This window comes from Shinella sp. JR1-6, from assembly GCF_004284735.1.
Taxonomy (GTDB): Bacteria; Pseudomonadota; Alphaproteobacteria; order Rhizobiales; family Rhizobiaceae; genus Shinella.
Window position 1 is genome coordinate 396,998 of the sequence record NZ_SHMI01000004.1, and the last position, 81,826, is coordinate 478,823.

Genomic DNA, 81,826 nt, shown 5'->3' on the forward strand with positions numbered 1-81,826 from the left:
CAGACGGGATGGAGGAGCAGGAAAACCTCGGCGAAGCGGTGGTAGAACCACTCGAAGAAGCGGGAGTTGCGCACGGCCCACAGGCGGATCGTGTATTTGCGGCGGGCCCGGCGGCTCGGCGAGACGCCGGCCGGCGTGAAGGCGCCGGTGGCGGCCTTCTTGGCGGGTGCGGCATTGCCCGGTTTCTGGATGGCGTCAGCCATTGTCGCGGCCTCCGGCCTTGACGAGGGCGACGAGCCGTTCACGGTCATAGGCGGCTTCCAGCTCGGCCGCGGCCTTGTCGGCTTCCGTCTCCAGATCGTCGGAGACCGGGATGGGGTCGGCCTTGCGCCATTCGGCGAGATAGTCGTCCGTCTCGGCGGCGCCCGTGCGCATGGCGCACATGTCGATCGCCTCGGTGAAGCGCAGCGACAGTTCCCGCTTGGCGCTCGTGCGGCCCTTCTTGATGATGACCTGGGCGGGGATGTCGCGCCAGTAGACGATGATGCGGTCTGCCATGTCGAAAATTCTCCCAGAGCGTCTGCGTGTTTCTTCGGATCGCGAAAACGCTCTTCCTCCTATTGCGCAAATCCGGACGGAAAACCGTGGCACACTTTTCCTGGAATTGCTCTAGCGCTGACAATGCGGTTTGGCCGCGTCGCGGGCTTCACTCGCCACGACTGCCCCATGTTCAAAAACGACGTGGGATTCGACTATACAGAAGGAATTACCAGATGCCGCGGGTCACGCCGTTCAAGAGCCATGTCCAGATCGGCGGATGATACCATTGCCGCGAGGGCGCCGCTATTTTCAAGGGCTTGAGATTGCCGGTCACCGCATCGCGCATCGCCTTGACGATGATGCCTGTCGAGGCCGCCGTCTGGAGCAGCGGATAGGTGTGCATCGTGTCGCGTTTGGAGGGGGTGACGCGCTGCTGGTAGAGCACGTCGCCGGTATCGACGCCGGGGTCGACGAGGTGCATGGTGCCGCCGAAATTTGCCTCGTCGCGCTCGATGCGTGACCAGTAGCCACCTTGCAGGCCGCGATATCGCGGATTGATGCCGGCGTGGAAATTGAGGACGGGGCAGGCGATCGCCGCGAGCGTTCCGGCCTTCATCATGCGGCAGCTGACGAGAAGCAGTGCGGCCGGCCGCACCTCTTCCAGCGCTGTCAGCAGTTCGGGGCCGTTGGCCGAGGGGATGGCGATGCGGCGGATTGTCGAGTCCGTCGAGGGGTTTGCGCCGTATTCTTCGAGGATTTCCTCAGCGCGTTTTGCGGTGAAGCGCTTGCCGTATTTGGAAACGACCATGGTGGCGAGCTGGCCTAGGGCCTGCATCCAGCCAAGCTTTTTCGCGCGCCGCCGGATGAACAGCTTTTTCGATTCGGGTTGCTCCTCGATGACGACAAGGTTCGGGAAGGTGGTCTTGACGGCGTTGATGACGATTTCCGGGTTGGGGCCGGGCTGGATCAGCATGGCCACCGTTTCCATCCGTATGTCGCGTTCCGTCATGTCCCAGGCCTCGCCAGTCTTTTGCGGCATCTTCGTCGCGATGGCTTAGGAAGCGGTAACTGCGTTGGGGATTTGCCGGGCAGGGCTAAGGATTGGTTAGCGGGCGCGTAAAAGCTCGCCCGTCAGGTCGCCGTAACCGGTGAAGCGATACTCGTAGGCAAGGCCGAGATAGTCCGCCGCCTCTTTCGCCTTCTGCTTCAAACCCTCGTCCTCGACCTGCGAGAGATAGACGAGCTTCCTGTAATTGCCGAAGTACATGTCCTTCAGCTGGGGATGGCGATCGAGACCGAGCGGTTCGATGACGAAGGCGCGGAACTGGCGGGCGAGGAAATCGGTGAGGAAGAAGGAGGTGACGTCGTCGTCCTTGGCCGCGAAGGCGGCGTTGCCGGCGAAGAAGGAATAACAGTGCGGCCCGGCGATGCGCTCGACGCCCTCGCGCTCGCAGAGCCGGTCGAGCAATCCGCCCGTGCCGCAATCCGCATAGCCGACGAAAATGCGGGAAAACCCCTCGGCCCGCGCCTCGGCGATCGCCTGCTCCACGCCGGGCGTGATCTTTTCCGGGTGGGCGTGCCAGATCGCGGGAAGACAGAGCAGGTCGATATGGGAAAGACCGTTTGCCTCGCGGATGGCAAGGACTTCACGGGCGATGGCGCCGCAGGCGATGACGCGAACTTTTTCCGCGTTGCCACGTTCCGCTTCGTCGCCGGCTGGTCTAATTTCCGAGTCGAGTGCATTCATGAGAGGATCCCGCCATGACCGCGAAAAATCTTGCCCGTCTCGGCATTGTCTTTACCGCGCTGCTGGTGCTCAGCGCCTGTGGCAACACCATCCGCGGCCTCGGCCGTGACACCGCCAACGCGGTGGATGCGACCCAGGATGCCGGTCGCCGGGTCGTGCATTCCGTCAATTGATAGATCATGGTGAAAGGGCGCCGGTGCAAGACCGGCGCCCTTCAAAAATCAGCCGGCAAGCATGTTGTGCTTGCGCTTCATGAATTCCTTGGCCGTTTCGACCGCGACGGCCGCGTCGCGGCAGTAGGCGTCGGCGCCGACGGCCTTGCCGAATTCCTCGTTCAGCGGTGCGCCGCCGACGAGAACGACGTAATCGTCGCGCAGGCCCTTTTCCTTCATCGTGTCGATGACGACCTTCATGTAGGGCATGGTGGTCGTCAGCAGCGCCGACATACCGAGGATGTCCGGCTGCTCGCGTTCGATGGCCTCGAGGTAGTTTTCGACCGGGTTGTTGATGCCGAGGTCGATGACGTCGAAGCCGGCACCTTCCATCATCATGCCGACGAGATTCTTGCCGATGTCGTGGATGTCGCCCTTGACGGTGCCGATGACCATCTTGCCCTGCTTGGGCGCGCCGGTGGCGGCGAGCAGCGGACGCAGGATCGACATGCCGGCCTTCATCGCATTGGCCGAAAGCAGCACTTCCGGAACGAAGAGGATGCCGTCACGGAAATCGACGCCGACGATGCGCATGCCTTCGACGAGCGCCTGGGTCAGGACGTCGTAGGGGGCCCAGCCGCGCTCGAGAAGGATGTTGGTGCCTTCCTCGATTTCCTCCTTCAGGCCGTCGTAGAGGTCGTCGTGCATCTGCTGCACGAGCTCTTCGTCGGAGAGATCGGCGAGAATGATTTCGTCGTCAGACATTGTGTTTCCTCGTCTCCAGTGGCGCTGCGGCGGCAGGCTCTCACCATAAGGAATAGCGTTCCTCTTGCGCGAACCTGATTTTGAAAGCGACGTCGCATATGGCGAAAAGCGACCCGTTTCCCGCTTCTTGCATGAATAGCCGGTAAAGCCGTGAATTGACAGTGCAAACACGTCAATGCCGCTACGCTCCCCGTCGCAATCCCGCTATAGTCTCGCCCATGCCGGTATCCCGCGTGCGCCACCGCTTGGCGCATTGAGAACCGCCCCGCCCCGGCGGCTTGCTAGCATAGAACGAGAGGCGCGTTCGGGCGCCGGAAAGAACAAGGCCCGCGGTGCTTTTCTGCACCGCGACAACAAGGAAAGACGGATCATGAGCGAGGACATTCAGCAGGTGGCAGGCGAGGGCGGCGGTGAAGGCGGCGGTCGCCGTTCGCGTGAGGGTCGGGGTGCGGCCGCGCGGCGCGCCTCGCGCACCGGGGGCGGCCCGGGCCCGTCGCTGCCCTACATCACCCGCAAGATCAAGGAATACGAAGTCCTCGACGAAGAAGGCCTGCAGCTCATCGAGGCGAACGCCGACCGGGTACTGGAAGAGATCGGCATCGAGTTCCGCGAGGACCCCGAAGCCCTCCAGCTCTGGCGGGACGCCGGCGCCGACGTGCGCGGCGAGCGCGTGCATTTCCCCAAGGGCCTCTGCCGCGAACTCCTGAAGACCGCGCCGTCGAACTTCACCTGGCATGCCCGCAATCCCGAGCGCAGCGTGCATATCGGCGGCAAGGCCACCGTCTTCGTGCCGGTCTACGGCCCGCCCTTCGTGCGCGACCTGGAAGGCAACCGCCGTTATGCGACGATCGAGGATTTCCGCAACTTCGTGAAGCTCGCCTATATGGCGCCGTCCATGCATTCTTCCGGCGGTACGGTCTGTGAGCCGGTGGACGTTCCGGTGAACAAGCGTCACCTGGACATGGTCTACAGCCACATCAAATATTCCGACAAGCCGTTCATGGGCTCGGTCACCGCGCCGGAACGCGCGGAAGATTCGATCGCCATGGCCAAGCTGGTCTTCGGCGACGAGTTCGTCGAAAACAACACGGTCATGATGAACCTCATCAATGCCAACTCGCCGATGGTCTTCGACGAGACCATGGTGGGCGCGCTGAAGGTCTATGCGCGGCATAACCAGGCCTGCGTCGTCTCGCCGTTCATCCTGTCGGGCGCGATGAGCCCGGTGACGGTCGCCGGCACGCTGACGCAGATCCTTGCCGAAGTCCTCGCCGGCGCCGCCTTCACACAGCTCATCCGCAAGGGTGCGCCGGTGCTGTTCGGCACCTTCGCGGCCTCGATCTCCATGCAGTCGGGCGCGCCGACCTTCGGCTCGCCGGAGCCGTCGCTGGTGTCCTACGGCGCGGCGCAGCTCGCCCGTCGCCTCGGCATTCCGTTCCGGACCGGCGGCTCGCTCTGCGGCTCGAAGATCCCGGATGCGCAGGCCGCCCACGAATCGGCCAATACGCTGAACATGACGCTGCTCGCCGGCACGAACTTCGTGCTGCACGCCGCCGGTTGGCTGGAAGGCGGCCTCGTTGCCTCCTACGAAAAGTTCATGATCGATCAGGACCAGCTCGGCATGCAGCAGAAATTCGCCGAGGGCATCGACCTCTCGGAGAACGCCCAGGCGCTCGATGCGATCCGCGAAGTCGGCCCGGGCAGCCACTATCTCGGTTGCGCCCATACCCAGGCCAACTTCCAGACCGCCTTCTACCGCTCGCCGCTCGCCGACAACAATTCGTTCGAGCAGTGGGAAATCGAGGGACAGAAGCGCATTGAAGACCGCGCCAACGCGCTCTGCCGCACCTGGCTCGAGCACTACGAGGCGCCCTATCTCGATCCGGCGATCGACGACGCGCTGCTGGCCTATATGGCGGCCCGCAAGGATTCGATGCCGGACGCCTTCACCTGAAAGGGTCCCGATCGCGCCAGGGAGCAAGGCGGAGCAACACGGGTGGCGGACATGATCCAGAAGGACGTCTGGCGTCCCCACTATGAAATCAAGGGAGATGTGACCCGGTGAGGGCGCGTAGTCCCGATCTCGATATGATCCGTGCGGCTCTCCAGCCGCACGGTCTTTTTTTGCGCGGTGCCGTGAATTTTCGTGAGGGCGAAACACCGCCTGAGCTGGCGGATGGCCGCCAGGCCGCAAGCGTCGTGCTCATCGGCAATATTGGCAGCTCTCTCTGGCCGGCCTTTTCCCGTTGGCGGAAAGGGCGATCCGGCCCCGATCCGCTCGATACCTGGTCGAAGGCGGTGATAGAGCCCGTTGCCGCGGCGGCAGGGGCGACCGCCTGGTTTCCCTCCGATCCGCCCTGGCAGCCGTTTCAGCAATGGGCGATGCGGGCCGAGGGCCTGAAAGCCTCGCCGCTCGGGATCCTCATCCACCCCGTCTACGGTCTTTGGCACGGCTATCGCGGCGCGCTCGGTTTCGCCGCGCCGATCGAGGACACGCCGTCGCCGGTAGCGCCCCATCCCTGCGATCACTGTCCGGACAAGCCCTGCCTCACCACCTGTCCTGCCGCAGCCGTTCGCCCGGATTTGTTCGACATTTCCGCCTGCCGCGCGCATCTGCGCACGCCTGTGGGGCAGGGCGGCTGCATGTCGGCCGGCTGCCTTGCCCGCGCCGCCTGTCCCGTGGGCGCGGCCTATCGCTATGATGCCGCGCAGCTTCGCTTCCACATGGCGGCGCTCTCGCTTTGACGCCGACCTGCCGCTAAATTTGCCGCAATGCCAGCCGAGCCAAACGCCATGCGCGTCCTTCTCATTCTTCTCCTGTTCCTCGCTCTCGGGAGCCCCGCCATGGCCGAAGCGCCAAAATGCACCGAGATCGACCACCTGTCGGGCCGCTACACCGTCTGCACCTTCGATCCGAAGGTGGATACGATCCGCCTCTACGGCACGGCGACGCTCGGAAAGCGCGGTGCGACCTACGACCAGCTCAACACCCATCTCCTCGGCAACAGTCAGCACATGAGCTTTGCGATGAACGGCGGCATGTACCATCCGGATTATGGTCCGGTGGGGCTGCTGGTGGAAAACGGAAGGGAGACGGGCGCGCTCAGTCGCGGTGACGCCTTCGGCAATTTCTTCCTGAAACCGAACGGCGTTTTCTGGGTGGGAGACGGCACAGCGGGTGTGCTGGAGACGGAAGCCTATGCGAAGGCCGCGCTGTCGCCGGTCGAGGCGACGCAATCGGGACCGATGCTGCTGATCGACGGAACCATCCATCCGCGTTTCCTGCCCGATGCCACCAGCCTGCAGATCCGCAACGGCGTCGGCATCCTGCCGGACGGGCGGGTCGCCTTCGCAATCTCGAAAACTCCGGTGCGCTTCCACGATTTCGCGACGCTCTTCCGTGACCGGCTGCACAGTAAAAATGCGCTCTTTCTCGACGGCAGCATTTCCAGCCTCTACGCCCCGGAAATCCGGCGCCACGACCGGGACGCCGTGATGGGTACCATCATCGCCGTCGTAAAAAATCTGCCTTGGTGAGATTTTTTTGAACGCAGGCCCAAGGATCGCCGCCCGAGACACGTCTGAAAGGATAGTGCACAGCAATCGGGATGGACCCGTGGAAACAGAACTCGTCGAAAAGGCGGCCTCAGGCGACAGGCAGGCGTTCGCCGCGCTTGTCGAAGGCCGCTATGATTTTATCCATGCCGTCGCCTGGCGATGGTGCGGCGACCGGCAGGATGCCGAGGACGTGGCACAGGAGGTGTGCATACGCCTTGCCAGCGCCATCCGCGGTTTCAAGGGCGCCAGCCGCTTCGGGACCTGGCTCTATTCGGTGACGCTGAATGCGGCGCGCGACCAGCTGCGCAAGCGGCGCCGGGCCGAATGGCGCGACGCCGCCTATCTGCGCGAACAGGCCGTGCTGGACGACGCCCCCGCTGACGACGGCAATGAGGAGCTCTGGCAGGCGGTGCGGCAGTTGCCCGACAAGCAGCGCGACGCCGTGCTGCTGATCTACGGCGAGGGGCTCAGCCATGCGGCGGCGGCCGATGTGCTCGGCTGCGCCGAAACGACGATTTCCTGGCATGTGCACGAAGCCCGCAAGCGCCTGAAGGTGCTTTTGCGCGATGCGGCCGCGTGACGGAAGGACAGACGATGAGCGATCTCGACCTCGAAAAACTTGCCCGCAACAGGGCTCCCGCCGCCGACCCCGCGGCCCGTGCCCGCGCGCTTGCCGCCGCCATGGAGGCGTTCGACGGCGCGGAAAAAAATGCGACCAGCACCCAAGGATCGCCCTTGGGCGGGCGTCAAAGCTCCATCTTCAACCGGATATGGAGCCCCATCATGAACCGCAAATTTCTCGCCGGCTCGGCCCTTGCCACGCTGCTCGTCGTGCCAGTCGCTGGTCTTGTCAGCTATGAACTGGTGCGCAATGGCACCGTGCCGCTGACCACGGAGGCGGAGGTCGTAGAAAAGCCGGTCGATGCCGATCTGCGTGCGCGCAAGCTGGAAGCGAAGGCGGGTGAATTCAATGCGGAAGACGTTTCAGCCGCGTTGAAGGAGAGCGGCCAGGGCGGCAGTGCGAAGCGGTCGTCCGATGCGAAAGCGAAGGCGGACGCCACTCAGACGACCACGGTGTTCTCTACCGAACCTGCCCCGCTCGCTGAAAGCCGTCAGGAGGAGGTGGTCGCCACCGTCCCGGATTCATCCTTGCTCGGCGGGGTTGTTCCGACGCCGGAACTGAGCCAGACCACTGCCGAAACGTCCGTTGGTCATATCGATCTCAGCGGACACGAATCTGCTATCGTCGAGGGTGCCGCCAACATGCAGGCCCTGAGCCGCGCCATAACACAGCCCTCCGCGGCAGCTGATGCCATCGCGATGCCCGTGCCCGAGGAGGACCGCGAGCGTTTCGCTTCGGCCGATCCCAATCCGGTCAAGAGCGTCACCACCGATCCGGTCTCGACCTTTTCGGCTGATGTCGACACGGCCTCCTATTCCTATGTGCGCCGCGCGCTGCTCGGCGGCAGCCTGCCGGATCTCGAGGCAGTGCGGGTGGAGGAACTGGTCAACTACTTCCCCTATGACTGGAAGGGGCCGGAGACCGCGGAAAAGCCGTTCAACGCCTCCGTCACGGTCATGCCGACGCCCTGGAACAAGAACACCGAGCTGCTGCATATCGGCATCAAGGGGTTCGAGACGGTGCTGACGGCGCAGCCCGCCGCCAACCTCGTCTTCCTCATCGACGTCTCCGGCTCAATGGACGAGGTGGACAAGCTGCCGCTGCTGAAGGGCGCCTTCCGCCTGCTGGTCGGCAAGCTGAAGGACACGGACACCGTTTCCATCGTCACCTATGCCGGCAATGCCGGCGTGGTGCTGGAGCCGACGGCAGCGAAGAACCGCCAGAAAATCCTCGACGCCATCGACACGCTCCAGCCGGGCGGCTCGACGGCGGGCGCCGAGGGTATCGAGGCGGCCTATCGGCTGGCGGAGAAGGCCTTCAAGAAGGATGGCGTCAACCGCGTCATGCTGGCGACGGACGGCGATTTCAACGTCGGCCCGGCCAGCGACGAGGACCTGAAGCGCATCATCGAGGAGCGCCGCAAGAGCGGTATCTTCCTTTCGGTGCTTGGTTTTGGCCGCGGAAACTACAATGACGGCATGATGCAGACGCTAGCGCAGAACGGCAACGGCACGGCAGCCTATATCGATACGCTGGCCGAGGCACAGAAGACGCTGGTGGAGGAGGCGGGTTCCTCGCTCTTCCCCATTGCCAAGGACGTCAAGTTCCAGATCGAGTTCAATCCAGACCGCATCGCCGAATACCGCCTGATCGGCTACGAGACCCGCGTGCTCAACCGCGAGGATTTCAACAACGACAAGGTGGATGCCGGCGACATCGGCTCCGGCCATCGGGTGACGGCGATCTACGAGGTGACGCCGAAGGGCAGCCCCGCCGTGCTGAACGACCCGCTGCGTTATGGCAAGGCACAGCCGGTGGCCGAGAGCGGCAGCGGCGAACTCGCCTTCCTGAAGATGCGCTGGAAGAAGCCGGACGGCGAGACGAGCGAACTGGCAACCCTGCCGGTGACGGATGCGAATGCCGTCGCCGATGTGAGCGCCGCCTCGACGGATGTACGCTTCTCGGTCGCCGTCGCCGCCTTCGGGCAGAAGCTGAAGGGCGTGACGGCCCTGCAGGACTACGCCTATGGCTCGATCCTCGGGCTTGCAGAGGCAGCGAAGGGCAACGACCCCTTCGGCTATCGCGCCGAGTTCCTCAAACTCGTCCAGCTCGCCGGCGGCCTTTCCGGCGAAAAGGCGGAGTAGGGCAGGTCGCCCTTCATTCGGTCTGCCGAAACGTCTCCCCACATGGGGGAGACGGGCTAAGCGGCGGGTTTTTCCGCCGCCTTGCAACTGTTGTTTGCGGCCGCCGGCGCCACATCGCCTTCGCTCCACGTGCTGGGTGGCAGCAGTCGCAGCCGGATGAGGGGCGCCGTCCAGCGGCGCTCCTTTGCTTGTGGCAGCTGCTCGTAGCCGCGCGGGCTGCCTTCGGCCAGTGTCAGCCCGACATCGCGCAGTAATCGTGTATCGCGCCGCGCAATGAGCAGCCGCAGGGCTTCCCGTTCCGCCTGCCTCCGGCGAAACCGCATCCATTCTTCTCGTAGTTTTCGGATGATTCCCATGGCCTTGCCTTCTCTTTCACGACAAAGCCAAGCAAAACCGTAGACATTTCACAAACGAATAGCGATTATGGCAGGCATCAGAAAAAGCGATGGCGCCATGTATCCCCCTCTCGAAAGCGACCTGCTCCGTATTTTCGTCGCCGTCGCCCAGGCCGGCAATGTCACTCATGCCGCCGACAGGCTCGGGCGCACGCAATCGGCAATCAGCATGCAAGTGCGCAAGCTGGAGGATTCGGTGGGGGCGACGCTCTTCGAGCGCGGCCCGCGCGGCGTCGCCCTGACGCGGGAGGGCCAGCGGCTGCTGCCCTATGCGCGGCGCATCGTCGGGCTCGTCGACGAGACGACGGCGGCGATGCGCACCGTGCCGCTCGACGGCCCGGTGCGCGTGGGCATTCCCGAGGAATACAACCAGACGGTCTTGCCCAATGCGCTGGCGGCGTTTGCGGAAATCCATCCGGATACCGAGGTGACGGTGCTCTGTGGCTACACCGCCCAGCAGCTTGCGGCGCTGGAGGCCGACGAGCTCGACCTCGCCATCATCTTCGACTGGTGCGACGGGGTCTCCGGCGAGCTTCTGGCGATCGATCCGACGGTCTGGGTCACCTCCGTGGCGCACAACCGGCATCTGGAACGCCCGATGCCGGTGGCCGTCTACTGGCGCTCGAGCTGGTGTCGGGATTTCGCCCTGCGCTCGCTGGAGCGGCACACGATCCCCTATCGCATCGCCTATACCTGCGACACCAGCGGGGGCCTGCGATCGGCGGTCATGAGCGGGCTGACCGTCGCGCCGCTGTCGCGCAGCAACATCCCGCCCGGCACGCGCGAGCTGACCGCGGCGGACGGTTTTCCGCCGATCGATTCGTCCCGCGTCGTGTTGAAGCGCAATCCGCGGCGCAGCGGGCCGACGATCGACGGCATGGCCGACATGATCCGCAAATCCTTCGGGCCGCTGGCGGTGCCGGCCGATCAGGCCTTCGGATAGGCGCGTTCGAGGCCGCCCGAGCGGGTGAGGCCGGCGCGGAAGGCGGCATAGGCGGCGTGCTGGCTGGAGCGGGCGGCTTCGGTCAGCCGCATCTGCAGGCGCGCCGGCGCCGCCTCGCCCAGCCATTCGCCGAGCTTTTCCAGCTTCAGGGAGTTGAGAAAGCGGGCAGCGGCGGCGCGGTTGAGATACAGGTCGAGGCCTCCAAGGAGGTTCTCGTCCTGCTTGGGGTTTTCCATCAGCAGGCGCAGATAGGCCTGCTCGGTTTCGCCGAGGGCACCCAGCTTGTCGGCCACGGTCTCCCGGTCGGGAAAGGCTGCAAGATCGGCACTCATGATGGTCTCCCAAGAATCACGTCGTCTTAAATAGGACAGGGAAAAAGCGGGTCGCAAGCCGGTCAGTGAATGTTTAGACTAAAAATCCAATATTGACAAATTATCTATCTTTGGGTTGTTTGTCCGCATGTACGACTCATCGAATGCCGACCTGCTGCTTCGCCAGCACACCGCGACGGCCGCGGCCATCTCGACCCTGTTCTATCCCCATGCCGAAGTCGTGCTGCACGATCTCGAGACGGGTCTGATCGCCGGCATCTGGAATGCCTTTTCCGGCCGCAAGGCGGGCATGGAATCGCTCGTCGAGGAGGAGTTGGAGGAAGCCGGCGAGGGCGGCATCTACGGCCCCTACGAGAAGACCGGCGAGGACGGGCGGCGCCTGAAGTCGGTGACGGCGGTGCTGAAGGACGATTTCGGCCAGGCGCTCGGCCTCTTCTGCATCAACATGGATGTCTCGCATTTCGATGCCGCGGCAAGGCTGCTTTCGGCCTTTACCGGTGCAGCAGCCGCCCGCCCGGCCTCGCTTTTCGCCGGCGACTGGCGCGAGGAGATCAACACGGCGCTGCACGACTGGCTGCGCACCCGCGGGCTGGCGCTGACGGCGCTGAAGAAGGGCGACCGGGTGGCGCTCGTCGCCGCGCTCGACGAACGCGGCCTGTTCCAGACCCGCAATGCCGTCGATCATCTCGCCGGCCTCATCGGCGCCTCGCGCGCTTCGATCTACAACTATCTCGCCGATGCCCGGCGCCAGAACCAGAAGGACAGGACCCTGTGACGACGCTGCCGGATTTCCGCCTCGAAACCCATTTCTCGCGCTGGGAATTCAAGGCGCGCCACCACATGACGGCAAGCGATGCCGAGACGATGACCATGTCGGACCTCCTGGCGCTGGCGGGACCCGCGGATCGCGAGGCCTGGGAGCGCGTGGCGCTCGGCTATACCGAAACCTGGGGCGCGCCGGAACTGCGCGAGACCATCGCAACGACCTATGACACGCTGTCGGGCGCCGACATACTGACCTTCGCCGGCGCGGAGGAGGGGCTGTACTGCGCCATGCTGGCGCTGCTTTCACCCGCTGACCATGCCATCGTCACCGTGCCGAACTACCAGTCGATGGAGACCATGCCGGTCACCATATCAGGCAACGTCACGGGCATTGCGCTCCGGCCGGAAAACCGCTGGCAGCTCGATCTCGACGACGTGCGCGCCGCGTTGCGCCCCGAAACAAAACTCGTCGCCGTCAATTTCCCGAACAATCCGACGGGCACCATCGCCGATCAGGCGATTTTCCGTGGACTGGTCGATCTTTGCGCCGAGCGCGGCATCCATCTCTTTTCCGACGAGGTCTATCGCGGACTGGAGATCGACGCGGCAAAGCGCCTGCCGCAGGCGGCCGACCTGTTCGACAGGGGGATTTCACTCAATGTGATGTCCAAGGCCTATGGCCTGCCGGGCCTGCGTGTTGGCTGGATCGCCAGCCGTGACCATGCATTGCTGTCGCGCATGGAGAAGATGAAACACTATCTTTCCATCTGCAATGCGCGCCCCTCCGAGGTGCTGGCCGGTATCGCGATCAAGGCACGCGAAACGATCTTTGCCCGCAACCGCACGCTCTGCGCGGAGAATATGGCCAAGCTCGGTGCCTTTTTCGCCGATTATCCGGATCTTTACGACTGGGCCGAGCCGGACGGCGGCTGCGTCGCCTTCCCGCGCTATCGCGGTGCGGATGGCGTCGAGGAGCATTGCCGCCGGCTGGTCGAGGAGAAGGGCGTGCTGCTGCTGCCTTCCAGCCTCTATGTCTCGGACCTTCTGCCCGTACCGTCGGATCGTTTCCGTGTCGGCGTCGGTCGGCGCAACATGGAGGCGGGACTTGCAGCATGGCGGGCGTTTTTGGAAGCGTCGTAAGCTCCTCCCGACGGTCCGGCAATCGGGGTCCGGTGCTGCCGCCGCCTCTCTCGAAGCGTGCGGTGGCTTCCTTCATGCGTGATCGTCCTCCTCTCGACAGAGCAGACGCGCTGCGGCAGTGTACAGCGGCACGCCCAGCGAAAGGAGACACGATGACTGCTCCGCCGATACCGGCACTGGTCGCCGTGGTGTTCGACCGCTATCCGGCGGCGGTGCGGGCACGATTGATGGAAATCCGTGAGGCGATCTTCGCGGTCGCCGCGGAAACGCCGGGCGTCGGCGCCCTTGTTGAAACGCTCAAATGGGGCGAGCCGGCCTATCTCACGCAGGAGAGCCGGTCGGGCAGTTCCATCCGGCTGGGCGTTTCCCGGCAGGCGGCAGATTGCGGCGCGGTGTTCTTCAATTGCCAGACCACGCTCGTGCCGACGTTCCGGATGCAGTTTGAAGGGGTTTTTGGCTTTGAGGGCAATCGTGCGATCCTCATTCCCGCGGGTGAACCACTGCCACGGGCGCCGCTGGCCTTCTGTCTCCACGCCGCCCTGACCTATCACCGGCGAAAATCGGGTGCCTGAACGACAAAGGGCGCCCACCGGGCGCCCTTCTGGCCTCAGCCGCGACGGCGGCCGCGTTCGCGGGCGGGCGCAGCGGCGCTTTCGTCAGCGGTCTTGTTGCGCAGCGGGCCGATAGCCTCGATGATCGCGGGGAGCGTCGGACGTTCGCGCGGCTCATGCGCGTCGAGCGCAACGCGCATGGCTGCGAGGTGCTCGCAGGACGTGCCGCAGCAGCCGCCGATGATGCGCGCGCCGGCATCGCGGGCAAGGCGGGCATATTCGGCCATCAGCGGCGGCGTGCCGGAATAGTAGATTTCCGCGCCGCGATATTCCGGGATGCCGCAATTGCCCTTGACGACGACGGTCGCGGACGGGTCGGCGCCGGTCATGTCGAGCAGCGAGGACAGGATGTCGGACGCGCCGACGCCGCAATTGGCGCCGACGGCGAGCGGGCCCGCGCCGATATCGCCGGCAACGCCGTGGATGTCCCGCGGATGCAGGCCCATCATGGTCTTGCCGGCCGTGTCGAACGAGCCGGTATAGACGAAGGGCATGCCGGTCTTGGTGGCCGCTTCGGCCGCGGCGCGGATTTCCTCCGGCGAGGACATGGTCTCGATCCAGGCGACATCCGCACCACCGGCCTTCAGACCTTCGATCTGTTCGGCGAAGGCGGAAACGGCATCGTCATAGGTCATCGCGCCGAGCGGCACGAGCAGTTCGCCCGTCGGGCCGACGGAACCGGCGACGATCACCTTGCGCGGTGCCTTGTCGGCGACGGCACGGGCGATCTCGGCGGCCTTCTTGTTGAGGTCGAAGACGCGGTCCTGCGCATGGTGCAGCTTCAGGCGATGGCGCGTGCCGCCGAAGGTGTTGGTGAGGATGATGTCCGCGCCCGCATCGACGAAGTCCTGGTGCAGCTTCGTGATGTTCTCGGGCTTGGCCTCGTTCCACAGCTCCGGTGCTTCCCCGGCTTCGAGGCCCATGGCGAAGAGCGAGGTCCCGGTCGCGCCATCGGCAAGCAGGAAGGGCTTTTCGGCAAGAAGCTGGGCAAGCGGGTTCGTCGCGGTCATCGGTGGATCCTTCTGTTTGTCACATCATATAAAGATTTCTTTATGTGATTGCAACGGCGGATTGGCGGCTCGTTCGAGGAAGGTCGCAACCCTTGCCTCGATCATCTACAGCTCCGGATGCCGCGTGGACCCTCGGGTCAAGCGCGAGGGTGAGGAAGGAGAGCGGGGGGAGTCCGAGGAAAGGCAAGAAAGGAAGGAGACGGCGGTGTGTAGGGTGGGGAGGAACGGGGCGAAACGAAGCCGGCCACTCCTAAACGGGAGGAGGGTGCCCGGGAGCGCCCTCCCTGTCCGTCTGCGGTGCGGTTCAGGCCGCCTTCGCCTCGTGGCTGGTCGGCGTCACCATCGAGGAGATGATGGCGCTGAGGCTGATAGCGCCGATCGGTCGGCCCGCCTCGTCGACCACATGGGCGAGCGTCTGGTTGGCGGCCGTCATGGCGCGGGCGGCCATTTCGAGCACCGTGCCCGTGGTGATCGGCATGCCCTCGGGATTGCCCGAGAGCGGCGCCATGATCGTCTCGACATTCACCACCCGGCCGCGGTTCACCTCCTTGACGAAGGCGGTGATGTATTCGTCCGCGGGGTTCAGCACGATCTCCTGCCCGGTGCCCTGCTGCACGACCATGCCGTCGCGAAGGATGGCGATCTTGTCGCCGAGGCGCAGCGCCTCGTCGAGATCGTGGGTGATGAAGACGACGGTCTTCTTCAGTTCCTTCTGCAGGTCGAGCAGCACGGTCTGCATGTCGACGCGGATCAACGGGTCGAGCGCCGAATAGGCTTCGTCCATCAAGAGGATGTCCGCGTCGTTGGTCAGTGCCCGGGCAAGGCCCACGCGCTGCTGCATGCCGCCCGAAAGCTGGTTCGGGTAGTGGTTCTCGAAGCCGGCGAGGCCGACGCGGGCGATCCACTGCTTGGCGCGCTTTTCGCGCTCCGCCTGTGCCACGCCCTGGATCTCGAGGCCGTAGACGGTGTTTTCGAGGACCGTGCGGTGCGGCAGCAGCGCGAATTTCTGGAACACCATTGCCGTCTTGTGGCGGCGGAATTCGCGCAGGTCGTTCTCGTTCATCCGGCACACGTCGACGCCGTCATAGAGCACTTCGCCGGCGGTCGGGTCGATCAGCCGGTTGATGTGGCGGATCAGCGTCGATTTTCCCGAGCCGGACAGACCCATCACCACCATGATGCCGCCAGCCGGCATGGAGATGTTGATGTCGCGCAGACCCAGCACATGGCCGTATTTCTGGTTCAGCTCGGCCTTGCCGAGGCCGTTCTTGACCGCATCGACATAGTCGCCGCCGCGGGGTCCGAAGATCTTGTAGAGATTGCGGACCTCGATTGCATGACTAACCATGAATTACCTCCGAATGCTTCTGCAGCCGCTTGCCATAGGCCTGGCTTGTGCGGTCAAAGATGATGGCGATGGCCACGAGCGCGAACCCGTTGAGGAACCCGACCGTGAAGAACTGGTTGTTGATGGCCTGGAGCACGTTCTTGCCGAGCCCCCCGACGCCGACCATGGAGGCGACGACGACCATGGCGAGCGACATCATGATGGTCTGGTTGATGCCGGCCATGATGGTGGGCAGGGCAAGCGGCATCTGCACGTTCTTCAGCTTCTGCCAGCCGGAGGAGCCGAAGGCGTCGGCCGCTTCCAGCACCTCCTTGTCGACGAGGCGGATGCCGAGATTGGTGAGGCGGATCATCGGCGGCACGGCATAGATGACGACCGCGATGAGGCCCGGCACCTTGCCGATGCCGAAGATCATGACGACGGGGATGAGATAGACGAAGCTCGGCATCGTCTGCATCACGTCGAGGATCGGGTTGACGAAGGCCTGCACCCGGTCCGACCTTGCCATGAGAATGCCGATCGGGATGCCGACGATGACGGCGATCAGCGTACAGACCGTCACCATGGCGAGCGTCACCATCGTGTCGTTCCACAGGCCCAGAAGGCCGATGGCGCACATGGAGATGGCCGTGCCGATGGTGATCTTGATGTTGCGGCTGCCGAAATAGACGATGGCCAGCATCGCGATCAGGATGATCGGCCAGGGCGAACTGACAAACAGCCGCTCCAGATAGTTCAGGAACCATTGCAACGGCTGAACCATTGCATCGATGATGTTGACGTAACTTCTGACGAGGCTCTTGAAGCCGTCGTCGATGACTTTTCTTGCTCCGCGGATACTGGTGTCACTGAAAGCCGGAAACTTGCAAAGAAAGCCTGGCAATAGTTCGCATAGGCCTGCCATCCTCTTCCCCTCTTCTACCGGAAGTTATTGTCCCGCTCCGCAAGGGCATGTTCTTGCCTTGCGAACGAAACGGCGCGCACAGGGATATTCTTGTTCTGGTTCCCGGCTTGCAGTCCGTCTTCGCACGAACTGCCGCTTGATACTGTGCTGTTTGCGACCTCTGCAGTTTCTTGGGCGGGCGTCGGGCGGTTTGCCTGCACCCTCGTTCAGGTCGCTGGAAGGCCGGCAGCCGGAAAGGGCTGCCGGCGGACCGTCGTCAGAGCGCGGCCTTGACCTTTTCCGCGATCTCCGGTGCGACCCACTTGGTCCACATGTCCGGATAGGTTTCGAGGAAGTGCTTTGCGGCGTCCTCGTTGGTGCCCTGGTTGGCATCCATCCAGGCAAGCACCTTGCCGACCGTGCCGTTGTCCCACTGGCGCGTCTTCATATAGTCCATGGCAACGCCGGCCTTTTCGGAGAAGGCCTTGGTCACGACGGTGAAGACGTCGGAGGTCGGATAGGAATTGACCTTCGGGTTGGGGCAGTCCGGCACGGCGGTGCAGGCATCCCAGTCGGCCTTGTTGTGCTCGACGCCGAAGGAGAGCTTGGTCATCTCGTACTTGCCGAGAATGGCGGTCGGCGCCCAGTAGTAGCCGAGCCAGCCGCTCTTCTTCTCGAAGGCGTTGGCGATCGAGCCGTCGAGGCCCGCTGCCGAGCCCGTATCGACGAGCGTGAAGCCGTCCTTGTCGGCGTCGAGTGCGCGATAGAGGTTGTCCGTCGAGACTTGGCAGTTCCAGCCCGAGGGGCAATTGTGCACGGCGCCCTTGGAAGCGTCTTCCGGCGCGGGGAAGAGGTCCGGGTGTTTCAACGCATCCTGAACGGTCTTGATGTCCGGATGGGCATCGGCGAGGAATTTCGGAATCCACCAGCCTTCGACGCCGCCTTCGGAAAGCAGCGGTGCAAGCTGGATCAGGCGGCCTTCGGCGATCGCCGTGTCAAGCGGCGTGCGCACGGCATTGACCCACATTTCAGGCGCGACGTCCGGCTCGCCCTTTTCGTTCATGGAGGTAAAGGTCGGCATCGTGTCGCCGGTCACCAGCGTGACCGTGCAGCCATAGCCGTTTTCGAGGATGAGCTTGTCGACATGCGCGGCGACGCCCGCCGAGGCCCAGTTCATTTCGGCGATCGAGACCTCGCCGCATTCTGCCGCCTGGGCAGAACCGGCAAAGCCGTAAAGGCCGGCAGCAAGGATGGTGGAAGCAAGGAGCTTCTTCATGGATAAGACCTCCCAGTCTTGGATGCAGCGATCAACCCGGAGGGCAGCGCAGGTTACTGCGTTATCCCGACTGCCCGAAAGTTTTGCGACAGCCACGGGGATCCGATGCCAGGTGAGGCGAGCCAATCCCCCTGCTGCAGCGACGCCGAGCTTTTTTTGACTTGCCGGCGGAACCCTGTCACCGGCAACCTGTCTTCGTGCGTCACGAGGGGCAGCCTACGGGTTCTCATAGAGAAATCAACCTCCTGCGCGCCGGGTGGCCGCCGTCGAGCCCTTTGCCGGAGGGCAAAAGGCTGAAATACCGGCAACCCTGTGGTGGAAATTTTGGGCGTTTGCTCGCGTCAGGGCAAATGATCGGGTGTCCTTTTGCGTGGCGTGCCGCGATGGTCGCTGAAAGTGGACAAATCCTGTTCCGAACGCGCCGCTTCGGGCCTTTTGAAAATAATCGCAAAAATATTCAAAAAAGAGCGCGATTCATCTTTGCTTAAGGTCCCGATAACGGTCCGGTAAGGATGTGCCGCTATTTGTTCTCTCACGGCGGGGGACATCGCCGCCTGCTCCGGAAAGGTATTGCGTACCGGGGTGCCTGGCTCTGACGCGTATTTGTCAGATGCCGCCATGCGTATTTTGGCAAGCCGTGTATCACCGGAAGGGATGCACGGCTTTCGCCGTTCAAGGGCCCTGAAAGGCAATAAAAAAACGCCGCCTCCCGGAGAGAGACGGCGCCGTAGACGAGCGGACCTGACGTCACGCTCGAAAGATCAGCCGACGTTGCGCGTGCGGATGAAGCCGAGGGGACCGAGCGGCGCATCCATCACGACGTTGCGCACGCGGGACTGGCTCTGGGGGGCTTCGCCGTTCCAGGCGATCTGTACGAAATTCGGCTTGCTGAAGATGAACAGCATTGTCTTTGTCCTTGAAACCCGAAGCCACGCGCCCCGGCTGTGTGATGACGCTGATATAGGCACTCCCGGGAGCGAAAACCATGGTCGTTCACGGCGGAATATGTCGCAAAGGGAACAGCATGACAGCCATGCTTGCGATGCATGGCGATCCCGTGGAAAAATGCGCCGCCGGCGGAGCGGAAATTGCGGCAAGATTGCGGTAAATCAGGGCTTTTCGGGAATGTAGGGGAATGCTACGAGAGCCGCATGACCAGAACGATCATGTTGCAGGGCACCGGCTCGGATGTCGGAAAAACGGTATTGGTGGCGGGGCTTTGCCGCATTGCCGCCAACCGCGGGCTGGCGGTGCGTCCGTTCAAGCCGCAGAACATGTCGAACAATGCCGCCGTTTCGGCGGATGGCGGCGAGATCGGTCGGGCGCAATGGCTGCAGTCGCTGGCTGCCCGCGTGCCGTCCTCCGTGCACATGAACCCGGTTCTCCTGAAGCCGCAATCGGATGTCGGCAGCCAGATCATCGTGCAGGGCAGGGTGTTCGGGCAGGCGAAGGCGCGCGACTATCAGGCGCTGAAGCCGCAGTTGATGGGCGCCGTCATGGAAAGTTTCGAGACGGTCGCCGCCGGCGCCGATCTCGTCGTTGTCGAGGGCGCGGGTTCGCCGGCGGAAATCAACCTCAGGGCCGGGGACATCGCCAACATGGGCTTTGCCACGCGCGCCGGCGTGCCGGTCGTGCTGGTCGGCGATATCGATCGCGGCGGCGTCATCGCCTCGCTGGTCGGCACCCATGCCATCCTGCCGGAGGAAGACCGGCGCATGGTCACCGGTTATCTCATCAACAAGTTCCGGGGCGACGTGACGCTGTTCGACAGCGGCATTGCCGAGATCGCCCGCTTCACCGGCTGGCCCTGTTTCGGCGTCGTGCCGTGGCTGAGAGAGGCCGCGCGCCTGCCGGCCGAGGATTCGGTCGTGCTGGAGCGCCTCGCCAGGGGCGGTGGCGGCGCGTTGAAGGTCGCCGTGCCCGTCCTCGCGCGCATCGCCAATTTCGACGACCTCGATCCGCTCAAGGCCGAGCCGGAGGTGGACCTCGTCTTCGTGCGGCCGGGCGAGCGGCTTCCGGCCGATGCAGGCCTCGTCGTCCTGCCGGGCTCGAAATCCACTATCGCGGATCTTGCGGATTTTCGCGCTGCCGGCTGGGACCGCGACCTTGCCCTGCATATGCGGCGCGGCGGCCGGGTCATCGGCATCTGCGGCGGCTACCAGATGCTCGGTAGCCGCGTCACCGATCCGCTTGGCATCGAGGGCAGCGCGCGCGCGGTCGAGGGCCTCGGCCTGCTGGCGATCGAGACCGAGATGGCGCCGGAAAAGACCGTGCGCAACAGCGCGGCCCGTTCCCTGCAATATGATGTGCCGCTCGAGGGCTATGAGATCCATCTCGGCCGCACCACCGGACCGGATACGCTTCGCCCCTCTGTCCGCATCGACGGGCGGCCGGACGGTGCGGTCTCGGCCGACGGGCGGGTAATGGGCACCTATCTGCACGGCCTCCTGTCGAGCGACGCCTACCGTGCGCGGCTGCTGGCCGATTTCGGCATTGAGGGCGGCGGCTTCGATTACCGCGAGAGTGTCGATGCGGCGCTCGATGGGGTTGCGGCGGAGCTGGAGGCCGTTCTCGACCCGCGCTGGCTCGACGGTCTTTTAAGCCGGGCTGATTAAACCGCCCATCTGAAACGTACAGCCATCGGGTTCCTTCGCTGCCGGCCTGCCGCACCAAAGTTGCGCCAGAATTCGGTGCGAGGAGTGACGGAAATCCGCCCGGGATCGCCGGGTGCTGGCGCCTTCGCGCGATCCGAAAGGGTGAGATACATGGGTTCTGGACCTCTCGCACGCTCCGTTCTGGTGCGGCTCGGCATTGCCGGCATCGTCGGGCTGTCGCTCGCCGGTCAGCCGACGGCCGTCTTTGCGCAGAGCGCCACCGGCAAGGAGGCCGGCAGCGCCGGCAAGCGCTGGGAAGAGGAGTTTTCCCTCTGGCAGAAGGTCTCTGCGGGCAGCGATGTCACGCAGTATGAAGGCTATCTGAAACAGTATCCGAACGGCACCTTCGCCTCGATGGCGCGTCTGCGCATTGCCGAGTTGCAGGCCGCCGCCAAGGCGAAGCCGGCGACGGGCACGGCACAGCAGGCCGAGGCGGACGCCAAGGCGAAGGCCGACGAGGCTGCTGCGGCCGAGAAGGCGAAGGCGGAAGAACAGGCCGCAGTGGAAAAGGCCAAGGCTGAAGAAGCGGCGCGCAAGACCGCCGAGGCTGAAAAAGCAAAGGCCGACGCCGAGGCGGCCCGTTTGAAGGCCGAGGAGGACGCGCGCAAAACGGCGGAGGCGGAAAAGGCGAAGGCGGACGCGGAAGCCGCGCGCCTGAAGGCGGAAGCGGACGCGAAGAAGGCCGAAGAGGCTGCGGCGGCGCGCAAGCTTGCCGAAGAGAAGGCTGCGGCCGACGAGAAGGCGCGCGTGGAAGCCGCAGCGGCGGAGAAGGCCCAGGCCGAAGAGGCTGCGCGCCTGAAGGCGGCGGCGGATGCGAAGAAGGCCGAAGAGGCCGCCGCAGTGCGCAAGCTTGCCGAGGAAAAGGCTGCGGCCGACGAGAAGGCGCGCGCGGAAGCCGCAGCGGCGGAGAAGGCCCGGGCCGAAGAGGCCGCACGCCTGAAGGCGGAGACGGAAGAGAGGGAAGCGGCTGCCCGCAAACGCGCCGAAGAGCAGGCTGCCGAGGCCAACCGGCTGAAAGCGGAGGCCGCGGCTGCCGCCGACAAGGCCAAGGCGGAGGAAGCGGCCCGGCTGAAGGCGGAAGCCGAACGACGAAAGGCCGAAGAGACGGCCGCTGCGGAAAAGGCGCGTGCGGAAGAGGAAGCCGCGGCCCGGCGCGAAGCCGAAGCCAAGCGCGTCGAAGCGGAGAAGGCGGCTGCGGCCGAGAAGGCGCGGATCGAGGAAGAGGCCGCCGCTGCACGCAAGCTTGCCGAAGAAAAGGCGGCCGAGGTGGAGCGGCTGAAGGCGGAAGCCGCGAAGGCGGCTGCCGATGCCGAGGCGAAGGCTGCCGAGGCGGCCCGCCTTGCAGAAGAGGCTGAAAAGCGCGCCGAGGAGGCGGCCGCCGCCGAGCGTGCCGCGCAGGAGAACGACACGGCGACTGCCGCCCGTGAAAACGAAGCGCAGGGCGCCGACAGGAAGGACCGCGGCCTTGCCGTCGAGCAGGCCGACGATGCGGCCAAGCGCGAGGAAGAGACTTTCCAGAAGGCCGTGCTCGACGGCTCGGAAAAGGCTTTCCGCGCCTATCTCGACGAATATCCGGACGGCCGCTTCGTCGCCGATGCGCGCGAGCGCCTGTCGGCGCTGTCAAACACCGCCCGGCAGGAAGCAAAGCCCAGGACGGACAGCGAAACGGCGATTGTTGAGGCCGAGCGCAAGGCCGAGCAGCCGATCGTCGACCGGCGCGAGGCCTATATGGAGCGCTCGACCCGCGCCCAGGCGCAGCGCTGGCTCAGCATGCTCGGCTTCAACACCTACGGCGTCGATGGCGTCTTCGGTTCGCGCACCCGTTCGGCGATCGCCGCCTGGCAGGGCTCGTCGGGCTACCGCGCCGATGGTTATCTTTCCCGCCAGCAGTACCGTGCGCTTCGGCAGGCTGCGCAATATGCCGAGACCAGGCAGAATCGCCAGCGCCGCTACCAGCAGGACTATGACGTGCTGGAAGGCCCGGTCGATGGCTACTACGAGCGCTACTACCGCGACGACGGCTACTACAACGATGGTGGCGGTCTGGTGATCATCCCCGGCTATTGAGAATACGACGGCCGGGCGGCGGTTTCAGCACAGGTGATGACGCTGCCGGTCGATTGACTTCCCGGGGGTGGAAGCATAATCATCCAGACTATTGGATGGTTCCCGGATCCGGAAACGGATCGGGGAGTAAATGGGAATGTGACGCGGCGGACCCAATCAGGGCGCTGCAATCACGGCCGACCCCGCGACTGTAGAGTGGCGAGGGACGCCCATCCGGATGGGAGGATCTGCGGGGAGCGGGGCAATGGTGCCGTGGTTTCGCGCTGTGAGAACCAGACGGAAAAGCCACTGGGTGGCATCGCGATCAGCAGGGGTTGGACGCCTCTTCTTCTACGAATCGTCCGCCTTTTCGCGATGCCTTAGCCTGGGAAGGCGAGGGTGCCCCGCAGGCGTTTTCAACGCCCGACGCTGCGAGCCAGGAGACCTGCCAGCCAATGTGAAGGACATTTCGTCCGACCTGGGGAGGTTTCCCCGCTGCCTGCACGGAGGTTGTCATGGCTGTTTCGACTACGTCTTCTGTTACCCTTTCCGCAAACGACCGTCTCGTCGCCGGTGTTTTCGCTCTTCTGCTCGGCGCCTTCCTGGTGTTCGGTGCGGGCCTTGCGAATTCCGCCGTGCTGCACGACACGGCACACGATACGCGTCACTCCTACGGCTTTCCCTGCCACTAAGGAGTTTTCGACATGATCGTTCGTTATCTCCTGGCCGCCCTGGTGGCCGGGCTGTTCTCCGGCGTGCTGATGACAGCCGCCCAGGAGGCTCGAGTCGTGCCGCTCATCCTGCATGCCGAGGAGTTCGAGGGCGGCGACGAAGCCGCACCCGCAACCGAAGGCACGACGCCGGCCACGGGCACGGAAGGCGCTGCACAGACGCAGGAGCATTCTTCGCTCGGCGCGGTCATCCTCGACATGGCCTCTGCGCTCTCGCCGGTCTCCGTCGCCTATGCCCATGAGGGGGAGGATCACGAGGAAGGCGGCATCATGTTCGGCATGAGCCGGTTCTCCGGCACGCTTCTGGCAAACCTCGTCACGGGCGCTGGTTTCGGCCTGTTGCTTGCCGGTTTCAGCCTCGTGTCCGGCCATCCGATCACGGTGGCGAACGGCGCGCTCTGGGGCGCGGCCGGCTGGCTTGCCGTGCACATGCTGCCGGCCATCGGCCTGCCGCCGGAGCTTCCGGGCTTCCCTGCCGCCGATCTCGGCGACCGCCAGGTGTGGTGGATCGCAACCGTCATCCTGTCGGCGGCCGGCCTCTACCTGCTGTTCCTCAAGCCGAACATCGTCGCCAAGGTCATCGGCATTGCGTTGATCGCGGCGCCGCAGGTCTATGGCGCCCCGCAGCCCAGCGACATTTCCAGCAACGTTCCGGCCGTGCTCGGTGCGGAGTTCGCCGTCGCTGCCCTTGCCACGACCCTGTTCTTCTGGATCGTGCTCGGCCTCTCGCTCGGCTTTGCCAACGAGAAGATCGCCAAGGCAGCCTGATATGACAGTGACATCGCCCGGAGCCGTCCTGGTTCTGGGCGGCGCGCGTTCCGGAAAATCCGCTTTTGCCGAGAGGCTGGTCGCCGAGACCGGCCTCTCGCGTCATTACATCGCCACGGGCCGCGCCTTCGACGACGAGATGCGCGAGCGCATCGCAAGGCACCGGGAGGACCGCGGCGACGGCTGGCAGACCCATGAGGAGCCGCTGGCGCTCGCCGCGCGCATCGCTGACGTCGCCCGGGCCGATAGGGCCGTGCTCGTCGACTGCCTGACGCTGTGGGTGACGAACCTGATGCTGGAGGAGTGCGACATCGCCGCCGAATGTTCGGGCCTCCTGGAGGCTCTTCGACAGGCGCCGGGGCGGATCGTGCTTGTCTCCAACGAGGTCGGCCTCGGCATCGTGCCTGAAAACCGCATGGCGCGCGAATTCCGCGACCATGCCGGGCGGCTGCACCAGAAGGTCGCCGCCCTCGTGCCTGAAGTCTATTTTATCGCGGCCGGACTGCCGCTGAAAATGAAGGGTTGAGCCATGCTGCAACAGAAGATCCCCGCCACCGTCATCACCGGCTTCCTCGGCGCGGGCAAGACGACGCTGATCCGCAACCTCCTGCAGAATGCCGGAGGAAAACGCATCGCGCTCATCATCAACGAGTTCGGGGATCTCGGGGTCGACGGCGACGTGCTGAAGGGCTGCGGCGCGGAAGCCTGCACCGAGGACGACATCATCGAGCTGACCAACGGCTGTATCTGCTGCACCGTCGCCGATGATTTCATTCCCACCATGACGAAGCTGCTGGAGCGGGAGAACCGCCCGGACCATATCGTCATCGAGACTTCGGGCCTCGCCCTGCCGCAGCCGCTGGTCGCCGCCTTCAACTGGCCGGAAATCAAGACGCAGGTGACGGTGGACGGCGTGGTGACTGTCGTCGACAGCGCCGCCGTTGCCGCCGGCCGCTTTGCTGACGACCACGACCGGGTGGATGCGCTGCGCGTCGAAGACGAGAACCTCGACCATGAAAGCCCGCTCGAGGAACTGTTCGAGGACCAGCTTACCGCCGCGGACCTTATCGTGCTCAACAAGACCGACCTGATCGATGCCGAAGGCCTCAAGGCGGTGCGCGACGAGGTCGCCTCTCGCACGGAACGCAAACCCTCGATGATCGAGGCGAAGAATGGCGAGGTCGCCGCCGCCGTACTGCTGGGCCTCGGCGTCGGCACGGAGGACGACATCGCCAACCGCAAGTCGCACCACGAGATGGAGCACGAGAACGGCGAGGAGCACGACCACGACGAGTTCGACAGTTTTGTCGTCGAGCTGCCCGCCATCGTGGATCCGGCCGCCTTCATCGAGCGTCTCAAGGGCGCCATCGCCACGCATGACGTCTTGCGCGTCAAGGGGTTTGCCGATGTGCCCGGCAAGCCGCTGCGCCTGCTCATCCAGGCCGTCGGCAGCCGTATCGACCATTATTTCGAGCGTGCCTGGGCCCCGGGCGAGGCCCGCGGTACCCGCCTCGTCGTCATCGGCCTGCATGACATGGATGAAGCCGCCGTGCGTGCGGCCATCGCTGCGGCGGTGTGAGTTCCGGCATGAGCATGCAGCAGTCCCTCCCTTCGGCGTTTCAGGTGCGGCTCGGCCTTTTTGGGCGTGCCGCGTCGATGGATCCTCGGGCCAAGCCCGGGGATGACGGAGGGGAGGAGAGGCTGCAAAGCCCATCGATCGGCGCGGGGGGGACGATCGTTGCCCACCGTCCCTGCCGTCCATCGTCATCTTCGGGCTTGACCCAAGGGACCACCGGCTCGACGCGCCGGCAGAAGGGAGGCGCGGCATGCATCTCCTTCTAGCCCAGAAAGGCACCATCGCAGACGGCCGGGAGGCGATCGACCTCGGCCAGACACCGGGCGACATCCTCTTCCTTTCGGCCGCCGACACGGAGCTTGCCTCCATCGCCGCCGCCCACCGGGCGCGCGCGACGCAAACGCGGCTGCGGCTCGCCAGCCTCGCCACGCTCTCCCACCCGATGTCGGTGGATACCTATATCGAGCGTACGGCGCGCCACGCCAAACTCATCGTCATCCGCGCCCTCGGCGGCGCCAGCTACTTCCGCTATGTGCTGGAAGCGCTGCTTGCAACCGCTGCCGCCAATGGCATCCGGCTCGTGGCGCTGCCCGGCGATGACCGGCCGGACGAGGGCCTCGTGCCCTTCAACCGCATAGACGACGCCGACCGCCAGAGCCTCTGGGCCTATCTCAACGAGGGCGGCGCGGACAACGCGGACCGTTTCCTCGCCTATGCCGACGCGCTGGTGTTGGGCGGCAGCAAGCCGGAACCCGCAACGCCGCTGGAAAAGGCCGGGATCTGGTGGCCGGGGCGGGGTGTGGTCGATATCGAGACCTGGCAGGGGCTGACGGGTGTCGCGTGCTCCGCCTTAGAGGAACACGCTCCCCCGACCGCTGCCATCTGCTTCTACCGCGCCTATGTCCAGAGTGGCGAGACGCGCCCGGTCGAAATGCTGATCGAAGCCTTGGCGGACGAAGGTGTTCGGGCCCTGCCGCTCTTCGTCTCCAGTCTCAAGGAGCCCGTCTCCATCGAGACGGTCCGCGCCGCCTTCGCGGATGTCCGGCCTGAGGTGGCGCTGAACGCCACCAGCTTCGCCGTATCCGCGCCCGGTGCCGGCCGCAAGCCGACCGTGCTCGACGAGACCGGCGCGCCGGTTCTGCAGGTCGTCTTCTCCGGCTCTTCGCGCGAGGCTTGGGAGGCATCGGGGCAGGGGCTGACGGCGCGCGATCTCGGCATGAACGTCTCCCTGCCGGAGGTCGATGGCCGCGTGCTCGCCCGTGCCGTCTCCTTCAAGGCGGCCGCACGCTATGACGAGCGCGTCGAGACGAACATTGTCAGCCTCGATCCGGTCGAGGACCGCATCCGCTTTTCCGCCCGGCTGGCCGCCGGCTGGGCGCGGTTGCGGCGGGCAGTGCCGGCGGAACGCCGCATTGCCCTCGTCATGGCGAACTATCCGAACCGCGACGGGCGTCTCGGCAACGGCGTCGGCCTCGACACGCCCGCCGGCACGCTGGAGGTCCTGCGCGCCATGGCGGCGGCGGGCTACGCGGTCGACGGTCTGCCGGCCGATGGCGACGCGCTGATCGCCCACCTGATGGCCGGCCCGACCAATGCGGCGAGCGACGGGCGCGAAATCCGCGAAACGCTTTCCCTGAATCATTACAAGGCTTTCTTTGCCTCTCTTCCGGCGCAGATTCAGGCGGAGATGACGGCCCGCTGGGGCGTGCCGGAGGACGATCCCTTTGTCACCGGCGATGTCTTCGCCCTGCCGCTCGCCCGTTTCGGCGAGACGCTGGTCGGCATCCAGCCGGCGCGCGGCTACAATATCGATCCGAAGGACACCTATCACTCGCCGGACCTCGTGCCGCCGCATGGCTATCTCGCCTTCTACGCCTTCCTGCGCCGGCATTTTGGCGCGCATGCCATCGTGCATATGGGCAAGCACGGCAATCTCGAATGGCTGCCCGGCAAGGCGCTGGCACTGTCGGAGGCCTGCTATCCGGAGGTCGTGCTCGGCCCGGTGCCGCATCTCTATCCCTTCATCGTCAATGATCCGGGTGAGGGAACGCAGGCCAAGCGCCGCTCCGCCGCCGTCATCATCGACCACCTGACGCCGCCCTTGACCCGTGCCGAGACCTACGGCCCGCTGAAGGATCTCGAAGCGCTCGTCGACGAGTATTACGAGGCTTCCGGCGGGGATCCGCGGCGCATCAAGCTGCTGACGAAGCAGATTCTCGATCTCGTGCGCGACATCGGCCTCGACCGCGACGCCGGCATCGCCCGCGGCGATGGCGAGGAGACGGCGCTGCAGAAGCTCGACGCCTATCTCTGCGACCTCAAGGAAATGCAGATCCGCGACGGCCTGCACGTCTTTGGCGTTTCGCCCGAGGGCCGGCTCCTGACCGACCTGACGCTGGCGCTCGCCCGCGTGCCGCGCGGCCTTGGCGAGGGCGGCGAGGCGAGCCTGCAGCGTGCGATCGCGGCGGATGCGTTTGCGATACCCCCCTCTGCCCTGCCGGGCGTCTCCTCCTCAAGAGGGGATATCCCGCGGCAAGACTTCGACCCGCTCGACTGTATCCCCTCCGACCCGTGGACCGGGCCGCGCCCGCAAATCCTCGAAGCCCAGTCCGACGCCCCATGGCGCAGCAATGGCGACACCGTGGAGCGCGTCGAGCTGCTCGCTGCAAAGCTGGTGGACGGCACGTTCCCTTGCCCGGGAAGTTGGCACGCCACCCGCGCCGTGCTCGACACGATCGAAAGCACCATCGGTCCGGCCATTGCCGCCTGCGGAGCGGCGGAGATCACGGCGCTCATGCGCGGCCTCGACGGCCGCTTCATCGAACCCGGCCCCTCGGGCGCGCCGACGCGCGGGCGGCCGGACGTGCTGCCGACCGGGCGCAATTTCTACTCCGTCGACAGCCGGGCCGTGCCGACGCCGGCGGCCTGGGAGCTTGGCAAAAAATCTGCCGAGCTGCTCGTAACCCGCTATGCGCAGGACCATGGCGATTGGCCGACCTCCTTTGGCATCACCGCCTGGGGCACCTCCAACATGCGCACCGGCGGCGACGACATTGCTCAGGCCATGGCGTTGATCGGCGTCAAGCCGACCTGGGACATGGCCTCGCGCCGCGTCACCGGCTTCGAGATCATCCCGCCCGCCATGCTGCGCCATCCACGCGTGGACGTGACGCTGCGCATCTCCGGTTTCTTCCGCGATGCCTTCCCCGAGCAGATCGCGCTGTTCGACAGGGCCGTGCGTGCGGTCGGCGCGCTGGACGAGGACGATGCCGACAATCCGATCGCTGCGCGCATGCGGGCGGAGGCGGCAGCGCTGGCGGCGAAGGGTACGTCCGAGGATGAGGCGCTGAAGCAGGCCGGTTTCCGCATCTTCGGCGCGAAATCCGGCGGCTACGGCGCCGGCCTCCAGACGATGATGGACGAGGGGCTGTGGACGGAGCGCGGCGACCTTGCCGAAGCCTGGCTCGCCTGGGGCGCGCATGCCTATGACGGGACGAGCGACGGCGTGCCGATGCGCGAGCGGCTGGAGGCACGCATGAAGAGCCTCGAGGCCGTCGTGCAGAACCAGGACAGCCGCGAGCACGACCTGCTCGACAGCGATGAATACTACCAGTTCGAGGGCGGCATGGCGGCTGCAGCGGAGCATCTCTCCGGCAGGCAGCCCGTCATCTACCACAACGACCTGTCGCGGCCGGAAAAGCCTGTCGTGCGCACGCTGGAGGATGAGATCGGCCGCGTCGTGCGCGCCCGTGTCGTCAATCCCAAATGGATCGACGGCGTCATGCGCCATGGCTACAAGGGGGCCTTCGAGATTGCCGCGACGGTCGATTTCATGTTCGCCTTCGCCGCGACGACCGGTGCGGTGAAGGACCACCATTTCGAGGCGGCCTACCAGGCCTATGTGCTGGACGAGCGGGTGCGCGATTTCCTCATGGAGAAGAACCCGGCGGCGCTTGCCGAACTGGCGGCGCGGTTTGCCGAGGCGATCGACCGGGGCTTGTGGACGCCGCGCTCCAATTCCGCGCGCTTCGACCTGGACATGCTCGGCGCGCGCAAGGCCTCCTGATTGCGAATGAGACGAAGGGAAGAACGATGAGCGACAACCACGACGAAACCGCCGGCATGAGCGAAGCCGAGCTTGCCCGCCACTCGGAGAAGATGGCGAAGAAAAAGCAGGCGCGCGAAAAGATCATGGCGACCAAGACGGACGAGAAGGGTCTCGTCATCGTCCACACCGGCAAGGGCAAGGGCAAGTCCACTGCCGGCTTCGGCATGATCTTCCGCCATATCGCGCACAAGAAGCCCTGTGCCGTCGTGCAGTTCATCAAGGGCGCCATGGTGACGGGCGAACGCGATCTCATCGAGGCGCATTTCTCCGATCTCTGCCAGTTCTTCACGCTGGGCGAGGGCTTTACCTGGGAAACGCAGGACCGCGCGCGCGATGTCGCAATGGCCGAGAAGGCCTGGGAGAAGGCGAAGGAGCTGATCCGCGACGAGCGCAACTCGATGGTGCTGCTCGACGAGATCAATATCGCGCTGCGCTATGATTACATCGACGTCAACGAGGTGATTGCGTTCCTGAAGACGGAGAAGCCCTATATGACGCATGTCGTTTTGACGGGCCGCAACGCCAAGGAAGAGCTGATCGAGATCGCCGACCTTGCCACCGAGATGGAGTTGCTGAAGCACCCCTTCCGCGCCGGCATCAAGGCGCAGCAGGGCGTGGAGTACTAAACCCCGGGGCGTTGCCCCTATCCTCCTGTGCCGAGACCGTCTCCCCGCAGGCGGGGAGACGCAGGAAAACGACGCGCAGACCGTTCCTCGCCTTGCTTGCGGGGAGAGGATGCCGGCGGGCAGGTGAGGGGCCCCGCGCCTCTTACCAACCCAGCCAGACGCGGAGCGGATGGCTGGGATCGGCCATCAGGCGGATGGCAAGCGCAATCGAGGTGACGACGAGCAGCGGCTTGATGATCTTCGCGCCGACCCTCATCGCGACGCGCGAGCCCGCCTGTGCGCCGAGGAACTGTCCGACGCCCATCACGAGGCCGACCTTCCACAGGACAACGCCATAGGCGAGGAACACGGCGAAGGCGCCGACATTCGAGCCGAAATTCAGGAGCTTGGTGTGTGCCGTCGCCTTCAGCACGCCAAAACCCGCCAGCGTCACGAAGGCCAGCATGAAGAACGAGCCGGTGCCCGGGCCGAACACGCCGTCGTAGAAGCCGATCGCCGGCACGATGGTGGCGGTGAACAGGAAAACGCTCATGCGGCGGTGCTTGTCGACATCGCCGATATTCGGCTTCAGCCCGAAATAGACGGCGATGGCCACCAGCAGGAAGGGCAGGATCGCCTTCAGCACGTCGCCGGGCACCACGGTGGCGAGCAGGGCGCCGAAGGCCGATCCCACCGCCGAGACCACGGCCATCGGCATCTGTTCGCGAAGCCGGACATGGCCGGCGCGGGCATAGGCGAGCGTCGCCGAGCCGGAGCCGAAGAGGGATTGCAGCTTGTTCGTGCCGAGCGTTTCGAGCGGCGGTATGCCAGCGATCAGCATGGCCGGAATGGTGATCATGCCGCCGCCACCGGCGATGGAATCGATGAAACCGGCAAGGAAGGCAGCGAAGAACAGGAAGACGAGGATATGAAGGGCGATGTCGGCCAAGGCGGGACTCGGACTATGCGAGGAGAGGATTTTCCGCACTTCTGTCAGACTGCGCCGCAAAAGCAAAGCCCAGGGTGCCCGCAAGCCGGGAAGGCGCTTGCGCCGGCCATGCAAGACGGGTCAAACAGGCTTAATGGCACCACGAGGAGAGGTGAGGATGAGCAAGGGTCTGGACACGGGCAGCGAATGGGAGCGGGCGTCCGCCGCGGAGCAGGGCTTCGATCCGCGCCTCGAACGCAAGCTGCTCGCCGGTATCGAAGCCGGCCTCATCCGCGACGTGCATGCGGTGCTGGTCAGCCGGCGCGGCAAGCTGGTGCTGGAGCACTATCGCACCGCGGTCGACGAAAGCTGGGGCATGCCACTTGGCACGGTCGCCTTCGATGCCACGACGCTGCACGATCTGCGGTCGGTGACGAAGAGCGTGGTAGGGCTGCTCTACGGCATCGCGCTCGACCTGGGTCTCGTCCCCCCGCCGCAGGCGCCGCTTCTGGCGCAGTTTCCGGACTATCCGGATCTTGCCGCGGACCCGGCCCGCGCGGGCCTGACGATCGGTCATGCGCTGACCATGACGCTGGGGCTGGACTGGGACGAGTACCGCTCCTACGCCGATCCGCTGAACAGCGAGATCGCCATGGAGAACGCCCCGGATCGCTATCGCTTCGTGCTGGAGCGGGCGGTGCTGCAGGCGCCCGGCACGCACTGGGTCTATTCCGGCGGGGCAACCGCGCTGGTTGGGGCGATCATCGAGCGGGGCAGCGGCCAGCGGATCGAGGATTTCGCTCGAGAGGCCTTGTTTGCGCCGCTCGGCATTTTACGGTTCGAGTGGCTGAGCGGTGCGGACGGCGTCGCGTCGCCGGCCTCCGGCCTTCGCCTTTCCGCGCTGGATCTTATGCGCATCGGCCGCCTCGTATTGGAGGGCGGGCGTATCGACGGGCGGCAGGTCGTGTCGAAAGGCTGGCTCGACGTGTCGCTGGCGCGGGCCGTTTCGACTGACGACGGGCTCGACTACGGCCACTTCTGGTTTCTCGGCGCGGCACCGGTGCCGGCCTTCGGCGCTGAGCGGCCGTGGATGGCCGGTTTCGGCAATGGCGGCCAGCGGCTCTGGCTGATGCCGGAGGCGGATCTTGCCTGCGTCATCTTCTCCGGCAACTACAATGCGCCGGACGCCTGGGTGTCGCCGACACGCCTGTGGCGGGAGATCGTGCTCGCCAATCTCGTCTCTGCATGAGGCGTGGCGCAACCGGTGCGGATCATGCCGCAATCCGGTTTGACCGGCTTCCCGCCCTCCGGTACTAAGAAACCAGCGACGGTGCCCGCGGGGCGGGCCGAGCGGTGTCCGGTGCGGCTGACCCAGAGGGGCTTCATCCGGAACTGTCGGTGGACGGCAAGGCCGGGTCCTTTCGCGTGGAATTTTGCGAGAGACCGTCATGCGCGCTGAGGCCCCATCCCCTGATACCGGACGACGTATGCTCGTCCTCGGCCTCGGCTGCGAACGCGGTACGCCGCCGGCGGAACTCCTCGATCTTGCCCTGTCCGTCATCCCTATCCCCGATGATGTCGCCTTCGTCGCGACGCTGGATGCCCGCGCGGAGGAACCGGCCATGCATGCCGTCGCCGGGCATTTTGCCGTTCCGCTCGTCACTTTTCCGGCGGCCCGGCTGGAAGCGGAGACAGCCCGTCTTGCCAATCCCTCGGAGCGTGTCTTCGCCATCACCGGCTGCCACGGCGTTGCGGAGGCGGCGGCGCTGGCGCTGGCCGGCGACAGCGGCAGGCTCGTCGTGGAGAAGACGAAATCGGCCCATGCCACCGTGGCGATCGCCGAATCTTTCCAGTCGCTTGCGGCGCTTTCCTTCGGGATTGAGTCCGCGCCTTCGCATTCTGATTCAAGTCGGGAACCCGCCTGATGCAAACCCTCTTCGCCGCCCTCCCGCCCATGGAAAAGGGCAGTGTCTGGCTCGTCGGTGCCGGCCCGGGCGATCCTGGCCTTCTGACCCTGCATGCCGCCAACGCGCTCCAGCAGGCGGATGTCATCGTGCATGACGCGCTGGTCAATGCCGAGTGCCTGTCGCTCGCCCGGCCGGGCGCCGTACTGGAATTTGCCGGCAAGCGCGGCGGCAAGCCCTCGCACAAGCAGCGGGACATTTCGCTGCGGCTCGTGGACCTGGCGCGCGCCGGCAATCGCGTGCTGCGGCTGAAGGGGGGCGATCCCTTCGTCTTCGGCCGCGGCGGCGAGGAGGCGCTGACCCTCATCGAACACGGCGTTCCCTTCCGCATCGTGCCGGGCATCACGGCCGGCATCGGCGGCCTTGCCTATGCGGGCATTCCGGTAACGCACCGCGAGGTCAACCACGCCGTCACCTTCCTCACCGGCCATGATTCTTCCGGCCTCGTGCCGGACCGCATCAACTGGGAGGGCATCGCCAAGGGCTCGCCGGTCATCGTCATGTACATGGCGATGAAGCATATCGGCCAGATCGCCGCCAATCTCATCGCCGCAGGCCGCGCGCCGGACGAACCCGTCGCCTTCGTCTGCAATGCTGCGACCGCCCAGCAGCAGGTGCTGGAGACGACGCTTGCGCGCGCGGAGGTCGATGTCACAGCGGCCGGTCTTGAGCCGCCGGCCATCGTCGTCGTCGGCGAGGTGGTGCGCCTGCGCGCCTCGCTCGACTGGCTCGGTGCGCTGACGGAGGGGCGCGTTCTGGCGCCCGATCCGTTCGGCTCCCGTGGACTGAAGGACCCGGCATGAGCGGATTGCTCATTGCTGCGCCCGCGTCCGGCTCCGGCAAGACGACGGTGACGCTGGGGCTCGCGCGTGCCCTTGCCGATGCGGGCCTTGGCCTCGTTTCCGGCAAGGCGGGGCCGGATTACATCGATCCGGCTTTTCACGCAGCCGCCAGTCGCAAGGCCTGTCTCAACTACGATCCCTGGGCGATGCGGCCGGGCCTCATCCGCGCCAATGCCGCCGAGCAGGCCGGTGCGGGGGATTTCCTGCTCGTCGAGGCGATGATGGGTCTCTTCGACGCCGCCGCCGACGGCACCGGCGCACCGGCAGACCTTGCGGCGACACTTGGCCTGCCTGTCGTGCTCGTCGTCGATTGCAGCCGCATGTCCCAGTCCGTCGCCGCGCTGGTGAAGGGGTATCGCGATTATCGCAGCGATATCCACCTTGTCGGTGTCATCCTCAACAAGGTTGGCAGTTTGCGGCACGAGGCCATGCTGCGCGGCGCGCTGGAGGCCAGTGGCATCGAGATCTTCGGCGTGCTGGAGCGTGATCCGCTTCTTGCCTTGCCGGAGCGGCATCTTGGCCTCGTGCAGGCCGGCGAGCATGGCATGCTGGAGAATTTCATCGCCCACGCGGCCACGGTGGTGACGCGGTGCTGCAATCTGGAGCGCCTGATTGCGGTCGCCGCACGGCAGGAAAGGGGGCGGCCGGAGACGGCCGTGCCACGCTTGCCGCCGCTCGGCCAGCGCATTGCGATCGCCCGCGACGTCGCCTTCGCCTTCACCTACGAGCACCTCCTGATGGGCTGGCGCATGGCGGGAGCGAGCCTTTCCTTCTTTTCCCCGCTGGCTGACGAAGCGCCGGCGGTTGACGCGGATGCCGTCTATCTGCCCGGCGGTTACCCGGAACTGCACGGGGCTGCTCTTGCCAATGCGGATGTCTTCCGTCTAGGCATGCAGGCGGCAGCGCGCCGGGGGGCGCGCATCTATGGCGAATGCGGGGGCTACATGGCGTTGGGGGAGGCTTTGGTTGTGGCGGACGGATCCCGCCATGGCATGCTCGGCCTCCTGCCGCTCGTCACCAGTTTTGCCGAACGTCGGCGTCATCTCGGCTACCGCCGCGTGGTGCCGCTTGCCGGCTCGGGATTTTCAGCACCGATGACCGCCCACGAATTCCATTACTCGACCGTCGCCAGCGAAGGTGCGGCGGAGCGCCTCTTTTCCGTCACGGACGCGATCGGCGAGGATCTCGGCGAGGCGGGCCTGCGTCGCGGAAGCGTCAGTGGCTCCTATATGCACCTCATCGATCTCGCACCGGAGGCGGCATGACCGCGCCGCGTATCGTTCATGGCGGCGGCATCGCCGCTGCCGCCGGCCGTTTCGGCGGCCGGCCGGAGGACTGGCTGGATCTTTCGACCGGTATCAACCCCAATCCGGCAACCCTGCCCGAAGTGGATGTCGCTGCCTGGCACCGGTTGCCGGATCGCCACCGCCAGGACGCGACCCGTGCCGCCGCCGCCCGCTATTATGGCGCATCGGGCGCGCTACCCTTTCCCGTGCCGGGAACGCAGTCCGTCATCCAGCTGCTGCCGCGGTTCGTCGCTGCCGGCCGGCGTGCCGCCGTCATCTCGCCGACCTATGGCGAATATGCCCGCGTGCTGGAAAATGCCGGCGTGGCGGTGGACCGCGTCGCCGGCCTTGATGCGGTGAGCGATGCCCATGGCCTGGTCGTCGTCGTCAATCCGAACAATCCGGACGGTCGGCTGTTTTCGCCCGACGCGTTGCTCGACCTTCACCGGCGCATCGCCGGCCGCGGCGGCCTTCTTGTCGTCGATGAGGCTTTCGCCGACATGCGTCCCGAAGCCGCCGTCGCGCCGCTCGCCGGCGATGGCATGCCGGGCCTTCTCGTCTTCCGGTCCTTCGGCAAGTTCTTCGGCCTTGCTGGCCTGCGCCTTGGTTTCGTGATCGGTGAAACGTCGATCGTCGAGCGGATCGAGGACGGTCTAGGTCCCTGGGCCGTGTCGGGCCCTGCGCTGACCATCGCCACCGGCCTGATGACCGCCGATACGGCCGCCATTCGCCGGTCAATCGAGGCGCGCAAGGCCGCGCTTGATGCGGTCCTTGCCGATGCGGGCCTTTCTGTTGTCGGCGGCACCGGCCTGTTCTCGCTGGTCGACCATATGGATGCGGCGGGCCTCCAGGAAGGGCTCTGCGGCCAGCACGTCCTCGTGCGCCCCTTCGACTACAATCCGCGCTGGCTGCGCTTCGGTCTTGCGCCTGATGCGGCCTCGGATGCCCGGCTGGCGGCGGCGCTGGCGGCGGTGATGGCCGGACGATGAGCGAAACGCTTCTCCTGCTTCTGCTGGCGCTGTCGCTCGACCGCTTCGTCGGCGATCCGGACTGGCTGTGGCGGCGCGTGCCGCACCCGGTCGTGCTGTTCGGCCGGGCGATCGGGCTGATGGACAAGCTCTTCAACGGCAAGCGCCTCTCGGCGGACACCAAGCGCTTCAACGGTGCCGTCTGTATCGCGGTGCTGCTTGCCGCCAGTGCGCTTTCCGGTTTCGTGGTGCACCGGCTGCTCGCACCGCTCGGCATTCTCGGTGCCCTCGTGGAAATCGTCATCGTCGCGATCTTCCTGGCGCAGAAGAGCCTTTACGATCATGTGCGTGCCGTCTCCAGCGGCCTGAAGCGCGACGGTCTTGCGGGCGGGCGGCAGGCCGTGTCGATGATCGTCGGCCGCGACCCGGCGACGCTCGACGAGCCGGCCATCTGCCGTGCCGGCATCGAAAGCCTGGCGGAGAATTTTTCCGATGGCGTCGTCGCTCCGGCGCTCTGGTATGCGCTTCTCGGCCTGCCGGGCCTGTTCGCCTACAAGATGCTGAACACCGCCGATTCGATGATCGGCCACAAGAACGCGAAATACCTCGATTTCGGCAGGGCTTCCGCCCGGCTGGACGATTTCGCCAACTGGCCCGCCGCACGGTTCTCCATCTTCCTTATCGCTGTGGGTGCCTGGGCGGTGAAGGGCAGGGCGGCGGCGCGCCATGCGGTCGGCACGGCGCTGCGCGACGCCGGCCTCCATCGCTCGCCGAATTCCGGCTGGCCGGAAGCGGCCATGGCCGGGGCGCTCGGCATCGGCCTTGCCGGCCCGCGCATCTATGGCGGCACACGCGTCGACGAACCGATGATGAATGCCAGCGGGCGCACCGTGGCGACAGTCGCCGATATCGATCTGTCCCTGCGGATATTCTCCGGCGCCTGCGCCGCACTCGCTGCTGCTGTATTGCTGGCGATGCTTCTCGTCGCTTTGCTGTGAGCGCGCTGCACAGCGTTTGATAAAATTTTACGCCTTAACTTCGTTTTCTTTTCGCCACCCCCGTCAATATTGTGGAAGTCTGAAACGTCTATATTCTGTCTCGCTGTGAGACATGGCGTGGAAGCCGTGCGCAATCGAATAGAGGGGAAGTCATGCGTATCTTGTTTGCGACCGCAGTCGCATTCCTTCTTGTATTGTTCCAGACCCAGACCGCTCGGTCTGCCAACCTTATCGCCCAGATCAGTCTTTCTTCGCAGACCATGGTCGTTACTCAGAACGGCGCGGTGAAGTATCGCTGGCGCGTCTCGACCGGCCGCAAGGGGTACGGCACGCCGACGGGAGCCTGGTCGGCGAAGTGGGCCTCGCGCAACCATCGCTCGCGCAAGTACAACAACGCGCCGATGCCCTATGCGATCTTCTTCAAGGGCGGATATGCAGTTCATGCGACCTACGAGACGAAGCGCCTCGGTCGTCCCGCGTCGCATGGTTGTGTACGCCTCCACCCGAACAATGCGGCGACCTTCTTCCAGATGGCCAATCGCCACGGGCTGTCCAACACGCGCATCGTCATCACGCGCTGAGCATTTTGCTCAATCGTTGCCGGCGTAGCGCATCAGCCGGTCCATGTCGGGAACGGTGACATGGCGGTTGTTCTCGATGCGGATGACGTTTTCCTTGCGCAGCTTGGTGAACTGCCGGCTGACGGTCTCGATCGTCAGCCCGAGGAAATCGGCGATGTCGGCGCGTGAGAGCGGCAGGTCGAAGGTCGACATGTCGACGCATTCCGGGTCGATATGGGTGGCGATGAGGTAGAGGAAGCTTGCCACCTTCTCCTGCGCCGTCTTGCGGCCGAGGGTCAGCATCCAGTCGCGGGCTTCGTCCAGTTCCTTCAGCGCCTGCCGGTGCAGCTTGTGTTCCAGTTCCGGCGTCTTCTTGACGAGACGGTCGAGCACATGGCGGGGGAAGTTGCACACTTCGCTTTCCGTCGCCGCCTCCGCGGTGATGGCGCTTTCCTCGAGGAAGGGCCGGCCGAGGAAATCGGGGGCGAATTGCAGGCCGACGATCTGCTGGCGGCCGTCCGCCATGACCTTGGTCAGCTTCACGACGCCGCGCATGATGTTGGAATAGTTCACCACCGTCTCGCCCTGGCCGATGACTTCGGCGCCGGTGTCCAGGCGGTTGCGGAACGAGTGCTTGTTGAGTTCGGAAAGCTGCTCGGAGGTCAGCGCGCCGCACACGCCGCCATGGCGGGCCTCGCAGGCACGGCATACGACCGGAATATCGGAGTTATGGATATCTTGGCGGCGAATTTCCATATCGGCTTTCCTTTCGCCCGGCGGGTGCTGCGGCGCAATAATGCCGTGCTACCGCACGTGGTTCTGAACATAAAGCGTGCCGCCTAGCGGCAAAATAGCGCTTCCTGACTATTGTCAAATCCTAGCGCACTCATTCCGGCTTTCACTTGATCAAAATCAAATGGCGGCGGCCATTTCGTGTTTATTTGCTATGTGAGCAAGGAGATGACCATGCAGCACACCCTCGTAGAACGCCTTTCGTCGCCGGTTCCCCGCTATACGAGCTATCCGACCGCGCCGCATTTCGACGAAAGCATCGGGCCGGACGTCTATGCGGGGTGGCTGGGGCGCCTCACGGCGGAGAATCGCCTTTCGCTCTACGCCCACATTCCCTATTGCGACCGGCTGTGCTGGTTCTGCGCCTGCCACACCAAGCAGACGCTGCGCTACGAACCCGTCGAAGCCTATCTCAAGGGGCTGCATGCGGAGATCGCCGCCATCGGAGGACGCGTGTCACGGGAGGTCCCCGTCACGGCGCTGCATTTCGGCGGCGGTTCGCCGACCCTCCTGCGGCCGGACGACATGCGGACGCTGAAGGCCTGTCTGGAGGCGGGTTTTTCCTTCGCAACGGATGCGGAAATCTCCGTAGAGATGGATCCGAACGATCTCGATGACGCCAGGCACGATGCGCTGGCCGATATCGGCATGACACGCGCCAGCCTCGGCATCCAGGATTTCGACCCCACGGTGCAGAAGGCGATCAACCGCATCCAGACCTTCGAGCAGACCCGCGGCGTGGTGGAGGCCGCACGGGCGCGGAACGTGCGCTCGGTCAATTGCGACATCCTCTACGGCCTGCCGCACCAGACGCTGGAGACGCTGGCCGAGACGGTTCGCGCGGTCCTGTCGCTTGCGCCCGACCGTATCGCGCTCTTCGGCTATGCCCATGTGCCATGGATGAAGAAGCACCAGACGATGATCGACGAGGCGGTGCTGCCGGGCGTGGTCGCGCGGTTCGAGCAGATGGCGCTTGCGGCCGACATGCTGGTCTCGGCCGGCTATGAGGCGATCGGCATCGATCATTTCGCGCTTCCCGCCGACGGGCTCGCCGTGGCGGCGCGGCAGGGCACGCTCCGGCGCAATTTCCAGGGCTATACCGACGACCAGGCGGACGCGCTGGTCGGGCTCGGTGCATCGTCCATCGGCCAGCTTCCCGAAGGTTACGTGCAGAACATGCCGGCGACGGGCGAATATCTGCGCCGGGTGGAGGAGGGTGGCCTTGCGGCCGTCCGCGGCTACGCGCTGACCGGGGAGGACCGCGCCCGCGCCTTCGTGATCGAGAAGATCATGTGCGATTTCGGCTTTTCCTTCACGGCGCTTGCCGCAAGCCATCCCGCCTTCTCCGGCATCATCCGGGCCGAGGCGATCGGTTTTGCCGCTGCCGACCGGGACGGGCTTGCCCGCATCGACGGCGACCGTTTCGTGCTCACCGCGGCAGGGCGACCCTTCGCCCGCACCGTCGCTGCGGTCTTCGATGCGCATCTGGCGAGCGGACGCGGGCGGCATTCCATCGCGGTCTGACCGGCGGCCCGTGGCCATGCTGTTTGCGCAACACAGCATCGCCGACTGCGCAGGGCCCTCATCAAACCCATTGGCAATTGCGTCTTATTTCCATATAGGATCGCCCGACTATAGATTCATGAGGTATGGGCGTGACTGCTACATTCGACAAGGTTGCCGACATCATTGCTGAGACGAGCGAGATCGATCGCGAGACGATCACGCCGGACAGCCACACGATCGACGATCTCGGCATCGACAGCCTCGACTTCCTCGACATCGTCTTTGCGATCGACAAGGAATTCGGCATCAAGATCCCGCTGGAACAGTGGACCCAGGACGTCAACGAGGGCAAGGTCGCGACGGAAGAGTACTTCGTCCTGAAGAACCTCTGCGCCAAGATCGACGAACTGCGGGCTGCCAAGGCCTGAGGCAACGGCGCCGGCCGGTTTGCGGCCGTGTTCCTGACGATCCCGGTGCTTGTGGTGCACGGCCTGCCGTTTCCGGCAGGCCTTTCGATTTCCGGAACCTGCCGGAGGTATCCCGATGCTGCTCGAATATTTCCAGATGATCGATCGCGTGGAGGCCGTTGACGGCGCGCGCCGCGTGTTGAAGGCCCGCTCGGTCGTGCCGGCGAAGAGCCCCGTTTTTGAAGGCCATTTTCCCGGCATGCCGCTCGTTCCGGGCGTGCTGCTCATCGAGACGATGGCGCAGGCCTCCGGCTTCCTCGTGCTGGCTGCGACGGATTTTGCCGCCATGCCCTTCCTGATGACCGTCGACGGCGCGAAGATGCGCACCTTCGTCGAGCCGGATGCCGTGCTCGACATCGAGGCGGCACTGGAGCATGACGGGTCGGGTTATGCCGTGACCAAGGCGAAGATCACGTCCTCGGGCAAGAAAGTCTGCGATGCGCAATTGAAGCTGCGCACCATGCCGTTTGCCGAGGTGCCGCTCGCCGATATCGTGCGCAAGCGCGCCGTCGAGGTGGGTTTGTTCGAGGCGCTCGAAGCGTCTGCGGAAGGGAAATGAGCATGGCGAACAACGATGTGGTCATCACGGGCGTCGGCATCGTCACCTGCCAGGGTGTCGGCGCCGCGGCGCATGTGGAAATCCTTGGTGGCGCGAGCGCGCCGGCGCTGAAGATCGAGACGGAGCGTTTTGCGCCCTATCCGGTGCATCCGATGCCCGAGATCGACTGGAACCAGCAGATCCCCAAGCGCGGCGACCAGCGCCAGATGGAGAACTGGCAGCGCCTCGGCGTCTTCACCGCCGGCCTCGCGCTCGACGATGCCGGTTTCAAGGACGATGCGGATGCCTGCGGCACGATGGATATGATCGTTGCGGCCGGCGGCGGCGAGCGCGACATCGCGGTCGATTCGCTGATCGTCGACGAAGGCCTCAAGCGCAATGACCGCGAGCATCTGCTCAACGAGAAGCTGACGACCGAACTGCGCCCGACACTCTTCCTTGCCCAGCTGTCCAACCTGCTCGCCGGCAATATCTCCATCGTGCACAAGGTCACCGGTTCCTCCCGCACCTTCATGGGCGAGGAGGCGGCTGGCATTTCCGCCATCGAGACCGCTTTCCACCGCATCCGCTCCGGCCAGTCGACGCATACGCTCGTCGGCAGTGCGCTGGTGGCCGAGCGGCAGGATGTCATCATGCTCTACGAGGCCATGCAGGCGCATGCGACGGGCGGCTGGACGCCGCTCTGGTCGCGCGACGAAGCGGCTGGCGGTGGCATCATCACCGGCACGGCCGCGGCCTTCCTCGTTCTGGAATCGCGTGCCCACGCCGAGGCGCGCGGTGCGCGCATCTATGCGACCATCGACGCCATCGGCGGCGATCGCGGCTCGCGGGACGAGGGCCGGCTGGAAGCCCGCCTCGAGCGCTTGGCCGACGGGGCTTCGGCCGGTGCCGAGACCTTGGTCTTCTCCGGCGCCTCCGGCCAGCACGGCCCGACGGCGCGTGAAAAGGCCTGGCTCGACACGCGTTTTGCCGGCAGCCCGGTGCGCGGCTTCAGCGCGGTCACCGGCCAGGCGCTGGAAGCGCAGTTTCCGCTCGGCCTTGCCATTGCCGCCCTGACGCTCGGCGCGGGTGTCAAGGTCGCGCCGTTCGATACGAAGGCCGAGACCGTGATGACCGCAGCGGCGAAAAGCGCCGTCGTCACCACGGTCGGCCATGCCCGCGGCGAAGGCGTCGCAATCCTTGTCGCAGAGAAGTAGGAGCCGGCCATGACGAATGCCGCTTACAGGGATCATCTCGGCCGCCCGATCGTCGCCGTCACCGGCATGGGCGTCATCACCTCGCTGGGGCAGGGCCTCAAGGACAACTGGACGGCGCTCGTCGGTGGGGTGTCCGGCATCCATGGCATCACGCGCTTCCCGGTGGACGGGCTCAACACCCGCATTTCCGGCACGGTGGATTTCATCGACCTGCCCGTCGAAAATCCGGTCGAGCGCTCCTACGCCTATGCCCGCGAGACGACGGACGAGGCACTGGCACAGGCCCGCCTTTCCGGCGAATTCGGCGGTCCGCTCTTCCTCGCCGCTCCCCCGATCGAACCGGACTGGCGCGACCGTTTTGCGCTCGCCGACCGCGCTCCGCCGTCCGAGCGTCCGGGCGATGCCTATGACCGCTTCCTTTCGGCCTTGCGCGAGAAGGCCGAACCTGCCCTGCATGAGGCCTGGGCCTTTGGCTCGATCTCCGAGCGGCTCGCGGATCGTTTCGGTACGCGCGGGCTGCCCGTCACGTTGTCTACCGCCTGTGCCTCCGGCGCCACTGCCATCCAGCTCGGCGTCGAGGCGATCCGCCAGGGCCGCACCGACCGGGCACTGACCGTTGGCACCGACGGCTCGGTGACCGCCGAGGCGCTGATCCGCTTTGCGCTTCTCTCCGCGCTTTCCACCCAGAACGACCCGCCGACCAGGGCCTCAAAACCCTTCAGCAAGGACCGCGATGGTTTCGTCATCGCCGAGGGCGCGGCGACGCTCGTGCTGGAATCGCTGGAATCGGCCATTGCCCGCGGCGCGAAGGTACTCGGCATCCTCAAGGGGTGCGGCGAGAAGGCGGACCATTTCCACCGCACCCGTTCCTCGCCGGATGGCGGCCCCGCCATCGCGACGATCCGTGCTGCGCTGGAAGACGCCGGCATCGACGAGAGCGGCATCGGCTATATCAATGCCCACGGCACCTCGACGCCGGAAAACGACAAGATGGAGTATCTCTCCATGTCGACGGTCTTTGGCGACAAGCTGGCGAACATCCCGGTCTCCTCCAACAAGTCGATGATCGGCCATACGCTGACGGCGGCCGGCGCGGTCGAGGCGGTGTTCTCGATCCAGACCATGCTGACCGGGACCCTGCCGCCGACCATCAACTACACGAACCCCGACCCGGCGATCGTGCTCGACGTCGTGCCGAACGTGAAGCGCGATGCGCGCGTTTCCGCGGTCCTCTCCAACTCCTTCGGCTTCGGCGGCCAGAACGCCAGCCTCGTCATGACGGCCGAACCCGCCTGATAGGAATCTTGATATGCGCGCTCTCCAGCTTCTCGACGACCGCAAGCTTGAACTCACCGATATCCCGGAACCGGACGCTCCCGGCCCCGGCGAGGTGACGCTGCGCGTCAAGGCCGTCGCCCTCAACCATATCGATGTCTGGGGCTGGCGCGGCATGGCCTTTGCCAAGCGCAAGATGCCGCTGGTCATCGGCGCGGAAGCGGCCGGCGTCGTCGAAACGCTCGGCCCGGGCGTCTCCAACGTGCTGCCCGGCCAGCTCGTTTCGATTTACGGTGCGCGCACCTGCGGCCTCTGCAAGCCCTGCCGCGAAGGCCGCGACAATCTCTGCGAACATGTCGGCGGCGTGCACGGCTTCCATCTGGACGGCTTCGCACAGGAGAAGGTGAACCTTCCCGCCCGCCTGCTCGTGCCGGCTCCGCCCGGTGTCGATGCGGTTGCGGCGGCACTCGCCCCCGTCACCTTCGGCACCGTCGAGCACATGCTGTTCGACAATGCCAAGCTTGAGCCCGGGGAGACGATCCTCGTGCATGCCGGCGGCTCCGGCATCGGCACGGCGGCGATCCAGCTTGCCAAGAAGATCGGCTGCACCGTCATCACGACCGTCGGTTCGAACGACAAGATCGAGAAGGCGAAGGCGCTCGGCGCGGATCATGTCATCAATTACCGCGAGGACCGTTTCGAGGGCGTCGTGCGCAAGCTGACGAAGAAGAAGGGCGTCGATGTCGTCTTCGAACATGTCGGCAAGGATACCTGGGCCGGCTCCATGCTCTGCATGAAGCGCGGCGGGCGGCTCGTCACCTGCGGCTCCACTTCAGGCGTCTCGACCGACCTGAACCTGATGATGCTCTTCCAGCAGCAATTGAAGCTGCTCGGCTCCTTCGGCTGCCGCATGGAGAACATGGCGAACGCCATGCAAAAGATGGCGCGCGGCCTCGTCCATCCGGTCATCGATACGGAAGTCACCTTCGACGGTATCGCGACGGCCCTGGAGCGCATGGAATCGCGCCAGATCTTCGGCAAGATCGTCCTGAAGCTGGATTGATACCGTGCGGATGATCGTCACACGCCTCGTCCTGGCGCTCAGGAAGTTCAAGCAATGGTCGGTGGCGCAGCTCGTCTTCGGCCTGCTCAGCCTCCTGAAGCTGCTGCCGGCAGACGGTGCGATCAATTTCGCCGATCGCGTGGCGCGCTGGATCGGGCCGAAGACGAAGCGCCACACGCTGACGCTCACCAATTTGCGCAATGCCTTTCCGGAGAAGCCCGAGGCCGAGATTTCTGAAATCGCGCTCGACGCCTGGGGAAACATGGGCCGGCTTGCGGCCGAATATGTTTTCCTCGACCGTCTCTTCGATTTCGATCCCGCGCGTCAAACGGCCGGCCGCATCGAGGTCTCGGGCATTCCGCTTTTCGTGGACCTGCGCGACAATCCGCGGCCCTTCATCGTCTTCACCGCCCATACCGGCAATTTCGAGCTGCTGCCGGTCGCCGGTGCCTCCTTCGGCCTCGACGTGACGGTGCTCTTCCGCCCGCCGAACAATCCTTACGTTGCCGACAAGGTTTTCGAGTTCCGCCGCGCCCGTATGGGCGATCTCGTGCCGTCTCATGCCGGCTCGTCCTTCACGCTTGCCCGCAAGCTGGAAGCGGGCGGTCCGGTTGGCGTGCTGGTCGACCAGAAGTTCAACAAGGGTCTGCACACGGAATTCTTCGGTCAGAAGGTGCAGACCAACCCGCTGCTGGCCAAGCTCGTGCGCCAGTTCAACTGCGAGGTCTATCCCGCGCGCTGCATCCGCCTGCCGGGCAACCGCTACCGGCTGGAACTGGAACCGGCGATGCACATTCCCCGCAGGGAAAACGGCTCCGTCGATGTGGATGCGACCGCACAGATGCTGAACGACAAGGTCGAGCAGTGGGTGCGGGAATATCCCGGCCAGTGGCTCTGGTATCATGACCGCTGGAATATCAAGCGCGGCCTTATTACTTGACTGCTTACTATTGTTTCTTTCAATCGCGATTTTGAACACGTTCAGTTTCGCGAAATATTCGACTTTCGTCGAATTTGGGGTTTGACATCCTCTCGTTCGCTGTTACCATTTTGCTAATGTAAGCGCTTTGGGCAGCATATTTGGAGGGGAACGATCAAAGCTGTATCTCATTTCTGAACATTTCAAATAGTGTAGTGATGCAATTGCTGTAATTTTCAGCAATTCGGGGAGCATGCATTGAAAGCTCTTGTAGAGTTGTTCTGGTTTAAGTATTCACAACTCCAGCATGCGGTGAAGACCGGAAACGAACGGCTCGTTTCCATGCTGGACAGGGAAATCGAACCGGCCCTGGCGGCCGTGTTGCAGAAGGAGGCGAGCGACGCCTCCGAGTTTCGCTCCCAATTCCAGTTCGTGGTGGATCTCCTTCGGGAAGAGGCGGATGACAAGGCCTGCGTGCTCCGGCAGGCGCATCATTTCAAGCTGCTGCTGGACCGGTATTTCGGGACGGATGGGGGTGTCGCGCCGTTCCGGGTGGAGATGCTCGAAGCCGGGCGTCCCGTTTCCACACCGCGCGTGGTGGAGGATGGACTGCTCAACGAGGCGATTCTCGACAGCCTTCCGGACCGCGTCGCCGTCATCACGACGGACTATCGTTATCTCTATTCCAACCCGCTCAATGCCGAGTGCTTCAGCGAAAAGCCCATCGATCTCGTCGGCCGGCATATCGTGGAGTTCATCGGCGTGCAGCGTTTCGAGAGCCGTGTGAAACGCAATCTCGATCATTGCTTTGCCGGGGACGTGGTGGAATACGACTATGTTTCCCCGCGCCGGGGGCAGGCGATCACGCGTTGCCGCATGACGCCGTGCCTGTCGGCGGCGGGTAATGTGCTCGGCGCCATCCTGGTTCTGCAGGAAACGGCGCAGCAGGGGCCGCTCGCCGCCTGAGCGGTCAGGAGGAAAGGCCGGTGCCCCGCAGCATGAACTGCTGCTCGAAGGCGATGTGGCGCCGGATCGATTCGAAGAAGCCGCGGAGCATGTAGCCCGCGGCTTCCGCGTTCACGGTGTCATCGCCGCTGCCGAGCCGGTTCAGCGTATCGGTCAGCTCTTCCGCAAAGCACTCGTCCTCGACATGTTCGAACTTCAGCCGGGCAATGGAATCGATCAGCTCCCGGTCGCCGGAGGCCTTACGCTCCAGGAGCGGAAACACCGCCTCTTCCTCGTAGCGGTGGATGCCGTTCACCAGCGGCATCAGCGATTTGGCCGCATACATGCACTTCTGCCGGTTGACGTTTGCCGGCAGGCTGTCGGCGATATCCTCCAGCGCTTCGCAGAGTGTCAGTTGCGCGCTATGGGCCTTTTTCAGCCAGTCCAGTGAAACGGCGTCCGTCGGGGTATCCGAAAGCAGCCGGGCGATCCCTGTATAGTCTGTCATGTCGTGTTCCCTCGGTTCGAGAGTGCCGCGAGCGTTTCGACGCGCGGCTGCGTCAACCTGTCCCTTGATGCCGCTGGCAACCGCGCTTCGCCTTGATCCATGTCAAGGATGCTTCCGGCCGCATCTGCGAAGGCTCAGTCGAGCGCAAGGGCCGATTCCGCGAGGGAACCGGTGTTTGCGGGAAATTGACGAGTTGGGGGATGCCAACGATGAAATATGTAACGGAAACGATCGTCCTGGCCGTGGGGGCGTTCATCGCGCTGCTCGGCGCAGCCTTTGCTCAGGACAGGTTCTTCGAGGCCCACATGTGGGTTCTCTTCTTCGTGCTGCTCGCCAGCACGCTCTTCATGATCCGGCGCATCTCTTTCGCGCCGGCTGTCGCGGTCAAGTCCTCGCAGGACGACGAGGGCTACTTCGACGAGGTCGTCAAGTACGGCGTCATCGCGACGGTGTTCTGGGGCGTCGTCGGCTTCCTGGTCGGCGTCGTCGTGGCGCTGCAGCTGGCCTTCCCCGACCTCAACATCGAGCCCTGGCTGAATTTCGGCCGCACGCGCCCGCTGCACACATCCGCGGTGGTCTTCGCTTTTGGTGGCAATGCGCTGATTGCGACCTCCTTCTACGTGGTGCAGCGCACGTCGCGTGCCCGCCTCTTCGGCGGCAATCTCGGCTGGTTCGTGTTCTGGGGGTACCAGCTCTTCATCGTCATGGCCGCCACCGGCTACCTGCTCGGCATCACGCAGAGCCGGGAATATGCCGAGCCGGAATGGTATGTCGATATCTGGCTCACCATCGTCTGGGTCGCCTATCTGATCGCCTTCCTCGGCACGATCATGACGCGCAAGGAACCACATATCTATGTGGCGAACTGGTTCTTCCTGTCGTTCATCGTGACGATCGCCATGCTGCACATCGTCAACAACCTGGCCGTCCCGGTCTCGTTCCTCGGCGTGAAGAGCTACTCGGCCTTCTCGGGCGTGCAGGATGCGCTGACGCAGTGGTGGTACGGACACAACGCCGTGGGCTTCTTCCTGACGGCCGGCTTCCTCGGCATGATGTACTATTTCATCCCGAAGCAGGTGAACCGTCCGGTCTATTCCTACCGCCTGTCGATCATCCACTTCTGGGCCCTGATCTTCATGTATATCTGGGCCGGCCCGCACCACCTGCACTATACGGCGCTGCCGGACTGGGCGCAGACGCTCGGCATGGTCTTCTCGATCATGCTCTGGATGCCCTCCTGGGGCGGCATGATCAACGGCCTGATGACGCTCTCGGGCGCCTGGGACAAGATCCGCACCGATCCGATCGTGCGCATGATGGTCATGGCCGTCGCCTTCTACGGCATGGCGACCTTCGAAGGCCCGATGATGTCGATCAAGTCGGTCAACTCGCTCAGCCACTACACGGACTGGACCATCGGCCACGTGCATTCGGGCGCGCTCGGCTGGAACGGCCTCATCACCTTCGGCGCGATCTACTTCCTCGTTCCGAAGCTGTGGAAGCGCGAGCGGCTCTACTCGATCCGCATGGTCAACTGGCACTTCTGGCTCGCAACCCTCGGCATCGTCGTCTACGCCGCTGTCATGTGGGTCGCCGGCATCCAGCAGGGCCTGATGTGGCGCGAATACGACGAGCAGGGCTTCCTGGTCTACTCGTTCGCCGAAACGATCGCCGCCATGTTCCCCTACTACGTGCTGCGTGCCGCCGGCGGCGGGCTGTTCCTGCTGGGCGCACTCATCATGGCCTACAACGTGACCATGACAATCCTCGGTTACCAGCGCGACGAGGCCCCGATCCCGGGTGCCGCGCCGAAGCTGCAGCCGGCCGAATAGGAGGGACCCGATGTCCATTCTTGACAAACACGCGATCCTCGAGCGCAACGCGACGCTTCTCCTCGTCGGCTCGCTCTTCGTGGTCACCATCGGCGGCATCGTCGAGATCGCTCCGCTGTTCTACCTGGAAAACACCATCGAGAAGGTGGAGGGCATGCGGCCTTATTCGCCGCTGGAGCTCGCCGGCCGGGACATCTATGTCCGCGAGGGCTGTTACACCTGCCACAGCCAGATGATCCGTCCGTTCCGCGACGAGGTGGAGCGCTACGGGCATTATTCGCTGGCGGCGGAATCGATGTACGACCATCCGTTCCAGTGGGGTTCCAAGCGTACCGGCCCGGACCTTGCCCGCGTCGGCGACCGCTATTCGAACGAATGGCACGTCCAGCACCTGATCGAGCCGCGCTCGGTCGTGCCGGAATCGGTCATGCCGAGCTATTCCTTCCTCAAGGAAACGCCGCTGGAGGTGAAGAACGTCTCGATGCATCTCGAGGCCAACCGCGCCGTGGGCGTGCCTTACAGCGACGAGATGATCGCCAACGCTGCCGCCGACATCAAAGCGCAGGCCGACCCGAATGCCGACACGTCGGGCATCGAGGCCCGTTATCCGAAGGCCAAGCTCGGCGATTTCGATGGCGACCCGGCCAAGCTTACCGAAATGGATGCGCTCGTCGCCTATCTGCAGATGCTCGGCACGCTGGTGGACTTCTCCACCTATGACGATGCCAGCGGCTACCGCTGAGGAGGAAGCCCATGGAAACCTACACCGCCATGCGGCACTTCGCCGACAGCTGGGGACTGCTCGCCATGACGCTGTTCTTCCTCGCCGTCGTCGCCTTCACCCTTCGCCCCGGCGCCCGCAAGGCCGCCGAACGGGCCGCTGAAATCCCTCTCAAGGAGGACTGATCATGGCCGAGAAGCATATTGACGAAATCTCGGGCGTCGAAACCACCGGCCACGAATGGGACGGCATCCGTGAATTGAACAACCCGATGCCACGCTGGTGGGTCTGGTCGTTCTATGCGACGATCGTCTGGGCGATCGGCTATACGATCGCCTTTCCGGCCTGGCCGCTGATCTCCGATGCCACGACCGGCATGCTCGGCTGGTCGAGCCGCGCCAATGTTGCCATCGAACTTTCCGAGGCAAAACAGGCGCAGGCCGGCATGGTCGACCGCATCGCGAAATCGTCGCTGCAGGAGATCATGGCCGATCCGCAGCTCTCGCAGTTTGCGATTGCCGGCGGCGCCTCGGCCTTCAAGGTCAATTGCGCCCAGTGCCATGGTTCGGGCGCGGCCGGTGCCGCGGGTTTCCCCAACCTCAACGACGACGACTGGGTCTGGGGCGGCACGGTGGACGACATCTACCAGACGATCGCCCACGGCATCCGCCATCCGGGCGACGACGAGACCCGCATCTCGGACATGCCGGCCTATGGGGAAATCCTCCAGCCGGAGGAGATCAAGCAGGTCGCGGCCTATGTGGTCAGCCTGACGGGCACGCCGTCGGATGCCGGCCTCGTGGAACCCGGCAAGCAGATCTTCGCCGACAACTGCGCGGCCTGCCACGGTGAGGACGCCAAGGGCAACCGTGAAATGGGCGCCCCCGACCTTGCCGACGCCATCTGGCTGAAGGGCGAGGGCGAGGCCGCCATCGCCCAGCAGGTGCGTGCGCCGAAACATGGTGTCATGCCCGCCTGGCTTCCCCGTCTCGGCGATCCGTCCGTCAAGCAGCTTGCCGTCTTCGTACACTCGCTGGGCGGCGGCGAGTAGGCGCCAGGATCACCAAACGACGAAGGCCGCGGTTTCCGCGGCCTTTTTTTGGTCAGGAGCTTGCCCGGCGGAACAGCCTTCAGGCGACGACCGTGTTCCGGCCCATCGATTTTGCCCGGTAGAGGTTGCGATCGGAGGCGGCGAGCGCCTCGGCGGGATCGAAGCGCGGCGCGCAGTGGAAGACGCCGATGCTGATGCCGAGCGCGATGCGCATACCTGACGGCGCGCGGAGGTCGATTGCCTCCACCGCCTCGCGGATCGTCTGCGAATGGCCCAGCATGTGGTCGGGTGAGGCGGCGTCGAGGAAGACGGCGAACTCCTCGCCGCCCAGCCGGCCGATGAGGTCGTCCTCCCCCGAAAGCTTGCCCAAAAGCGCCCCAACGAGGCGCAGCGCCTCGTCACCCGCGGCGTGGCCGAAGCGGTCGTTGACGGACTTGAAGTGGTCGAGGTCGAGGAAGAGCAGGCCGCCGGAGCGGCCATTGCGGCTGCGGGTTTCAAGTTCGGCCAGAAAGGTCGCGCGGTTGAGCACGCCCGTCAGCGCGTCGCGCTGCGCCTGGTGTTTCAGGCGGGCATAGGCCTCGGCAAGCTGGTCCTTTGCGCTGGCGAGGGCGGCATTGGCGGTGCGCAGCCGGTCCGCTTGGTAGAAATGCAGGATCGAGACGGGAATGGAGATGGCGATCGGACAGACGATGGTCATGACGAGGCCGGCGCCCGCCACCTGGCCGCCCATGAGCGGCACGAAGGCGAAGCTGATGGCGAGGGATGCCAGCGTCGCAAGAATGCCGACCGCCAATGCCTTGCCGAGGATTTTGTGCATGGAAAAAGCCCGCGTCCGTATTGATCGCGGGCTCTGATTAGGAGCGTCTTATTGAAAAAGCCTGAATTCCTTCGGTAAAAGGCATCCGGCCGTTCACATTGACGTTACGGCAGGCAAATCACCGGTCGGACCAGACCGCCAGCTCGTAGCCGTCGGGGTCGGTGAACTGGAAGCGCCGGCCGCCGGGAAAGTCGAAGATCGGCTTGACGATCGTTCCGCCCGCCGCTGTCACCCGTTCCTGAACCTCTTCCAGCGCATCGGCAAAGAGGATGACGAGCGGGCCGCCCTTGGCGCTGACCGGGGCAAGCGTCGTGAAGCCGCCGGTGAGGCGGCCGTCCTGGAACTCGCAGTACTGCGGGCCGTAGTCGGTAAAGGTCCAGCCGAAGGCCGCGCCGTAGAAGGCCTTGCTTGCCGCGATATCCGCGACGTTGAACTCGATGTAGTCGATCTTGCGATCTGCGCCTCTGGTGCTCATTCCTGTCCGTCCTTTTCTTCCATCAGTCTCGCCAGCGTTTCGAGATCACGCGCCACATGGGCCGCGTCCCGCTCGAAGGCTGCGTCGTCCATATCCGGTTGCTGCAGCAACAGGAACATCACCTCCGCGCCATCGCCGTTCGGCGCGACGCGCAGCGCATTGTCCACCACCCGCCCGTCCGGCAGCGTCACCCGATGGTCGACGATGCCGAAATCGTTCGGCGGGGCGAAGTGCACCCGCACATCGCCGATCGGCCCGCCGTGGGCGATCCAGTCTTCGCCGTCGCGCGTCAGCCCGGCGGCAAGGCCCGAGGCCCAGAGCGGCATGTTTTCCGGCCGGGCGGCAAAGGCGTGCACCGCACGCCAGTCACACCGGATGGTGCGGTGGATGATACGAGCGGGCAGGGTGGTCATCGGTTTCTCCATTCGGCGCCACGATACGCGGTCCCTTGCCGAAGTCTTGAACAAAACGGACATGTCAGACGCGCATCTGCCTCTGGATCTCGCCGGGCGTCAGGCTGGTCAATGCCAGCACGTCCCGGTTCATGTGCGCCTGGTCGGCAAAGCCCGTGTCGGCGGCAAGGCCGGCGAGGGAGGTGCCCGGCCCGGCGACCCGGTCGAGCAGGCTCTGCAATCTGAGGATACGGGCCAACGCCTTCGGCCCGTAGCCGAACTCGGCGACGCTGATGCGCCGGAGCGTGCGCGTCGTCACGCCGATTTCGGCGGCGATGACCTCCGGAGGCCGACGAGCGCTCAGTGCATACAGGGCCGCTGCATCGGGCCGCAGGTCGGGAATTTCTCCCATGCCGGTGGCGAAAATCGCCTGGAGCAGCCGCAGTCTCTGCCGGGGGCCAGAAGTTGCAAGCAGGCGCTCGTGCTGGGTGACCAGCCCGTGCAGGCCGATATCGGCAAGGGGCACGACCTTGCCGGTCAGCGCGTCGAGGTCGCAGCGCAAGAGGTGGCGGGCGATGCCGGGTCGCAGGCGCAACCCGAGGATCGCCTCGCCCGGCCGGAGTTTTGGAAAGGCGGCGGTACGATCAGGCCCGGCAACGCGAAAACCCTGTTCCGTCCACAACAGGTCGACGCAGCCATCCGGCACGACAGCAATGCGTGCGGCCGGCGGGTTTTCGGGCGCACGATGCATCCAGGCGCAGCGAATGACGGCCGAGAGCGCGTCCGCAGGTGCGTATTCGCGGTAGTCGCCGTAGCGCTTGGCCAGGATGGTGCCCGTCATTGTCCGTCCTCTGTGCGGCAACCCGCCACGCCCTGCTATGTCCAAAACTTGACGTAGATCAACGATGGAGACCGTCGTTGGCGTCATTGTGCCGGCACAACGACAGGTGCGGCCGACAGACATGCAACAGAATACCACGACGATCTACAATTCCATCGAGCGCCATGAGGCGGAACCCGTCAATTCGGCGAAGGTTCGAAAGCCGCTTTACGAAAAGCGCAAGAAGATCTTCCCGAAGCGTGCGGAAGGCCGCTTCCGGCAGTTCAAGTGGCTGGTGATGCTGATCACGCTCGGCATCTATTACCTGACACCCTGGATCCGCTGGGATCGTGGGCCGCACGCGCCGGACCAGGCGGTGCTCATCGACCTTGCCGGCCGTCGTTTCTATTTCTTCTTCATCGAGATCTGGCCGCAGGAATTCTTCTTCGTCGCCGGTCTGCTCGTCATGGCGGGCTTCGGGCTGTTTCTCGTCACCTCGGCGGTAGGGCGCGCCTGGTGCGGTTATGCCTGTCCGCAGACCGTCTGGGTCGATCTCTTCCTTGTCGTGGAGCGGGCGATCGAAGGCGACCGCAATGCGCGGATAAAGCTCGACACCGGGCCGTGGACGCTCGACAAGATCTGGAAGCGTGTCAGCAAGCACGCCGTCTGGCTGGTGATCGCGGTTGCGACCGGTGGCGCCTGGATCTTCTATTTCGCCGATGCGCCGACGCTGCTCGTCGATTTCGCGATGCTGAAAGCACCGCCCGTCGCCTACATCACCGTCGCCATCCTGACCGCGACCACCTACATTTTCGGCGGGCTGATGCGCGAGCAGGTCTGCACCTATATGTGCCCCTGGCCGCGCATCCAGGCGGCGATGCTCGATGAGAGTTCGCTGGTCGTCACCTACAACGACTGGCGCGGCGAGCCGCGCACCCGCCATGCCAAGAAGGCGATCGCCGCCGGCGAGAGCGTCGGCGATTGCGTCGATTGCAACGCCTGCGTCGTCGTCTGTCCCATGGGCATCGACATCCGCGACGGCCAGCAGCTCGAATGCATCACCTGCGCGCTGTGCATCGATGCCTGCGACAATGTGATGGACAAGATCGGCAAGGAGCGCGGCCTCATCGCCTATGCGACGCTGTCGGACTATTCGGCCAACATGGCGCTCGCCACGGCCGGCGGCACGGAGCCGGTCGATCCGAAGCGCGTGCGCGGTGCCGACGGCGCCTTCGGCGGCAAGATCCGGCATTTCGACTGGCGCATCATTTTCCGCCCGCGCACGCTGCTTTATTTCGGCGTCTGGTCGCTGGCCGGCTTTGCGCTGCTCTTCGCGCTCCTTTCGCGCGACCGGCTGGACCTCAACGTCATCCACGACCGCAATCCGCAGTTCGTCGTCGAATCGGACGGTTCGATCCGCAACGGCTATGCGGTGAAGCTGCTCAACATGATCCCCGAGCCGCGCGTCATCACCGTGTCGATCGAGGGCATGCCGGGCGCAACGATGAAGATCGCCGGCCATGAGAGCGCCGACGGCCGCAGCGTCGATGTACCGGCCGATCCGGACAAGGTGACGGCGCTGCGTGTTTTCGTCACCCTGCCGAAGGATCGGCTTGCAGAAGCGGCCGAAGGCTTCCAGATTATCGCGGAAGACCGGCAGGGCCACGAGCGCGACGTCTATTCCGCCAATTTCAACACGCCGGGAGCAAAGTGATGGCCATGGAACGCAAGGAACAGGGTTTCGTCTTTACCGGCTGGCATATGGCGGGTGTCATGGTGCTGTTCTTCGGCACGATCATCACCGTCAACCTGATCATGGCGTGGAATGCCTCGAACAGCTGGAGCGGCCTCGTCGTGCCCAACACCTATGTCGCCAGCCAGCAATTCAACGGCAAGGTGGCGGAAGCGCGCGCGCTTGCGGCCAGCGGCATCGAGGGTGACCTCACCGTGAAGGATGATCGCATCGTCTACCGTGTCACCGATGCGAACGGCGCTCCCGTTGTCGCCAACGACGTCTCGGCGGTGTTCAAGCGGCCCGTCGACGAGCGCAAGGATTTCACGGTCGCTCTTCAGCCGGCGGGCGAGGGGCTGTTCGCGGCGGACCGCGCGGTGCCGGCCGGCCAGTGGGTCGTCGATATCAGCACGAGGCGCGATGGCGAGAAGGTCTTCCACCAGACCGTGCGCACCGTTGTTGCGGGAGGGGCGAAATGAGCTGCTGCGCACCCGGTACGGAGGGCGCCATCGATGCACAGCGTGCCGCGCTGCCTTCCTCGGAAGAACTGATGCTGGCGAGCCGCCCCGTCGGCGAAGGCCTGCGCCAGAACGACCTCAGCGTGCCGGGCGTCTATTGCGGCGCCTGCATCACCACGGTCGAGGGCGCGCTGAACGCGCTGCCCGTCGTGGAACGGGCGCGCGTCAACCTCTCCACCCGCCGCGTTTCGGTGGTCTGGAAGGAGGAAGTCGAAGGCCGGCGCACCGATCCGCAGGAGATCGCCAGCGCCATTCGCGCCACGGGTTATGACACGCATCTCTTCTCGCTCGCGGCGGAAGGCGACGACCGCCTGCGCAACCAGCTGATCCGCGCCGTTGCCGTATCCGGCTTCGCCGCGATGAACATCATGCTGCTCTCGGTCTCCGTCTGGTCGGGCGCGGAGGCCGCGACGCGCGACCTCTTCCACTGGATCTCCGCGCTGATCGCCGGCCCGACGCTGATCTATGCCGGCCGCTTCTTCTACCAGTCGGCCTGGAATGCGGTGCGTCACGGCCGCACCAACATGGATGTGCCGATTGCGCTCGCCATCACGCTCTCCTACGCCGTTTCACTCTGGGAGACGCTGCACAGCGCCGAGCATGCCTGGTTCGACGCGACGGTGAGCCTGCTTTTCTTCCTTCTGATCGGCCGTACGCTGGACCACGTCATGCGCGACCGCGCCCGCTCGGCCATAACCGGCCTTGCCCGCCTTTCGCCGCGCGGGGCAATGGTCATCCGGCCGGATGGCAGCCGCGACTACCGGCCTGTCGAGGAGATCGCCGTCGGCGAGCACCTTTCCATCGCCGCCGGCGAGCGTATCCCGGTCGATTGCCGCGTGCTTTCTGGCGCAAGCGACATCGACCGCTCAATCGTCAACGGCGAAAGCGATCCCCTGGCCGCCTCGCCGGGCACGCGGCTGGAAGCGGGTGCGATGAACCTCACCGGCTCGCTGACCGTCGAGGCTGTCGCCACGGCGCGCAATTCGTTCCTGTCGGAGGTCATCGGTCTGATGGAGGCCGCGGAAGGGGGCCGGGCCCGCTATCGCCGCATCGCCGACCGCGCCGCGCAGATCTATTCGCCGGCCGTGCACCTGCTGGCGCTCGTCTCCTTCCTCGGCTGGGGTTTCTACGATGGCGACTGGAAGCATGCCATGCTCGTCGCCATCGCCGTGCTGATCATTACCTGCCCCTGCGCGCTCGGCCTCGCGGTGCCGGTGGTGCAGGTCGTTGCGGCAGGACGCCTGTTTGCCGGCGGCGTGATGGTCAAGGATGGGTCGGCCATGGAACGCCTAGCCGAGATCGACACCGCCGTCTTCGACAAGACCGGTACGCTGACGCTCGGCAAGCCGCGCCTCGTCGATCGCGAAAAGGCCGATCGCACCCATCTCGCGCTGGCGTCGGCGCTCGCTGCCCATTCGCGCCATCCGCTGTCGATGGCGCTGGCGAGCGCCTGGGCAGGGCCGATGCCGCTCTTTGAAAGCGTGACGGAAGTTGCTGGCGGTGGCCTGGAGGCGGAGACGCCCCAGGGCCTCTATCGCCTAGGCAACCGCGCCTTCGCCAGCGGCAGTGCCGCGGCCGGCGACGAGGAACACGGGCTTTCGGAAGTCGTGCTCTCGCGCAACGGCAAGGTGCTGGAAACCTTCCGTTTCGAGGACACCCTGAGGGCTGGGGCGGAGGATGCCATCGCCACGCTGAAGCGGGCGCAGATCGATATGGCGATCCTCTCGGGTGACCGGGCGCCGGCCGTTGCCCGCATCGCGGGCCTTCTCGGCATCGCGCGCTGGCGCGCTGCGCTGTCGCCCCGGGAAAAGACGGAAGCGGTCACCGAGCGGGCGGCGGCCGGCCACCGCGTGCTGATGGTCGGTGACGGCATCAACGATGCGCCGGCGCTCGCCGCCGCCCACGTCTCCATCGCCCCGGCCACGGCGGCCGATGTCGGCCGGCAGGCGGCGGATTTCGTCTTCCTGCACGAGAGCCTCGAGGCCGTGCCCTTCGCCCATGCGACCGCCAGCCGTGCCGGCCGTCTTATCCGGCAGAATTTCGCGCTCGCCATCGGCTACAATGTCGTCGCCGTGCCGATCGCAATTCTCGGCCACGCCACGCCGCTGATCGCCGCCATCGCCATGTCCACCTCGTCGATCATCGTCGTGGTGAACTCGCTGCGCCTGCGCGGCCAGATGCCGGCCTTCGCCATGCGGGCGGCGGACGAGGCCCGCCCGGTCAATCCGCTGGTGCGCGCGGCATGAACACGCTGGTCTTTCTCATTCCCATCGCGCTCTTTCTCGGCGGGCTCGGGCTTGCCGCCTTCCTCTGGTCGTTGAAGAGCGGGCAGTATGACGATGTCGAGGGCGCCGCCTGGCGCGTTCTCGACGATGGCGACGACAAGCCGAAGCGCTGACGGCGCCGCTGCAGGCGGGTGAATTATGGGATCTGAATCGCCATGCAGATGGCGGTGAAAATCCCGCCAAAGGCAAACAATCCCTTGTCGTAAATCGATTTGAATGCCAAAACACCACCGCTGGAGCAGAGCTCCTCACTCTCTTTCTGCGCGGCGTTTCCGGCATGGGTCTGGAAGTATCCCACGCCGCGCCATCCTACGGAGGTATGAACGTGGCACAGGCGGAAATCGGTCTCATCGGTCTCGGCGTGATGGGGTCCAACCTTGCGCTCAATATTGCTGAAAAAGGCAACAAGATCGCAGTCTTCAATCGCACGGTGGCGCGCACGAAGGAGTTCTACGAGGAAGCTGGCGACCTCAAGGGGCAGATCGTCCCTTGCGAGACGATCGAGGAATTCGTTGCCGCCATCCGCCCGCCACGGCCGATCATCATCATGATCCAGGCCGGTGCCGCGGTTGACCAGCAGATGGATCTGCTGCGCCCCTATCTCGAACAGAACGACATCATGATCGATGCCGGCAACGCGAACTTCCGCGACACGATGCGCCGCTTCGATGCGCTGAAGGACAGCGGCCTTACCTTCATCGGCATGGGCGTTTCCGGTGGCGAAGAAGGCGCGCGTCACGGCCCCTCCATCATGGTCGGCGGCACGGAAGAGTCGTGGAAGCGCGTCGAGAAGGTGCTGACCTCGATTGCCGCCACGTACAAGGACGAGCCCTGCGTCGCCTGGCTCGGCGAGAACGGCGCCGGTCACTTCGTCAAGACCATCCACAACGGCATCGAGTATGCCGACATGCAGATGATCGCCGAGATCTACGGCATCCTGCGCGACGGCCTGAAGATGAGCGCGTCGGAAATCAGCGCCGTCTTCGGCGAATGGAACAAGGGCCGTCTCGAATCCTATCTGATCGAGATCACCGAGACGGTTCTTGCCGCCAAGGACCCGATCGGCGGTGGACCGATGGTCGACATGATCCTCGACAAGGCCGGCCAGAAGGGTACGGGAAAATGGTCCGCCATCGAGGCGCAGAACATGGGCGTGCCGGCGACCGGCATCGAGGCCGCCGTCGCCGCCCGCTCGATCTCCTCGTTCAAGACGGAGCGCGAAGCCGCTGAAAGGATCCTCGGCCTGCCGGACGTGCCGGCACTCGCCGTGGCCGACAAGGCCGCCTTCATCAAGGACCTCGAAAGCGCGTTGCTGGCTGGCAAGATCGGTGCCTATGCGCAGGGCTTTGCCGTGATGTCCGCCGCCTCGAAGGAATATGGCTGGAACCTGCCGATGCCGACCATCGCCAAGATCTGGCGTGCCGGCTGCATCATCCGCTCGCAGTTCCTTGACGAGATCACCAGCGCCTTCACCAAGGCGCCGGATGCGGCGAACCTCATCGTCACACCGGCCTTTGCGGCCATGGTCAAGGAAACCGACGGGGCGCTGCGCCGCGTCGTCTCCGCTGCCGCGCTGCACGGCCTGCCGGTCCCTGCGCTCGCCTCTGCGCTCGGTTATTTCGACAGCTACCGCCGCGCGCGCGGCACGGCCAACGTCATCCAGGCCCAGCGCGACTTCTTCGGCGCCCATGGCTTCGACCGCGTCGACGGTGCCGATAGCCATCACGGTCCGTGGGGTTCCGGCCTCAACGCCTGAGATCCGGCGACACGATGAGAAAAGGCCCGGTCGCAAGACCGGGCCTTTTCGTTTGCGGGTGTCTTGCGGCTGCATCAGGCATAGACGCCGCGAAGATGCGGGCCGATGGCGCCGTCCGACAGGGCTGCGAGTGCAGGTTTCGCCGAGGCTTTGGGCGGGGGCATTCTCGTGCCGATCGCAAACAGGACGGCACTGGCCACCGAGAAGCCCGCGAAAAGAAGGAACATGCCGGGGCCGCCGAAGGCGCCGAGCATGAGGCCGCCGAAGGTCGGGCCGACGAAATTGCCGAGGGTCGAGAACGAGTGGGCGCCGAAATAGCTGCCCCTGTTGCGGTCGTTCGCGATGCCGTCGACCAGCATGTATTCCGACGGGACGACCAGGATTTCGCCGATGGTGAAAACGACCATCGAGATGGCAAGGCCCCAGAGGCCGGCGGAGAAGAGGAAGCCGAGCTCGCCGGCAAGGAACAGCAGGCAACCGACGATGAGGGCATTGAGTGCGCCGGCGCGTTCGATGAAGCGGCGGGCGAACGGGTTTCCGATCAGGACGACCGCGCCGTTGATGGAGACGATGTAGGCAAAGATCTCCACGCCACCGGGTATGCTGCCGGAAAGATAGGGGGCGAGCGTGGCCGACCATTGACCGTATACGGCGATCAGCAGGGTGCCACCGCCGACGAAGAAGGCAAGGCGCGGATCGCGGGCCGCGGTCTTGATGCTCTGAAGCACCGACAGTCTCGGTGTGGAAGCCTGCTCCACCGCGCTGCGGTGCAGCGGCACGGCCAGCAGGTAGAGCGCAAGCGCGAACATCGCATAGACGGCGCCGGCGATGATGAAGAGCGTCATGGACGCGGCGCCCGCCGCAATGCCGATCAGCGGGCCGACGGCAAAGCCGAAGTTGATCGCCATGTAGCGCCAGGAGAAATATTTGAGACGCAGCGGTTCGGGGCACACGTCGCTCATCAGCGCGCGGGAAACCGGTTCGTTGATCGCAACCGCGACGGCCGCGACGACCTGGGCGATGCAGAAGGCGAGCACCGTCTCGGCGATCCCCATGCCGACCATGGCCAGGGCCATGGACAGCAGCGTAAGCGTCAGCACGGCCTTGCGGCCCACCTTGTCCGACAGCGAACCCGCAAAGGGGGCGGCGACCGCGCCGACGAGCGGACCGATGCCCAGCAACATGCCGATCATCGCCGGTCCGAGGCCGAAGGTCTGCTGCAGCTTGATGGCGAGGAACGAGAGCGTCATTGCCCTTGCGATGTTGACAAGGCCGGCGCCCGCGATGAGGAACAGCACATAGTTCAGTCTTTGTTTCTCGTCGGCCATCATCGCTCCTTGCCCGGCTGCCGTGCTGATTCACGCGACCGCTCTGCGGTGCCGTAAAAACGAGCGATCCGCAACGGCCAGAAATGACCACAGCGGGGCTCCGGCCAGCCGGGGCAGGGGGCGTGTGTCAGGTGTCATCCGTCGGGATCGGATAGCTGAGGGTCTGCAGGTCTTCCGGCGCCGCTCCCTCGATGCGGCCGATGACGGCCTTGGCGAGCTCGCGGCCGGCAAGGCGGATGTCCTCGCGCATGGTCACGACCTCGGGCCGCAGCCATTGCAGGAACATGTGCGGCTCCTTCGACACCATGTCGATGTCCTCGCCGAGTTTGCGGCCGTTGGCCTCCAGCGCGGCGATCAGTGCCACTGCGCCGCCGCAGCTGCCCGAGACGATGCCGTCGGGCCCGTCCGGTGCGCTGAACAGCGCTTCCGCGGCCCTGCGGATATCGACGAGATTGTTGTCGAGGTTTACCTGATTGAAGGGCAGCGCCATCGCGCCGAAATCGCGAATGCCCTTTTCGAACCCTGCCCGCATATGCAGGTAGAAGGTGAGGTAGGGTGGCGGCTGCAGCAGGATGAGCCGCTTGCGGCCGCGCTCGACGAGCTTGCGGACCGCCTCGTAGGCAAAACGCTCGTTGTCGAAATCGTGGTAGGGATGGTTGAGATCCATTTCCGTGCGCCCGTGCGTGGCGAAGGGAAAGTTACGCTCCATCATCAGTGCGACGCGCGGGTCCTTCGGTTCGGTGCGCGAGATGATCACACCGTCGGCCGCGCCCGTTTCCAGCACGTAGCGCACCGGATCCAGCGCATTGCCCTGCGCCCTGTAGGGTGTCACCACGAGATGGTACTGGGTCGTCGCGAGGACTTCCGAAATGCCGATGACCATGGGGCTTGTCAGGCCCATGATCTCTTCCTCCAGGCTGAGGATCAGGCTGATGACATTCGTCTTGCCGGTTCTCAGACGCACGCCGGCGCGGTTTGGCTGGTAGCCGATCTGGCGCGCGACGAGGCGCACGCGCTCCTTCGTCTCCGCACCGATATCGGGAGCGTCCTTCAGCGCCCGCGAAACCGTGGTGATGCCGAGGCCCGTCATGAAGGCGATCGTCTTCAGCGTCGGCCGCTCGCCCGGTTGTGGAAGCGCTCCGGCCGGGCCCTCGCTCTTCGTCTTGTCCATCCCCAGCCTGCCACCTCTGCGCCCTTGGACCGGTTATACATTTTTTACCTTGGCCCGCCACTCCCTCGCGACGGGTAGCCTCAAGCTGTAACGATACAGGTTCTTTGTCGAGCAAAAAAATACACCGTTGGTGGCCCAGGTAAGTCGGAGGGTTCGTTTTGCACCGCAAAGCCATAAAGTATGCGCTTGCGAAATTTTCCGTATGTACCAGTTTTCAACTATTCATTTTTTTTGTAATATAAACAATTATTTGATTTCATTCTGCGTGGTTTCCGTTGCGACCCTTATCGCCAGAAATACGGTATTCTCTGGTCGGTAAAATTTGCGCGGGGAGGAAAAGCCGCTTTTGTCTTTCACCCCTGTTGCGTGATGAAAACGATTAGGCTACGTTTTTACTGCAACGTTTCAGTGGGGGAGGAGACTCATGAAAATGCGCTTTATGGCTGCTGCGCTGGCAGCGACCGCGGTCCTGCCGTTTGCCGTCGCCAACGCGACCGATCTGGAGGTGACCCATTGGTGGACGTCGGGCGGGGAGGCTGCGGCGGTCGCGGAATTTGCAAAGGCCTTCGATGCGACGGGCAACAAATGGGTCGATGGCGCGATTGCAGGTGCCGGCGGCACGGCGCGCCCGATCATGGTCAGCCGCATCACCGGCGGCGACCCGATGGGGGCGACCCAGTTCAATCACGGGCGCCAGGCGGAGGAGCTGATCGAGGCCGGCCTCCTGCGCGACCTCACGGATGTCGCGACGCGCGAGAACTGGAAGGAGATCGTCAAGCCCGCCAGCCTGCTCGACAGCTGCACGGTCGACGGCAAGGTCTATTGCGCGCCGGTCAACATCCATTCCTGGCAATGGCTGTGGCTGTCGAACGCCGCCTTCGAGACGGCGGGCGTGCCTGTTCCGAAGAGCTGGGACGAGTTCGTTGCCGCCGCGCCCGCGCTGGAAAAGGCCGGCATCGTTCCGCTCGCCCTCGGCGGCCAGCCCTGGCAGGCGGCCGGTGCCTTCGACGTGCTGATGGTGGCGATCGCCGGCAAGGACACGTTCAACGCGGTGTTCAAGGACAAGGACGCCGAGGTGGCGGCCGGTCCTGACATGGCAAAGGTCTTCAAGGCGGCCGAGGATGCGCGGCGCATGTCCAAGGGCACGAATGTGCAGGACTGGAACCAGGCGACCAATATGGTGATAACGGGCAAGGCCGGCGGCCAGATCATGGGCGACTGGGCGCAGGGCGAGTTCGCGCTCGCCGGCAAGGTGGCCGGCAAGGATTATACCTGCCTTCCGGGCCTCGGCGTGAACGAGGTCATCTCGACCGGCGGCGATGCTTTCTATTTCCCGGTTCTGGCGGATGCGGAGAAGTCCAAGGCGCAGGAAGTGCTGGCCTCCACGCTGCTCTCCCCGGTCACCCAGGTGGCGTTCAACCTCAAGAAAGGCTCGCTTCCCGTTCGGGGCGACGTCGATCTTGCGGCGGCGAACGACTGCATGAAGAAGGGCCTCGACATCCTCGCCAAGGGCAATGTGATCGAGGGGACAGACCAGCTTCTGACGGCCGACAGCCAGAAGCAGAAGGAGGATCTCTTCTCCGAATTCTTCGCCAATCCTGCGATGACGCCGGAAGACGCGCAGAAGCGGTTCACCGACATCATCGCTTCGGCGGACTGATCGGGTGGGCAATTCCGGCGGGTTTGCCTCCGGAATTGCGGGTGAATGCATCGGCCGGTGGCTTGCCGCTGGCCGGTGGCGCCCCTCGCGGGGCACATCCCTGATCGAGACCAAGGAGGAAGTGACCCATGACGGGCCAGGCACACACCGGTCGTCCCCGTAAACTGCTGCGCAATCTCAGTTCCAAGATTGCCTCCATTCCCATGATGCTCACCGCTGTCGTCATCTTTCTCGGCGGCACGATCTGGACGGTCGTCTATTCGTTCACCAATTCGAAGCTGCTGCCACGGGCGAAGTTCGTCGGCCTCGACCAGTACGAGCGCCTGTGGGATGCGCCGCGCTGGATCGTCTCGATCCAGAATCTCGCGATCTACGGCGCGCTGACACTGGTCTTCAGCCTCGTCATGGGGTTCGTGCTGGCGGCGCTGATGGACCAGAAGATCCGCTTCGAAAACACGTTTCGCACGATCTTCCTCTTTCCCTTCGCGCTGTCCTTCATTGTCACCGGCCTCGTCTGGCAGTGGATTCTCAATCCGGAATTCGGCGTGCAATCCGTCGTGCGTTCGCTCGGCTGGGAAAGCTTTGCCTTCGATCCGCTCTACGATGCGCAGATCGTCATCTACGGCGTGCTGATCGCCGGCCTCTGGCAGGGTACGGGGCTTGTCATGTGCCTGCTGCTTGCGGGGCTTCGCGGCATTGACGAGGACATCTGGAAGGCGGCGCGCGTCGACGGTATCCCGATGTGGAAGACCTATCTCTTTATCGTCATCCCGATGATGCGCCCCGTCTTCATCACCACCCTCGTCATCATCGCCAGCGGCATCGTCAAGGTCTATGACCTCGTGGTGGCGCAGACGAGCGGCGGGCCGGGTATCGCCTCGGAGGTGCCGGCGAAATACGTCTACGACTACATGTTCCAGGCCCAAAATCTCGGGCAGGGCTTTGCCGCCTCCACCATGATGCTCGTCACGGTCGCCATCATCATCATCCCCTGGGCCTACCTCGAATTCGGAGGGCGCAAGCGTGTCTGACAGCGTCATTCTTTCCGCTCCCGCAGCCGCTGCCAAAGCCGGTGCGGAGCCCTGGGGCGCCAAGCCTCGCCGTGCCCTTTCCGGCCGCAACATCATGCTCTACGGCACGCTCTTCGTCGCCGCGCTCTACTATCTGCTGCCGCTCTACGTGATGATCGTCACCTCGCTGAAGGGCATGCCGGAAATCCGCCTCGGCAACATCTTTTCGCCGCCGCTGGAAATCACCTTCGAACCCTGGGCGAAGGCCTGGGCCAGCGCCTGCACCGGCCTCAACTGTGATGGCCTGTCTCGCGGCTTCTGGAATTCCGTGCGCATCACCGTGCCCTCGACGCTGATCTCCATCCTCGTCGCCTCGGTCAACGGCTACGCGCTCGCCAACTGGAAGTTCAGAGGCGCGGATGTCTTCTTCACCATCCTCATCGTCGGGGCCTTCATTCCGTATCAGGTGATGATCTATCCGATCGTCATCGTGCTGCGCGAAATGGGGATCTACGGCACGCTGACCGGCCTCGTCCTGGTACACACCATCTTCGGCATGCCGATCCTTACACTGCTCTTCCGAAACTATTTTTCCGCGCTTCCGGAGGAACTGTTCAAGGCGGCGCGCATCGACGGGGCAGGGTTCTGGCAGATTTACCTGCGCATCATGCTGCCCATGTCGCTGCCGATCTTCGTCGTCGCGATGATCCTGCAGATCACCGGGATCTGGAACGACTTCCTCTTCGGTGTCGTCTTCACCCGGCCGGAGGTCTACCCGATGACCGTGCAGCTCAACAACATCGTCAACTCCGTGCAGGGGGTGAAGGAATACAACGTCAACATGGCCGCGACGCTGCTGACAGGCGCGGTTCCGCTCATCGTCTATTTCGTGTCGGGGCGTCTCTTCGTCCGCGGCATCGCCGCCGGCGCCGTGAAGGGATAAGCCATGCAGAACTCCGTATCGATCAAGGACCTTTCGCTCAGCTTCGGCGCGGTCAACGTGCTGGAAAACCTCAATCTCGACATCGGCGACGGCGAATTCCTGGTGCTTCTCGGTTCGTCCGGCTGCGGGAAATCGACCCTGCTCAACTGCATCGCCGGCCTTCTGGAGCCGACCGGCGGGCAGGTCTTCATCAAGAACAAGAACGTCACCTGGGAGGAGCCGAAGGACCGCGGCATCGGCATGGTGTTCCAGTCCTACGCGCTCTACCCGCAGATGACGGTGGAGAAAAACCTCTCCTTCGGTCTGCAGGTCGCCAAGGTACCGAAGCCGGAGATCGACAAGCGCATCGCCCGCGCCGCCGAAATCCTGCAGATCGGCCCGCTCCTCAAGCGCAAGCCCTCGGAACTCTCCGGTGGCCAGCGTCAACGCGTGGCGATCGGCCGGGCGCTGGTGCGCGATGTCGACGTCTTCCTGTTCGACGAGCCGCTCTCCAATCTCGATGCGAAACTGCGCTCGGAACTGCGTGTGGAAATCAAGCGGCTGCACCAGTCGCTGAAGAACACGATGGTCTACGTCACCCACGACCAGATCGAGGCGCTGACGCTCGCCGACCGCATCGCCATCATGAAGAGCGGTGTCATCCAGCAGCTCGCCGATCCCAACACGATCTACAATGCGCCGAAAAACATGTTCGTCGCCGGCTTCATCGGCTCCCCGTCGATGAATTTTTTGCGCGGCGAGATTGCAGCGCGGGACGGCAGGCCGGTCTTCGCGACCAATGGCGTCGATTTCGCGCTCGACGGCTATCGCGCGTTGGACCTGCTCCAGCCCGGCCGGAACGTCGTGCTCGGCGTGCGGCCGGAACATGTCGCGGTCAATGCCGAGGGCATCGAGACCCACAAGGCGACCGTCGACATCGAGGAGCCGATGGGGGCCGACAACCTGCTCTGGCTCAGACATGCCGGTCATACCCTTTCCGTCCGCGTCGGTGGGGCGCGGCGCATTGCGCCGGGAACCGCTGTCACGCTCGCCTTCGACATGGGGCTCGCCTCGCTGTTCGATGCGCAGACGGAGGAGCGGATCTAGGGCCGGCACGGCTTGCCTCCCTTCAAGCCGGTTTTCCACTTTCAGCAAGACGAGGATTTCTTGATGCAGACAGTCAGTTTCCAGCTTTACAGCGCCCGTGACTTCCAGCCTTTTTCGGCGGTTTTCCGCATCCTTGCCGGGGCAGGCTACAAGCAGGTGGAGGGGTATGGCGCCCTCTATGCCGCGCTCGACGATGCGATGATCCTTGCGGTGAAGGCCGATCTCGATGCGAACGGCCTCACCATGCCGACCGCCCATTTCAGCCTCGATATGCTTGAGAGCGAGCCGGAACGCGTGCTTGCCATCTGCCGCACGCTCGGCATCGTCGCTGTCTACTGCCCCTATCTCCTGCCGGAGGACCGTCCGACGGATGCCGCCGGCTGGCGCGCCTTCGGCGAGCGCCTGCAGAAGGCCGGCGAGCCAATCCGCAAGGACGGTCTTACCTTCGGCTGGCACAATCATGACTTCGAGTTCTTCACGCTGCCCGACGGTACGGTGCCGCTGGATCACCTCTTTGCCGGTGGTCCGGACCTCGCCTGGGAGGCGGATATCGCCTGGATCATCCGTGGCGGTGCGGATCCCTTCGACTGGATCAGAAAATACGGCGATCGCATCACCGCCGTGCACGTCAAGGACATCGCGCCCAAAGGCGAGAATGCCGACGAGGACGGCTGGGCGGATGTCGGCCACGGTATCGTGCCCTGGGCGGATCTGGCCAAGGCGCTCGCCGGCTCGCCCGTGCGGCATTTCATCGTCGAACATGACAACCCCAAGGATATCGCACGGCTCGCCACGCGTTCGATCGCGACCATCAAGGCATTTTAAGGACTGACCGCCATGAGCAAGGAATACGGAGTCGGCATCATCGGCTGCGGCAACATTTCGAGTGCCTATTTCAGGCTGATCCCGACGTTCAGGAACCTGAGGCTCGTCGCCTGCGCCGACATCAACCCTGCCGCATCCAGAGCGCGGTCGGAGGCGTTCGGCGTGGAAGCGCAGGAGATCGAGGCGCTGCTCGCCAGCCCTTCCGTCGATGTCGTCGTCAACCTGACGGTACCGGAGGCACACTACCCGGTCTCGAAAAGGGCGTTGGAGGCCGGAAAGCACGTCTATTCCGAAAAACCGTTCGTGCTGACGCTGGAGCAGGGCGAGGATCTTCGTCGCATCGCCGATGCCAGGGGGCTGAAGGTCGGTTCGGCGCCGGATACCTATCTTGGCGGCGCGCACCAGTTCGTGCGCCATCTCATCGACAGCGGCAGGGTCGGCAAGATCATGTCCGGCACCGCGCATGTGCTGGGGCCGGGCATGGAGAGCTGGCATCCGAACCCGGACTTCTTCTTCGCGCCGGGCGGCGGGCCGGTCCTCGATATGGGGCCTTACTACGTCAACAACCTCGTTAATCTCGTCGGGCCGGTGCGGCGCGTCGTGGCGTTCGCCAACCGGGCGCATGAGACGCGCACCATCGGCAACGGTCCCCGTCTCGGCGAGAAGGTGCCGGTGGCCGTCGCGACGAACATCCATGCCATCCTCGACTTCGTCAGCGGCGCGCAGGTCTCGCTGATGGCGAGCTGGGACGTCTGGGCGCATCGCCACCAGAACATGGAGCTCTACGGCACCGAAGGTGCCGTCTTCGTACCCGATCCGAATTTCTTCGGCGGCACGGTGGAGGTCGCCGGCACGGACCGCGAGCCTGTCGCGGTGGAGGTTTGGGATCACCCGCTGACGGCGCAGAACTACCAGTTCGACTGGGGTCGGCAGGCGAACTACCGCGGCATCGGCCTTGCCGACATGATGGAGGCGGTGACGACCGGCCGCGACTATCGCTGCTCGCTCGACCGCTCGCTGCACACGATCGACGTCCTAACCGCGATCCTGCGCTCGGCCGGGGAGGGCAGGGCGGTGGATATCGTGACGACCTGCACGCAGCCTGCGGCGTTGGGCATCGAGGAGGCGCGGGCGCTTTTGTGGTAATATTGTCCGCGGCCCCCCTCATCCGGCCTGCCGGCCACCTTCTCCCCGCAAGCGGGGCGAAGGGGATATGCCGTACCGTTCTCCCCAACCAATACCCGTTCGTGGGGCAAGTCCCCTCTCTCCGCTTGCGGGGAGAGGGGGAAAAGCCTCTTGTCGCGATGCGCGGGAGAGCGGTATTGAGACTCGCCCCGAAAGAACGAAGGAATTTATCATGGCCTGGCAGCCTGCGGAAAACCGTTACGACACGATGACCTACAACCGGCTGGGACGGACCGGCCTGAAGCTGCCGGCGATCTCGCTCGGGCTCTGGCACAATTTCGGCGACGACACGCCGCATGACCGTAAAGTCGATATGTGCCGCACTGCCTTCGACCTCGGCATTACCCATTTCGACCTCGCCAACAATTACGGCCCGCCGCCCGGCACGGCCGAAATCGCCTTCGGCGAGATCCTGCGCACGGATTTCGCCCATCTGCGCGACGAGCTGATCATTTCCTCGAAGGCCGGTTACGACATGTGGCCGGGTCCCTATGGCGAGTGGGGCAGCCGCAAGTACCTGATCGCCTCCTGCGACCAGAGCCTGAAGCGCATGGGTCTCGACTATGTCGACATCTTCTATTCCCACCGCTTCGATCCGGAGACGCCTCTCGAAGAAACCTGCGGCGCGCTCGACTATATCGTGCGCTCCGGCCGCGCGCTCTATGTCGGCATCTCCTCCTACAATTCGCAGCGCACCCGCGAGGCGGCGGCGATCCTGAAGGACCTCGGCACGCCCTGCATCATCCACCAACCGAGCTATTCCATGCTCAACCGCTGGATCGAGACCGATGGCCTCGTCGATACGCTGGACGAACTCGGCATCGGTTCCATCGTCTTTTCGCCGTTGGCGCAGGGCATGCTGACCGCGAAATATCTCGGGGGCATTCCGGGTGACAGCCGCGCGGCGCTGAACCACTTCCTCAAGACGGACTTCATCCGCCCCGAGATCATCGACAATGTCCGCAAGCTGAACGAGATCGCCGAGCGGCGCGGCCAGACGCTGGCGCAGATGGCGATCGCCTGGGTGCTGCGCGGCGGACGCATCACCTCCGCGCTGATCGGCGCCAGCCGCTCCGCGCAGATCGTCGACTGCGTCAAGGCACTGGAAAAGCCGGACTTTACCGCGGAAGAACTGGCCGCGATCGACACCTATAGCCAGGGTGCGGACATCAACCTCTGGAAGAAGTCCGCCGAACTCGACTGACGGGATGGCTCGCCCGGCCGCAAGGCCGGGCGAGCACCTCATCCGCTTATCCCGCCTTGCGGGCCCAGAGCGGGAAGGGGTCCGGCAGGTTTACCCAGCGGGCAGGCTCGAATGTTTCCGCCTCGACAAGACAGGCGTCCAGCCGGCGGCGGAGCGCGGCTTCATCCATCGGGTCCGCGCCGATGAAGACGAGCTCCTGCCGCCGGTCGCCCCAGACGGGATCCGAGGCGCTGGCAATGGCCTCCACTGCCGCCGGATCCTGCGGCCAGTGCTGGCGTGGCACGGCGGCCCACCAGAGACCGAGCCGGCCGCTCCGGACCAGCGCGCCCGCCTGGCTCAGCTCGCCGACATGGTGCGGCCGGGTGGCAAGCCAGAAGAAGCCCTTGGCGCGGACGACGCCGGGCCAGGTCTCGCCGAGGAAGGCCTTGAAGCGGGCCGGATGGAAGGGTTTCTTCGCACGGTAGACGAAGGAGCGGATGCCGTATTCTTCGGTCTCCGGCACATGGTCCCTGAAGCCGTGCAGTTCCTTGAACCAGAGCGGGTGTTCGCTCGCCTTCTCGAAATCGAAGCGGCCGGTGCCGAGGATGTCGGCAAGCTCGACGCGGCCGAAATCCGTTTCGACGATGCGGGCGGAGCTGTTGAGGCTGCCGACGATCTGGCGTGCCGCGCGAAGGTCGTCGGGGCTCGCCGCGCCGGTCTTGTTGAGCACGATGACATCGGAAAATTCGATCTGTTCGACGAGCAGTTCCACCAGCGTGCGCGTGTCGCCTTCGCCCGCCGTTTCGCCGCGATCGGCGAGAAAGTCCTCGGACGCATAGTCCTTCAGCAGGTTGGCGGCATCGACGACCGTCACCATCGTGTCCAGCCGGGCGACATCCGACAGGCTCAGGCCGTTTTCGTCGCGGAAATCGAAGGTGGTGGCGACGGGCAGCGGCTCGGAAATGCCGCTCGATTCGATCAGCAGGTAGTCGAAGCGGTTCATCTCCGCCAGCCGGCGGACCTCGGCGAGGAGGTCGTCGCGCAGCGTGCAGCAGATGCAGCCGTTCGTCATCTCGACGAGCTGTTCGTCGGTGCGCGAAAGGTCGGCCCCGCCGTCGCGGATGAGGGCGGCGTCGATGTTGACCTCGCTCATGTCGTTGACGATGACCGCGACACGCAGGCCGCTGCGGTTGTTCAGAACATGGTTGAGCAGCGTCGTCTTGCCGGCGCCGAGGAAGCCGGAGAGGACGGTGACGGGAAGGCGGTTGTCCATGGGCGATTGCCTCTTAATGTTATACTATTACATTCTTGGGGCCGAAAAAGGCGGGATGCTCCCGCCTCGTTCGTGTGTTCATCCTATCGACCGGATCGCACCGCATTTCCGCGCTTGCCCCGGCTATCCGACCGGCATGCCCGGTCTTGGATGCCCGGATCAGGCCCGCGCATGACGGAGGAAGGTGAGCGTGCCGTGCTCACCGGTCGGGGAGCGGATCACGGGTCCATTCCGGGTCGCACTCAGCCTTTCTGACCGAGGCAATCGCGCAGCGAGGTCGCAATGCTCCGCATCAGGGTGAAGTAGAGGTCCGCGCCGGGCTCCAGCGTGGCGGCTTCCGGGTCGAGCGTTCCGGATTTCGCGTCGGTGCCTTCGATGACGACGTTCACCAGCTTGGGTTCGAACTGCGGCTCGGCGAAGACGCAGGTTGCGCCGAGCGTCTTCACCTTCTCGCGGATTTCCGTGAGGCGGGCGGCGCCGGGCATGGTTTCCGGGCTGACGGTGATGGAGCCGACGGTGGCCACGCCGTAATGGTGCTCGAAATACTGGTAGGCGTCGTGGAAGACGATGAAGGGCTTGTCCTTCACGGGGGCGACGGTTTCCGCGATCTCCTTGTCGAGTGCGCCGAGCTTCTCGGTGAGCGCCGCAAGGTTCGCCTGATAGGCGGCGGCATGGTCGGGATCCTTTTCCGACAGGACACGGGCGGCTTCGGCGGCGATGGCGCGGGCATTGTCCGGGCTCAACCAGAGATGCATGTCGAAGGCGCCGTGTTCATGCCCTTCGTGCCCGGCTTCCCCGGCATGGCCGCCGTCTGCCTCCTTGCCGTGGTCGTGGCCTTCCTCGCCATGGGCGTGATCGTGTCCGTCCTCGCCCTCATGGTCATGTGCCTCGAACGGGCCACCTTCGCGGAAGGGCAGCTTTTCGAGGCCGGGCGCATCCTCCAGTTCCACGACGGTCGCCTTGCCGCCGAGCGCTTCAAGCGGCTTTTCGAGGAAGGCTTCGAGGCCGTGCCCCACCCAGAAGACCACGTCCGCATCCTGCAGGGCGGCCGCATTGGACGGCTTCAAGGCATAGGTATGCGGCGAGGCGCCGCCCTCGACGATCAAGGCCGGCTCGCCGACGCCCTGCATGATCGCGGTGACGAGCGAATGGATCGGCTTGATCGACACGACCACGTCAGGCGTCTCGGCCCGCGCGGCGATGGTGCCGGCGGAAAAAAGCGCTGTGGTGAGGAGGAGGGTGCGAACGGCCTTTTGCATGGGGATCTCCGTCTTGAATTGCAATGTAATGTTATTACATCAATTGCGTTATGCTATAACGTGTGCCATACCCTGACGCAACAGGCTTTTGGAAAAATGATGCTGCAGACCCCCACCAAGACCGTCCAGCCGCTCGTCTCGCTTGCGGGCGTCGGCGTTCGTCGCCAGGGCCGCTGGCTCGTGCGCGGCGTGGAGTTCTCCATTGCACCGGGCGAGATCGTCACATTGATCGGCCCCAACGGGTCCGGCAAGTCGACGACGGCCAAGACGGCGATCGGCGTGCTGAAGGCCGACGAGGGCCGGGTGGAGCGTAAGGCCGGCCTCAAGGTCGGATACGTGCCGCAGAAGCTGTCGATCGACTGGACCATGCCGCTCACCGTGGACCGGCTGATGACGCTGACCTCGCCGCTGAAGGGCGCGGAGATCGATGCCGCGCTGGAGGCGACCGGCATCCGGCATCTCGCGCGCGCAGAGGTGCAGCACCTGTCGGGCGGCGAGTTCCAGCGTGCGCTGCTGGCCCGGGCGATCGCCCGCAAGCCGGACCTCCTGGTGCTCGACGAGCCGGTGCAGGGCGTCGATTTTTCCGGTGAGATCGCGCTCTACGACCTCATCAAGACGATCCGCAACACCACGGGCTGCGGCATCCTGCTGATCTCGCACGACCTGCATGTGGTGATGGCGGAGACCGACACCGTCATCTGCCTCAACGGCCATGTCTGTTGCCGGGGAACGCCGGAGACCGTCAGCCAGAGCCCGGAATATCTGAAACTGTTCGGCGCCCGTGCCGGCCAGACGCTCGCTTTCTACAACCACAACCACGACCATACGCACCTGCCGGACGGCCGGGTGCTGCATGCCGACGGCTCGATCACCGACGATTGCCGGCCAGAAGACGGGCGCCCCGTCGATATCCTGCCGACCGGCGGGCGGGCGGGGCCGATGCGCATCGGCCATGTGCATGGCCCGAACTGCGGCTGCGACCACGGACCGGCGCCGGCCCGCAGCGGCGAGGAGCGGCGCGATGCTTGACGATTTCTTCATCCGTGCCCTCGTTGCCGGCGTGGGACTGGCGATCACCGCCGGGCCGCTCGGCTGTTTCGTCGTCTGGCGGCGCATGGCCTATTTCGGTGACACGATGGCGCATTCGGCGCTGCTCGGCGTCGCGCTGTCGCTGTTGATGGAGTTCAACCTCCTGCTCTCCGTTTTCATCGTCGCCGCGTCCGTCTCGCTTCTCCTCCTGCTGTTGCAAAGGCGTGGCACGCTTTCCACCGACGCGCTGCTCGGCATCCTCTCGCATGCGACGCTGGCGATCGGCCTCGTCATCGTCTCCTTCATGACCTGGGTGCGCATCGACCTCGTCGGCTTCTTGTTCGGTGACATTCTCGCCGTCACGCGCGCCGACGTGGACCTCGTCTGGGGCGGCGGCGTGCTCGTCACCTTCGCCATTATCTGGTTGTGGCGCCCGCTGATCGCCTCGACGGTGAACCCGGAACTGGCGGAGGCGGAAGGCCTGCAGCCGGAACGCACGCGGCTTGCCTTCATGCTCCTGATGGCACTCGTCATCGCCATCGCCATGAAGATCGTCGGCATCCTGCTGATCACCTCGCTGCTGATCATTCCCGCGGCCACGGCCCGGCGCTTTTCCACGAGCCCGGAGATCATGGCGGTGCTCGCCTCGGTCGTCGGGGCACTCGCCGTTGTCGGCGGGCTCTTCGGTTCCTTGAAATTCGACACGCCCTCCGGTCCCTCGATCGTGGTTGCAGCCTTGGCTCTGTTCATTCTAAGCCTGCTCACCAGGCCGAGGACGAGCGGAGCGGATCATTCGCCAGCAAGCCAGGGAGGTCGGGCATGACCACGCAACCATTGACGCGCAACCAGGGCCTCGTCTTCGACGTGCTGTCGCATTCCGAAGGCCCGCTGAGCGCCTATTCGATCCTCGACAAGCTGCGCGACAACGGGTTTCGTGCGCCGCTGCAGGTCTACCGGGCCCTCGACAAGTTGCTGGAATTCGGCCTCGTGCACCGGCTCGAAAGCATCAATGCCTTCGTCGCCTGCGCCCATCCGGAGGACGGCTGTCACGCCCACGGCATCACCGCCTTCACGATCTGCGAGACCTGCGGCAAGGTCACCGAGTTCCACGACCACGTCATCGAGGACCGGCTGAAGGGCTTTGCGATGGACCGCAATTTCAAGACCGGCAAGACGACGATCGAGATTCGCGGCACCTGTGCGGGCTGTGCCTAGAGCGCTTCCGCCGAAGCGTGAGCGCTTCCGCCGAAGCGTGAGCGCTTCGGCTGGCTCGGCTAGAGGTCTCAACCCGCCTTCTTGTCGAAGATCGCCTCGACGGCGCGGATGGTCGAGGGGCCGAACTGGCCGTCGATCGCGCCGGAATAGACGCCCGCCTCGACCAGCCGCTGCTGGAGGGCCTTGCGGAATTTGAGCGACCAGGCCGTGGTGTTGTCCTTCATCTGGTAGCGCGCGCCCTGGTGGCCGAGGCGAAGGGCTTTCTCCATCCAGGCCGCTGCCGTGACGGGATCGTTTTCCGTGTCGATGCCGTCGAGAATGGCGGCGGCGTTCTGGGCGCCCTGGCCATTGCCGTTCTCCGCGGCCTTCGCATACCATTTCAATGCTTCCTGCTTGTCCTTGCGCACCGCGCGGCCGCGTTCGTACATGGTGCCGATGTTGTTATAGGCCTGCGCGTTTCCGGCATCGGCGGCTTTCCGGTACCATTCCAGGGCCAGCGCATGGTTCTGCTCGACCCCGTCGCCGTTGGTCAGTGCGAAGCCGAGGCTGGTCATGGCTTCGGCGTTGCCGGCCTCCGCGGCCTTGCTGAACCAGCGGTAGGCCTCCTTCTTGTCCTTGGCGACACCCAGCCCTTCATCATAGAGGAGGCCGACCTTGTTCATCGCGAAGGCATTGCCGAGGTCCGCGGATTTGCGGAACCAGCGCATGGCCTCGGCGCGATCCTGCGCCGTGCCTTCGCCATTCTCGTAGAGAATCGCAAGATTGCGCATCGCTTGGTGGTTGCCGAGATCGGCGGCCTTGCGATACTGCGCCAGCGCTTCGGCAAAGCGGCCGCCATTGTCCAGCGCCCGGCCGAGCTGGTAGGCGAAGCGCTTTTCGTCGGGATTCTCGCGTATCGCCGCCTCGCAGGCCGGTATCGCGCGGGCGAAATCGATCTTGTAGAAATCGACGCCCTTGGCGGCGGCCAGCTTGAACGGGTCGTTCTCGGCGGCCGCCAGGCGGTCGCATTCGGTTTCGCCGAATGTTTCCTGGCGGCTGACGGCGGGGGCGAGCGCGGCCATGCGCTGGCGGGCGATGTTGGCAAAGGCGCAGGCCGGGAAAAGGCGCAGATGATCCTCGAACATCGCCTTGTCCTTGCTCTCGCGGATTTCCGCCCAGTGCGCGCTCGCATCCCGGCAGGGATCGCCCTGGCCTATGGCGCTGCCGGCGGCGTCGGGCGCAAGGCCTTCGCCCAGCATGACCGTCTCGAACAGCGAGCCGGTCTTGAACGGACGCTGCTTGCCGCCCGTCGCCTCGAACACGTCCTTGGCGACCGCGCGCAGCGCCGCCTCGATCTCCAGCCCCGGTGTGACGAGGTGGCGGGAAAGCGCCGCGGCATAAGGGCTCATCGCGCCGTCGCCGTCGAGCGCCACGTCGCCGGGCGCAGTGGCATAGCCGATCAGCATGTTGCTTTCGGCGCTGTCGACGCGGGCGAGGCCCCGGGTGGGGATGCCGCGGGTGGAAAGCCGCTTCATGGAGGTGAGGAACGGGTTGTCGCGACAGGCATCCAGCAGCACGAGCTTCAGCTTCGTGGCGCCGGCCAGCGCATGCAGGAGGTCGTCGAGCAGGATCGTCTCGTATTTGACGTCGCGGTCCGAGGCGAGCTTCGCATCGACGGGGATGAGGAAATTGTCGCCGCTCACCTCGATGCCATGGCCGGAATAGTAGATGAGGCCGATATCGGCACCGGCGACCTTTTCCTCGAAGCCGGCAAGGGCCTGCGACATCGCCGCGCGGCCGGCGTTCTCGAGCACCGTCACCTCGAAGCCGGCCGTCTCCAGCGTCGCCTTCATCGCCGTGATGTCGTTGGGCGGGTTCTTCAGCACTGTCGCCGGCGCGGCATAGGTGGCATTGCCGATCAAAAGGGCGGCCTTGCGCGCGGCAAGGGCCGGCTGGCCGATGACGACGGCAAGAAGCAGGATGGCGAGACGAAGCAGCATGGTCCCCTCACGCGGCCTTCATGGCGAGGAGAAGTATGCCGCAACCCTGTCGGGCGGGGAAGTTTTTCCGGTGGATTTTTTCCGGTCGAATGCCGGGATCAGAGCGCCTTGAGGCCGATCTTGAAGCGCTGCCAGTTGCGCACATAGCTTTCGGCGGAGCGCTGGAGCCCGGCGACCGCCTCGTCGTCGAGCGTGCGGATCGCCTTGGCGGGCGCGCCGACGATCAGCGAATTGTCCGGGAAAACCTTGCCTTCCGTCACCAGCGCATTGGCACCGACGAGGCAGTTCTTGCCGATGACCGCACCGTTCAGCACCGTCGCGCCCATGCCGATCAAGGAGTTGTTGCCGATGGTGCAGCCGTGGATGATGGCGCTGTGACCGATCGTGCAGCCTTCGCCGATCGTTACTGGTCTGCCGGGGTCGACATGCACGATCACGCCCTCCTGGATGTTCGAGCGCGCGCCGATGGTGATCGGCTCGTTGTCGCCGCGCAGCGTCGCGCCGAACCAGATGCCGACATCCTCGCCAAGGACGACCCTGCCGATGACGTTCGCATCCGGCGCCACCCAGTAGCGGTCGCCTTGGGGAAGGGACGGGGCGTGGTCGTCGAGGGCGTAGAGCGGCATGGTTTCCTCCGGCAGGTCTGATTCCTGTCCTCACTCTAGCACCGGTGAAGGAGGGCGGGGAAAGGCCAGGGTGGTTTTTCCGGGCCATATGGAGTATGAGCCGCGCCATGACGAACGCAGCCACATTCTACCACCAGGCCGTGACAACGGGGACGAAGATTTTCGCCACCGCGCCGATGATCGATTGGAGTGATCGCCACTACCGCGTCTTCGCGCGCCAGCTCACGACGAATGCGCTACTGTTCACCGAGATGATCGTCGCCGATGCGATCCTGCGCGGCGACCGCGAACGGCTGCTCGGCTTCGACGCCGTGGAACAGCCCGTCGCGCTCCAGCTCGGCGGCAACGATCCGGCAAAACTGGCCGAGGCGGCGCGGATCGGCGAGGGGTTTGGCTATGCCGAGATCAACCTCAATGTCGGCTGCCCTTCGGACCGGGTGCAGTCCGGCACGTTCGGGGCCTGCCTGATGCGCGAGCCGCAGCTCGTCGCCGATTGCGTGGCGGCGATGAAGGCGGCGGTTGCCATTCCCGTCACCGTCAAATGTCGCATCGGCGTCGACGACCAGGATCCGGAGGTGGCGCTGCGCGATCTTGTTTCGCGCGTGAAGAGCGCCGGAACGGACGCCGTCTGGGTCCATGCGCGCAAGGCGTGGCTCCAGGGGCTCTCGCCGAAGGAGAACCGGGACATTCCGCCGCTCGACTACGGCCTGGTGCGCCGGCTGAAAGCGGAGAACCCAGACCTTTTCGTCGGGCTCAACGGCGGGCTTCACACCCTCAGCCAGGCGCTCGAAGAGATGACGGGGCTGGATGGCGTCATGCTCGGACGGGCTGCCTATCAGGATAGCGGCATCCTTGCGGGCGTGGATACTCTTTTTCTGCATCCGCTCCGGACGGGCGGTCGGCTGTCGGATCCGAAGGTGCTTTCCACGGAATATTGGGAAGCGGTGCGGGATGCGATGATGGCCTATGCGGGCGGGGTGATCGCCCGCGGCGGACGGGTGGCGCACGTCACGCGGCACATGATCGGGCTCTTCCAGGGCTTTCCGGGCGCGCGAAAATACCGGCAGATCCTTTCGACCGACGCGACGAAGCCGGGGGCGGGGCCGGAGGTGATCGCGGCGGCCTTTGCTGCGGTGCTGTCCGCACGGGCCGAGACGGCCGCGGCGGCGGAGTAGCGCTTTCTGTGCATCGCCTTGCGCCGACCACAATTTCGTCCCCTCGGGGTCGGAGAGTTTGTTACAGAGACGACGCAGTGCAAAAAGACGGACAGGTGGCCGCGTGATCGATCCCTACGCCATGCTCGGAATAGAGCGCGATGCCGACGACAACCAGGTGAAGGCGGCCTATCGCAAGGCCGCTAAGGGCATGCATCCGGATTCCGGCGGCGACGCGGACCAGTTCGCCCGCCTCCAGACCTGCTACGACCTTTTGCGCGACCCCGTGCGCCGGAAAGTCTTCGACGACACCGGCTTCGACCCGCAGCTTGCCGACCCGCGCGACCTCAAGGGCCTGATGCTGCTCGAACCGCTGGTCAACGACGTGATCCTCGACGAGCGCGAGCCCGGCAGCTTCGATCCGCTGGCGGCGATGCGCCGAAAGCTCTCCGACGACATCGTCAAGAGCCGCTTCCACATCCTCGAGCTGGAGCGCCACCGCAACCGCGTGCGCCAGCATATCGACCGGCTCGGCCGCAAGCCCGGCACGGACTTTCTGGGCTCCATGCTGCGCGCCCGCTCGCAGTCGATCGCCGAGGCGATCCGCAATGCGGAGGGGCAGATTGCGGTCATCGAGCAGGCCTATTCCATGCTGGAAGGCTATTCCTACGAGCTGGCGGCGGCGCTCGAACCGCTGCCGGTCGAGGTGAAGGGCGAGGCGGCGGAATAGGCCGCCCGCGCCGTCTCAACGGGGGAGCGGCGGCTCGTCGCCCTCGTATCGCACCGGCAGCCTGTTTTTCGCCCGCGCGGCGGCGAAGGCGCGGTACTCCGCAAGCGCGGCACCGTGCAGGAGCGGGCGGGCGGCCTCCACCGCGGCGTCCTGAAGGGCGCGGGTCTCGCGCCAGGGCGAGGCGAAGGCGAGCTTTCCGCGGGAATTGCCGAAATCCCTGACAGCGCGCACGATCTGGACGAAATCGTCAAACAGGCGGCGCTGCTCCGCGTCGAGATGGCCGAGGCAGCAGGGTTCCTGCGTGTCGTGGAAGAACCAAGCGCAGTACCCGCGGCGGCGGCAGCTCCGGATGCGGCAGACGCGCTGCGGCAACGCCAGCATCTCGGCCGCGCGCACGAGGAGGGCAAGGTCGGACGGGGGAGGCTGGGGGCGATCGGCCATCGGGGCTCCTGTCGGGGTTGGGGCGGATGCCGCGCCGGCCCGCGCCGGTTGCGCGCTGCACGGGACAGCGGTCCTGCCGAGGGGGCGGAAGATCCGGTTCACCGGAAAGGCTTTCCGATCCCGTTTCCATCGCGTCGTCCGGCGGCGAAGCGGTCTCGTTTCAGCCGGACGGGCTCTTGTTCCCGTGTCCCGGCTTCACCGCCGTCTGCGGCGCGGGAAGGGGCGTCCCGGCCGGGCGGGCGCGGGTGGCGCGCCGGTTCCGGGGAGCGTGCGCTCAGGCGTTCGCCTTCCCGCGCGCAAAAAATGCGCCGGGGTGCGGGCATCGGGCTTCGGACGGGGCGCTGGAAGCCGCCGTGTCAGAAGAGTGTATATGACGCCTTTCAGCGCCCCGTTCGGCGGTTTTTGCCCGCGACTTGGGTCTCTCTGCAAAGGCTGGGCGCAAGAATGTTCGCCGCCGGTTTCCGGGGCGGGTTTTGTCCGGTTTTGCGTGCCGGGCGGGCTCACCTCGAGCCCTGCCCGGACGGAAAGGGTTTTGACGCCTTTCCCGGGAAAACGCCGCTCCGGCGGACGATGCCGACGCATCCATCACGCCCGGCCCCCTTGTGTGCCGCACAGGCACGCCCGGCGCGCCGTTCGAGGCATGAAGCGGAGGGCCCGGTCCGACGCCCCGCCGCTTCCCCCGTGTCGCCGGAGGGAGACCATCTTCCGCGAGCCCCCTTGGCGACGGCTTACGTCCGTCCCTCGCCAAAAGCGCCGACCCCGCCTCGCCGCAACGCCTTGCGGTGTATCCGCGGCGGGATGAGGGGAGTTTAATTCCGAGAGCTTGGGTGGGTACATTGCGGGCTATGTAGGACTGATTTTGTTGGGGAAAAAGCATCTTCGGCGCACGTCGGCATGCACTGTGCTATGGTAGGGTGAAATTTGAAATAGGTGGGGAAGTAGGTTTTAAATGCCTATAACTATAAGATCTCCGGATCTCTCAACGAATGCATCAAGTTTTGAAGAGATAGCGCGTTGGCATTTTCAATGTTCGGACGCTTCGAACGATCGAATTGAAATTGATCTCTCACGTGTTCGATGGATTGATGCGCACCTTTCTTCTTCGATCCTTTGTGTAATCCGTAAGATGCAAAGCCGCGGAAATAGCGTTGTTTTTACGAATACGTCTCCGCGTATAGTTGATATTATGCAGAGAAATGGGTTGTTCAATTCCGAAAATAGAGTTGAGACGGGTACTGTAATACCTTTGACGGCTTTCAGCAAATCTGATGGGGTTCTGTATTCAAATTTTATTCGTCAACATATGAAAAGAATGAGATTTCCGCAAATGACGGGAGTCTTGCGAGGGAAAATCTACGAAGGTCTCGATGAGATTTTTATAAACTCGTCTATTCATTCTTATTCTGACACAAAAATATTTGCATGTGGCCAGTTTTTCCCCAAGTATGAGAGAATCGATTTTTCGATAACCGATGGAGGAATAGGCATTCATGGCGCATACCGGCGTGCATTCGGACGTGATATAAGCGCAGTCGCTGCAATTGACTGGGCGATGACCGAGGGAAGCACTACGCGAGTAGGAGACATTCCTGGAGGGTTGGGGCTAAAAATATTGAGGCAATTTATTCGCTTAAATATGGGTAGATTCATATTGGTGACCGGAAATGGCTGTTGGATGGAGCAGCAAGGCGTTACAGAACGAAAACAGCTTGCTTTTGAGTTTCCTGGGACGGTGGTCACAATTGAGGTCAATACAGCTGATACAAAGAGCTATGAATTAGCTCAAGTTCCAGATCCCTCGAATCTATGGTGATTTAGCCGCCTTAATGCATAGCACCGGACGTTTTGGCGACGAGAGGCAGGCTTTTGCTGGCTGCGCGACACCGCAGGCAAGT

83 protein-coding genes and 1 riboswitch (1 of these 84 only partly in view) are annotated in these 81,826 nt (G+C 64.7%); of the genes, 55 read left to right on the forward strand and 28 right to left on the reverse strand.

What is annotated here, in order from left to right:
* From EXZ48_RS09545 to EXZ48_RS09560, 4 genes are all read right to left on the reverse strand, one after another.
* On the reverse strand, nucleotides 1-203 hold the 5' end (the start) of the coding sequence (locus tag EXZ48_RS09545; RefSeq protein ID WP_023514486.1) for a methylenetetrahydrofolate reductase C-terminal domain-containing protein. Its footprint begins 385 nt before the window's first position; 203 of the gene's 588 nt are visible here — the first part of the coding sequence; it begins with the start codon at nucleotides 201-203; its stop codon lies beyond the left edge, outside the window.
* The gene (locus EXZ48_RS09550) at nucleotides 196-498 is read right to left on the reverse strand and encodes a virulence factor (RefSeq protein ID WP_023514485.1); all 303 of its coding nucleotides are present in this window, start codon (nucleotides 496-498) and stop codon (nucleotides 196-198) included. The genes EXZ48_RS09545 and EXZ48_RS09550 overlap by 8 nt, the downstream gene beginning before the upstream one ends.
* A gap of 208 nt (nucleotides 499-706) precedes the next feature.
* On the reverse strand, nucleotides 707-1,489 hold the full coding sequence (locus EXZ48_RS09555) for a formyl transferase (RefSeq protein ID WP_245461987.1): 783 nt from the start codon (nucleotides 1,487-1,489) through the stop codon (nucleotides 707-709).
* Nucleotides 1,490-1,585: 96 nt separating this feature from the next.
* A complete protein-coding gene (locus EXZ48_RS09560; RefSeq protein WP_023514483.1) occupies nucleotides 1,586-2,227 on the reverse strand; it encodes a DUF1638 domain-containing protein in 642 nt (213 codons plus the stop codon).
* Between the two features lie 14 nt (nucleotides 2,228-2,241).
* Between EXZ48_RS09560 and EXZ48_RS09565 the strand changes: the two genes are divergently transcribed.
* On the forward strand, nucleotides 2,242-2,400 hold the full coding sequence (locus EXZ48_RS09565) for an entericidin A/B family lipoprotein (RefSeq protein ID WP_023514482.1): 159 nt from the start codon (nucleotides 2,242-2,244) through the stop codon (nucleotides 2,398-2,400).
* A gap of 48 nt (nucleotides 2,401-2,448) precedes the next feature.
* Here EXZ48_RS09565 and EXZ48_RS09570 read toward each other — a convergent pair whose 3' ends face one another.
* Nucleotides 2,449-3,144 carry a B12-binding domain-containing protein gene (locus EXZ48_RS09570; RefSeq protein WP_023514481.1) on the reverse strand — a complete coding sequence of 232 codons (696 nt, stop codon included), beginning with the start codon at nucleotides 3,142-3,144 and terminating at the stop codon, nucleotides 2,449-2,451.
* A 370-nt stretch (nucleotides 3,145-3,514) separates the two neighbouring features.
* Between EXZ48_RS09570 and EXZ48_RS09575 the strand changes: the two genes are divergently transcribed.
* From EXZ48_RS09575 to EXZ48_RS09595, 5 genes are all read left to right on the forward strand, one after another.
* Nucleotides 3,515-5,098 carry a trimethylamine methyltransferase family protein gene (locus EXZ48_RS09575; protein ID WP_130515571.1) on the forward strand — a complete coding sequence of 528 codons (1,584 nt, stop codon included), beginning with the start codon at nucleotides 3,515-3,517 and terminating at the stop codon, nucleotides 5,096-5,098.
* Nucleotides 5,099-5,232: 134 nt separating this feature from the next.
* Entirely contained in the window at nucleotides 5,233-5,889 is a 657-nt protein-coding gene (locus EXZ48_RS09580; protein WP_130515694.1) for a 4Fe-4S dicluster domain-containing protein, read from the forward strand.
* A gap of 99 nt (nucleotides 5,890-5,988) precedes the next feature.
* On the forward strand, nucleotides 5,989-6,681 hold the full coding sequence (locus EXZ48_RS09585) for a phosphodiester glycosidase family protein (protein WP_245461988.1): 693 nt from the start codon (nucleotides 5,989-5,991) through the stop codon (nucleotides 6,679-6,681).
* Between the two features lie 79 nt (nucleotides 6,682-6,760).
* Nucleotides 6,761-7,282, forward strand: coding sequence for an RNA polymerase sigma factor (locus tag EXZ48_RS09590; protein ID WP_050743294.1), 522 nt, complete (start codon nucleotides 6,761-6,763; stop codon nucleotides 7,280-7,282).
* Nucleotides 7,283-7,296: 14 nt separating this feature from the next.
* The gene (locus EXZ48_RS09595) at nucleotides 7,297-9,468 is read left to right on the forward strand and encodes a VWA domain-containing protein (RefSeq protein ID WP_130515576.1); all 2,172 of its coding nucleotides are present in this window, start codon (nucleotides 7,297-7,299) and stop codon (nucleotides 9,466-9,468) included.
* A 56-nt stretch (nucleotides 9,469-9,524) separates the two neighbouring features.
* Here EXZ48_RS09595 and EXZ48_RS09600 read toward each other — a convergent pair whose 3' ends face one another.
* Nucleotides 9,525-9,824, reverse strand: coding sequence for a hypothetical protein (locus EXZ48_RS09600; RefSeq protein ID WP_130515578.1), 300 nt, complete (start codon nucleotides 9,822-9,824; stop codon nucleotides 9,525-9,527).
* A gap of 97 nt (nucleotides 9,825-9,921) precedes the next feature.
* On the opposite strand from EXZ48_RS09600, the gene EXZ48_RS09605 reads away from it, so the two are divergent.
* Entirely contained in the window at nucleotides 9,922-10,806 is an 885-nt protein-coding gene (locus EXZ48_RS09605) for a LysR family transcriptional regulator (protein ID WP_130515696.1), read from the forward strand.
* On the opposite strand, the gene EXZ48_RS09610 is transcribed toward EXZ48_RS09605, so the two are convergent.
* Nucleotides 10,791-11,138, reverse strand: a complete 348-nt coding sequence (locus tag EXZ48_RS09610) for a hypothetical protein (RefSeq protein ID WP_024271524.1) — start codon at nucleotides 11,136-11,138, stop codon at nucleotides 10,791-10,793. The genes EXZ48_RS09605 and EXZ48_RS09610 overlap by 16 nt on opposite strands.
* Nucleotides 11,139-11,265: 127 nt before the next feature.
* Here EXZ48_RS09610 and EXZ48_RS09615 point away from each other — a divergent pair, with 127 nt between their 5' ends.
* The 3 genes from EXZ48_RS09615 to EXZ48_RS09625 all read left to right on the forward strand — a co-directional run bounded on the left by EXZ48_RS09615 (nucleotide 11,266) and on the right by EXZ48_RS09625 (nucleotide 13,615).
* On the forward strand, nucleotides 11,266-11,913 hold the full coding sequence (locus EXZ48_RS09615; protein WP_023515531.1) for a transcriptional regulator: 648 nt from the start codon (nucleotides 11,266-11,268) through the stop codon (nucleotides 11,911-11,913).
* The gene (locus EXZ48_RS09620; protein ID WP_130515580.1) at nucleotides 11,910-13,043 is read left to right on the forward strand and encodes an aminotransferase class I/II-fold pyridoxal phosphate-dependent enzyme; all 1,134 of its coding nucleotides are present in this window, start codon (nucleotides 11,910-11,912) and stop codon (nucleotides 13,041-13,043) included. The genes EXZ48_RS09615 and EXZ48_RS09620 overlap by 4 nt, the downstream gene beginning before the upstream one ends.
* Nucleotides 13,044-13,195: 152 nt before the next feature.
* On the forward strand, nucleotides 13,196-13,615 hold the full coding sequence (locus EXZ48_RS09625) for a DUF1801 domain-containing protein (RefSeq protein ID WP_023515529.1): 420 nt from the start codon (nucleotides 13,196-13,198) through the stop codon (nucleotides 13,613-13,615).
* A gap of 35 nt (nucleotides 13,616-13,650) precedes the next feature.
* On the opposite strand, the gene bmt is transcribed toward EXZ48_RS09625, so the two are convergent.
* The 6 genes from bmt to EXZ48_RS09655 form a co-directional block, all read right to left on the reverse strand.
* Nucleotides 13,651-14,664, reverse strand: a complete 1,014-nt coding sequence (gene bmt, locus EXZ48_RS09630) for a betaine--homocysteine S-methyltransferase (RefSeq protein WP_050743289.1) — start codon at nucleotides 14,662-14,664, stop codon at nucleotides 13,651-13,653.
* Nucleotides 14,665-14,968: 304 nt separating this feature from the next.
* Nucleotides 14,969-16,012, reverse strand: coding sequence for a glycine betaine/L-proline ABC transporter ATP-binding protein (locus tag EXZ48_RS09635; RefSeq protein ID WP_023515527.1), 1,044 nt, complete (start codon nucleotides 16,010-16,012; stop codon nucleotides 14,969-14,971).
* The gene (locus EXZ48_RS09640) at nucleotides 16,005-16,916 is read right to left on the reverse strand and encodes a proline/glycine betaine ABC transporter permease (RefSeq protein ID WP_130515587.1); all 912 of its coding nucleotides are present in this window, start codon (nucleotides 16,914-16,916) and stop codon (nucleotides 16,005-16,007) included. The genes EXZ48_RS09635 and EXZ48_RS09640 overlap by 8 nt, the downstream gene beginning before the upstream one ends.
* 256 nt (nucleotides 16,917-17,172) lie before the next feature.
* Nucleotides 17,173-18,171: an ABC transporter substrate-binding protein gene (locus EXZ48_RS09645; RefSeq protein WP_023517381.1), complete on the reverse strand. Its 999-nt coding sequence runs from the start codon at nucleotides 18,169-18,171 to the stop codon at nucleotides 17,173-17,175.
* Between the two features lie 341 nt (nucleotides 18,172-18,512).
* A complete protein-coding gene (locus EXZ48_RS09650; RefSeq protein ID WP_130515589.1) occupies nucleotides 18,513-18,791 on the reverse strand; it encodes a hypothetical protein in 279 nt (92 codons plus the stop codon).
* Nucleotides 18,792-18,932: 141 nt separating this feature from the next.
* The gene (locus EXZ48_RS09655; RefSeq protein ID WP_023517380.1) at nucleotides 18,933-19,076 is read right to left on the reverse strand and encodes a hypothetical protein; all 144 of its coding nucleotides are present in this window, start codon (nucleotides 19,074-19,076) and stop codon (nucleotides 18,933-18,935) included.
* 246 nt (nucleotides 19,077-19,322) lie between these two features.
* On the opposite strand from EXZ48_RS09655, the gene EXZ48_RS09660 reads away from it, so the two are divergent.
* The 8 genes from EXZ48_RS09660 (at nucleotide 19,323) to cobO (ending at nucleotide 30,680) form a co-directional block, all read left to right on the forward strand.
* Nucleotides 19,323-20,786: a cobyric acid synthase gene (locus EXZ48_RS09660; RefSeq protein WP_130515591.1), complete on the forward strand. Its 1,464-nt coding sequence runs from the start codon at nucleotides 19,323-19,325 to the stop codon at nucleotides 20,784-20,786.
* A gap of 150 nt (nucleotides 20,787-20,936) precedes the next feature.
* Nucleotides 20,937-22,892: a peptidoglycan-binding protein gene (locus EXZ48_RS09665; RefSeq protein WP_130515593.1), complete on the forward strand. Its 1,956-nt coding sequence runs from the start codon at nucleotides 20,937-20,939 to the stop codon at nucleotides 22,890-22,892.
* A 79-nt stretch (nucleotides 22,893-22,971) separates the two neighbouring features.
* Nucleotides 22,972-23,339: riboswitch (cobalamin riboswitch) on the forward strand.
* Between the two features lie 47 nt (nucleotides 23,340-23,386).
* Entirely contained in the window at nucleotides 23,387-23,563 is a 177-nt protein-coding gene (locus EXZ48_RS09670) for a CbtB-domain containing protein (protein ID WP_050743285.1), read from the forward strand.
* A gap of 12 nt (nucleotides 23,564-23,575) precedes the next feature.
* Entirely contained in the window at nucleotides 23,576-24,370 is a 795-nt protein-coding gene (locus EXZ48_RS09675; protein WP_024270879.1) for a CbtA family protein, read from the forward strand.
* Nucleotide 24,371: 1 nt separating this feature from the next.
* The gene (cobU, locus tag EXZ48_RS09680; RefSeq protein WP_130515595.1) at nucleotides 24,372-24,896 is read left to right on the forward strand and encodes a bifunctional adenosylcobinamide kinase/adenosylcobinamide-phosphate guanylyltransferase; all 525 of its coding nucleotides are present in this window, start codon (nucleotides 24,372-24,374) and stop codon (nucleotides 24,894-24,896) included.
* A gap of 3 nt (nucleotides 24,897-24,899) precedes the next feature.
* On the forward strand, nucleotides 24,900-25,949 hold the full coding sequence (gene cobW, locus EXZ48_RS09685) for a cobalamin biosynthesis protein CobW (protein WP_130515597.1): 1,050 nt from the start codon (nucleotides 24,900-24,902) through the stop codon (nucleotides 25,947-25,949).
* Between the two features lie 247 nt (nucleotides 25,950-26,196).
* Nucleotides 26,197-30,012, forward strand: a complete 3,816-nt coding sequence (cobN, locus tag EXZ48_RS09690; RefSeq protein WP_130515599.1) for a cobaltochelatase subunit CobN — start codon at nucleotides 26,197-26,199, stop codon at nucleotides 30,010-30,012.
* A gap of 26 nt (nucleotides 30,013-30,038) precedes the next feature.
* Nucleotides 30,039-30,680, forward strand: coding sequence for a cob(I)yrinic acid a,c-diamide adenosyltransferase (cobO, locus tag EXZ48_RS09695; RefSeq protein WP_023516634.1), 642 nt, complete (start codon nucleotides 30,039-30,041; stop codon nucleotides 30,678-30,680).
* Nucleotides 30,681-30,822: 142 nt separating this feature from the next.
* Here cobO and EXZ48_RS09700 read toward each other — a convergent pair whose 3' ends face one another.
* Entirely contained in the window at nucleotides 30,823-31,608 is a 786-nt protein-coding gene (locus tag EXZ48_RS09700; protein WP_023516633.1) for a TSUP family transporter, read from the reverse strand.
* A 157-nt stretch (nucleotides 31,609-31,765) separates the two neighbouring features.
* Here EXZ48_RS09700 and EXZ48_RS09705 point away from each other — a divergent pair, with 157 nt between their 5' ends.
* The 7 genes from EXZ48_RS09705 (at nucleotide 31,766) to EXZ48_RS09735 (ending at nucleotide 38,226) form a co-directional block, all read left to right on the forward strand.
* Nucleotides 31,766-32,836, forward strand: a complete 1,071-nt coding sequence (locus tag EXZ48_RS09705) for a serine hydrolase (RefSeq protein WP_165909319.1) — start codon at nucleotides 31,766-31,768, stop codon at nucleotides 32,834-32,836.
* A gap of 199 nt (nucleotides 32,837-33,035) precedes the next feature.
* Complete coding sequence (locus tag EXZ48_RS09710) at nucleotides 33,036-33,512, forward strand: cobalamin biosynthesis protein (protein ID WP_051758722.1); 477 nt, start codon at nucleotides 33,036-33,038, stop codon at nucleotides 33,510-33,512.
* A complete protein-coding gene (gene cobA / locus EXZ48_RS09715) occupies nucleotides 33,512-34,354 on the forward strand; it encodes a uroporphyrinogen-III C-methyltransferase (protein WP_130515603.1) in 843 nt (280 codons plus the stop codon). Before EXZ48_RS09710 ends, cobA begins: the two co-directional genes overlap by 1 nt.
* Complete coding sequence (locus tag EXZ48_RS09720) at nucleotides 34,351-35,658, forward strand: cobyrinate a,c-diamide synthase (protein WP_130515605.1); 1,308 nt, start codon at nucleotides 34,351-34,353, stop codon at nucleotides 35,656-35,658. Before cobA ends, EXZ48_RS09720 begins: the two co-directional genes overlap by 4 nt.
* The gene (cobD, locus tag EXZ48_RS09725) at nucleotides 35,655-36,668 is read left to right on the forward strand and encodes a threonine-phosphate decarboxylase CobD (protein WP_130515607.1); all 1,014 of its coding nucleotides are present in this window, start codon (nucleotides 35,655-35,657) and stop codon (nucleotides 36,666-36,668) included. Before EXZ48_RS09720 ends, cobD begins: the two co-directional genes overlap by 4 nt.
* The gene (gene cbiB, locus EXZ48_RS09730) at nucleotides 36,665-37,645 is read left to right on the forward strand and encodes an adenosylcobinamide-phosphate synthase CbiB (RefSeq protein WP_130515609.1); all 981 of its coding nucleotides are present in this window, start codon (nucleotides 36,665-36,667) and stop codon (nucleotides 37,643-37,645) included. Before cobD ends, cbiB begins: the two co-directional genes overlap by 4 nt.
* Before the next feature lie 152 nt (nucleotides 37,646-37,797).
* Entirely contained in the window at nucleotides 37,798-38,226 is a 429-nt protein-coding gene (locus EXZ48_RS09735) for a L,D-transpeptidase (RefSeq protein ID WP_130515611.1), read from the forward strand.
* A 9-nt stretch (nucleotides 38,227-38,235) separates the two neighbouring features.
* Here the strand turns inward: EXZ48_RS09735 and EXZ48_RS09740 are convergent, their stop codons facing one another.
* The gene (locus EXZ48_RS09740; RefSeq protein ID WP_023515613.1) at nucleotides 38,236-38,961 is read right to left on the reverse strand and encodes a Crp/Fnr family transcriptional regulator; all 726 of its coding nucleotides are present in this window, start codon (nucleotides 38,959-38,961) and stop codon (nucleotides 38,236-38,238) included.
* 210 nt (nucleotides 38,962-39,171) lie between these two features.
* On the opposite strand from EXZ48_RS09740, the gene hemN reads away from it, so the two are divergent.
* The 8 genes from hemN (at nucleotide 39,172) to EXZ48_RS09780 (ending at nucleotide 46,948) form a co-directional block, all read left to right on the forward strand.
* Nucleotides 39,172-40,521, forward strand: a complete 1,350-nt coding sequence (gene hemN, locus EXZ48_RS09745; RefSeq protein WP_130515613.1) for an oxygen-independent coproporphyrinogen III oxidase — start codon at nucleotides 39,172-39,174, stop codon at nucleotides 40,519-40,521.
* Nucleotides 40,522-40,646: 125 nt separating this feature from the next.
* On the forward strand, nucleotides 40,647-40,931 hold the full coding sequence (locus EXZ48_RS09750; protein ID WP_088016464.1) for an acyl carrier protein: 285 nt from the start codon (nucleotides 40,647-40,649) through the stop codon (nucleotides 40,929-40,931).
* 115 nt (nucleotides 40,932-41,046) lie between these two features.
* Nucleotides 41,047-41,529, forward strand: a complete 483-nt coding sequence (locus EXZ48_RS09755; protein WP_023515662.1) for a 3-hydroxyacyl-ACP dehydratase FabZ family protein — start codon at nucleotides 41,047-41,049, stop codon at nucleotides 41,527-41,529.
* A complete protein-coding gene (locus EXZ48_RS09760) occupies nucleotides 41,526-42,725 on the forward strand; it encodes a beta-ketoacyl-ACP synthase (protein WP_130515615.1) in 1,200 nt (399 codons plus the stop codon). The genes EXZ48_RS09755 and EXZ48_RS09760 overlap by 4 nt, the downstream gene beginning before the upstream one ends.
* Before the next feature lie 9 nt (nucleotides 42,726-42,734).
* Entirely contained in the window at nucleotides 42,735-44,021 is a 1,287-nt protein-coding gene (locus EXZ48_RS09765) for a beta-ketoacyl-ACP synthase (RefSeq protein WP_130515617.1), read from the forward strand.
* Nucleotides 44,022-44,034: 13 nt separating this feature from the next.
* Nucleotides 44,035-45,063, forward strand: coding sequence for a zinc-binding dehydrogenase (locus EXZ48_RS09770; RefSeq protein WP_023515659.1), 1,029 nt, complete (start codon nucleotides 44,035-44,037; stop codon nucleotides 45,061-45,063).
* Nucleotides 45,064-45,073: 10 nt separating this feature from the next.
* Nucleotides 45,074-46,003 carry a lipid A biosynthesis lauroyl acyltransferase gene (locus EXZ48_RS09775; protein WP_130515698.1) on the forward strand — a complete coding sequence of 310 codons (930 nt, stop codon included), beginning with the start codon at nucleotides 45,074-45,076 and terminating at the stop codon, nucleotides 46,001-46,003.
* A 237-nt stretch (nucleotides 46,004-46,240) separates the two neighbouring features.
* Nucleotides 46,241-46,948, forward strand: a complete 708-nt coding sequence (locus EXZ48_RS09780) for a PAS domain-containing protein (RefSeq protein ID WP_207900391.1) — start codon at nucleotides 46,241-46,243, stop codon at nucleotides 46,946-46,948.
* 4 nt (nucleotides 46,949-46,952) lie between these two features.
* Here the strand turns inward: EXZ48_RS09780 and EXZ48_RS09785 are convergent, their stop codons facing one another.
* On the reverse strand, nucleotides 46,953-47,435 hold the full coding sequence (locus tag EXZ48_RS09785; protein ID WP_130515618.1) for a hemerythrin domain-containing protein: 483 nt from the start codon (nucleotides 47,433-47,435) through the stop codon (nucleotides 46,953-46,955).
* 209 nt (nucleotides 47,436-47,644) lie between these two features.
* On the opposite strand from EXZ48_RS09785, the gene ccoN reads away from it, so the two are divergent.
* From ccoN to ccoP, 4 genes are read left to right on the forward strand one after another with little or no spacing between them, the layout of a single operon-like run.
* Nucleotides 47,645-49,267, forward strand: coding sequence for a cytochrome-c oxidase, cbb3-type subunit I (gene ccoN / locus EXZ48_RS09790; RefSeq protein ID WP_024270886.1), 1,623 nt, complete (start codon nucleotides 47,645-47,647; stop codon nucleotides 49,265-49,267).
* A 10-nt stretch (nucleotides 49,268-49,277) separates the two neighbouring features.
* On the forward strand, nucleotides 49,278-50,009 hold the full coding sequence (ccoO, locus tag EXZ48_RS09795) for a cytochrome-c oxidase, cbb3-type subunit II (RefSeq protein WP_023513313.1): 732 nt from the start codon (nucleotides 49,278-49,280) through the stop codon (nucleotides 50,007-50,009).
* An 11-nt stretch (nucleotides 50,010-50,020) separates the two neighbouring features.
* Nucleotides 50,021-50,173, forward strand: coding sequence for a CcoQ/FixQ family Cbb3-type cytochrome c oxidase assembly chaperone (locus tag EXZ48_RS09800; protein WP_023513312.1), 153 nt, complete (start codon nucleotides 50,021-50,023; stop codon nucleotides 50,171-50,173).
* A 2-nt stretch (nucleotides 50,174-50,175) separates the two neighbouring features.
* Nucleotides 50,176-51,039, forward strand: coding sequence for a cytochrome-c oxidase, cbb3-type subunit III (gene ccoP / locus EXZ48_RS09805; RefSeq protein WP_023513311.1), 864 nt, complete (start codon nucleotides 50,176-50,178; stop codon nucleotides 51,037-51,039).
* A gap of 79 nt (nucleotides 51,040-51,118) precedes the next feature.
* Here ccoP and EXZ48_RS09810 read toward each other — a convergent pair whose 3' ends face one another.
* The 4 genes from EXZ48_RS09810 to EXZ48_RS09825 all read right to left on the reverse strand — a co-directional run bounded on the left by EXZ48_RS09810 (nucleotide 51,119) and on the right by EXZ48_RS09825 (nucleotide 53,564).
* A complete protein-coding gene (locus EXZ48_RS09810; protein WP_130515620.1) occupies nucleotides 51,119-51,856 on the reverse strand; it encodes a GGDEF domain-containing protein in 738 nt (245 codons plus the stop codon).
* Nucleotides 51,857-51,974: 118 nt separating this feature from the next.
* Nucleotides 51,975-52,331: a VOC family protein gene (locus EXZ48_RS09815; RefSeq protein WP_130515622.1), complete on the reverse strand. Its 357-nt coding sequence runs from the start codon at nucleotides 52,329-52,331 to the stop codon at nucleotides 51,975-51,977.
* Nucleotides 52,328-52,744, reverse strand: a complete 417-nt coding sequence (locus EXZ48_RS09820) for an SRPBCC family protein (RefSeq protein ID WP_130515624.1) — start codon at nucleotides 52,742-52,744, stop codon at nucleotides 52,328-52,330. Before EXZ48_RS09820 ends, EXZ48_RS09815 begins: the two co-directional genes overlap by 4 nt.
* 64 nt (nucleotides 52,745-52,808) lie before the next feature.
* Entirely contained in the window at nucleotides 52,809-53,564 is a 756-nt protein-coding gene (locus EXZ48_RS09825; RefSeq protein ID WP_050743267.1) for a helix-turn-helix domain-containing protein, read from the reverse strand.
* A gap of 121 nt (nucleotides 53,565-53,685) precedes the next feature.
* Here EXZ48_RS09825 and ccoG point away from each other — a divergent pair, with 121 nt between their 5' ends.
* Genes ccoG through ccoS form a run of 4 tightly spaced genes read left to right on the forward strand, consistent with a single transcriptional unit; the run spans nucleotide 53,686 to nucleotide 58,191 of the window.
* Entirely contained in the window at nucleotides 53,686-55,257 is a 1,572-nt protein-coding gene (ccoG, locus tag EXZ48_RS09830) for a cytochrome c oxidase accessory protein CcoG (protein WP_037408047.1), read from the forward strand.
* Complete coding sequence (locus EXZ48_RS09835) at nucleotides 55,257-55,754, forward strand: FixH family protein (protein WP_130515626.1); 498 nt, start codon at nucleotides 55,257-55,259, stop codon at nucleotides 55,752-55,754. The genes ccoG and EXZ48_RS09835 overlap by 1 nt, the downstream gene beginning before the upstream one ends.
* Complete coding sequence (locus tag EXZ48_RS09840) at nucleotides 55,751-58,039, forward strand: cation-translocating P-type ATPase (protein WP_130515628.1); 2,289 nt, start codon at nucleotides 55,751-55,753, stop codon at nucleotides 58,037-58,039. The genes EXZ48_RS09835 and EXZ48_RS09840 overlap by 4 nt, the downstream gene beginning before the upstream one ends.
* A complete protein-coding gene (ccoS, locus tag EXZ48_RS09845) occupies nucleotides 58,036-58,191 on the forward strand; it encodes a cbb3-type cytochrome oxidase assembly protein CcoS (RefSeq protein WP_023513303.1) in 156 nt (51 codons plus the stop codon). Before EXZ48_RS09840 ends, ccoS begins: the two co-directional genes overlap by 4 nt.
* A gap of 23 nt (nucleotides 58,192-58,214) precedes the next feature.
* On the opposite strand, the gene EXZ48_RS34825 is transcribed toward ccoS, so the two are convergent.
* Nucleotides 58,215-58,376: a hypothetical protein gene (locus EXZ48_RS34825; protein WP_156334072.1), complete on the reverse strand. Its 162-nt coding sequence runs from the start codon at nucleotides 58,374-58,376 to the stop codon at nucleotides 58,215-58,217.
* 27 nt (nucleotides 58,377-58,403) lie between these two features.
* Between EXZ48_RS34825 and gndA the strand changes: the two genes are divergently transcribed.
* Entirely contained in the window at nucleotides 58,404-59,834 is a 1,431-nt protein-coding gene (gene gndA / locus EXZ48_RS09850; protein ID WP_130515629.1) for an NADP-dependent phosphogluconate dehydrogenase, read from the forward strand.
* 74 nt (nucleotides 59,835-59,908) lie between these two features.
* Here the strand turns inward: gndA and EXZ48_RS09855 are convergent, their stop codons facing one another.
* Nucleotides 59,909-61,162, reverse strand: a complete 1,254-nt coding sequence (locus EXZ48_RS09855; RefSeq protein WP_130515631.1) for an MFS transporter — start codon at nucleotides 61,160-61,162, stop codon at nucleotides 59,909-59,911.
* Between the two features lie 127 nt (nucleotides 61,163-61,289).
* Complete coding sequence (locus EXZ48_RS09860) at nucleotides 61,290-62,333, reverse strand: LacI family transcriptional regulator (protein ID WP_130515633.1); 1,044 nt, start codon at nucleotides 62,331-62,333, stop codon at nucleotides 61,290-61,292.
* 424 nt (nucleotides 62,334-62,757) lie between these two features.
* Between EXZ48_RS09860 and EXZ48_RS09865 the strand changes: the two genes are divergently transcribed.
* From EXZ48_RS09865 to mgrA, 7 genes are all read left to right on the forward strand, one after another.
* A complete protein-coding gene (locus EXZ48_RS09865; protein WP_130515635.1) occupies nucleotides 62,758-63,993 on the forward strand; it encodes an ABC transporter substrate-binding protein in 1,236 nt (411 codons plus the stop codon).
* Nucleotides 63,994-64,121: 128 nt separating this feature from the next.
* On the forward strand, nucleotides 64,122-65,024 hold the full coding sequence (locus tag EXZ48_RS09870) for a carbohydrate ABC transporter permease (RefSeq protein WP_050743263.1): 903 nt from the start codon (nucleotides 64,122-64,124) through the stop codon (nucleotides 65,022-65,024).
* A complete protein-coding gene (locus tag EXZ48_RS09875; protein ID WP_023515923.1) occupies nucleotides 65,017-65,946 on the forward strand; it encodes a carbohydrate ABC transporter permease in 930 nt (309 codons plus the stop codon). The genes EXZ48_RS09870 and EXZ48_RS09875 overlap by 8 nt, the downstream gene beginning before the upstream one ends.
* Before the next feature lie 3 nt (nucleotides 65,947-65,949).
* A complete protein-coding gene (locus EXZ48_RS09880) occupies nucleotides 65,950-67,032 on the forward strand; it encodes an ABC transporter ATP-binding protein (protein WP_130515637.1) in 1,083 nt (360 codons plus the stop codon).
* A gap of 63 nt (nucleotides 67,033-67,095) precedes the next feature.
* Complete coding sequence (locus EXZ48_RS09885; protein WP_130515639.1) at nucleotides 67,096-67,857, forward strand: sugar phosphate isomerase/epimerase; 762 nt, start codon at nucleotides 67,096-67,098, stop codon at nucleotides 67,855-67,857.
* A gap of 12 nt (nucleotides 67,858-67,869) precedes the next feature.
* On the forward strand, nucleotides 67,870-69,003 hold the full coding sequence (locus tag EXZ48_RS09890; protein ID WP_130515641.1) for a Gfo/Idh/MocA family protein: 1,134 nt from the start codon (nucleotides 67,870-67,872) through the stop codon (nucleotides 69,001-69,003).
* A 211-nt stretch (nucleotides 69,004-69,214) separates the two neighbouring features.
* Nucleotides 69,215-70,246 carry an L-glyceraldehyde 3-phosphate reductase gene (gene mgrA / locus EXZ48_RS09895; RefSeq protein WP_130515643.1) on the forward strand — a complete coding sequence of 344 codons (1,032 nt, stop codon included), beginning with the start codon at nucleotides 69,215-69,217 and terminating at the stop codon, nucleotides 70,244-70,246.
* Nucleotides 70,247-70,292: 46 nt separating this feature from the next.
* On the opposite strand, the gene zigA is transcribed toward mgrA, so the two are convergent.
* Together zigA and znuA are read right to left on the reverse strand one after the other, a co-directional pair.
* Nucleotides 70,293-71,498, reverse strand: coding sequence for a zinc metallochaperone GTPase ZigA (zigA, locus tag EXZ48_RS09900; RefSeq protein WP_130515645.1), 1,206 nt, complete (start codon nucleotides 71,496-71,498; stop codon nucleotides 70,293-70,295).
* A gap of 242 nt (nucleotides 71,499-71,740) precedes the next feature.
* Nucleotides 71,741-72,757: a zinc ABC transporter substrate-binding protein ZnuA gene (znuA, locus tag EXZ48_RS09905; protein WP_130515648.1), complete on the reverse strand. Its 1,017-nt coding sequence runs from the start codon at nucleotides 72,755-72,757 to the stop codon at nucleotides 71,741-71,743.
* Nucleotides 72,758-72,856: 99 nt separating this feature from the next.
* Here znuA and EXZ48_RS09910 point away from each other — a divergent pair, with 99 nt between their 5' ends.
* Genes EXZ48_RS09910 through EXZ48_RS09920 form a run of 3 tightly spaced genes read left to right on the forward strand, consistent with a single transcriptional unit; the run spans nucleotide 72,857 to nucleotide 75,001 of the window.
* Entirely contained in the window at nucleotides 72,857-73,786 is a 930-nt protein-coding gene (locus tag EXZ48_RS09910; protein ID WP_130515650.1) for a metal ABC transporter ATP-binding protein, read from the forward strand.
* Nucleotides 73,779-74,609 (forward strand): zinc ABC transporter permease subunit ZnuB, encoded by an 831-nt coding sequence (gene znuB / locus EXZ48_RS09915; protein ID WP_023515520.1) that lies wholly within the window; start codon nucleotides 73,779-73,781, stop codon nucleotides 74,607-74,609. The genes EXZ48_RS09910 and znuB overlap by 8 nt, the downstream gene beginning before the upstream one ends.
* Nucleotides 74,606-75,001 (forward strand): Fur family transcriptional regulator, encoded by a 396-nt coding sequence (locus EXZ48_RS09920; protein ID WP_023515521.1) that lies wholly within the window; start codon nucleotides 74,606-74,608, stop codon nucleotides 74,999-75,001. The genes znuB and EXZ48_RS09920 overlap by 4 nt, the downstream gene beginning before the upstream one ends.
* A gap of 68 nt (nucleotides 75,002-75,069) precedes the next feature.
* On the opposite strand, the gene EXZ48_RS09925 is transcribed toward EXZ48_RS09920, so the two are convergent.
* Both EXZ48_RS09925 and EXZ48_RS09930 read right to left on the reverse strand, forming a co-directional pair.
* On the reverse strand, nucleotides 75,070-76,980 hold the full coding sequence (locus tag EXZ48_RS09925; protein WP_130515652.1) for a caspase family protein: 1,911 nt from the start codon (nucleotides 76,978-76,980) through the stop codon (nucleotides 75,070-75,072).
* Nucleotides 76,981-77,078: 98 nt separating this feature from the next.
* On the reverse strand, nucleotides 77,079-77,606 hold the full coding sequence (locus tag EXZ48_RS09930) for a gamma carbonic anhydrase family protein (RefSeq protein ID WP_130515654.1): 528 nt from the start codon (nucleotides 77,604-77,606) through the stop codon (nucleotides 77,079-77,081).
* Nucleotides 77,607-77,713: 107 nt separating this feature from the next.
* On the opposite strand from EXZ48_RS09930, the gene dusA reads away from it, so the two are divergent.
* Together dusA and EXZ48_RS09940 are read left to right on the forward strand one after the other, a co-directional pair.
* Entirely contained in the window at nucleotides 77,714-78,781 is a 1,068-nt protein-coding gene (gene dusA / locus EXZ48_RS09935; protein ID WP_130515656.1) for a tRNA dihydrouridine(20/20a) synthase DusA, read from the forward strand.
* Nucleotides 78,782-78,902: 121 nt separating this feature from the next.
* Nucleotides 78,903-79,490 (forward strand): J domain-containing protein, encoded by a 588-nt coding sequence (locus EXZ48_RS09940; protein WP_130515702.1) that lies wholly within the window; start codon nucleotides 78,903-78,905, stop codon nucleotides 79,488-79,490.
* A 15-nt stretch (nucleotides 79,491-79,505) separates the two neighbouring features.
* Here the strand turns inward: EXZ48_RS09940 and EXZ48_RS09945 are convergent, their stop codons facing one another.
* Nucleotides 79,506-79,931 (reverse strand): hypothetical protein, encoded by a 426-nt coding sequence (locus EXZ48_RS09945; protein ID WP_130515658.1) that lies wholly within the window; start codon nucleotides 79,929-79,931, stop codon nucleotides 79,506-79,508.
* A gap of 1,201 nt (nucleotides 79,932-81,132) precedes the next feature.
* On the opposite strand from EXZ48_RS09945, the gene EXZ48_RS09950 reads away from it, so the two are divergent.
* Nucleotides 81,133-81,744, forward strand: a complete 612-nt coding sequence (locus EXZ48_RS09950) for a hypothetical protein (RefSeq protein ID WP_130515660.1) — start codon at nucleotides 81,133-81,135, stop codon at nucleotides 81,742-81,744.
* Nucleotides 81,745-81,826 lie beyond the last annotated feature (82 nt).

What these genes read in the sequence shown, in the direction of transcription:
- EXZ48_RS09770 (WP_023515659.1), top strand. Translation starts at nt 44,035, where the DNA reads ATGCGCGCTCTCCAGCTTCTCGACGACCGCAAGCTTGAACTCACCGAT.
- EXZ48_RS09865 (WP_130515635.1), top strand. Translation starts at nt 62,758, where the DNA reads ATGAAAATGCGCTTTATGGCTGCTGCGCTGGCAGCGACCGCGGTCCTG.
- EXZ48_RS09930 (WP_130515654.1), bottom strand. Translation starts at nt 77,606, where the DNA reads ATGCCGCTCTACGCCCTCGACGACCACGCCCCGTCCCTTCCCCAAGGC.
- EXZ48_RS09785 (WP_130515618.1), bottom strand. Translation starts at nt 47,435, where the DNA reads ATGACAGACTATACAGGGATCGCCCGGCTGCTTTCGGATACCCCGACG.
- EXZ48_RS09550 (WP_023514485.1), bottom strand. Translation starts at nt 498, where the DNA reads ATGGCAGACCGCATCATCGTCTACTGGCGCGACATCCCCGCCCAGGTC.
- EXZ48_RS09600 (WP_130515578.1), bottom strand. Translation starts at nt 9,824, where the DNA reads ATGGGAATCATCCGAAAACTACGAGAAGAATGGATGCGGTTTCGCCGG.
- EXZ48_RS09860 (WP_130515633.1), bottom strand. Translation starts at nt 62,333, where the DNA reads ATGGACAAGACGAAGAGCGAGGGCCCGGCCGGAGCGCTTCCACAACCG.
- EXZ48_RS09835 (WP_130515626.1), top strand. Translation starts at nt 55,257, where the DNA reads ATGGCCATGGAACGCAAGGAACAGGGTTTCGTCTTTACCGGCTGGCAT.
- EXZ48_RS09880 (WP_130515637.1), top strand. Translation starts at nt 65,950, where the DNA reads ATGCAGAACTCCGTATCGATCAAGGACCTTTCGCTCAGCTTCGGCGCG.
- cobW (WP_130515597.1), top strand. Translation starts at nt 24,900, where the DNA reads ATGCTGCAACAGAAGATCCCCGCCACCGTCATCACCGGCTTCCTCGGC.
- cobA (WP_130515603.1), top strand. Translation starts at nt 33,512, where the DNA reads ATGCAAACCCTCTTCGCCGCCCTCCCGCCCATGGAAAAGGGCAGTGTC.
- EXZ48_RS09615 (WP_023515531.1), top strand. Translation starts at nt 11,266, where the DNA reads ATGTACGACTCATCGAATGCCGACCTGCTGCTTCGCCAGCACACCGCG.
- EXZ48_RS09840 (WP_130515628.1), top strand. Translation starts at nt 55,751, where the DNA reads ATGAGCTGCTGCGCACCCGGTACGGAGGGCGCCATCGATGCACAGCGT.
- EXZ48_RS09800 (WP_023513312.1), top strand. Translation starts at nt 50,021, where the DNA reads ATGGAAACCTACACCGCCATGCGGCACTTCGCCGACAGCTGGGGACTG.
- EXZ48_RS09555 (WP_245461987.1), bottom strand. Translation starts at nt 1,489, where the DNA reads ATGACGGAACGCGACATACGGATGGAAACGGTGGCCATGCTGATCCAG.
- EXZ48_RS09945 (WP_130515658.1), bottom strand. Translation starts at nt 79,931, where the DNA reads ATGGCCGATCGCCCCCAGCCTCCCCCGTCCGACCTTGCCCTCCTCGTG.
- dusA (WP_130515656.1), top strand. Translation starts at nt 77,714, where the DNA reads ATGACGAACGCAGCCACATTCTACCACCAGGCCGTGACAACGGGGACG.
- EXZ48_RS09890 (WP_130515641.1), top strand. Translation starts at nt 67,870, where the DNA reads ATGAGCAAGGAATACGGAGTCGGCATCATCGGCTGCGGCAACATTTCG.
- EXZ48_RS09720 (WP_130515605.1), top strand. Translation starts at nt 34,351, where the DNA reads ATGAGCGGATTGCTCATTGCTGCGCCCGCGTCCGGCTCCGGCAAGACG.
- EXZ48_RS09640 (WP_130515587.1), bottom strand. Translation starts at nt 16,916, where the DNA reads ATGGCAGGCCTATGCGAACTATTGCCAGGCTTTCTTTGCAAGTTTCCG.
- zigA (WP_130515645.1), bottom strand. Translation starts at nt 71,498, where the DNA reads ATGGACAACCGCCTTCCCGTCACCGTCCTCTCCGGCTTCCTCGGCGCC.
- EXZ48_RS09665 (WP_130515593.1), top strand. Translation starts at nt 20,937, where the DNA reads ATGGGTTCTGGACCTCTCGCACGCTCCGTTCTGGTGCGGCTCGGCATT.
- znuB (WP_023515520.1), top strand. Translation starts at nt 73,779, where the DNA reads ATGCTTGACGATTTCTTCATCCGTGCCCTCGTTGCCGGCGTGGGACTG.
- ccoG (WP_037408047.1), top strand. Translation starts at nt 53,686, where the DNA reads ATGCAACAGAATACCACGACGATCTACAATTCCATCGAGCGCCATGAG.
- EXZ48_RS09910 (WP_130515650.1), top strand. Translation starts at nt 72,857, where the DNA reads ATGCTGCAGACCCCCACCAAGACCGTCCAGCCGCTCGTCTCGCTTGCG.
- EXZ48_RS09825 (WP_050743267.1), bottom strand. Translation starts at nt 53,564, where the DNA reads ATGACGGGCACCATCCTGGCCAAGCGCTACGGCGACTACCGCGAATAC.
- EXZ48_RS09925 (WP_130515652.1), bottom strand. Translation starts at nt 76,980, where the DNA reads ATGCTGCTTCGTCTCGCCATCCTGCTTCTTGCCGTCGTCATCGGCCAG.
- cobU (WP_130515595.1), top strand. Translation starts at nt 24,372, where the DNA reads ATGACAGTGACATCGCCCGGAGCCGTCCTGGTTCTGGGCGGCGCGCGT.
- EXZ48_RS09855 (WP_130515631.1), bottom strand. Translation starts at nt 61,162, where the DNA reads ATGGCCGACGAGAAACAAAGACTGAACTATGTGCTGTTCCTCATCGCG.
- EXZ48_RS09760 (WP_130515615.1), top strand. Translation starts at nt 41,526, where the DNA reads ATGAGCATGGCGAACAACGATGTGGTCATCACGGGCGTCGGCATCGTC.
- EXZ48_RS09560 (WP_023514483.1), bottom strand. Translation starts at nt 2,227, where the DNA reads ATGAATGCACTCGACTCGGAAATTAGACCAGCCGGCGACGAAGCGGAA.
- mgrA (WP_130515643.1), top strand. Translation starts at nt 69,215, where the DNA reads ATGGCCTGGCAGCCTGCGGAAAACCGTTACGACACGATGACCTACAAC.
- EXZ48_RS09610 (WP_024271524.1), bottom strand. Translation starts at nt 11,138, where the DNA reads ATGAGTGCCGATCTTGCAGCCTTTCCCGACCGGGAGACCGTGGCCGAC.
- EXZ48_RS09580 (WP_130515694.1), top strand. Translation starts at nt 5,233, where the DNA reads ATGATCCGTGCGGCTCTCCAGCCGCACGGTCTTTTTTTGCGCGGTGCC.
- EXZ48_RS09565 (WP_023514482.1), top strand. Translation starts at nt 2,242, where the DNA reads ATGACCGCGAAAAATCTTGCCCGTCTCGGCATTGTCTTTACCGCGCTG.
- EXZ48_RS09810 (WP_130515620.1), bottom strand. Translation starts at nt 51,856, where the DNA reads ATGCACAAAATCCTCGGCAAGGCATTGGCGGTCGGCATTCTTGCGACG.
- EXZ48_RS09920 (WP_023515521.1), top strand. Translation starts at nt 74,606, where the DNA reads ATGACCACGCAACCATTGACGCGCAACCAGGGCCTCGTCTTCGACGTG.
- bmt (WP_050743289.1), bottom strand. Translation starts at nt 14,664, where the DNA reads ATGACCGCGACGAACCCGCTTGCCCAGCTTCTTGCCGAAAAGCCCTTC.
- EXZ48_RS09710 (WP_051758722.1), top strand. Translation starts at nt 33,036, where the DNA reads ATGCGCGCTGAGGCCCCATCCCCTGATACCGGACGACGTATGCTCGTC.
- ccoS (WP_023513303.1), top strand. Translation starts at nt 58,036, where the DNA reads ATGAACACGCTGGTCTTTCTCATTCCCATCGCGCTCTTTCTCGGCGGG.
- EXZ48_RS09585 (WP_245461988.1), top strand. Translation starts at nt 5,989, where the DNA reads ATGGCCGAAGCGCCAAAATGCACCGAGATCGACCACCTGTCGGGCCGC.
- cbiB (WP_130515609.1), top strand. Translation starts at nt 36,665, where the DNA reads ATGAGCGAAACGCTTCTCCTGCTTCTGCTGGCGCTGTCGCTCGACCGC.
- znuA (WP_130515648.1), bottom strand. Translation starts at nt 72,757, where the DNA reads ATGCAAAAGGCCGTTCGCACCCTCCTCCTCACCACAGCGCTTTTTTCC.
- EXZ48_RS09655 (WP_023517380.1), bottom strand. Translation starts at nt 19,076, where the DNA reads ATGCTGTTCATCTTCAGCAAGCCGAATTTCGTACAGATCGCCTGGAAC.
- ccoN (WP_024270886.1), top strand. Translation starts at nt 47,645, where the DNA reads ATGAAATATGTAACGGAAACGATCGTCCTGGCCGTGGGGGCGTTCATC.
- EXZ48_RS09570 (WP_023514481.1), bottom strand. Translation starts at nt 3,144, where the DNA reads ATGTCTGACGACGAAATCATTCTCGCCGATCTCTCCGACGAAGAGCTC.
- EXZ48_RS09625 (WP_023515529.1), top strand. Translation starts at nt 13,196, where the DNA reads ATGACTGCTCCGCCGATACCGGCACTGGTCGCCGTGGTGTTCGACCGC.
- EXZ48_RS09675 (WP_024270879.1), top strand. Translation starts at nt 23,576, where the DNA reads ATGATCGTTCGTTATCTCCTGGCCGCCCTGGTGGCCGGGCTGTTCTCC.
- EXZ48_RS09645 (WP_023517381.1), bottom strand. Translation starts at nt 18,171, where the DNA reads ATGAAGAAGCTCCTTGCTTCCACCATCCTTGCTGCCGGCCTTTACGGC.
- EXZ48_RS09775 (WP_130515698.1), top strand. Translation starts at nt 45,074, where the DNA reads ATGATCGTCACACGCCTCGTCCTGGCGCTCAGGAAGTTCAAGCAATGG.
- cobN (WP_130515599.1), top strand. Translation starts at nt 26,197, where the DNA reads ATGCATCTCCTTCTAGCCCAGAAAGGCACCATCGCAGACGGCCGGGAG.
- hemN (WP_130515613.1), top strand. Translation starts at nt 39,172, where the DNA reads ATGCAGCACACCCTCGTAGAACGCCTTTCGTCGCCGGTTCCCCGCTAT.
- EXZ48_RS09755 (WP_023515662.1), top strand. Translation starts at nt 41,047, where the DNA reads ATGCTGCTCGAATATTTCCAGATGATCGATCGCGTGGAGGCCGTTGAC.
- EXZ48_RS09765 (WP_130515617.1), top strand. Translation starts at nt 42,735, where the DNA reads ATGACGAATGCCGCTTACAGGGATCATCTCGGCCGCCCGATCGTCGCC.
- EXZ48_RS09735 (WP_130515611.1), top strand. Translation starts at nt 37,798, where the DNA reads ATGCGTATCTTGTTTGCGACCGCAGTCGCATTCCTTCTTGTATTGTTC.
- EXZ48_RS09660 (WP_130515591.1), top strand. Translation starts at nt 19,323, where the DNA reads ATGACCAGAACGATCATGTTGCAGGGCACCGGCTCGGATGTCGGAAAA.
- cobD (WP_130515607.1), top strand. Translation starts at nt 35,655, where the DNA reads ATGACCGCGCCGCGTATCGTTCATGGCGGCGGCATCGCCGCTGCCGCC.
- EXZ48_RS09940 (WP_130515702.1), top strand. Translation starts at nt 78,903, where the DNA reads ATGCTCGGAATAGAGCGCGATGCCGACGACAACCAGGTGAAGGCGGCC.
- EXZ48_RS09605 (WP_130515696.1), top strand. Translation starts at nt 9,922, where the DNA reads ATGTATCCCCCTCTCGAAAGCGACCTGCTCCGTATTTTCGTCGCCGTC.
- EXZ48_RS09815 (WP_130515622.1), bottom strand. Translation starts at nt 52,331, where the DNA reads ATGAGCACCAGAGGCGCAGATCGCAAGATCGACTACATCGAGTTCAAC.
- EXZ48_RS09885 (WP_130515639.1), top strand. Translation starts at nt 67,096, where the DNA reads ATGCAGACAGTCAGTTTCCAGCTTTACAGCGCCCGTGACTTCCAGCCT.
- EXZ48_RS09670 (WP_050743285.1), top strand. Translation starts at nt 23,387, where the DNA reads ATGGCTGTTTCGACTACGTCTTCTGTTACCCTTTCCGCAAACGACCGT.
- EXZ48_RS09650 (WP_130515589.1), bottom strand. Translation starts at nt 18,791, where the DNA reads ATGGCGGCATCTGACAAATACGCGTCAGAGCCAGGCACCCCGGTACGC.
- ccoP (WP_023513311.1), top strand. Translation starts at nt 50,176, where the DNA reads ATGGCCGAGAAGCATATTGACGAAATCTCGGGCGTCGAAACCACCGGC.
- EXZ48_RS09595 (WP_130515576.1), top strand. Translation starts at nt 7,297, where the DNA reads ATGAGCGATCTCGACCTCGAAAAACTTGCCCGCAACAGGGCTCCCGCC.
- EXZ48_RS09820 (WP_130515624.1), bottom strand. Translation starts at nt 52,744, where the DNA reads ATGACCACCCTGCCCGCTCGTATCATCCACCGCACCATCCGGTGTGAC.
- EXZ48_RS09575 (WP_130515571.1), top strand. Translation starts at nt 3,515, where the DNA reads ATGAGCGAGGACATTCAGCAGGTGGCAGGCGAGGGCGGCGGTGAAGGC.
- EXZ48_RS09870 (WP_050743263.1), top strand. Translation starts at nt 64,122, where the DNA reads ATGACGGGCCAGGCACACACCGGTCGTCCCCGTAAACTGCTGCGCAAT.
- cobO (WP_023516634.1), top strand. Translation starts at nt 30,039, where the DNA reads ATGAGCGACAACCACGACGAAACCGCCGGCATGAGCGAAGCCGAGCTT.
- ccoO (WP_023513313.1), top strand. Translation starts at nt 49,278, where the DNA reads ATGTCCATTCTTGACAAACACGCGATCCTCGAGCGCAACGCGACGCTT.
- EXZ48_RS09740 (WP_023515613.1), bottom strand. Translation starts at nt 38,961, where the DNA reads ATGGAAATTCGCCGCCAAGATATCCATAACTCCGATATTCCGGTCGTA.
- EXZ48_RS09635 (WP_023515527.1), bottom strand. Translation starts at nt 16,012, where the DNA reads ATGGTTAGTCATGCAATCGAGGTCCGCAATCTCTACAAGATCTTCGGA.
- EXZ48_RS09705 (WP_165909319.1), top strand. Translation starts at nt 31,766, where the DNA reads ATGAGCAAGGGTCTGGACACGGGCAGCGAATGGGAGCGGGCGTCCGCC.
- EXZ48_RS09750 (WP_088016464.1), top strand. Translation starts at nt 40,647, where the DNA reads ATGGGCGTGACTGCTACATTCGACAAGGTTGCCGACATCATTGCTGAG.